Below are 113,382 nucleotides of genomic sequence, written 5' to 3' on the forward strand. Positions count from 1 at the left end.
CCAATGGCGGCCCGATCGAGGACGCCAGGACATTCTACAAGCAGGTCAAGCAAAGTGCTGTGGCGCAGGGACGCAGCGCTGCGGAGATCGGCATCTTCCCGGGCATCGGCCCGATCGTCGGGGCTACGGCCGAGGAGGCGGAGGCGAAGTACCGCGCGATCCGTGATCTCGTGACGATCGAGGAGGCGTTGCTCTATCTCGGTCGCTTCTTCGATCATCACGACTTCAGCGCCTATCCGCTGGACGCGCCGTTTCCGGATATCGGGGATGTCGGCAAGAACAGTTTTCGGGCGACGACCGATCGCATCAAGAAGACGGCGCGCGAAACCGGAGCGACCCTGCGCGAGATCGCGCTCGATGTCGCAACCCCGAGAACTGCCTTCATCGGCACGGCCGAACATATCGCCAAGGAAATCATCCGCTGGATCGACGAGGATGCTGCCGACGGCTTCATCCTCGGCTTCCCGGTGATTGCCGAAGGTCTCGCCGATTTCGCCGCGCATGTGCTGCCGATCCTGGAGCGTCGTGGCTATTTCAAGCCGAGGCTCGAGGGCGAAACACTGCGCGATCATCTGGGGCTCTCCTATCGCGAGAGCCGCTACGCCGCCCCGGCGGCGGATGTCGCGCGCGGAAGGGCCGTCGGGGCCTGACGGCGTCGGCGGAGACGGACCCATGAACCTCATCCTCACCGATACCCAGAGATCTGCCGCCGTCGAACGTGGCCTTGCCACCTTCATCGACGAGATCGTCGCGATAAGGCGCGACCTCCACCAGCACCCGGAACTCGCTTTCCAGGAAAAGCGCACCAGCAGCGTGGTCGGCGATCTACTCGCCTCCTGGGGGTATGAGGTCAGCCGCGGTATCGCCGGAACCGGTATCGTCGCCACGCTCCGGGGTGGACAAGGCGAGAAGGCGATCGGTCTGCGCGCGGACATGGACGCGCTGCCGATCGAGGAAGCGACCGGGCTAGCCTATGCCAGCCGCCACAAGGGGGTCATGCACGCCTGCGGCCATGATGGGCATACGGCGATCCTGCTCGCCGCTGCCCGGTTTCTCGCGACCGAGGGGCGTTTCGACGGCACGTTGAGGCTGATCTTCCAGCCGGCCGAGGAAATCGGCGCGGGCGCCCGCAAGATGCTGTCGGAGGGCCTGTTTGAACGCTTCCCCGTGGACGCGGTTTTCGGCCTGCACAACTGGCCGGGGGTGACGGCCGGCCGTTTCGGCTTCGTCTCCGGGCCGGCCATGGCCTCTGTCGATCAGGCAAACATTATCATCGTCGGCAAGGGGGGACATGGGGCCGAGCCGCATCTGACTGTCGATCCGGTGCTGGCGACGGCATCGCTGATCACTGCGCTGCAAAGCCTGGTGTCGCGCAATGTTGATCCGCAGGACATGGCCGTCGTCACGGTCGGCTCCATTCACGGTGGCCAGGCATCGAACGTCATACCCGAGAGCGTTTCGCTGAAGCTCACTCTACGCGCCTTCGACGGCGATGTCCGGCGCCTGCTCGGGGAACGTGTCCAGGCACTGGCGCGGGCACAGGCCGAGAGCTTCGGTGCAAAGGCTGAGGTCGACTACAAGCTGGGCTTTCCGGCGCTGGTCAACCACCCGGACGAAACGGCCTTCGCCCGCAACGTGGCGCTCCAGGCTCTTGGCCCCGAGGCGGTCGTCGCCGACTTCAGGCCGCGCACCGCCAGCGAAGACTTCGCATTCTTCCTGGAGGAGAAGGCCGGCAACTACGCCTTCGTCGGCAACGGCGACAGCGCGTCCCTCCACAGCGCTCAATACGACTTCAACGACGCGATCATCGCACCGGCGGCCCGCTACTGGGTTCGGCTGGTGGAAACCTTCCTCGCATGACGACCATGGGATGGCGAAAGACATGAGCGACACGTTTCTCTACACCACACCCCTCGATCCGCGTGCCAAGCCGCTGATCGACGAACTTATCTTTGAGTATGACAGCCGCTACGGCACCTACTTCAGCGAAGAAGGGGCGGCCGCCGAGATGAATCGCTATCCGCCGGAAGATTTTGCGCCACCGCACGGCAACTTCGTGTTGTTGATCCGCGACGGGCAAGCGATCGGTGGCGGCGCCTTCAAGAACTACGACGACCGCACCGCCGAGTTCAAGCGCATCTGGACGCGGTCGGATTTGCGCCGCCAGGGTCTGGCGCGAAAGGTGCTGCTCGAGCTCGAAGCGCAGGCGGCGCGGCAAGGCTATTCACGCATCTATCTGACGACCGGATTTCGCCAGCCCGAAGCCGTCGGCCTCTACCTTGCAAACGGCTACACCGCGCTCTTTGACGTCAAGGCCGATCCCGAGGTCTACAAGACGCTGCCGTTCGAGAAGGACATCACGCATCTCCTCGTGTCGCTCGAGCTCATCGGCGACACGCCGCCGTCAAAGCCCCAAGCCGTGAACCACATCTAGCACCAACGGCCGCCTCAACAGATTTCAGGAGAGGAATCCATCATGGCAGTTCTGACCGATCTCGCCGGCGTGCCCGGCACCAGGCGGAGCAGCGAGCCGAACCCCGGCTACGCCCACTACCGCATCGTGCCGGCGCGCCACCCGGGGCGTGCGCTCGGGACGCTCTTTGCGGCTCTCGTCATTGCCGGCGTGCTTTATTCGGTCTTGACCAATCCGCGCTGGGGATGGCCGGTCTTCGCGCAGTGGTTTTTTGCCGAACCGGTCCTGGCAGGCCTCGGCCGCACCCTGCTTCTGACGGCGCTTGCGACCGTTTCCGGCTCGCTGCTTGGAACGGCGCTGGCGCTCGCCCGCGTATCGCGGTCGCCGCTGCTGTCGGGTCTTTCCTTCGGCTACATCTGGCTTCTTCGTTCCATCCCGCTGATCGTGCTGCTGCTGGTGCTCAACAATCTCGGCTATCTCTACGAGACGATCAGCATCGGCGTGCCATTTATCGACGCCGTGTGGTTCAACTACCCGACGACGCAGCTTCTCACCCCCTTTGCCGCGGCTTTTCTGGGGCTGACCCTTAACCAGGCTGCCTTCTTCGCCGAGATCGTGCGCGGCGGCATACTGGCCGTCGACCAGGGACAGCATGAGGCGGCAGCAGCTCTCGGCCTGCCTCGCCACCGCCAGGCCTTTCGCATCGTGCTCCCGCAGGCCATGCGCTCGATCCTGCCCACGGGCTTCAACGAGATCATCGGTCTGGCGAAGAGTACGTCGATGGTCTACGTCCTGGCGTTGCCCGAGCTCTTCTATACGGTCCAGGTCATCTACCGCCGCAATCTCGAAGTCATCCCGCTGCTGATGGTCGCGACCGTCTGGTACCTGGTTATCATGACCGGGCTGTCGATTGCCCAGCACTACATCGAGCGCTATTTTTCAAAGGGGGCTGTCCGCAATCCGGTGCCCCTGCCGTTCCAGGCGCTGATCGCACGTTTCCGCCGACCGTTGCCGGATGTCGCGCCCCAGACCACTGCAGTGGTCAAGACCGGCTTTCGCGACGCGCAGGCCTTCCGCTCCGGCGGTGCCGTGCATGTGCATGGCATCTCCAAGAGTTTCGGATCTCTCAAGGTTCTGGATGACGTCGAGCTGAACCTTAGGGCAGGCAGCGTCACCGCCATTCTCGGTCCCTCCGGTTCGGGCAAGTCCACGCTGCTTCGAACGATCAATCATCTCGAACGCGTCGACGACGGCTTCATCTCGATCGACGATGAACTCGTCGGCTACAACCAGAAGGGCGATACCCTCTACGAGCTCAAGGAAAAGGACATCCTGAAGCGTCGCGCCGATATCGGCATGGTGTTCCAGAATTTCAATCTTTTCCCCCACTTGACCGTTCTCGAAAACCTGATTGAAGCGCCGCTCTACGTGCGCGGCCTTGGGCGAGACGAGGCGGTACGCATTGCCCAGGAACTGCTCGCTCGCATCGGCTTGAGCGATAAGATCAATGCCTATCCGCGACAGCTCTCGGGCGGGCAGCAACAGCGCGTCGCGATCGCCCGTGCCTTGGCCCTCAAACCGAAGGTGCTGCTCTTCGACGAGCCGACCTCCGCACTTGATCCGGAACTCGTCGGCGAAGTGCTGGATGTGATCAAGGAACTGTCGCGAACCGGCACGACGTTGGTGATTGTCACCCATGAAGTCGGCTTTGCCCGGGAGGTTGCCGACACCGTGGTCTTCATGGAGGCGGGCCGGGTGCTGGAAGCAGGTCCGCCGGCCGAGATCTTCACGCATGCGAAACATCAGCGCACCCGCGAGTTCCTAGCGCGCGTTCTCTAAAGGACCCTGGCTGCCTGTCCCATAGGCGAGGTGTGCCGAAATAATCAACCAAGGATTGAAAAGGAGCAGAAAATGAGAATGCTTGACACTGCAAAGTTGCTGCTTGCTGGCGTCGTCACCGCTGCGACGCTCGGTATCGCCACGGCCTATGCCGAGGAAAAGTTTGACCTCAGCCCCGATACCTCCAACCGCATTCGTACCGAAAAGAACGAGGCGGCGGTCAAGGCGATCGCTCCCGACTTCAAGTTCGTCAACCCTGGCAAGTTCACCGTTGCCGTCAACCCGTGGGATCCGCCGATTGCGACCTATGCCTCCGACTCCAAGACCGTGGTCGGTGCCGATCCGGATATCGCTTCGCTTCTCGCCGACTCGTTCGGGCTTGAGCTGGAGCTTGTTCCCGTCGCCTGGGCGGACTGGCCGCTCGGCGTCAGCTCCGGCAAGTACGATGCTGTCATCAGCAACGTCACGGTGACGGAGGAACGCAAGGAGAAGTTCGATTTCTCCACCTACCGCAAGGACGTGCTCGGTTTCTTCGTCAAGTCTGACAGCAAGATCAACGAGATCAAGGAACCGAAGGACGTTGCCGGGCTCAAGGTGATCACCGGTGCCGGCACCAACCAGGAGAAGATCATCCTGGAGTGGGATAGGCAGAACGTCGCCGCCGGGCTGAAGCCGATCGAGGTGCAGTATTACGACGACCGCGCCGCCGGCGACTTGGCGCTTCAATCCGGGCGTGCCGATGTCGAGTTCAATCCCAACGCGACGAGAGCCTATGCCGCTTCGATCAAGAACGACACCAAGGTGGTGGGCATCGCCAGCGGTGGCTGGCCGCTGACCGCCGAAATCGCCGTCACAACGCGAAAAGGGGCGGGCCTTGCCGATGCCGTCACCATCGCGCTCAACGATCTCATCAAGAGCGGCAAATACGGCGAAGTGCTGAAGCGCTGGAGCCTCGGGGCCGAGGCCGTCGACGCGGCTCAGACCAACCCGCCCGGCTTGCCGAAGAGCGGTTCCTGATCCGACCTCAGCGGACCGGTGGCGTTGCCGCCGGTCCGGCTTCCGCACTTCATCCGGAGACCTACAGCATGAACGGCACGTCCCGCCTTCGCACTCTTCTTGCTGCCGCTGCGGCAGCTCTTCTTCATGTCGGCTCGGCGCAGGCCGATGCCGGCTTTGATCTCAGCCCCGAACAGTCCGGTCAAGTCCATGCCGTTCGCAATGAAACCGCGGTCGCGGCCATCCCCGCGGACTTCAAGTTTGTCACGCCAGGCAAGTTCACGGTCGCCGTCAGTCCGGGCGGGCCGCCGCTTGCCACCTATGCGACCGACGCACGCACGGTGATCGGCGCCGATCCGGAATATGCCGGTGCGGTCGCCAAAAGCCTGGGCCTCGAGCTTGAGCTTGTCCCCGTCGCCTGGATCGACTGGCCGCTTGGATTGACCTCCGGCAAATACGACGCAGTTATCTCCAATGTCGGCGTCACCGAGCAGCGTAAGGAGAAGTTCGACTTTTCGACCTATCGCCAGGGCCTGCATGGCTTCTTCGTCAAATCCGATAGCGGCATCACTTCGATCAAGGAGCCGAAGGATGCAGCGGGTCTCAGGATCATCGTCGGTGCCGGCACGAACCAGGAGCGCATCCTGCTCAAATGGAGCGACGAGAACGTTGCGGCCGGTCTGAAGCCGTTGGAGTTGCAATACTACGACGACGAGGCGACGAGCCTGGTGGCGCTTGCCTCCGGTCGCGCCGACGTCATCGTTCAGCCGCACGCGCAGCTCGTCTTCATTGCCGCCCGGGACAACAACATCAAGCGTGTCGGTACGCTAAGCGCTGGTTGGCCGGAGCGTTCGGACGTGGCGATCACAACGCGCAAGGGCAGTGGGCTCGCCAGCGCTCTGACGATCGCCACCAACGGTCTGATTGCGGATGGCACCTACGGCAAGGTTCTGGAGCGTTGGCACCTCCAGGAGGAAGCTTTGCCGAAATCCGAGACCAATCCACCCGGCCTTCCGAAATTCTAGGGAGCCTTGAAGTGACGCGAAACAAGATATCGATCAGTCATATCGGCTTCCTGAGCCCGGGCAATTACCCGGCGGACGACCCGTTGGATGGGCTGGAGAAGACCTTGGCGCTGCTGCAGTATGGCGAGGCGCTCGGTTTTGCCAGTGCCTGGGTGCGCCAGCGACACCTGGAGCCCGGCATATCGTCGGCGGCCGCTTTTCTCGCTGCCGCGACGCAAAGGACGAGCCGCATTGAGCTTGGCACTGCGGTTATTCCGATCGGCTATGAGAGCCCGTACCGGCTGGCAGAGGATCTCTCGACCGTCGATGTGCTCTCTCGCGGTCGTCTGAACATCGGTCTCAGTGCCGGCCGCCCCTTGCATGTCGATCTGATCGGCCGCCTCGTCTTCGACGATGGCTGGGAGAATTTCGACTTCACACATGGGCGGGTTTTGCGCTTTGTCGATAATCTGCGCAGCCGACCGATCGGCGACGAAGACACCTTCATCAAGACGCCGTTCGGCCCGCAGCGCCCGCGGCTCCAGCCCCATGCCAAGGGACTGACGGACCGGATCTGGTATGGCGGCGGCTCGCTGAAGTCTGCCGGATGGGCAGGGCGCAACGATCTCAACCTTCTGATCGGCAATGTCACGACCGGGGAAGGGACCGACGATTTCTTCCTCGCGCAGCGGCGGCAGCTCGAAACCTATCGCGCGGCGGGCGGTACGGAGAGGAGGGTCGCGCTTGGCCGGGTCATTGTTCCGTTGGATGGTGCGGACAAAAAAACGCGCAAGCGCTATCTCGACTACGCGGCCGCGCGCACCGAACGAACGCTGACGCCGCAGGGCGAGCGGCGCACGCTCTATGCCCGCGACCTTGTGGGCACGTCCGACGAGATCCTCGAACGGTTGTTTGCAGACCCGGTCCTGCCGCATGTCCGCGAACTCAGGCTCGAACTTCCCTACGAATTCGAGGACGAGGATTACCGCCAGATCGTCCATGACTTTGTTGCCCGCATCGCTCCGGAGCTCGGATGGTCGCCGGCCGACCAGAAAGCAGCCTAGAAACGGGGGTCCGATGTGGGGCCTCGCAATACAGGAACATATGAGTGCCAAAGACGATCGACTACTTCTTCTCCATCGGCTCGCCCTGGTCCTATATCGGATTCGACACCTTTGTTGGCCTTGCGAGCCGCAATGGCGCAGAGATCAGGCCGTACTTGACCACTGTCGTCGAAGAGAACGGGGGCATTTTCTCCCGAAATCGACCGGATGTCCGCCGCGCCTATGGGACGCGCGACCTCAAACGGTGGGCCCCTGTGCGCGGCAAGCCGCTCCTCCTGGAAAACCGACCGGTCCTCGCTGACCCGACGCCGTCATCGCTGATCGTGATTGCGGCCTTTCTCGATGGGAAGGACTGGATCGGCCTCACAAGGGCGCTGCAGCATGCCTTCTGGGCCGAGGCCAAGGACATCGGCAGTCCGGATGTACGCGAAGAGATTGCGCAGGCCGCGGGCCTTGACGGCGCGGCCCTCGCACGGCGCGAGGCGGATGACGATGTCAAGGCAAAGTGGGCTGAGGATCGTAATCACGCTGTTGCAAGCGGCGTGTTCGGGTTCCCGACCTATCGCTATGATGATGAGCTTTATTGGGGACAGGACAACCTGTCCTTCCTCGAGCGCCATCTGGCCGGTGATCGGCCATAGTATCCAAATCGAGCCTCCTTCCTTCAAAGGCATGCGATCATGAATGACAAAGCAAACGCCGGCGTCAAGCCAGGTCCGCAAACCCAGTTGATCAAGGCCGGATATGACCCGGCCAGCCAGCGCGGCTTTATCAATCCACCTGTCGTCCACGGGTCAACGGTGCTTTTTCCGGACGCGCTGACGATGGAAACGCACGGGCAGAAATACACCTATGGCACACGCGGCACGCCAACCACGGACGCGCTGTGCGATGCGATCAACGAACTGGAGGGGGCCGCTGGCACGATCCTCGTGCCATCAGGTCTTGCCGCCGTCACGGTGCCACTGCTTGCCTATCTCTCTCCCGGCGATCATGCGCTGATTGTCGATTCCGTCTATGGCAATGTCCGCCAGTTCTGCGACGTCATGCTGGCACGCCTGAACATCGAAGTGGACTACTACGACCCCTCGTTAGGAGCGGACATCGAGCCCCTTTTCAAGCCGAACACGCGTCTCGTGCACACTGAGGCACCGGGCTCCAACACGTTCGAGATCCAGGACATTCCCGCCATCGCCGCCGTGGCCCACCGTCGCGGCGCGCTCGTCACGATGGATAACACCTGGGCGACACCGCTCTATTTCAGGCCGCTCGACTTCGGGGTCGATGTTTCCATCCAGGCCTCCACCAAATATCCAGCTGGCCACGCCGACATCCTGTTCGGAACGGTGTCGGCGAATGCCGAACACTGGCCGCGCTTGAAGGAAGTAAACGGGTTGCTTGGTCTTTGTGCCGCACCCGATGATGCCTACCAGGTCCTTCGAGGCCTGCGGACACTGGGAATCCGACTGCAGCGACACCAGACGAGCGCCTTTGAGATCGCCAACTGGCTTGAAGGTCGCAACGACGTCGCACGCGTACTGCATCCCGGCCTTCCGAGTTTTCCGGGGTACGAGATCTGGAAGCGTGATTTCAAGGGCGCGAGTGGTGTCTTTTCGTTTGTTCTTCGCGCAGAGCATGAAGACAGGTTTAAAGCGAAAGCCCAGGCGTTTTTGGATGCCTTATCGATCTTCGGCTTGGGATATTCCTGGGGCGGATTTGCTTCCCTCGCGCTTCACGTCAATCTTGACGAGCGCAAGGTGACGCCCGTGCCGACCGACGGGCCCGTCCTGCGCCTCCAAATCGGACTGGAAGATGTCGACGACCTCAAGGCGGATCTGGAGCAGGCACTCGCGGCTGCTCGAGCAGCCTAGCAGGAGTGTTTTCATCGAAATCGAAATCGCCTCCGTTTTTGGTGCGTTCAAAGTCGCACAATGTCTCGACCTCCACTTGAACCGCTTCCGCACGAGCCGGCGAGCTCTCTTTATGGGCTGAGATAGAAAAGGTCGAAGGCGCAGAAAATGATCTCGCCGGCATCGTGCTGGCTCGGCTTCTTGCCGACGGCGCGCTGCAGCAACCCGGAATACGAGCGGCCCTGTTGGTCGAGCACGACCGTCTCACCGTCGATGGTGAGAGACGCTTACCCGAGCGTGCCCGCCTCGGCGACGATCGATCCGGACTTCTTGGTCCAGTCATTGGCACGCCAAGCAAGCTCGCTCGCAGTTCAGGTCAGCGCAGAGGAACATTCCGCATCCGCGGCCGTTGTTGGCATTGCTGATGATCCACTGCCCAACGGATCAAGGCGGGCCTTCATCGAAATTTTTAAGAATGGAGACCCTTTTGTGTAGCACGGTTGGTATAGCACGCGCGCTCTAGGCCCCGTCGAGAATGACGGGGCCGTTTCGCTTGCCGAATGGCGACTCTAGCGATCTCGCCTGCTTCCCAAGTGCGCCAGGCAAGCCAGCCAGATAGTCCGAACGAGCTGGACATGCTGCAACGCACGTTCGATCGAGTGTGCACCTAGTCCAGCATTGCGCGCTACGGGAGGCGCGCCGAGCAGTTGTCGTGGCATATCGTCGATCAGTTCCCCGAAGGGCTGACTGATGAAGACGCGCTATTTGAGAGCGCGATTTGGTTTGGGCAAAACTCCGACGCCTCGCAATATCACTCAGATGCATAGCGTTCTTACCCGCGCATGAGACCACGCGGTCGCCGATGAGGAACTCGTGACACTCCTGCCCGTTGTCGTTCCGAAAGGAGTACCTAAATGGCCACCAAGGATACCAATGCAAAGCCTGAGCAGGCGAAGCCGAAAGACATCCATCAACCCGCTGATCACAGAAAGCACCGCGACGAGGAGTCGATCGCACCGCCAGCCGTCCAACCTCCTGGCGCCAAGGATACGAGTGAAAAACCGGAGGTGAACCCCGTCACTGGCGTGGCGACCTAGATCCTTCGGGAACGTTTATCTGTTTTGGGAACTGCCTGGCACTTTGGACGTTTCTGCTATGCCGACGACCACACCCCCTGTGGTATCGGCGGGGCTCCATATCGTCCCCCGCAGTGGAGGCCCTGCGCATAGCGCACTCGGTGGCCTCGTCGAGAATGACGGGGTCATTGTGGTGATGGTTCGGCGGCGGCAAGCCTGCCGTTGCATCGATCACTCCCGATTTCTGGGCGTTGACTCTTCCGATTAACCAGAACATTATAAGAACATTCACGGGGATGCGGCCGCCAACCTGAAAACTGAAGACTGAACAAACTCTGGTGCAAACCGGAGAAGGAGAAGACATGCCCGCCCCTCAGGGACAAATCGAGAATGAAGAAGAGGTGGCGGACGAAGCCGCGGCCGCCGTTGCGTGGCACGAGGGCGACAAAGACGCCACGATCCGCACTTTGCTGGACGATTGCCGGCACCTTCGCCAGCAGCTTGTTTTGGCCGAAGGCTCGATGAGCGTTGGTTTTACCCGCGGCTGGCGTCCTCGCCCCGACCGCGAAGCGAGCAACCGGACATGAGCGACGAGGGCACGCCAAAAAAGGCGACCGAAGGCCCTTGTGTACACCTCTGCGAACACCCGGCCTGCAAAAATGGGGCGGCTTCGGCTTCGCCATCGGTAAAGGACCGTCCAAGTGGTTTTGCTTTGAACGCTGGTCTGAGACGTGGCCACATCCAAGCAAACCGAGCGCCAGGCGCTCCTTTCGCCACGGCGGATAGGGCACACCGGACCTAACCGGTGGTTGACGCGGTGGGCGCGCTTGTCGGAATGGTTTCGCGCGCGGATGCGCTTCGATGGCATCGAACAATTGGCAGGAACCTATAATGGTAGCTATGCAAAAAGAAAGCCTCGAGCGGCTTGGCTGAGGCTCAAAGGGAGATGCATGAACGCCATCAGATCGGGTCGGTGGTAGCGTTCATGTCCACCAAACTAAAGCTTTTCCGTGGCCCCTCAATTCCTCTTTCGGATGACTGATCGGTGCCAAAATGCTTAGCTACTGAGAGACTTGACCTGGTCGCAACTATATCGGCAGGAAAGCCCGGGGCTCTGTGAGCCCGACTTCCGCTAAGAACAGCCGGATAAACCGTTCCACGAACGGATTATTTTCTCACTCGGACTTGAAGCCTTGAGCTTCCTTCCAGCGTACAAGTCTTGTGGTGACGCTACTATGCGTGGCGTGCTTGACGGAATGGAGGGAAGCCTCGCGGAGGCATACCGCCTTTCGACTCAGGATCGCAGCCACGATCGGATCGCCGCGATGGTCGCGACCTGTTTGCCGCTCTTTCACGATGCCGTTGTCCCGTATTCGGACCTAGCCAGATCGCTCGACCGCATCGCAGCCGCCGGCGTACCCATGGCCACGTCAGCAACGCTTCTGGCTATTCTGTCGCCGCTGTTGAAGAGCTCGGGTTATTTGAACTTTGGGCGCGGTGGTGCTGTCATGAGGAGCGTGTCCTCAAACCTGAGCCTCGACCACCGGCGTGCTTCCGGGCTTCCTCACCTGCATCGGCCGGAAGTTTCCAGGTGTGGAACTGCAGGTCAGAAGCGGCTCGACGTCAGAGATCATCCGCGGACTGGAGGAGGATCCAACCGCGTCTCGCGACGACATCATCGACATTGCCAGATCGCTGGCGCGACCTGGCAGTTGAGGTGCGGGGGCTCATTGGCGATAGAGCGAGGCGGCGTTAAGTCCAATGAAGGTGTTCCATCTCATCGCCCGAAACGATTTGTTGGCACACCGTGGGCGCCCGGCTGCAGCGCGAAGACCGCACCTTCATGTTGGTTGCGGGCAAGATGCTCGACGCCCATCGTGAAGCGCGCCGACGTAACAAATAGGGTTTCGAACCGCGAACCGCCAAAGGTGCAGCTGGTCGGCCATGAACACGGTAGGTCGACAACGCGATCTATCCTACCATCGGGTGCAAATCGGACCACACATCCGCCGCCGGCGACGCGGCAATTCCAGATGAAGCCTTCAGCATCCACACAGGAGCCGTCAGGCAGACCACGTTCAAAACCAGAAAGTATCGTTTGCCTGTCGTTCAACACTATGGCGTGGGCGTCGAGAGAATAGCTGTAGATCGCGTTGTCTTCGGTATCCGCCGTGATGAGCCGACTATCGTCGGTCCAGATCAGGGTATTGGTAATACCAAACCGATCCTCGGAAACCGGACATAATTTTCCTCGCGCGTAGCGGTAGAGCCTCCCGGTCTTTGCAGACATCGCGATCGGCGTGCCATCGGCAGCGATGTTGTCTTGCATCGTGCCTACCCAGAAGGCCCCATCCGGTGCAACGACACCTTCATTCAATCGGTTGCCCGGCACGTCGGGCTCGACTTCCGCCACGAGACGGAGCTCGCCTCCAAACTCCCATAAGGCGATGGATTTCCGCAATCCGACGATAGCGCCGCCGTCGTCGCGAAGGCCAATTGATGTGACGAGGTCCTGGAACCTCCACTTTTCATGGTTGCCGGTGCTCGGGCAGAGCCGGTGGATCGATTTTCCGACGATGTCGACCCAGCAAAGCTTGTGCGTTCGATCATCCCAGACCGCGCTCTCGCCCACGATGTTTTCCGCCGCGAATGCCACGTCAACTTCAATTTTCATAAGCCCTCCGAGCTGTCCTCAAATTGGTTCTTGACACACAGCTTATCCATAAACTATGACTCGGTTCAATTCAACCTGTCCGACAGGTTTTACCAAACTGGGAGACGAAAATGAGTTTAACTCCAGTTGACGAAGAACAGTTTGCAGGAGGCAATCTCGTCAGCACCGCGATCGGCGCTATCACCCAGCACATTCGGGAGAACGAACTTGGTCCGGGCGATCGACTGCCGAGCGAGGCCACCCTATCGAAGGAACTCAGCGTGTCCCGGTCGGTGGTGCGTGAAGCTTTCAGGTCGCTTGCGACCATGCGGCTGATTGATCTCAATGTCGGAAAGCGTGCCACGGTGGCCCAACTCGACCACGGTGCAATGTCCTTGATGATCGAGCATGGTGTGCATACGGCCCAGATCAACATCAACCAGGTCTATGATGTACGCCGAACCATAGAAATGCGGACATCGACGCTGGCTGCGCTTCGTCGAAGCGACGCGGAAGCCCACACCATCCTTGCCCATGCAAGAGCGATGGAGACAAATTTCGCGGATGCGGACAAGGTTATGGAGAGTGATCTCGCCTTTCACCTGGAGATTGCCCGCGCCTCCAAGAACCCGATCTTCTCGATCATTGTCGGCGCATTCCAGGGGGTCTCCCGCCAGACCTGGCCGATCGGGTGGCGCAGCCGCGCGTCCGACGCCGACCGGCACGCCATGAACCAGATACATATCGACTTGGCCGGAGCAATTCTGGCTGGCGACCCCCAAGCCGCCAGCCAGCTCATGGCCCGCCATTTCGACGAAAGCGCAAAAGCACTGCTCGCGGCTGGAATCGCATAGGGGAAAACCTGATGAAAATTACGAGACTTGAGACGGTCCGCATCGCGGAACGGCCGAACCTGCTTTGGCTGCTGGTCCATACCGACGAGGGGTTGACGGGGCTCGGAGAAACCTTCTTCGGCGCAGAAACCGTCGAGACCTACATCCACGAGTACGTCGCCCCTCGTGTCGTCGGGCGAAACCCGCTGCAGATCGATCTTCTCGCATCTGATCTGGTCGGTTATCTCGGGTTTCGCTCGTCCGGCGCCGAGGTGCGTGGAAATTCGGCATTCGACATTGCGCTCTGGGATATCTTCGGAAAGGCGACGGGCCAGCCGATCGCACAGTTGCTCGGCGGCTTCAGCCGCAATGAAATCCGCACCTACAACACCTGTGCGGGCACGGAGTACATCAAGAAGGCAACCGGTCAAACGACCGCAAACTACGATCTGTCGTCCGCCAGCGTCCGCAACTACGACGACCTCAACGGCTTCCTTCATCGCGCCGACGAACTGGCACTGTCCCTCTTGGAAGAGGGCATTACGGCGATGAAGATTTGGCCGTTTGATATCGCGGCGGAAAAGTCGCGTGGTCAGTATATTTCGATGCCCGACCTGAAATCGGCGCTGGTGCCATTCCAGAAGATCCGCGACGCCGTTGGCGATCGCATGGACATCATGGTCGAGTTCCACTCGATGTGGCAGCTCTTGCCGGCAATGCAGATTGCCAAGGCGCTCGCACCGTACCAGACGTTCTGGCACGAGGATCCCATCAAGATGGACAGCCTCTCCAGCCTCAAGCGCTATGCAGCCGTCTCGCCTGCGCCGATCTCCGCATCGGAAACATTGGGTTCGAGGTGGGCTTTCCGAGACCTCCTGGAGACCGACGCGGCTGGCGTGGTCATGCTGGATATCAGCTGGTGTGGCGGCTTGTCGGAGGCGCGCAAGATCGCGGCGATGGCGGAGGCGTGGCACCTTCCGGTGGCCCCCCACGACTGTACAGGTCCCGTCGTTCTTTGCGCATCGACGCATCTGTCACTGAACGCGCCCAACGCGCTGGTCCAGGAGAGCGTGCGGGCCTTCTACAAGACCTGGTATCGCGACCTCGTTACCGCGCTTCCGGAAGTTCGAAACGGGATGATCACGGTTCCGCCGGGGGCCGGTCTCGGCATGGAGCTTAATCCCGACCTCGAAAAGGCATTTACGGTGTCCCGTCGAACTTCGAGCGGGGACTAAGACCGGGTTCTTTCGCAATTCTGCAGCTTAAGGAGGAGCAAGCATGCGAACAGTATTGATTGGGAGTGCATTGGGGTTGGCGCTTTTTGGTTCGACCGCGCTTGGCGCGTCGGCGGAACCGTTGAAGATCGTCTTCACGCATCATTCGTCGGCTTCAAACACATTCTGGCAAGCGGTCAAAAAGGGTTACGATGACGCCTGCGAGAAGATCGGCGCAAGTTGCCAGATGGTGTTTACCCAGACAGAGGGCTCGGTTGAGCAGCAACTCTCGAATATGGAAGCTGCGCTGGCGAGCAAGCCTGACGCCCTTCTGACCTCCATCGTCGATGACAAGGCCTTTGATGACGTCATCGCTCGGGCCACCAAGGACGGCGTGGAGGTCATCGGCGTCAACGTCGACGACAGCGAGGGGGCGAAAGGAAACGCGCGGGTTGCTTTCGTCGGACAGGGTTTCCGGCGCGCCGGATACTCCCTTGGGAAGGCCATGTCCGAGAATTTTCCGAAGGAGGGACCGATCAAAGTGTTGGTCGGAATTTCCGCGCCCGGCCAGAACTGGTCGGAGGCACGCGGGCAGGGCGTCATGGATTTCCTTACGGAATTCAAGGCCGCGAACCCCGGTCGAGAAGTGTCCTGGGAACGGATCGACAGTGGCACGGACCTTGCCGTGACATCAGATCGTGTCGGCGCCTATCTCAATGCGCATCCCGACACCACCGCCTATTTCGATACCGGATTCTGGCATGCCGCGGTGGCAAGAGTTCTGAAGGATCGTGGGGTCGCGCCAGGTCAGGTGCTTCTGGGTGGCTTCGATCTGGTGCCCGAAGTCGTCCAACAAATGCAGACGGGCTATGTTCAGGTCCAGGTCGATCAGCAGCCATACATGCAAGGCTTCATGCCTGTAATGCAGGTCTATCTTGCCAAGAATTTTGGCCTCGCCCCGGCTGACGTCGATACGGGGCACGGGATCGTCCGCCCGGCTGATGCCGACAACATCATGGACCTTTCAGCACAGGGCCTGCGGTAGACGCGTTTCTGCGAAAATCGGAGGGTTTTCGCAGAAAGAGCCTGTTGATGGAAGCATGTGCTTTGCGCGTCGAACACGGCGCGCAAAGCAATGAATTTGGCCGGCAGGCCCGCGAAATGGGATGCCCTGCCGCACGGGAGCATGCGATGAAAAGAATGCTGAAAATCTACATGGAGAAGCCGGAACTCGCGGCGCTCCTTCTCCTCTTTCTGCTCGTAGTTCTCTTCCAGATCCGATCGGGAGGCGTCTTCTTGAGCTTTGAAAACCTGCGAGGCTTCTTTGGGATCCTCCCGGAGATGGCGCTGGTTGCCATCGGTGTCACTATTTTGATGATCTGCGGAGAATTCGATCTTTCTGTCGGCGCCGTTTTCGCGCTGATGCCGATGACGATGGCCGTCTTGATGGCCAGTGGGATCTCGTTCCCGATGGCACTGGTCGCGGGCCTTCTCGTTTGTGTGGCGATCGGACTGCTGAACGGCTATTTGACCATCCGTTTTGCGATCCCAAGCTTTATTACTACGCTTGGCATGATGTTTGTGGCCAGATCGCTTACGGTCGTCATCTCGGGGGGCTTTCCGCCGCTCTTGCCGGCCGATCTTCCCACGTGGCTCTTCACCAGTTTTGTTGGGCCGGGCCAATTGTTTCGTATGTCGTTCATCTGGTTCCTGGTCATTGCCGTTCTGGTGTCGCTGCTCCTTAGCCGGACAAATTTCGGCAACTGGATCAGAGCGACCGGCGGTTTCCTACCGGCTGCCGATGCCCTTGGGATCCCGACTGCGCGCGTCAAAATAGCTTGCTTCATTCTTTGCTCGGTGCTGAGCGGCTTTGCCGGGCTCATTCAGGTGCTTCGCCTCGGGTCGCCGCTGCCTTCGATCGGCGAGGGCATGGAACTCCAAGCGGTTGCCGCGGCTGTCATTGGTGGTACCGCGCTCAATGGCGGTGTTGGGGCCGTCTTCGGCGGCATCATTGGCGTCATTCTCATTCGCGTGATCGACAACGGTCTCATCCTCAGTCAGGTCGACGCCAATTGGTTCAAATTTGCGATCGGCTCGCTGACGATCTTCGCGGTCGTCGCCAACTCCTGGCTTCGAAAGCGGGCAAAATCGATCAAGGTGGAGGTCTGAGCCATGAACGGTCCTATCGTATCCGTCCGGAACCTGCACAAATGGTACTCAGGCGTTCATGCTCTGAGAGGCGTCTCAGTCGAATTCGCACGCAATGAGGCCGTTGGACTGATCGGCGACAACGGCGCCGGCAAGTCCACACTCATCAACATCCTTTCCGGCGTCCAGAAACAGGACGAGGGCAGCATCTTCGTCGAGGGAAAAGAGGCTGCCATATCGAGCCCGCGCGACTCCATGCGGCTCGGGATCGAGACCATCTATCAGTACAACTCCATGGTCCCGACCATGTCTATCGCGCGCAACCTGTTTATTGGTCGCGAGCCGGTGAAATATTCGCTCTTCGGTCTCGGGGTTCTGGATTTGCGCAAGATGCGCGAGGAAAGCGTCCAGGCCATCGCAGACGTCGATCTTCATCTGCGCTCGCCTGACGCCTTGGTCGGCGAACTCTCAGGCGGGCAACGACAGGGGGTCGCGATCGCCCGTGCCATGCATTTCAAGTCGAAGGTGATGATCCTCGACGAACCGACGAACCACTTGTCGGTCAAGGAAACGAACAAGGTCATCGGTTTCGTTCGTTCGTTGAAGGAACAGAATGTTACCGGCATCTTCATCAGTCATAACATGCATCACGTCTTCGAATCCTGTGACCGGGTGGTCGCCATGGCGCGTGGGCAGATTGTGCTCGACAAGCGTGTCAGCGAGACGTCGATCGACGAAGTCCAGTCCGTACTTTGAGGGGAACGCAGATGAAACCACTACAGGGAAAAGTGGCGCTTGTCACGGGCGGCCTTGGCACACTCGGTCGAGCGCAGGCCCGTAAACTCACAGCGGAAGGCGCCACTGTCATCGTACTCGACCGTCCTGGCCTCCAGGTAGATCTGACGGAAAATCTCGGCGAAAACGCGCGCTTTCTCGGATGCGATCTGAACGACCTCGCGAAAACCGAGGATCTCATCCGGTTGGAGGCCGAAGCCTCGGGCGGCATCGACATTCTGATCAACAATGCCGCCCTCATAATCAATAAGCCGTTCCAGGAGTTCAGCTTGGCGCAGTACGAGGACCAGATCCGCGTCAACTCGTCGGCTGCGTTTGCAGCCGTTCGAGCCTGTGCCGACCTGATGAAACGCAAAGGACGCGGCAAGATCCTCAACTTTGCTTCCATTACGCTCAATGGCCAGTGGGACGGCTATGTGCCCTATGTCGCATCGAAGGGCGCAATGATCGGGCTGACGAAATCGTTGGCCCGCGAACTTGGACCGTTCGGGATCAACGTCAACGCGATTTCGCCCGGAGCGGTTGTTTCTGAAGCAGAGAACCGGGTATTTGCCGATCGGCTACAGGAATACAACGACTGGGTCCTCGAGCGGCAATGCCTGAAATCACGTGTTAAGCCCGAGGACGTCGCGGAACTCGTTTACTTCCTCGTCTCATCCGCTTCGGACATGATCACTGGACAGAACTTTGCCATCGACGGCGGTTGGTAGATGGTTGTCGAGCGGATCGATGTCGAGAACAGCAAGGCTCGCTTGCAGCTAATCCCGGCGCTTGGCGGCGGGATCGGACGCCTTGATGTGAGGCATCCATCAGCCGAGTGGATTCCGGTGCTCAGGCCGTGGAATGGCCGAGTGGAAGATGGTCCCTTTGAACTGGGCTGTAATGTGCTTGTTCCATTCTCCAACCGCATCTCACGCGGCGGCTTCGAACATGACGGCGCTTTTCATCCCATTCCACCTAACCTTGCCGGCCAGCCATTCCCTATACACGGGGACGGCTTTCAGCGGTGCTGGCGATTGCTTGCTCGCAACGGCGAGACCGTCGAACTGGAATGCGATGGGGCGATCGGCCCATTTCGCTATCGGGCAAGGCAGGTCTTCACTCTTTGGCCCGAAAAACTCGACATAAAGCTCACGGTTCACAACATGTCGGGACAACCACTCCCCTTTGGCATCGGATTCCACCCGTGGTTTCCGCGAAATGTGGGGACTCGACTGCAATTTAGCGCCGCGGAGGTCTGGCTGGAGGACAGAGAACACTTGCCGACAGGTCGCCGAAAGCTTTGCGAAGTTCCAGACTGGAATTTCGGCGACGGGCGGGCGTTGCCCGACCAGTGGATCAACAACGCTTTCGGCGGGTGGGCTGGAGAGGCGGTCATCATGCAAGGAGACGGCGCGGCCTCCGTCAGGATTTCGGCCTCCGATAATCTCGGCTATGCGCTGCTTTATACGCCGAACGCAGATGCGGACTTCTTTTGTTTTGAACCGGTTTCCCACCCGGTGGACGCACATAACCTCGCGGGCCGGCCAGGCCTGAGGATACTTGAAGATGGCTTGGAGTTGACTGGTTCGATGACTTTGGAATGGGAAGAGGCATATGGAACCCGATAAGAATGGGACCTTCGTTGGTCGTGTGTGGCTGTCGGAAGAAAAGGGGCCCATCCTGGTGACAGTCCGGGCCGGTGTGGTGTTCGACATCACCACAAAAGAAGCGCCAACAATGCGCGATCTCTTAGAGATGGATGATCCTGTCGAGTTCGTGCGGGCACGACAGGGAAGGGCGATTTGCGCGCTGACCGAGGTCCTCTCAGTGGCACCGAGGGCCTCCGAGGCGCCCCGGCTACTCGCACCATGTGACCTTCAGGCCATCAAAGCCTGCGGCGTGACATTCGCACGCTCGATGCTTGAACGGGTAATCGAGGAGCGTGCCGCAGGAAACCCAGACCTCGCCTCCAAGATCCGTGAACGCGTGACGGTGCTTGTCGGCGACAGCCTGCGCGACCTCAAGGCCGGGTCCCCGGAGGCGGCCAAGGTCAAGGAGGCCTTGATCGAGGAGGGCGTCTGGTCGCAATACCTCGAAGTCGGAATCGGTCCCGACGCCGAAGTCTTCACCAAAGGGCAGGTCATGTCGGCGGTTGGGTATGGAGACGAGGTAGGGCTGCACCCGATATCGAGATGGAACAACCCGGAGCCGGAGATCGTGCTGACTGTGGACAGCAAAGGCCGGGTGAAAGGAGCGACGCTCGGCAACGATGTGAACTTGCGCGACGTTGAAGGCCGTTCGGCGCTTTTGCTTGGCAAAGCGAAGGACAACAATGCCTCCTGCGCTCTAGGGCCGTTCATTCGGCTGTTCGACGAGAGCTACACGATCGACGACGTGCGCCATGCCGACCTCGATCTGCGTATAGAAGGCGAGGATGGCTATGTACTGAAGGGCAGGAGCTCGATGAAGGAGATCAGTCGCGATCCACTCGATCTGGTATCGCAGACCATCGGCACCCATCACCAGTATCCCGATGGCTTCATGTTGTTCATGGGCACGCTGTTTGCGCCCGTCGAAGATCGTGACGTCCCGGGTCAGGGCTTTACGCACAAGCTCGGGGATGTCGTGACAATCTCAAACGCCCAGCTGGGATCTCTGTTGAACACGGTGCGATTGTCAACCGAGTGCAGTCCCTGGACTTTTGGCGCATCGCACCTGATGCGCAATCTCGCCGCCCGGCAGCTGATCTGAATGGAACCGACCATGACTTTGCACCAGAACCTGATAGCCGGCGAATGGGTCGGTGGTGACGGGGTCGCCAACATCAACCCGTCCGATACCAACGACGTGGTCGGCGAATACGCCCGTGCGTCAGCCGAGGATGCGCGCGCAGCGATCGCTGCCGCCAAGGCGGCGTTTCCGGCCTGGTCGCGCTCGGGTATTCTCGAGCGCCACGCGATCCTGAGGAAGACCGCCGACGAGATCCTTGCGCGCAAGGACGAACTCGGGAAGCTCTTGTCGCGTGAGGAAGGCAAGACGTTGGCCGAAGGCATCGGCGAGACGGTGCGCGCCGGCCAGATCTTCGACTTCTTCGCCGGCGAGTGCCTGCGGTTGGCGGGCGAAGTGCTGCCGTCGGCAAGACCCAATATCGGCGTCGAGATCACCCGCGAGCCGGTCGGTGTCGTCGGCATCATCACGCCCTGGAACTTCCCGATCGCCATTCCCGCCTGGAAGATCGCGCCGGCGCTTTGCTACGGCAACACCGTCGTCTTCAAGCCGGCCGAACTGGTGCCCGGCAGTTCCTGGGCGATCGTCGACATTCTTCACCGCGCCGGTCTGCCGAAGGGCGTGTTGAACCTCGTCATGGGCAAGGGCTCGGTCGTCGGCCAGGCGATGCTCGACAGCCCGGACATTCACGCCATCACCTTCACCGGCTCGACCGGCACGGGCAAACGCGTGGCGCTCGCCTCGGTCGAACACAATCGCAAATACCAGCTGGAGATGGGCGGCAAGAACCCGTTCGTCGTGCTTGACGACGCCGATCTTGCGGTCGCGGTCGAGGCGGCGGTCAATTCGGCCTTCTTCTCGACCGGCCAGCGTTGCACCGCATCTTCGCGGCTCATCGTCACCGAGGGCATTCATGATCGCTTCGTGGCGGCCATGGGCGAACGGATGAAGGGGCTTGTGATCGACGACGCCTTGAAGGCCGGCACCCAGATCGGTCCGGTGGTCGATGAGAGCCAGCTCAACCAGGACACCGACTATATCGCCATCGGCCGCCAGGAAGGCGCCAAGCTTGCCTTCGGCGGCGAGCTTCTGAAGCGCGACACGCCCGGCTTCTACCTGCAGCCGGCGCTGTTTACCGAAGCGACGAACGCGATGCGCATCAGCCGGGAAGAGATCTTCGGCCCGGTCGCATCCGTCATCCGGGTCAAGGACTACGATGAGGCGCTCACGGTCGCCAACGACACGCCCTTCGGTCTGTCCTCGGGCATCGCCACCACCAGCCTCAAGCACGCGACCCATTTCAAGCGCAATGCCGAGGCCGGCATGGTGATGGTCAACCTGCCGACGGCGGGCGTCGATTTCCACGTGCCCTTCGGCGGCCGCAAGGGTTCGTCCCACGGCTCGCGCGAGCAGGGGCGCTACGCCGCCGAGTTCTACACCACCGTCAAGACGGCCTACACGCTTAGCTGACTGGTCCTTGCTGCCATACCGACAGCGGTTTCCACGAAACGGCCCAGTCGCCCGTTGGGTTGGAATCGTTGCTGTCCATGACCTTCCTGAGTCGATTGTTGCGCTGAAGTTAAATAGCGCCGTCTATTAATAAACGAAACGACAGTTTTGTTAATTAACGTACTCGCTTAATCAAAGGAGGTCGCTCGATTCTGTGAAGCAGCGCCTTGCAGATCCAAGGCCGGTCATCTTTGCCATGATCCCGTCAGTCCTGGCGGCGTGCCGACAGATGTTATGGTTCGATAGCGCTTAGCAGAGGCGGATTTCGGTCCGCCAAGTTTTCTGGCACTCCATAAGCCGACGGAGGTTGACACGAAAATCATATCCGTTATTCTGGATATATGGATAGCAATACAGCAATCGCGGCGCTTGCCGCACTCGCCCAGTCTACCAGGCTCGAGACGTTTCGACTTCTCGTCCGTCACGAACCCGATGGCATTCCTGCGGGCGAACTCGCCCGGCTTCTCGATGTGCCGCAAAACACCATGTCGGCGCACCTTGCGACGCTCTCGCGTGCGGGCCTGGTTTCAAGCGAGCGGCAGGGCCGTTCGATCATCTATCGGGCGGACCTTCAGGGGCTGCGCAACCTGACCCTCTTCCTGCTTAAAGACTGCTGCGGCGGCTCGGCGGAACTCTGCGCGCCGCTCATCGCAGAACTCACACCCTGCTGTGCTCCCGAGGTGAAGCTGTCATGAGCAACATCAGGCTGGAGCCAGTCACGGGGAGCGATCCCGAATTGAAACTGGCGCTTTCGGCTTCCGGTCTTCCAACCGAAGACCTCGAAGACACTGGGCGCTCGTTTTTCAGGGCGGTTTCCTCAGGTCGCGGCACGGTTGGCTATGCTGGCATCGAGGTGTGCGGCGACGACGTGCTTCTCAGGTCGATAGTCATCTTGCCCGAGCATCGTGGCAAGGCGCTTGGAAAATCGCTGACCAGGGAAACCCTGAAGACCGTCAATGTGAGCTCGGCAGTCTTCCTGGCGACAACCTCCGCCGCACCGTTCTTTGAAAGCCTTGGTTTCGTTGTGGTCGAGCGGGCCGATGTGCCGCCCGCCGTTCTCGCAACCCGTCAACTGTCAGGCATCTGCCCGGCATCGGCAACGATCATGAAACTCGACAGAGCTCCGACCTAACCACGGAACACAACCATGACCGACAAGACTTACAACGTGCTCGTCTTGTGCACGGGCAATTCCGCACGTTCTATTCTCGCCGAATCCATCCTCAACAAGGAAGGCGGCGGGCGCTTCCGGGCGTTTTCCGCAGGCAGCCAGCCCAAGGGCGAAGTCAATCCACATGCCCTGAAGGAACTGGACGTCCTCGGCTATCCGGCGACCGGCTTCTCGTCGAAGAGCTGGGACGTTTTCGCCCAGCCAGGCGCGCCCGAAATGGACTTCATCTTTACCGTCTGTGACAGCGCACACGGCGAGGCCTGCCCGGTATGGATCGGGCATCCGATGACGGCGCATTGGGGTGTCGAAGACCCGGCTGCGGTTGTCGGCTCCGAAACCGAAATCCAGCGCGCCTTTGCACAGGCCGCTCGCTTCCTCAAGAACCGCATCATGGCCTTCATCAATCTGCCTCTGGCCTCCGTCGACCGCCTGGCGCTCGAGCAGCACGTCCGTCAGATCGGTTCGCTCGAAGGCGCTTCCGTCAAGTCCGAAAAGGTCGAGTGAAATGTCTACCTTCGAACGCTACCTCACCATCTGGGTCTTCCTTTGTATCGTCGTCGGCGTCGCCCTCGGTCATTTGATGCCCGGCGTTTTCCAGGTCATCGGCGCGGCGGAGGTCGCGAAGGTGAACCTGCCCGTCGCCATCCTGATCTGGCTGATGATCATCCCGATGCTCATCAAGATCGACTTCCGCTCGTTGGCGCAGGTCAGCACGTATTGGCGTGGCATCGGCGTGACCCTGTTCATCAACTGGGCCATCAAACCGTTCTCCATGGCGCTGCTCGGCTGGCTGTTCGTAGGCTGGCTGTTCCGTCCTTATCTTCCGGCCGACCAGATCGACTCCTATATCGCGGGCCTCATCATCCTCGCGGCCGCCCCCTGTACCGCGATGGTGTTCGTCTGGAGCAACCTGACGCGCGGCGCGCCGCTGTTCACGCTGTCTCAGGTGGCCCTCAACGATGCGATCATGGTCGTCGCCTTCGCCCCGATCGTCGGACTGCTTCTCGGACTGTCGGCTATCACCGTACCGTGGGACACGCTCGTTCTGTCGGTGGTCCTCTATATCGTCGTCCCTGTCATCATCGCCCAGGTCCTGAGAGCGCGGCTGACCGCCGATGGCACGGCGAACGCGCTGGACGCCATGCTGACGAAACTGCAGCCGCTTTCGCTCCTCGCCCTGCTCGCGACGCTCGTTCTCCTCTTTGGCTTCCAGGGCGATCAGATCATCGCACAGCCGACGATCATCGCACTGCTGGCCGTGCCCATTCTGATCCAGGTCTATTTCAACTCAGGTCTGGCCTATCTCCTGAACCGGATGTCGGGGGAGCGCCATTGCGTTGCCGGGCCTTCAGCGCTGATCGGAGCCAGCAACTTCTTCGAACTCGCGGTTGCCGCGGCCATCAGCCTGTTCGGCTTCCAGTCAGGTGCTGCGCTGGCAACCGTCGTCGGCGTGCTCATCGAAGTTCCCGTGATGCTCACGGTCGTCTGGGCCGTGAACCGCACCAAGGGCTGGTACGAGGCAGCTCCCGCTGTCTCCCGGAACACCATCACTGAAAGGACATGACAATGGACGCCACCATCTATCACAACCCCGCCTGCGGCACGTCCCGCAACACGCTGGAGATGATCCGCGCAGCCGGGATCGAACCTGATATCATCGAGTATCTCAAGTCACCGCCGTCGCGCGACGAGTTGGCAAGGATGATCTCCGATGCCGGATTGACCGTCCGACAGGCGATCCGTGAGAAGGGCACGCCTTACGCGGTACTGGGTCTCGACGACCCGAACCTGACGGACGACCAGCTTCTCGACGCGATGCTGAAGGACCCGATCCTCATCAATCGTCCGTTCGTCGTCACGCCACTCGGCACCAGGCTTGCGCGACCCTCCGAGGCGGTGCTCGACATCCTGCCGGATGCCTTCAAGGGTGCCTTCTTCAAGGAAGACGGCGAGCAGGTCCTCGATCAGGAGGGCAAGCGCGTTGTCTGAGACTTTTCCCGCCTTGCAGGAGCGGCATCTTCGCCAACCTGACATCGACGCGTTGCGTCCGGCGTTCTCGACGCACAAGCCGCGCATCCTGATCCTCTACGGCTCGCTCCGGGAGGTTTCCTACAGTCGGCTGCTCGCGCACGAAGCCAGACGCCTTCTCGAGCGGTTGGGGTGCGAGGTGCGGATGTTCGATCCGAGGGGGCTGCCGCTTCCCGACGAGGCGCCGGTCAGCCATCCGAAAGTGCAGGAGCTGCGCGACCTGTCGCAATGGTCGGAAGGCCAAGTCTGGGTTAGCCCCGAGCGCCACGGCGCGATGACGGGCATCATGAAGGCCCAGATCGACTGGATTCCCCTGTCGCTGGGATCGATCCGGCCGACGCAAGGCAAGACGCTGGCGATCATGGAAGTCTCCGGCGGCAGCCAGTCCTTCAACGCCCTGAACCAGATGCGCGTGCTCGGCCGCTGGATGCGGATGATCACGATCCCGAACCAGTCGTCGGTCGCCAAGGCCTACCAGGAGTTCGACGCCGACGGCCGCATGAAGCCGTCGTCCTACTACGACCGCGTCGTGGATGTCTGCGAGGAACTGGTGAAGTTCACGCTGCTGACACGGGACGCCTCGGCGCACCTTACAGACCGCTACAGCGAGCGGAAGGAGCACGCGGCCGTGTTGGAGAAGCGGGTGTCACTGAGATCGATTTAGTCAAAGGCCATCGGCAATGTTCCGATAGCGGCCATCTTGCAATCGCAATGGCCGCTGTTTGGCCAAAGCGAACCAACGCCTTGTCCGCTTATGGTGGCCCATTGCAGCCTTTCGAAAGACTGACCTAGCGCTCATGACGCAAAACTATGCACGAGGCGATATTTCCAATAGGCTATTCAGCAATGGATGACGGGGGTCATCTGAAAGCATTCGTTGCCGAGGCACAAAGTGTGACCATACAGCTTCGATCAACCCTCACCTGTCCCAATTGCGGCCAGCGGGCTACGGAAACGATGCCCACCGGCGCCTGACAGTTTTTCTATGATTGCAATGGATGCGGTATGATGCTCCGGCCAAAATCCGGGGACTGCTGTGTGTTCTGTTCCTTTGGCGACGTGCCTTGCCCGCCAATCCAGGAGGCCAAACATAACAACGGAGCCGCAAGTTGTTGCGTCGGTTCCTAACGTGGGATGAGAGGCAAGGCTGACATCCCATCGGGCTATGCCGGCGCATTCCGGGCGATAGACAAGCGCCCACGCTGCTCCCTCACGGACGCCGAGGAGTTCCACGATGAGCGAAGACGCCTTCAACATGTCGATCCGCAAGTTCCTGAAAGAAGTCGGTGTCACCTCGCAGCGTAAGATCGAAGAGGCCGTGCGCGAGGGGCAGTTCGGCGGCGAGAAGCTGAAGGTGCGCATGACGCTGACGGCGGAGGGCACTGGTCTCAACCACGTGGTGAACGGTGAGATCGACCTTCCATAGGTCTGGCGAAAGCATGGATCGAAACGCCCAGGCCGATACTCATCAATGAGACCAAGATCGGTCAGGCATCGCGCCCGCACTGAGCCGGAAGCTTCTATCTCCCCACCGAGCCAAGCCTAGAGCCCGCGCACCTCTGCCAGAAGATCGTTCTCGACGAGCATGACGTTCGTCGGACGGACTTCACGTGCGCGACATGAGCAGAACAACTGGCATCCGCACGCCGACGCTGCAATAATTGAGCTTCATCGAGGGAGGCAATGATGCGGAAGAGTGCGCCGGATTTCAGCCTTGAGGGCAAGGTGACTTTGGTGACGGGCGCGAGCCGTGGCATTGGACGTGCTTGCGCACTTGCCTGTGCTGCAGCAGGCTCAGATATTGTCTTGGGGGTCCGCGATGTCGCAGCGTCCGCGGGCCTGATCGCCGAAATCGAGGGCGCGGGACGAAAGGTTCTCCCTGTTGAACTGGACATTCCCAACAAGGCCCATATCGCACAAGCCGTCGACGCGGCGGTTTCTGCATTCGGTCGGATCGACGTCCTCGTCAACAATGTCGGCGTGGCCCCGGGCAATCTTGCGGAACTCGTTGAGGAGAAGGACCTTGACGAGATACTCGATGTCAACATCAAGGGCACCTTCCTGATGACACAGGCAGTGGGCCTTCACATGATCGCGCGAAATGGTGGCCGGATCATCAGCATTAGCTCACAGGCCGGTACGGTCGCACTGCGCGGAGAGGCAATCTATTGCATGAGCAAGGCGGCAATTAATCACCTCACGCGCTGCCTTGCAGCCGAATGGGCACGCTATAATGTCACCGTAAACACCGTATCCCCGACATTCATCCACACGGATGGTACAGCACCGTTTTTATCCGATGCCGAAAATCGCAGAGCGACGGTCGATCACATTCCACTCGGCCGGATCGGGGAAACCGATGATGTGGTGGGTGCCGTAGTCTTCCTTGCATCGCCGGCTGCGAGCCTGATCACCGGCGCGAACCTGCTGGTGGACGGCGGATGGTCCGTCGCCTGAGGCCACGGGGCCGAGCTCGAAAAGCGCGTCAAATTGATCTGGGGAAGAAATCCTGTCAGCCGTGCCGCCAGACCTTCACGGCTGACAGCAACAAGATCACGGCGAGTGCGGGAAGGAGGATCGAATTCGGGACAATGCCGAGGAGTAGACCGCCGACAAACGTCCCCACCACCGATCCCGCGGCCATGATGAGGACGAACACCCTGTTGCGACCCAGAACCGAAAAGCTCTGGTCGCGGCTGTAGCGGGTAAAGCCTACCAGCATTGTGGGAAGGCTCACCGCCAGTGAGAGGCTACCGGCGAGCTTGATGTCCGCGCCGAAGAGCAGAACCAACGTCGGAATGAGCAACTCGCCCCCGGCGACGCCCAGCAGCGACGCAACGATGCCGATCACGAAGCCGGCGGATATACCGGCGACAATCTGCCAGTTTCCGGTCAGAAGCGGTTGACCCGCCGAGGTGCCGTGGCCAAGCACCAGCACGACGGCGATTGCGGCAAGAAGAACGGATATCACCCTGTAGAGGGTCTCAGATTTCAACCGTGTGGCCCATCCTGCGCCGAACCAGGCACCGATCAGGCTTCCTGCAAGAAGGTTCAGTACGATCGGCCAATTCGATGCGATCTGACTGAAAGGGATCGTGCCGGCTCGAAACGGCAGGGCGGAAGACACGACGACAAGGCTCATTGCCTTGTTCAGGATCACCGCCTCGAGGGCCGCGAAATTGAATGCGCCGATGAGCAGCGGCAGACGGAATTCTGCCCCTCCAAGCCCTATCAACCCGCCGAGTGCGCCGATGATGGCGCCGCCGCCGAAAGCGGCCGGATGACTGCGTGACGTCGTCGATTTGATCGGAGTGTTCACGGAGGCTTAGCTTTCATGGCGATGATCCGCGGACTCTTATGTACGCTCTTCCATTATCAGGCAACGCGGTCGCGACGCACCGATGAGGCGACAGCGACGAACGCCAGGATCCCAAGCGTACCCAGCGCGGCGATCACGAAAAGCGAGAGGGTTGTCCCGAAGTGGTTCATAGCGGCTGCGAACGCAAACGGGGCGGCCGCGCCAGTCGCCAACCTTGCCGCAGCCATCTTGCCCGTGATCGCGCCATAGCCAGCGGACCCGAAGAGATAGAGGGGCAAGCTCCCCTGAGCGATGCTGTTGATCCCTGACCCAAGGCCAAGACAGATGGCGAAAGCCACCGCACCGGGCAGCCAATCACCTGACACCCCGAGTATTACCGCGCCAGTGACCATGAGAGCGGCAGAGACAATCGCAAGCGCGGGCGGCGACAGGCTCTTTCCGAAGACCATGTTGATCAGGCGGCTCATGACCTGGGCCGGACCAAACAAGGAACCGATCACGACCGCCGCACTGCCAAGTCCGATCGCGCCGAGCATCGGCACCATGTGGGCAAGGATCGCGGCGAGGGTGAAGCCCGAAAGAGAGAAGGCAAAGGAGACCATCAGCATGCCACGGCGACGCGCCTGGGGTTCGAGAGCGCCGACAACGACCTCGCGGGTTCTTGTCTCGTCCGTTTTGGAACTCAGCCTTCCGGCACGCATGATCCAGTAGTGCAGGGGCATGCAGACGATAAGGTTCAAGACGGCGAACACCAGATAGATTTCCCGCCAGGTCAGATATCCGGTCAGCGTCGCGGCGATCGGCCAGAAGATGGTGGAGGCAAAGCCGCCGATGAGTGTCAGATAGGTGATGCTGCGGGACGCCGTGCGAGGTTCGCTTTCAACCAGTGTTGCGAAGGCCGCCTGATACTGGACCATCCCGGAGGACACTTCGAGCAGGACAATCGCAAGGACAAAGAGCGACACAGACGGCGACCATGCACAAAGCACCAGCGTTAACGCCGCAAGGGCCGACCCCAGCGTCATCACCGTTGCCGCACCGATCTTGTCCATGTGCCTGCCGATGAACGGAGCAGACAGGCCGCCGATGAACAGCGAGACCGAGAAGACGGCGAAGACCCGCTCCAGGCTGATGCCAAGGTCTTTGGCCATTCCGGGTGCGAGGATGCTGAAGGAATAGTAGAGAGTGCCGTAGCCGATGATCTGCGTGACACCGAGAGCGGAGACGATGCCCGCCGGAACCTTGATCGTATGCAATGACGTGTTCCTTGACGGGCTATGCTTCGCTTGAACAGCAACTGGCGGATCGCTCGACGGACCCGCGGATGCCGGGATGCCCCGCGCAGCAGTCTTCCATCAGGAAAGTCACCAGATCGGCCAGCGTGTCGTAACTTGCGTTATAGACGATCGAGCGCGACTCCCGGCGTTGGGAGATGAGGCCTGATCGTTCGAGTTCCTTGAGGTGGAACGAGACGTTTGATGGAGAGACGCCCATGCGTTCGGCAATCGCGCCGGCGGCCAGACCTTCAGGGCCGGCGATGACCAGGGTCCTCACGATGGAAAGTCGGGTTTCCTGTGAAAGCGCGGCGAAGGAGGAGAGGGCTTGACGATCATCCATATTTCAATAATCCTTGAATCATTGAAATTGAGGATAGCCACAAATGAGCGCGATCGACAATAGCCAATCCGACAAAACCGATATCTCGCTTGGGGAGTTGCTCGGCAGAGCCGCAGAGACACCGGACCTGCCCTTGGTCTTCCTGTATGACGGAAAGCCCGTGAAGCCCGGCTATCACGTGACCGAGGTCAAGGCTGGCCAGTTCTCCGCGCTTGATTGCGGGGCAAATCCGGAAGCCTGGTCGGAGATTTTCGTGCAGCTGTGGGACATCGAGGAGGGCGAGCGGACCCATATGACGGCCGGGAAGTTCTCGGCCATCGTCCGCAAGGTTTCCGAACGCGTCCGTCTCGACGGCTCCGCAAAGCTGACCTTCGAAGTGAGCGATGGCGTCCGGCCGATGCAGTTGTTCTGCGCGAACTCTCCTGTCGCGGAAGACGGCACTCTCCAGGTCGCGTTGACGCCACGGCCTGCGAGCTGCAAGCCTCGGGACCGCTGGTTGGCCGAGAAAGCCGCTACGGAAGCCTCGTGCTGTAGTTCATCCGCTTCCAAATGCTGTAGTTGAGGTGGGAACCATCCCCAAACGAGATGCCGTCGCCAGGGAGGCGCTCTCAGGGGCGCCCGCCGGAAGCTGATGTTCTGCCGCCGCATTCGCCGGCTGTGAACAGCCCACCGCCCGAACATCGCCGCGGCATCACCGCGAGCGTGCCCCTTCGCTGAAAAACCGAGAGCTCAGGTCATGTGGCCGGTACTGTCGCGGTCGATATCCTCTCAACAATTCGGGCCTTTTCCACGCCATCGCATTCGACCTCCGATCTCTTGACGTCTTGACTCGAAAATAACTAACTAGTTACATAATTACGTGACGAATGTTCTTGCGAATTGGGAGGTTCGAGTGAAGATTTACGGGATGCAGCATGTGGGGTTCACTGTGCCGAACCTCGAAGAGGCTGTCCGCTTTTTCGAGGTGATCTTCGGAGCGGTGACGTGCCTTGAAACAGGCAAAGTGGAAGCTGACGACGCGTTCATGCTTCGGCGCCTCGGTGTTCCCTCGGGCAGACGGATAGTGAACATCAAGGTTCTAAGGGTCGGGAACGGCACGAACCTCGAGATATTCCAGTACTCCGGCGAGACCGGCGAGGAAGAGCCCCTGAAGCGCAACAGCCAGACCGGTGGCTTTCACTTAGCCTTCGAGGTTGACGACTGCGAACGCGCGGCAGAGCGGCTTCGTGCCGCCGGCGTCGATTTGCTTGAAGGGCCGACTCTTGTCGAAAGCGGCGCGATGGCCGGGCTTACCTGGCTCTATCTCAAAGCTCCCTGGGGGCAGTTTTTGGAGATCGTCAGCATGCCGGGACCGCTCGGATACGAAAGCGCTGGCGGTCCACGGCAGTGGTCGCCCGTCAATGGCAGCTAACTCCCGGCCGTAGTCGCTGCATCTCAAGCGGCCAATCAAAATCAAAGACATGAGAACCCCTGGCCAAAAGCCGGAAAGGAAAGCCGTGCCTCAAGAAATCCTGATAAGCACAAAGCAGACATTTGTGCTCGGCAACTACGAAGACGGTGCGCTACTGCCCGGTCAGATCCGTGGGCGAACGCTCTGTACTCTGATCAGTCAGGGCACGGAGCTTGGCTGGGCCAACGGTGACGTGTTTCCCATCCGGCCGGGCTATGCGGCTGTCTTTGAGGTGACCGAGATCGGAGAGGATGTCGATGGCGTCAGCGTCGGTGACCGGCGCTTTGCAATGGGGCAGCATCGTTCCACGCAGACCCACGATGCCCGACACACTCTGGCGTTGCCGGATGGATTGGCCCCGGATCGCGCCGTTCTCGCCCGCTTGATGGGGGTGTCGATGACGAGCCTGATGACGACGAAGGCGCGTCCAGGTGACCGCGTGGTCGTTTCGGGAGCGGGGCCGGTTGGCTTCCTGGCTGCGCACCTCTTTGCGATCGGCGGCTATCGCGTGACGGTGGTCGATCCGGATCCGGTCAGGCGCGCTCAGGCCGGTCGAAGCGGAATTGCGGATTGCCGAGCGTCTATAGGCGACGCATCGGACCTGACCGGAAAAGTCGCCCTCGTCGTCGATTGTTCAGGTCATGAGGGTGCCATCATCGATGCTTGCCGTCTTGTCCGCAAGCTTGGTGAAGTCGTCATGGTTGGTGTTCCCTGGAGGCGGGCGACCGAATTTTCTGCGCACGAACTCATGCAGGCGGTCTTCTTCAACCTGGTGACGCTGCGCTCAGGCTGGGAATGGGAGGTTCCGATGCTCGGTCGCGACTTCGTTTGGGAAGAACTGCTCGAAGGGTACAACAATGCACCGCATAGCGTCTTCGGTGGCTTCTCGCGCGCGCTCGAATGGCTGTCTGAAGGTCTGATAGAGCTCGAAGGCCTGATCCGCCACGTGACGCCAGACGATCCCGCGTCACTCTATTCGGACATTGCGCGGCGCGCGATTGAGCAGCCCTTCATCGTTATCGATTGGGGCTAGCCCAAGCGCCGGGCCGATATGCCCGGCTATCGTTCGTGTATGTGCCTGGCGCGACGCGTTAGGCACATACCAGCCGCATGATGGTGTCGACGTTGAACTGCAGGCGTTCGTCAATCGCTTCCTTGGCCATGAGATCACGTTCGAAAATGATCGATCCGGTGAAACGGTTGGTCAGGTAGTAATAGCCGATCGCTGCAATGGTGATGTTGAGCTGCACAGGGTCGACGCCCGACCGAAACACGCCCTGTGCCGCGCCGCGTTCGAGAATGTCGCCGACCATGTTGACGAACTTGCGGCTGGCGGCCTTGATGACCTCGGACTTCTTCAAATGCTTCGCGCGGTGAAGGTTCTCGCTGTTGACCAGCGTGATGAACTCCGGGTTCTTCAGGTAATATTCCCAGGTGAACTGGACGAGTTTGGCAAGCGCCGCCTTCGGTTCCAGGTCGTCGAGCTTGAGTTTTTGTTCAGCCGTTCGGATGTCTATATAGGCATCTTCGAGAACGGTCTGGAACAGCCGCTCCTTGCTCTCGAAATAGTGGTATATCATCCGCTTGTTGGCGTTGGCCTTCTCGGCGATCACGTCGACCCGCGCGCCTCCCAAGCCATTCTTCGCAAACTCTTTCTTGGCCGCGTCCAGAATGCGCGCCTTCGTTGCCTCGGCGTCTCTGATGCGTGGCTTTCGGGCAGATTTTTCCGTGTCTTCGTTCGTGATGCTCAAAGCCCTTCCTCCGTCGCCCTCGCGCCTGCTGCGCTGAAAGTCATACACGCCGGAAAGCTGATCCGTCAAAGCGGTTCGTCAGGTCGGTCGGCGCCTGTGCCCATTAAAAGCACTTGACTCGGGGTTTTGTAAAGAAGTAACTAGTTAGTGCGTTAAGTGGGACTGACGAGGCCGGAGGAGGCCAGGGCGACAAGCGTGCGCCGCCACCTGCGAACCTGCATTTTCAACCCGTGTGGGACGGGGAACGCTCACCGAGGATATGGGAGGATTGGCATGTCGACCTTTATTAAGGATTTTATCGAACGCGAAACGGTAAGCCGTCGCAACTTCTTGTTTGCCGCTGCAGCCGGCGTCGGCGCCATGGCGGTGCCGATGGCGTTCGGTCGCGGCACGGCGCAGGCAGCATTGACGGATCCGGCAATTGCCTGGAGCTATCGCGACCGGGCGTCTGCCTACTGGAATTCGGTCGTTTCCGGGGGCGAGGCTTTCGTGGAATCGCTCGGCAAGCCGAAGAGCGCACTCGTCAGCCTGATCAACGAGGGGTCTACGGAAAAGTCGCTCGCCGACATCAAGGCGTTTCTCGCCAAGAACAACGGCAATTGCGCGATCGCCTGCGATGCAAACGACAGCCCCAACGCCAGACCCGTTGTCGAGGCGGTTCAGGCAGCGGGCGCCTACATTTCAACGATCTGGAACAAGACCGACGACCTGCATCCTTGGGATTTCGGCGACAACTACGTTTCCCATATGACCTGGTCGGATGAGAAGCCTGCTGAACAGACCGCGCGGATCCTGTTTGAGGCGATGGGTGGTGAAGGTGGTGTGGTGCACCTCGGTGGAATCGCCGCCAACAACCCGGCAGTCGAGCGCCTGAACGGCCTCAAGAACGCACTCAAAGATTTCCCGAACATCGAGTTGCTCGATGCGCAGCCGGCCGACTGGGACACGCAGAAGGGTGCGGCCCTCATGGCGTCGTTCCTGACCCGCTACGGCGACAAGATCAAGGGCGTGCACTGCGCCAACGACAACATCGCCTATGGTGTCATCGAGGCCCTGCGCGCCGAGGGTATCGAGGACATGCCGATCGTTTCCTATGACGGCAATCCGGAGGCCGTGCAGATGGTGCTGGACGGCAAGCTCCTGGCGACCGTCTTCACCAACCCGCACTGGGGCGGCGGCATCAGCGCGGCACTCGCCTATCACGCGGCGATCGGCAGCTTCAAGCCGTCCGAAGAGCCGAAGGAACACCGCGAGTTCTACGGCCCGACGATCCTGGTCACGGCCAAGGATGCCGCCGAGTTCAAGGCGAAGTATCTCGACTCCGTCCCGACCTACAATTGGACGGATTTCTGGGGGCCGTCCAACGGCCAGATCCAGTACTGAAATTTCGACCAGCTGGGCGGCAGCCTGTGTGCCGCCGCCCCGTTCCCCTTGTGACTTTCTAAAAGAGGGGTGTCTGACGTGACACGTCGCCTATCGCGCGAAACCTTGATCAAATGGGCGCCGCTTCTGGTGCTGATTGCGCTGGTGATCTTCTTCACCGCGCTCAACCCGACTTTCTTTTCCTCGCGGAACTTCGCCCGCATCGCGATTGCGGCAGCTCCGGCACTCATGGTTGCCGTCGGCGTCACCTTCATCATCGTCATGGGATCGATCGACCTCTCGATGGAGGGAACGGTCTCCCTCACGGCCGTGGCCTTTGCGTTCATCTTTGCCCATTTCGGTGGCTCGCTCGCCCCTTCCGGTTGGGTCGCCATTCCGCTTGTTCTCCTTCTCGGCGGCGTGATCGGACTGCTAAACGGGCTTGTCCATGTGAAGCTGAAGATACCGTCCTTCATGGCGAGCCTTGCCATGGGCTTCGTCGGGACGGGGGCCGCGATCCTGCTCACCGGCGGTGACATCGTCAAAGTAAGCGACGCGACCTTTCGGGGCCTGCTGACGGTGCGTTTGTTGGGTTTCCCGCTAATGGTCTACGTCGCTGCCTTCTTCCTCGTCGTTGCCTGGTTCATTCAGACCCACACCACGCTTGGCCGCAACTTCTACGCGGTTGGCGGCGGTGAGGATCTCGCGCATGCCTCGGGCCTCAATGTTACCCGCGTTCGCGTGACCGGCTTTGCGCTTGCCGGCGTCTTTTACGCCATTGCCGCAATCCTCGTGGTGGCGCGCATCGGCCAGGCGGAATCGGTGACCGGTGCGAACTTCATGTTCGTCTCCATCACGTCGGTCGTTGTCGGTGGCGTGGCGCTCTGGGGCGGCATCGGCGGCGTCTGGAACGCACTTGTCGGCGTGCTGATCGTGAACGTCATCGACAATGGCATGGTCGTCATCGGTCTGCCCGACTTCATCCAGGACGGCATGCTCGGCCTGCTCGTCATTCTTGCCGTCGTGCTTTCGACCGACCGCAAGATGCTTTCCTTCGTCAAGTGAGGCACGCCATGTACGAGCTCAAGGCTGTCGACAAGAAATTCCCCGGCGTTCACGCGCTAAAGGCAATCGACTTCCACATCAAGCGCGGCGAGATCGTCGGACTTGTGGGGGAGAATGGCGCCGGCAAATCCACCTTGATGAAGGTGATCTATGGCGCCTACCAGCCCGATGGCGGCAAGGTCCTCATCAACGGAACGCCCGTTCGCTTTGCCAATCCGCGCCAGGCGATGGAGAAGGGCATCGGGATGGTGTTCCAGGAGCAGTCGCTGATCCCGAACCTGACCGTCATGGAGAACATCTTCCTCGGCTATGAACGACAGTTCACCCGCTTCGGTGTCGTCGACTGGAAGGTTATGGCGAAAGCCGCACGCCGTCAGCTCGCCAAGGTGAAACTCGATATCGATCCGGCGATGGTGACGTCGAAGCTTTCCTTTGCCCAACGTCAGCTCGTCGAGCTCGCCAAGGTGTTGACGCTCGAAGAGCGCGTGGAGGGGGATCTCGTCATCCTGCTCGACGAGCCGACCTCGGTTCTGTCAAAGGAAGAGGTGCAGCTGCTGTTCAAGCTTGTGCGGGAACTGGTGACGCGGGCCTCGTTCATCTTCGTCTCGCATCGCATGGACGAGGTGATGGAACTTTCCGATCGCATCTACGTGATGAAGGATGGTGAGGTCGTGGACGTCGTCGACCGTGGTGCTGCCCCGGCCGAGGCCATCCAGCACAAGATGGTCGGTCGCAATGTCGACAAGCAATATTACCGCGAGCATCTGCAAAAGCCGTTCGACGCCGCAAAGGCACTCGTCGAGATGGACCAGGTGGGCCTTCCTGGCCGCATCCAGGACATCTCGCTCAAGCTGCATGCCGGTGAAGTGCTTTGTCTTGTCGGTACGGAAGGTTCGGGGCGCGAGGCAATCCTCAGGACGATCTACGGCATGCTGACGCCGAGCACCGGCCGTCTCCGCATCAAGGGAGGCGATGCGACCGATCTTTCACCGCGGCACGCGGTTTCTCGTGGCGTCGGCTATGTGCCCCGCGAGCGCAAGATCGAGGGCATTGTTGCTGGCATGAACGTCTACGAAAACATGACGCTTTCGCAGATGAAACACCGCTCGAAAGGTGGTGTGCTGCGCGTCGGCGAGGAGCGGGCGCTTGCCCGTGAATGGATCAAGAAACTGTCGATCAAGGCCCATTCCGAGTTTGCGGATTGTGGCAATCTTTCAGGCGGAAACCAGCAGAAGGTGGTTCTGGCCAAGTGGCGTTCGGCCGGTTCCGACATCATGCTGCTCGACCATCCGACGCGCGGTCTCGACATCGGCGCCAAGGAAGATGTCTACGACATGATCCGCGCCATGAGTGCGGCGGGCGTCGGCATCGTGCTGGTTGCCGACACATTGGAAGAGGCAATCGGCCTTTCGCACACCATCATCGTCGTCAAGGACGGGCGCATCCAGAAACAGTTCGCCTGCGAACCGGGTTCCAAGCCCACGCCCTATGACCTTTTGCACTACATGATCTGAGGGACCAATGGATATTCAGCGCCTCAAACCGCACCTTCCCTGGATAACGCTCCTGGTGCTCGTCGCCGTCGTCGGCATCACCGATCCCGGTTTCCTGCGACCCACGAACCTTCTCGGCATTGCCGGCGACATCGTGCCACTCTTCATCATGGCGCTCGGTCTCACTTTCGCCATCTATATCGGTGGCATCGACCTGTCGGCCCAGTCGATGGCGAACATGGTGACGGTCATCGCCTCGGTTTACCTTGCCTCGCTCGGTGCCTGGGTTGCCGTACTTTGCGTCGTTGCCGGCTTTCTCCTTGGCACGCTATCCGGCTTCGTGACGACACGGCTTTTCGTGCCGTCCTTCATCTCCACGCTTGCGGTCGGCGGCGTTGCGTTCTCGGTTGCGCAGTGGCTTTCGGGTCAGCGCGCGCTCAACATGGACGCCGCTCAGCGCAACGAAACCTTCGGCTGGATGATTGGTCATACTTGGGGCGTCCCCAACGAACTCTTGATTGCCGCGGGGCTCGTGGCCCTCTGCCTCTTCATCGAGCGGCGCACGACGCTCGGCCGCGTTCTGAAGGCGGTCGGTGCCGGCGAATTGGCCGCCGCCGCGTCCGGTATCGATGTTGCGCGCTACAAGATCCTTGCATTCGCGATCTCCGGTGCACTTGCGTCCATTGCCGGCCTGCTCTTTGCGGTCAAGCTCTCCGGCGGCGCACCGACGATCGCCAATGGATTCCTGTTGCCGGCAATCGTTGCCGTGCTGGTCGGTGGCACGCCTTTGACGGGCGGTGTCGGCGGCGTGATGAACACCGTGGTCGGCACCTTGATCGTCGCGGTCATCCGATCGTCGATGCTGTATTTCGAGATCGACGCGACCCGGCAGCAGATCGTCTTCGGCGTCGTGTTGATCATTGCCATTGCCCTGACGATCGACCGCGCCAAGCTGCGCACCGTGAAGTAGGAGAGTTGCAATGACGACCATGCGCGCCGCCGTGCTCACTGCCCCGAAACGCTTCGAGGTTCGGGAGGTCGCCATGCCGATCGTCGGACCGGACGATGTGCTCGTCCGGGTCGCGCGCACGGGCATCTGCGGTACGGACATTCATATCTTCAACGGCCACTACGCGGCTGACCGGCTTCCGCTCGTCCCAGGACACGAGTTCTGCGGAACGATCGCCCAGCTTGGCGCCAACGTCCGCCATCTTGCGGCCGGAGCACGCGTGGTGGTCGATATCAACATCGGCTGCGGCAGCTGCTATTGGTGCCGTCGCAACGAGGTTCTGAACTGCGCCGAGGTTACGCAGGTCGGTATCGGTCGGGACGGCGCCTTTGCCGAATATGTAGCGGTTCCGGCGCGACTGGCGATCCCGGTTCAGGCTGATATCGCCGATGCGGTGCTTGCGCTCACGGAGCCGGTCGCCTGCGTCGTTCGTGCGGCGCGTAAGGCGCAGGCGACGTTCGGCCAATCGGTCCTCGTCTTCGGCGCCGGACCGATCGGAAACCTGCATGTGCAGATGATGCGCCTTGTCGGCGCGGCGCCGATCATTGTCGCCGACCTTTCGCCAGACCGTTGCCGCATGGCGATCGAGGCCGGGGCGGATGCGGCGGTGTCGGATCCAACCGAACTGAAAGCCGTGGTTCACAAAATGACCGGCGGACGCGGGGCGGATCTCGTGATCGAGAGCGTCGGCAACCGGAAGCTCTACGAACAGGCATTCGATCTTGCGCGACGCGGCGGCCATGTCGCCTTTTTCGGCATCACCCCGCCCGGCGAGACCGTAGCTCTCGACAGCCTGCGAACGGTGTTGGAAGAAGGGAGCCTCAAAGGTTCTGTTGCCGGGATGGGCGAGGATATGCACGACGCACTCACGCTTCTGTCGCATGGCCGGTTCCGCACGCAGGATTTCACCAAGGCAAGCTATCCGCTGGAGGCCATTCAGGAAGCCTTCGAGACGATCGGCGAGCGGCCGCAACACCTGAAGACCCAGATCGCCATCGCGGCGTAAACTATCGAAGTGGAGGTACCAGATGGACCAGACGAAGACGTTTCTTGCTCCCCCGTCCGCAGCGCGCAGCTTCGGGTTCTTCATCGACGGGCAGTGGAAAGAAGGGACCGACCACTTCGAACGCGCCTCGCCAGGCCATGGTACGCCGGTCACGCGCACCGTTCGCTGCACGATCGATGATCTGAACGCGGCGGTAGCTGCGGCGCGCAATGCCTTCGAGGACCGCCGCTGGTCCGGGCTTTCCGGGGCTGCGCGCGCCGGCGTTCTCTTGCGCGTCGCCGAAATCCTTCGTCGCCGCCGGGACGAGATCGCCTATTGGGAGACGCTCGAAAACGGCAAGCCGATCTCGCAGGCGCGCGGCGAGATCGATCATTGCATTGCCTGCTTCGAGGTCGGTGCCGGCGCCGCCCGCCTCCTGCACGGCGACAGCTTCAATTCGCTCGGTGACGACCTGTTCGGTATGGTGCTGCGCGAGCCGATCGGTGTCATCGGCCTGATCACGCCCTGGAACTTCCCGTTCCTGATCCTGTGCGAGCGCGTGCCTTTCATCCTGGCGTCCGGCTGCACCATGGTGGTGAAGCCGTCTGAAGTCACCTCCGTGACCACGCTGCTTCTGGCCGAGGTTCTGGCGGAAGCCGGCCTGCCTGCCGGCGTCTACAATGTCGTCACCGGTTCCGGCCGCTCGATCGGGCAGGCGCTTGCCGAACATCCTGACGTCGACATGCTTTCCTTCACGGGATCGACGGCCGTTGGGCGCTCCTGCGTCCACGCTGCCGCCGACAGCAACTTCAAGAAGCTGGGCCTCGAGCTCGGTGGCAAAAACCCCATCATTGTCTTTGCCGACTCCGACCTTGAGGATGCCGCTGACGGCGCCGCTTTCGGCATCAGCTTCAACACCGGACAATGCTGCGTTTCGTCGTCGCGCCTGATCGTCGAGCGTTCTGTCGCGGCGGAGTTCGAAAAACTCCTGGTCGAGAAGATGAAAAAGATCCGGGTCGGCGATCCCCTGGACGAAGGCACCCAGGTGGGCGCCATTACCACTGAGGCCCAGAACGCCACGATCCTGGACTATATCGCCAAGGGCAAGGCGGCAGGCGCCAAGCTTCTCACTGGGGGCGAGACGATCGATCTTGGCCACGGCCAGTACATCGCACCGACGCTTTTCTCCGATGTTTCCCGCGACATGGCGATTGCGCGCGACGAGATTTTCGGCCCGGTTCTGTGCTCCATGCATTTCGACACGGTCGAGGAAGCCATCCAGCTCGCCAATGATACGGTCTACGGCCTGGCGGCGAGCGTGTGGACGAAGAACATCGACAAGGCGCTGACCGTGACACGGAAAGTGCGTGCCGGCCGCTTTTGGGTCAACACGATCATGGCGGGTGGCCCTGAGATGCCGCTCGGTGGTTTCAAGCAGTCCGGTTGGGGCCGTGAGGCCGGCGTCTACGGGGTTGAGGAGTATACGCAGGTGAAGTCCGTTCACGTCGAGATCGGCAAGCGTTCGCATTGGATTGCATGATGTCGCAAGGCTATGATTATGTGATCGTCGGAGGCGGTTCCTCCGGTTGTGTATTGGCGGCGCGACTCTCTGAAAATCCGTCGGCGCGCGTCTGCCTCATCGAGGCCGGCGGGCGCGACAGTCATCCGCTGATCCACATGCCCGTCGGCTTTGCCAAGATGACCGCCGGTCCGTTGACCTGGGGACTGAAGACCGCGCCCCAGAAACACGCCAACAACCGTGAAATCCTCTACGCCCAGGCAAAGGTGCTCGGCGGTGGCTCCTCGATCAATGCGGAGGTGTTCACGCGTGGGCATCCTGGTGATTACGACCGCTGGGTCGAGGAGGGGGCTGACGGCTGGGGCTTCAAGGATATCCAGAAGTACTTCCTGCGCTCCGAGGGCAATACGATCCTCTCGGGCAAATGGCACGGAACGGACGGCCCACTCGGTGTGTCGAACATTCCCGAACCGCAGCGCATGACGCGCGCCTTCGTGCAAAGCTGCCAGGAACTCGGCATACCCTACAATCCTGATTTCAATGGTCCGCTCCAGGAAGGATCTGGCGTCTACCAGACAACAACCCGGAACAACCGCCGTTGCTCTGCAGCGGTCGGTTATCTCAGGCCGGCCCTGAAGCGCAAGAACCTCACGGTCATCACCGGGGCGCTCGTGCTGCGTGTCGTCTTCGAAGGGCGACGCGCCGTCGGCGTTGACTATCAGGTCGATGGCAAGCGGATGACCGCGCGCGCCGACAGCGAGGTGCTCTTGACCTCGGGTGCGATCGGCACGCCGAAGCTGATGATGCTTTCGGGCGTGGGTCCTGCCGCGGCACTTCGCAGCCACGGCATCGATGTGATCCAGGATCTGGCCGGCGTGGGCGAAAACCTGCAAGACCATTTCGGCGTCGATATCGTCGCGGAGTTGAAGGATCACGACAGCCTCGACAAGTACAACAAGCTGCATTGGTCGATCTGGGCGGGTCTTCAATACACACTGTTTAACTCCGGCCCAATCACCTCCAACGTGGTTGAGGGCGGGGCATTCTGGTACGGCGACAAGACGAGTCCCTATCCGGATCTGCAGTTCCATTTCCTTGCCGGCGCCGGCGCGGAAGCCGGCGTACCCAGTGTGCCAAAGGGTTCCTCCGGCATTACGCTCAATTCCTACACGTTGCGCCCGAAGTCGCGTGGGACTGTCACTCTTCGCTCAGCGGACCCGCGCGATCTTCCGATCATCGATCCGAACTTCCTTGCCGACCCCGAAGACGTGAAGATCTCGGTCGAAGGCGTCAAGATCAGTCAGGAGATCTTCGCTCAGCCTTCGCTGGAGAAGTACATCAAGATCAGGCACTTCCCGAGCCGGGATGTCCGCACGGAAGCGGACTACATCGCCTATACCCGCCAGTACGGTCGCACATCCTATCATCCGACGTGCACGTGCAAGATGGGGCGCGACGAGATGTCGGTGGTCGATCCGCACCTGCGCGTGCACGGGCTTGACGGCATCCGCATCTGCGACAGTTCCACCATGCCGAGCCTTGTCGGGTCCAACACCAACGCGGCAACGATCATGATCGGGGAAAAGGCCGCAGACATGATCCGCGGCAATGCCTGAGCAGGCTGGCCGATCGTAAAAAAAAAGGGCGGCTCGTGGGCCGCCCTTTTTCTATCAGTCCCATTCAGGAACCCAGGGAAGTTGTCCTGGTTTGATGATGCGGTAACCGGTGGCCGTCAGCGCGTCGATCCTTTGCATGTCGATCGACGAGAGAGTGAAATCCATGATCTCGAAGTTCGCGCGGATGTTTGCCGGCTTGGTGGACATGGTATTGAGCGGAACGCCTTTCTGGATAATCCAGCGCAGCGCCACTTGTGCCGCGGACTTGCCGTAGGTCTCGCCGATCTCGGAAAAAAGGCCGTGTTTGAAGATCTCTCCACGGGCGATCGACGCATAGGAGGTGATCGGGATTCCTGTTTCCGCGGCGGCCGCGAGCAGTTTCTCCTGGTTGAGTAGCGGGTGGAATTCCACCTGATTGGTCACGAGCGGAACGTCGACGATGGACCGCGCTTCCCGCATCATGGCCGCCGTGTAGTTCGACACGCCGACAGATCTCGTCAGCCCTCGTTCCAGCGCGGATCGAAGCATGCGCAGCGAGGGGGCGATCTCTCCGTCGGCCGGCGGCCAGTGCAAGAGAAGAACGTCGACGCAATCGGTCTTCAGGGCTCGAAGGCTCGTCTCGACCGAGGGGAGAAACGTCTCGTCCGTGTAGTTGTCCGGATGCACTTTCGTGGTGATGCAGAGTTCAGAACGGGGAACGCCGCATTCCGCCAGTGCTTCGCCGGTGTCAGCCTCGTTCCCATACATCTGCGCCGTATCGAAGGCACGATAGCCGACGTCGATAGCGGCCTCGATCGCTCGTCGCAGTTCGTCCCCCTTCAGCGGGTACGTGCCAAAGCCGCGCTGAAAGCTCTTCTGGAAGTAGATGTTCATGCCTCCCCCTTGGTCGATTGCCGAGCTGGCGTCGAATGCCGGTCATTCGAAAATCGCGCCGGCCGGCTTGTCTTGTCGCGAATTAACATATAACTAGTTAGTTACTTCAGGCAATGAAAAACGGAGGATCAGGCGATGAAGAAGGTGAAGAGCGCGCAGGAGGCGGTGCGGCTCATCAAGGATGGCTCGGTCGTCGCCGTGAACTCTTCGTCCGGCCTTTGCTGCCCCGATGCGGTGTTGAAAGCGCTCGGCGAGCGCTTTGACAGCGAAGGCCATCCGCGCGGCCTCACCTCCATTCACCCGATCGCCGCCGGCGACTTTTTCGGGACGCGCGGCGTCGATCACATCGCCAAGCCCGGAATGCTGGTGAAGATAATCGGCGGCTCCTATCCCTCCGGGCCAAGCAACGCCGAGCCGCCGCTCATCTGGCAAATGATCCTGAAGGAGGAACTCGCCGCCTTTAACGTGCCCTCCGGCATCGTCTTCGACATGCTGCGTGAAGGTGCTGCCAAGCGTCCGGGCGTGCTGACGAAGGTGGGGATGGAGACCTTCGTCGATCCCGAACAGGATGGCTGTGCCATGAATGACCGGGCGCGGGCTGAACCGATCGTCAAGCGCGTGTCGTTCGAGGGCGAGGACTGGCTGCATTTTCCGGCCATCCGCCCCGATGTGGCGATCATTCGCGCAACGACCGCCGATGAGAAGGGCAACCTGACCTTCGAACAGGAAGGGGCGACGCTCGGCGCGATGGAAATGGCACTGGCAGCCCGCAATTCCGGCGGTCTTGTGATCGCTCAGGTCAAGCGGGTGGCGGCAAGTGGCACCCTTCGTCCCCACGATGTGCGCGTGCCCGGCATCCTCGTCGACATCATCGTTGAGGCGCCGGATCAGCTGCAGACGACGGCAACGCCCTACGACCCGGCGATCTCCGGCGAGCTGTTCCGGCCGCTCGAGACGTTTCGCACGCCGGCGCTGGACGTCGGCAAGGTGATTGCTCGACGTGTGGCGCAGGAGCTCGAGGATGGCTGGGCAGTCAACATTGGCTTCGGCATATCAGCCAACGTGCCACGGATACTCATCGAGGAAGGGCATCACGGCAAGGTCACCTGGGTGATCGAACAGGGAGCCGTCGGCGGTGTTCCATTGCTCGACTTCAAGTTCGGCTGTGCATCCAACGCCGAGGCCTTCGTCGCCTCGCCGCATCAGTTCTGTTACTTCCAGGCGGGCGGATTTGACTGCTCGCTGCTGTCCTTCCTGGAAATCGACGCCGAGGGCTCGGTCAATGTCAGCCGTCTCGCAGCCACCCCGCACCGCACGGCCGGCGCCGGCGGCTTCGTCGACATCACGTCGCGCGCAAAGAAGATCGTGTTCTCCGGCAATTTCAATGCCGGCGCCAAGATGCGCGTCGACGATGGCCGGCTGGTGATCGACAAGGAGGGGCGCATCGCCAAGTTCGTGCCGAAGGTCGATCAGGTGAGCTTCTCCGGCAAGCGCGCCCGCGCTCATGGGCAGGACATCAGCTACGTCACGGAGCGCTGCGTCATCCGTCTCGATAGCGAGGGGCTCGTTGTCACCGAAGTTGCGCCGGGTCTCGACCTTCAACGGGACGTGCTTGATCAGGCGGCAACGCCCCTTCGGGTTTCAAAGACGCTGAAGCGGATGGATGGCGCCCTGTTCCGCCCCGAAGCCATAGGGCTTTCGCTGTGAGTGATGCGCGGATTGAACTGGTCGTCACTGATCGCATCGCGCGGCTGACGCTCCGTCGTCCGGAGAAGCTGAATGCGATCGATGCGGATATGGTGGACGCGCTTTTACAGGCCTGTCGCACCATCGAGCGTTCAGACGCGGTCGTGGCCATCCTCTCTGGCGAAGGCGAGAGATCATTTTGTGCAGGTGGTGACATCGACGCATGGAGCAGTCTCGATGCCGATAGGTTCTCCCGTCGCTGGCTGCGTGATGGCCACGACGCCTTCGATGCGCTGGCGCGCCTTTCCGTGCCGCTGATCGCCGTCTTGAACGGGCATGCGCTCGGCGGCGGATTGGAACTCGCCGCCTGTGCCGACCTGCGCATAGCCGAGGCGCATGTGAAGATTGGCCAGCCGGAGCCGGGGCTTGGCATCATCCCCGGATGGTCGGGCACGCAACGCGCCTCGCGCCGGTTCGGAGCCCAGCTGGTGCGACGCATGGCGCTTTTTGGCGAGGTCTACGGTGCCGGGGAGGCGCTGTCGCTCGGGCTTGTCGACAGGGTGGTTGTAAAAGGCGAGGGGCTTGCCGCTGCACAAGTCGCTGCCGAGCGGGTGCTGCAACGTTCGCCGCGGGCGACGGAACTCACCAAGATGCTGATCAATGCGGCCGAGGGTGAAGAGAGCGAACGCGTGGTTGAGGCGCTTGCTGGCGCGGTGGCAGCAGCGTCGAGCGACCTGATGGAGGGGCTTGCGGCCTACCGTCAGAAGCGTTCGCCAAAGTTCAACCGATAGGTCGGCGCCGTTCTCCCGGTGACCCGGCCCTTGATGGCGGTGTGTCATGAAATCTGACGATAAAGAATTCCTCGCAGACCTCTTTCGCGCTGCGATCGAGGCTGCGGACCCGGAAAATGCCCTGCGCGCCCATCTCCCGAGCGAGCCACGCGGACGGACCGTCGTCATTGGGGCGGGCAAGGGGGCGGCCCAGCTCGCCGCCGCTTTCGAAAGGCTCTGGCGCGGTCCGCTCGAAGGCGTTGTCGTCACGCGCTATGGTTATGCCGCCCCGTGCACGCGCATCCGCGTACTTGAGGCCTCCCATCCCGTGCCCGATGCAGCCGGATTGCAGGCAACGGATGCGCTTTTCGAGGCTGTGCGCGATCTTACCGAAGATGACCTTGTCGTTGCGTTGATCTGCGGTGGCGGTTCGGCCCTGCTGCCGTCTCCGCCGGGCCAGCTCACGCTGGAAGAGGAGGTGCTATTCAACCAGACCCTGCTTGCAAGTGGCGCGCCGATCTCTGTCATGAACGCCATCCGCAAACAGGTCTCGGGTATCAAGGGCGGTCGTCTTGCGGCCGCCTGCCATCCGGCAAAGGTCGTCACCTTGGTGGTGTCGGACGTGCCGGGTGACGATCCGGCGCAGGTTGCCAGCGGGCCGACCATCCCGGACATGACGGATCGCGCGCTGGCGCGGAACCTGGTTAAGACCTGGGGCATTGCCCTTCCGGCGCGGGTTGCCGCGTGGCTGGACGGCAACGAAGGTCTGGCGCCTCTCCCAGGCGATCCGGTCTTTACGAGGAACGAGGTCCGGGTGATCGCGTCTGCGAACCTCTCGCTGGAGGCCGCCGCCGCCCGCGCTGCGTCACTTGGCGTTCCCGCGGTCATCCTCTCCGATTCGATCGAAGGGGAGGCCCGCGATGTCGCGCGCGTTCACGCGGCCATTGCGCGTGAAGTCGCCGGTCGCGGCCGGCCGTTCTCGCGCCCTGTCGTCATTCTTTCGGGTGGAGAAACCACCGTCACGATCAAAGGCGGCGGCAAGGGTGGGCGCAACACGGAGTTTCTGCTTTCCCTCGCTGTTGCGGCCGACGGGATCGGCTTCTCCGCAATCGCCGCCGATACCGATGGCATCGATGGCTCGGAAGACAATGCCGGCGCCTTTGCCGACGGGCAGAGCATGGCGCGCTTGCGCAACCTGGGGTGCGATCCTTCGGCCCTGCTTGCCGACAATGACGCCTGGACGGCCTTCCATCATCTCGGCGACCTGTTCGTTCCCGGGCCGACCGGAACCAACGTCAACGACTTCAGGGCAATCCTGATCCGCTAACCCGCGCCGTTGCCGGCGCGGGTTCGGCGTTGCTCAGGCCGGAACGGGCGCGTCGTCGCGCAGGAGGCCCTTGTGCTTCAGGTCCGCCCAGAAATCTGTCGGGATCGGATGCGAGAACCAGGCCAGGTTCTGCTCCAGCTGTTCGATCGTGCGCGTACCCGCCATGAAGGATGGAACGGCGGGATGGGCGACAACAAACTGCAGTGCGGCTGCGGCCAGTGGCACGTTATAGGCAGCGCAGACGGCTTCGATCCTTGCAACTTTTTCAAGGATTTCGCGCGGTGCCGGCGCATAGTTGTACTTCGCACCTTCCCTGGCGCCGGTCGCGAGGATCCCCGAATTAAACCCGCCGCCCACGACAACGGCGGCGCCGCGCTCCTGGCAGAGCCGCAGAAAGCTATCAAGCGCATCCTGTTCGAGTAGCGTATAGCGCCCCGCCAGCAGGAAGCAGTCGAAGTCGCGACGCAGCAACGCTTGCTCGCAGACCTGCCATTCATTGACGCCCACACCGATGGCCTTCACGACCTTCTCGGCTCGCAATCTTTCCAGCGCCCGCCAGGCGCCGTCCATCGCCTGCTCGAACACTTCAGGTTGCTCGCTGCCGCGCGTGAAGGCGTCGATATCGTGGATGAAACACATGTCCATGCGCTCCAGTCCCAGTCGTTGCAAGCTGTCCTCGAAAGCCCGCATCGTTCCGTCGTAGCTGTAGTCAAAATGCATCGTGAAAGGTGCGGCATTCGTCCAGGGGGCAAAATCGATCGTGTCGCGCCGCGCCGGGCGCAAACGCCGGCCCACCTTGGAGGCGAGCACGAAGTCGTCACGTTCCTTCCAGCGCAGCGCATGACCCGTGCGCAGCTCGGCGAGGCCATGGCCATACATCGGGGCGGTGTCGAAGAAGCGGACGCCGGCCTCCCAGGCGCGCGCGAACATTGCTTCCGAGGTCGCCTCGTCGATCTCGCGAAAGATGTTGCCGAGGGGTGCCGTTCCGAAGCCGAAGGCGGTCACCTCCAGCTCCGTCCTTCCGAATTTTCTCTTTTGCCCAGGGTGCATGTTTTCCTCCATAAGTAACTGAATGGTGAATAGTATGCATGGCCCTAAACGGCTGTGCAAGCAGCATCCTTTTCGGCCTCCAAGTTTTTCGTCTTGACGACATCCGGCTTCAGAATATATGTAACTAGATAGTTACTAGAGATGAGGCGAGGCAGATGTATCTCACCGAAACGCAGGAGCAGGTGCGCGACATGGCGCGTGCCTTTGCCGACGAAATGATCCGCCCGATGGCAGAGGAGCTCGATCGCGAGGAGCGCTTCCCGGTGGGGCTTTACGATGAAATGGCAAAGCTCGGCCTTTTTGGCATCGGCGTGCCGGAAGAACTCGGCGGGCCGGGGTTCGATACGCTCACTTACGCGCTTGTCATGGAGGAGCTGAGCCGCGGCTACGCATCCGTTGCCGACCAGTGCGGCCTGATCGAACTCATCTCGACCTTGCTCGTCCGCCACGGGACCGAAAGCCAGCAGGCGATGTTGCCGGATATCCTCGGCATGCGCGCCAAGGTCGCCTATTGCATCACCGAGCCGGAAGCCGGCACTGACGTTTCGGGCATCCGCACCACGGCAGAGCGTGACGGCAACGGCTGGCGGCTCAATGGCGGTAAGATCTGGATCCACAACGCGCCGGTCGCTGACTACGGCTTCGTACTGGCCAGGACCGACAAGGAAGCGGGAAACCGCGGCATGTCGATCTTCATCGTCGACCTGCACGCGGCGGGTGTCGAAAAGGGGCCCAAGGAACACAAGATGGGGCAGCGGGCGAGCCAGGTCGGCGCGCTGAATTTCGACGACGTCAAGCTTTCGGCCGACGCTCTCTTGGGCACGGAAGGCCGCGGCTTCCACATGATGATGTCGGTGCTCGACAAGGGTAGGGTCGGCATCGCGGCGCTCGCCGTCGGTATCGCCCAGGCGGGGCTCGAAGCGGCGCTCGACTATGCCGGGACACGCAAGCAGTTCGGCAAGGCCATCGCTGATTTCCAGGGTGTGCAGTGGCTCCTTGCCGACATGGCGAAGGACATCGAGGCTGCCCGTCTGCTCGTCCATTCGGCCGCTTCCAAGATCGATAGCGGCGCCGACGCCACCAAGGCCTGTTCGATCGCCAAGTGCTTTGCCGGTGATGTGGCCGTGCAGCGGACGGCCGATGCAGTGCAGGTCTTTGGCGGCTCCGGCTACATTCGCGGGTTCGAAGTCGAACGCCTCTACCGCGATGCGAAAATCACGCAGATCTATGAGGGCACGAACCAGATCCAGCGCATGATCATCGCGCGCGAACTCCTGAAGAAGGGCGCACGGGCATGACCGGGTCTGAGCCTCGCCCCGTCGCACTGGTGACGGGTTCCTCGCGCGGGATCGGGCTTGCCGCCGCAGAAGCCCTGGCGCGGGAAGGATTTGCGGTCGCGCTCAACGGACTGCCGGATGATGCCGAGCTGCCGTCAGCAGTCGAGCGGATCGCCGCTTACGGTGTCCCGGTCATGGCTGCGGCCTTCGATGTCAGCGCGATTGCCGGCCACGATAGCGCGCTCGCAGCGATTGAAGCCGAACTGGGCCAGATCACGACGCTCGTCAACAATGCGGGTGTCGGCGTTCTCAGGCGCGGCGACATGCTGGAGGTGTCGGAGGAAAGCTGGGATCGCTGCTTCGCCGTCAACACCAAGGGCATGTTCTTTCTGAGCCAGGCCTTTGCCCGGCGTCTTGTCGCCCGTAGCAAGGGGGCGCTCTTCCATTCGATCATCAATGTCACCTCGTCGAATGCCGTCGCGGTGGCCGAACAGCGGTCGGAGTACTGCGCGTCGAAGGCGGCAGCCGCGATGGTCTCCAAGACGCTCGCCGTCCGGCTTGGACGGGAAGATGTCGCCGTCTACGACGTCCAGCCTGGTCTGATCGCCACGGAGATGACCGCACCCGTCATCGACGCCTATCGCGAGCGGGCGGAGGAGGGGCTCACGCTCTTCCCGCGCGTCGGAAGGCCCGAGGAAGTCGGTGCCCTGATCGCATCGCTTGCGGCGGGGCGTCTTCCCTACACCACCGGAATGACGATCCCGGCTGACGCCGGCATGCTCGTCCCGCGCTTTTGAGGTCCCCATGAAAATCGCGCTTCCCGATACTGATGGACGCCTGTCCGACTATGCCCTCAGCGGCACGCCGATCGCGGCTGCGACACTTGGCAGGAACCCGGCGCGTGTCGTCTATTCCGCGGCTCACGTGGTCGCCGACCCGTTCACAGCCAGCGATCCGTCCGGCCGCGCCGCCGTCGACTGGGAAAAAACCATGGAGTTCCGCCGCTATCTCGCGGGCCTCGGGCTCGGCATCGCCGAGGCGATGGATACGGCGCAGCGCGGCATGGGCCTCGACTGGCCGGGCGCTCTGGAACTGATCCGCCGCACGCGGGAAGAACTGCCGGACGCCGTCGTCGCCAATGGCTGCGGAACTGATCATCTCGACCCGGCGACCGTCACGAGTATCGAAGATGTTCGGAGAGCCTATCTGGAACAGGTCGAGGCGATCCAGAAGGTCGGCGGGCGACTTATCCTCATGGCGTCTCGCGCCCTGGTACGGGTCGCTGAGCGACCGGACGATTACGTCAAGGTCTACTCCGATGTGCTGGCCGCCTGTGACGCGCCTGTGATCTTGCACTGGCTGGGCGAGATGTTCGATCCGCAGCTCGCCGGCTATTGGGGCAGCAGGGATTTCGACCCGGCGATGCAGACCGCGCTTGCCGTCATCAACGCAGATGCAGCCAAGGTCGACGGCATAAAAATCTCCCTTCTCGACAAGGAGAAGGAAATCGTCATGCGCCGCCGGCTGCCTGCCGGCGTTAAGATGTACACGGGTGACGACTTCAACTATCCCGAACTGATCGAGGGCGACAGCGAAGGATTTTCGCATGCCTTGCTCGGTATATTCGACCCCCTGGCCCCGGCTGCGGCTTACGCGGTGGAGAGACTTGGCGAAGGGGATCGCGCAGGCTTTCGCGCAACGCTTGATCCGACCGTGCCGCTCGCGCGGCTGATCTTCCGGGCGCCGACGCAGTACTACAAGACCGGAGTCGTCTTCCTTGCCTGGCTGAACGGCTTTCAGGATCACTTCGTGATGTTGAATGGCGCGCAGGCCATGCGGCCGCTGCCTTACTTCGTCGAGCTGTTCAGGCTCGCTGACCAATGCGGGCTCTTGCGCGATCCGGCGCTTGCCGTGGATCGGATGAAGAAGCTGCTTGCGCTCTATGGAGCGTAGCCATGCGTGATTTCACCACCGACCATTCCGCCCTGGCGCTGAACACCGCCAGCCTCGGGCACAACCTCGATGGCCATGGGGCGGGCTGGTCGCCCGAGCGCGTTATCGACGCCTGTGCGGAACGTGGCTTCGGCTCGATCGTCTTCTGGCGCCGCGAGATCGGCTCGCGCGCGATTGAAATCGGCGAACGAGCGCGGGCATGCGGCCTCTCGATTGCCGGTCTCTGCCGCGCACCGTTTCTCGTCGGTGCGGAAGCTGTCGATCGGCAAAGGGTCATCGACGAGGCGAAGTCATCGATCGACATGGCAGCAGGGCTCGGTGCATCGGTGCTGACGATCGTCGTCGGCGGCGTGCATCCGGGAACCAAGGGCACGGGAGAGAGCCTGAAGATCGTCGCCGATCGCGTCGGCGAGATTGCACCCTATGCCGCCGGCCGCAACGTCAAGCTGGCGCTCGAGCCGCTCAATCCTGTTTATGCGGGGAACCGGTCCTGCCTGACGACGCTGCGCGATGCCGTCGATATCTGTGACGTGGTCGGCGCGGCCAATCTCGGCGTCGCCATAGACGTCTACCATGTGTGGTGGGACAGCGAGATCCAAGCCCAGTTGCAGCGCGCGGGCGCCGCGCGGATCTTCGGATATCACCTCTGCGACTGGCTTGCCGACACGCGCGACGTGCTTCTCGATCGCGGCATGATGGGCGATGGGGTCGCTGACCTGAAGACGCTGCGACGGAGCGTCGAAGACGCGGGTTATGCGGGTCCCTGCGAGGTCGAGATCTTTTCCGCAAACAACTGGTGGAAGCGGGACCCGGGCGAAGTCCTCAACGTAATGGTCGAACGCTTCCGCACAATCTGCTGACGATTTGGCTGCTGACGATTTGGGAGGCAAACATGAAGATCCTGGTCACCGTCAAACGGGTCGTTGACTACAACGTCAAGATCCGGGTGAAGGCAGACGGTTCGGGCGTCGAGCTTGCGAACGTGAAGATGTCGATGAACCCCTTCGACGAAATCTCGGTCGAAGAGGCGCTCAGGCTGAAGGAAGCCGGCAAGGCCGAGGAAGTCGTCGTCGTATCCGTCGGTCCGGCCAAGGCCGAAGAGACGCTGCGCACGGCGCTTGCCATGGGGGCGGACCGCGCCATCCTGGTTGAGACCGAAGACCAGGTCGAGCCGCTCGCTGTCGCCAAGATCGTCAAGGGTGTGGCCGAGGCTGAACAGCCGGGCCTGATTATCGTCGGCAAGCAGGCGATCGACGACGATTCGAACCAGACCGGCCAGATGCTGTCCGCGCTGCTCGGCTGGGCGCAAGGGACCTTTGCCTCCAAGGTCGAGATCGGCGACGGCAAGGCAACCGTGACGCGCGAAATCGACGGCGGTCTGCAGACGATCGACATCAAGCTGCCGGCCGTCGTCACCACCGACCTGCGCCTGAACGAGCCGCGCTACGCCTCGCTGCCGAACATCATGAAGGCAAAGAAGAAGCCGCTCGACAAGAAGTCGCCGGCCGACTTCGGCGTCGACACCGCTGCCCGCCTCAAGGTGCTGAAGACCGAGGAGCCGTCGGGCCGCAAGGCCGGCATCAAGGTCAAGTCGGTCGCCGAGCTCGTCGAAAAGCTTAAAGTCGAAGCCGGCGTGCTCTAAGTTCAGCAAAGGGAGATTTTATCATGGCCATTCTTCTTCTGGCTGACCACGACAGCAACCACCTTTCCGACCAGACCGCCAAGGCGCTGAGCGCCGCCTCGAAAATCGCCAGTGGGACTGGAGCCGATGTGCATGTGCTGGTCGCAGGTGCCGGCGCCAAGTCTGCAGCCGAGCAGGCCGCCAAGCTTGCGGGCGTTGCCAAGGTGCTCGTTGCCGAGGACGCGTCGCTTGCCAACAACCTTGCCGAGCCGCTCGCTGCCCTGATCGTCTCGCTCGCTGGCAGCTACGACACGATCGTGAGCGCCGCGACCTCGGTCGGCAAGAACGTCATGCCGCGCGTTGCAGCCCTGCTCGACGTTTCCCAGGTCTCGGAAATCATCGAAGTTGTCTCGTCGGATACCTTCAAGCGTCCGATCTATGCCGGCAACGCCATCCAGACGGTGCAGACGACCGAAGCCAAGCGCGTCATCACCGTGCGCACCGCCTCCTTCGCCTCTGCCGCTGAAGGCGGCTCGGCCGCGATCGAGAGCGTTTCTGCTGCCGCCAACCCCGGTGTTTCCTCCTTCGTCGCCGACGCCCTGTCGTCGTCCGACCGCCCGGAGCTGACGTCCGCCAAGATCATCATCTCGGGCGGTCGCGCGCTCGGTTCTTCCGAGAAGTTCAGGCAAGTGATCCTGCCGGTGGCCGACAAGCTCGGCGCTGCCGTCGGCGCTTCGCGCGCTGCGGTCGATGCCGGCTACGCTCCGAACGACTGGCAGGTTGGCCAGACCGGCAAGGTCGTTGCGCCCGATCTCTACATCGCCTGCGGCATCTCTGGTGCCATCCAGCACCTCGCCGGCATGAAGGACTCGAAGGTCATCGTCGCCATCAACAAGGACGAAGAGGCGCCGATCTTCCAGGTCGCCGACTACGGCCTGGTTGCCGATCTCTTCGACGCTCTGCCGGAACTCGAAAAAGCACTTTGAAGCGAACATGTCCAAGATGAGTGATCCGCCCGAACGCGAGAGCATGGAGTTCGACGTTGTGATCGTGGGTGCGGGACCGGCGGGTCTTGCAGCTGCGATCCGGCTGAAGCAGGTCAATCCGGAGCTTTCGGTTGTCGTGCTCGAAAAGGGCGCCGAAGTCGGTGCGCATATCCTGTCGGGCGCCGTCGTCGATCCCATCGGCATCGACCGGCTGCTGCCGGACTGGCGCGACGAGGCCGACCATCCGTTCAAGACCGAAGTGACGGACGACCACTTCCTGTTCTTAGGACCCGCCGGCTCGATCCGCCTGCCGAACTTCCTGATGCCGCCGCTGATGAACAATCACGGCAACTACATCGTATCGCTCGGCAACGTCTGTCGCTGGCTGGCGACAAAGGCGGAGGAACTCGGCGTCGAGATCTATCCGGGTTTTGCCGCCACCGAAGTGCTCTACAACGACGAGGGTGCGGTCATCGGGGTTGCCACCGGCGACATGGGCATCGAGAGGAACGGCGAACCGGGCCCGAACTTCGCCCGCGGCATGGCGCTGCTCGGCAAATACACGCTGATCGGCGAGGGCGTGCGCGGTTCGCTCGCCAAGCAGCTGATCGCCAAGTTCGATCTTTCCAGGGACAGCGACGTCCAGAAGTTCGGCATCGGCCTGAAAGAGCTCTGGCAGGTCAAGCCCGAGAACCATCGCCCGGGTCTGGTACAGCACTCCTTCGGCTGGCCGCTCGGCATGAAGACCGGTGGCGGCTCGTTCCTCTATCATCTCGAAGACAACATGGTCGCCGTCGGCTTCGTCGTGCACCTCAATTACAAGAACCCCTATCTCTTCCCCTTCGAGGAGTTCCAGCGCTTCAAGACGCATCCGGCGATCCGCGGCACGTTCGAGGGCGGCAAGCGTCTCTCCTACGGCGCGCGTGCGATCACCGAGGGCGGTTACCAGTCGGTACCGAAACTGTCCTTCCCCGGTGGTGCGCTGATCGGCTGTTCGGCCGGTCTCGTCAACGTGCCGCGCATCAAGGGCAGCCACAATGCGGTGCTTTCAGGCATTCTCGCGGCCGAGAAGCTGGCGGCAGCGATTGCTAGTGGCCGCGCCAATGACGAGCCGATCGAGATCGAACGCGGCTGGCGCGACAGCGCCATCGGCCAGGACCTGAAGCGGGTGAGAAACGTCAAGCCGCTGTGGTCGAAGTTCGGCACGGCGATCGGCGTTGGGCTCGGCGGTCTCGACATGTGGACCAACCAGCTGTTCGGCTTCTCCTTCTTCGGCACGCTGAAGCACGGAAAGACCGATGCGCAGTCGCTCGAACCCGCAGCGCAGCACAAGAAGATCGACTATCCAAAGCCGGACGGGGTTCTGACCTTCGACCGGCTGTCCTCGGTGTTCCTGTCGAACACCAACCATGAGGAAGACCAGCCGGTCCATCTCCAGGTGAAGGACATGGATCTGCAGAAGCGCTCCGAGCACGACGTCTATGCCGGTCCGTCGACGCGCTACTGTCCGGCCGGGGTCTACGAATGGGTGGAGAAGGACGGGAAGGACGTCTTCGTCATCAACGCGCAGAACTGCGTGCACTGCAAGACCTGCGACATCAAGGACCCGAACCAGAACATCAACTGGGTGCCGCCACAAGGCGGTGAAGGCCCGGTCTATCCGAACATGTGAGTTCGGGAGGCGGGCCTGCGTCGGCGGCCAGTTTCATCCGATGCTTCGGAACCAAGGCTGGAATTTGGTCTGTCGGCCCTGATATCTGCCCAAAAATCTAGGGCGACGACGCGATTTGCATCGCCGCCTCGGCAGATTTGTCGATCAAGAAAAGTCAGCGACGATTGTTGTTCGATGACAATTTTACGGGACGGTCTGCGTCAATAGGCGGAACCTGAGGGGTTGTTGAGGTTGTGACGCTCGGTTCCTTTCAGGGGCGGGAGGTCGGCTGGGTCTTCGCGTCTTTTCCAACGTCTTTTGCCATTGCGCGGGCAGAAAGCTCACGTGGCTCTTGGCAAGTCCGGAATAAATGAACTCACCGTTGCCGATCCGGATCGCTTTCTCGCGTTGGGGATTGTTTCCAAACAATCGATGAACGGCGGGCTCGAAACCCGAGCCGGAACCGTGCTCCTTGAGGAGGTCCAGCGACTTTTTGTGATCCTTGTAAAGCTGGCGTGCCAACGTTTCCATCTCGGAGCGCTTTTTGAACAAATAGGAAAGCTCCTGAAAAAATTGAAGATGATGACCGGGCGCCAAGGCGATGGAGTTCATTCGAAGGTTCCCCCTTGTTGCCGACGCGTCGGGCTCATAAAACCACCCAATGAATATACATCACAGGTTGAGTTGTTAAACTGCCTGAGCCTTGCGTGAGGGTTGTGCGACAGCTTTGACGTCACGAGCCGGCCGCCAACAATGACATCCTCGAAATGGGCCCCGTCGTATGGTAGGCGCTGTCCAGCTTGCACCTTGACCACGATGCTTTATGCGGTTTCGGAGACGGCAGCTTCGCCAACAACGGTCATTGCACCAGCGACCTTAGAAAACAGCACCAGCTATTGCCACCGACTGACGGTCACCTTAGCAAGTCGCTACAGGCAGGCGAACGTGTAGAAGAGATTTGAATGCTGTATGTGGTGAGGCATGGGCAGACTGAATTCAACGCCGTTGGACGCTGGCAAGGCCAATGCGACTCTTCGCTCACGAATATCGGTCGAGCGCAGGCTTCTCAAGTCGCGGGTATTCTTAGTAGGCAGGGCGTAAACGAAAGTGCCAAGATTGTTTCAAGTCCTTTAGGACGAGCGACCCAGACTGCCCAAATTATCGCTGAGAATTTGGGACTCGTCCATCCTGTGACACTCGATGATCGGCTTAGAGAAGTCGGTATGGGCTCATGGGATGGTCTGACCGACGCAGAGATCGAAGCCAACTGGCCAAACGCCCGAGACCGGCTGGGAACCAATGAATGGTTTTTCCATTCTTCCGACGGGGAGAGTTATGACGAGATGCTGGCCCGTGTTCGGGAAGCTTTGGGTGAATTGATCCTCGACCTTACCGTTCCGAAGATCGTGGTATGCCATGGTGTAACCAGCCGTCTACTCCGGGGCCTTCATTGCGGCCTCAGTAAACGTGAAATGCTAGACTTGGAAGTTCCCCAAAACGCCGCGTTCCGCTTGTCGCTGGCCGGTTCGATTGAGCGACTTAGCTGAGACGTAATTGTCACGCGACGTATCCTGCGCGGCTATCGCCGACAGAAGCCTTTGGGCACATATTACCCGGCCGCAGGAAATTAACTGATGCTGATCATCCCGATCGGTGCGATTGGGATTGCGTGGCCTCCAAGGGACGCGAACGGGCTGCGCCCCCAGACTGGCAGACCTACTCGTCCGAAGGTCCTTTCTCGCTAAGCGTTGAAGATCGTCAGTGCGCAGTCTGCCAACTCGCTGGTCTGCTCGATTATCCGATCGGCACCGGCGGATTCCAACTCCTGCCGACTTCCATATCCCCACAAGACTCCAACAGCGCGAACATTGTTCGCATGTGCGCCGGCGATATCAAAGCGACGGTCGCCGATCATCACGCAGCGATCGCTTGTCAAACCCTCGTGCTGCAGAAGATGACGAATCAACTCGGGTTTGTGATCGATCAATCCGTCGGGCTCGGATCCGTAGATCCCATCGAACTCATCGGAGAGACCATGGTTGGCCAAGATCTGCTTTGCAAAGACAGTTCGTTTCGAGGTAGCAAGAAACAGCCGACCGCCCCGCTGCCGAATGTATGACAGTTGAGCTCGGATCGCAGGGTATAGTTCGCTCAGTTTCAGCCCCCTTTCCCAGTAGTCTCGTCGATAGCCCTCCACCGCCTCAGTGACGCGCGTATCACCATACGGCAAGAGGAGGTAGCGCATCACGTCCTCGATCGGCGGGCCAATGACCGATCCGATATCCAGCGGCTCAATCGGTTCGTGTCCCAATGATCTTAGCGCCGCCTCGCAACTCGCTAAAATCCCGGGCTGGGAATCGATCAAGGTGCCATCCAAATCGAGAAGAATACCGGGGCGATTTTCAATCATTCCAAACCTTTGAAGAGTTTTGTTATCGTATTATCGAAACGCATTTCAAATGCGAGGCCATATTGGTTTTCCTGGGTTCTGGCTGTGCATTTTTGGTAAATTGACAGCACCACTCCCAGAAAGCCAAGCATAATATATCATGTATCATTTGTCATTCTTGCGCAAGCTTGGTTTCATGCGTGACTATGGAGTCGTTGCCGCACAGTTCGCTCCTGCTTGAACGGCTGATTCGCAATGAAGGCCGCGATCTGACAAACGCGATCCTGCTGGAGCGTATCTGAATCTTCAGCGGCCAGGAAACGCGACAACACTGTCCTCGCTGGTGATGTGTGAAGTTCTTGCGAAGAAATCGTCATCGTTGCTTCGTTGAATTGGCGCGCATCTTTCGGCAAGGTGTGAGTGCCCGTATGGTGCGATTCCCGCGCGAAGGACTTACCGCTGTTGATGAAGACGAGCCTCGATCACCTGCCGATAAACAAGCAGCATGAGCTTCGTCGAGCGGTTGAGATTATTTTTGATGAATTTGATGACGCGCTGAAGGGAGGAGAGGCCGATTTCAAGAAACGCGGCCGTATCCTGAAAATCATCCTGTTCGGTTCTTACGCTCGTGGAACTTTCGTTGACGAGCCTCACACCAAGAAGGGCTACCGTTCGGATTTTGACATCCTGGTCATCGTCAACAACAAGAAGCTCAGTGACTCGGCATTTTGGAACCGAGCGAACGATCGATTGATGCGGGATCAAGAGATTGAGACGCCGGTCAGCGTGATCGTGCATGCCTTGCGCGAGGTGAACACGGACCTGAGACGGGGTAGATACTTCTTCGTCGACATCGCGCGCGACGGGATCGCACTCTATGAGCTCGACAGCGAGCCGCTCGCAACGCCTGGGGAAATAAGCCCCGAAATAGCCTGGCGGATGGCGTCCGAATATCTTGCAGATAGACTCCCGCACGCCAAAACCTTCGCCGAAGGCGCCGCATTCTTCATTTCAAAAAGCAGGTACAAAGAAGCTGCGTTTCTACTGCATCAGTCGATCGAGCAGGCCTACGCGACTGCGCTGCTGGTGCTGACGAACTACAGTCCGGCTTCACACAATTTACGTTTCCTTCGCGGCCTTGCTGAGGAGCGTGCTCGCCGCGGCTTCTTCCAATGCTTCCTCGGCCCACTGATTGAGACTCTTTCCCGAAAGTTCGGCAGCCAGAGCAGCTCGGCGGTGCACTTCAGGAGCAACACGAAACATCATCTTGCCAAAATAGGGCTTTTGAGGCTCTTTGCCGATGCTCTTGCAGGCCTCAAGGTAATCATCGACAGCTTCGTGGAATGCCTTCTTCAGTTCACCAACACTGTCCCCGTGAAACCCGACTACGTCAGAAATGCCTGCAATCTTGCCGAAGAACAGTTCGTCCTCCGCGTCGAATTCTATGCGAGCGTGATAACCGTTGTAAGTCATGGTGTTCATAGTTCTACTCCAATTTGCGTCAGGAATTCGCGAGCATCGCGAACCTGATAACGCTTTGCCCCCTTGTCGGGATGAGGACGATGGAAGCTTGCGATTATGCCGTCCTTTTCGAACTTAACGCGCGAGCCGTTTCCTTCGATGACGTTCGCGCCGGGAGCCACAAGCAGGTTTTCTATAGCGGCCCACTCAATGGTTCCCGAGACCGGATCGCCGAATACCGCCGCGAGGGTCTTTTTCTGCTTGCTGTTCATGCTAGCAAATATAGTGGCGCTTGCTATTTCTGCAAGCATTTCTCGATTCCAACGCGATCTGATACGGAGCTCGTCGGAGCTCCGTATCAGCGTGTATCTGTCTAGGTGAGTTGGTAGACGAGTTTGGCTGCGGCAAGATCGGCAAGGCCGGAGCCCACGCTCTTGAAACAGGTGATCTGGTCCGCGTCCGTGCGTACGAACTCGTTGGTGCGACAAAGATCTGCGAGCGTCCCCAAAATAGCGTCTCGACCAATTACGCCGTCGGCAAGCGGCTTGATAAGCTCCCCTGCCTCCTCAAGCGCTACTGCGGTATCGACGTAGATCGACGAGCGGCGCATCACTTCATCATCCGCCTCTCGCATCTCCGGGGTAAAGGCCCCGATGAGATCGACGTGAGTGCCCGGTTTCAGCCACTCACCTCGAATGATGGGTGCAGTTGCAAGCGTTGCGGCACTGACGATGTCGGCGGATTCGATCGCGGTTCTAACGTCTGGCGTGGATTTCGCGGGAAGACCCTGGTCACGGAGGGAAGAGGCGAGGCGGTCGGCTTGTTCGTGATCGATGTCCCAGATGACGATGCGCCGAAGCCGGCGTACAGCTGAGTAGGCGTCCGCGATCAGGCTTCCCACACGACCAGCGCCTATAATGACAAGCGATGAGGCGTCCTCCCGAGAAAGGTATTTGGCCCCAAGTGCTGAGGTTGCCACAGTGCGCCGGCTCGTCAGCGTGTTTCCATCCATGAGGGCCAGTTGCTCTCCGGTGATGGCGTCGTAAAGCATGTATGTCGATACGACAGCAGGCAGCCTACGGTTCATGTTGCCCGGCATAATGGTCACCAGTTTCACGCCGAGAAAACGATCCTCGTCATCGGCGTTGGACCAGGCGGGCATCAAGAGCAACGTACCGTCAGGTTCGCCTTCGCTGCGTAATGTGTGATGGTGGCGCGCAGGTGTCTGGCATCCCTTCGCAAAGCCCCGTTGAAGAGCCGCAACCAATTCCGGGAAGGGAAGTTTTGCGGCGGTCTGTCTGGCGTCTAATAGCAGTGGTTCACCCATATTCGGCTCCTGCTCCGTGGCAGCTTAGAGGGTTGTGATACTTATGTGTGGGTCAACAGCGAATTGGCTCGCCGACTTGCAACTTGGCTCCCCGCATCAAGGTCGCGCTAATCCGCCGCCGTACAAAACGTCGTTAGAACGAACCAATTTGGGGCATAAGTGGCGTTGGCTAAATGGCGCCAGACGCCCTATGGATTAAATCGCCGCTCGACGCGCCTCATCGATATAGAGTTCGCGCAAGCGGGTGGCGATTGGCCCCGGCAGGCCTGTCCCGATCCTTGCGCCGTCGATTTCGACCACGGGCATGACGAAGGAGGATGCCCCAGTGATGAATGCCTCGTCAGCAGCCTTAGCCTCCTCGATTGTGAAGGCCCGCTCGGCGACTTCCATCCGTGCTTCCCTGGCGTAGCGCAACAGCGTGGCGCGCGTGATGCCGTGCAGAATGTCGTTCGATAAGGCTCGAGTGATGATCCTGCCAGACTTGATGATGTAGGCGTTGTTTGCGGTTCCCTCGGTGACGAAGCCGTCCTGTATGAACCAACTGTCATCCGCTCCCGCCTCTTTTGCCATCATCTTGGCCATCGAAGGATAGAGGAGTTGCACCGTCTTGATGTCGCGACGACCCCAGCGCATGTCTGGGACCGAGATAACCTTGATGCCGGTCCTCGCTTGCGGGGCATCCACGAGATTGGCAACCATCTGGGTGAAAAGCACGACCGTCGGCTCGACGTCAGGTGCAGGGAAGGCGAAATCGCGGCGGCCAGGGTTGCCGCGCGATATCTGAAGGTAGACCAGTCCCTCGACAATCTTGTTCCGCTCGACCAACTCGCGGTGGATGTCTAGCAGCACTTGCTGGGACAGCGGATGGCGAATGCCCAATTCGCCGAGCGAGCGTTCAAGACGCGCGGCATGGCCGCCGAAATCAAGCAGCTTGCCATCGACAACCGAGGTCACTTCGTAGACGGCATCGGCAAAGACAAACCCGCGGTCGAAAATCGAGATTCTCGCTTCGGTCTCCGGCAGAAATTCCCCATTCAGATATACAATTCGGCTCAACTGTTTAGCCCTCGCTCGGGTCCACGGTTATCATTCGGAAGACAAGAACATCCCGCGACGGCACATCTAGACGACGAAGCGTATCGCACGTTGGATCTCGAAGTAGTCTTGCGCATTGAAGCGCAACGTCCGTGGCGCGATATGCTCCATGCCGGGGTACCAGCTATTCCTATAGGCGTCCGTCGGATTGGTGTATTCAACGACGAGCTCGAACTCCCCGGCAAGAATCGGCAGCGAGTTGTTGTAGTTTCCCGACAGGGCCTTCTCCACGCCTTCGCGGATCGCGATTACTGCAGCCGCCGGGACCAACGATTTTGTCGCCGGACCAAAGCCTTCACTGGTGGCTAGTGTCGCGATGCCCGGTACCGCGACTTCAGCTTCGGCACACATTCCTGCATCACCGTCGTTCTTCTTCGCGATCCTGACGGCGACCTCCGCGTGATGGGCCTTTTGTGGGGGGCAAATGAGGACGCGGGGCAAGATTATGCCATTGTCTCACTAATCGAGGCTGTCATTCAAGCCCTCAACATAGCCATTTGAGGAGCGGCTTGTCATTGCCGGGGGTTCCTTGGGTGCTTCTGCTTGTATCGTCGGGAAATCCTTAGACGCTGGGCGCTCACGTCGAGGTCCAGTAGCGCCGCGGACAACGGGTGACAATTCGTGAAGCTCAAAACGAGATGCCTGAGTGAGGACGGCGGCTGATGGCGAACACCCGGTCCAGTTCCTCCGCAACTTCGAGGGAGACTACCCGAATGCGATCCGAAGCCGCCAGAAGTGACGCCTGCTGTGCGCCAAATATCAACGTGGTCAGTTCCGCAATGGTCACATGAGCCTCCGGCCGCTCACGGCTTCGCGCTGTTCCTTCAGGACCGAGGGACCAGAGACCACCATTGTCGGGGAATAGATCGTCTTCGACAGCAATTGTTACTTGCCGGGTCCCGCCAAAGCGGCGTGCGGAGAGCAGAGTCTCGAGGTCGAGAGGGCGTATCCAGCTTTCATCACGCTGGCTGGATATTTCCAGTGTTCTCGGGTTGTGCAGAAGTAGCGGTAAAGGATCATCGATCGGCCGGGACGGAAAAATGGCGCGGTGCAGGATATCCTGCGCGAAGAGATGACCAATCAGGGCCCGCCAGGCTTCGTCGTCATGCGCGACGAGATCATCGATGATCACGGTACGACGTGCCGAAGTGAACCAATTGTCTGAGGACTCGATATGAAAGCGCAAGTAGCCGCGCTCATTGCCTTCCGGGCCGAAGACAACGGCGTGGTGGGGCGTTGTGCCGTGATGCGAGCGGTATTCCTGTATGGCCCACCAGCCGTCCCAGCGGGACAACGTTGCGGCACGCGGCGTCAAATCGGCATCGGCCACCTGTCGAAACAATGGGAAGCTCTCGCGAGCATCGACGATGCGAAGACCTTCGCGTGGCGTGGCGATGGCCAGATCGGCGCGGGTCAGGTCGAGATCGTGTTGGACCGACCATGAGGCGACGCCATAACCGTATCGGCCATAGATACCCGTGTCAGATGCCCTTAGTCCTGCGACGACATAGCCTTCCGCACGGGCACGGCGAAGCTGCTCGACGAGGAGCAGGCGCGCGACGCCGCGACGTGTCGCGACCGGCGAGACGCCGACATGCGTGACGGCGAGGTGCCGCACACGCCGACCGCCAGGAAGGGCGACTGACGAATCGTATCCATTGACGACGCCTCGAAGGACATCGTCCTCAAAGCCGCCGAGCGGTTTGCCTTCTGCCAGAAACCGCGCTTCGGTTTCGGGGTTGTTGCGACCAAAATCGCCGATTCCAAGCAGCGCCTGTCGAAACACGGCAAAAGCCTTCCGGCGGTCTTCGTCACCGTGCAGCGATCGGATATCCAGGCGTGAGCTGTCAGGAGACGAGACCGTTGAGAGCGATTGCATATGCCCCTCCTTGATTTGCGAGAATTCGGGAGCGAGACGACCTCGCGCCTTCAGAAGGGCGGCCGCACCCTCGCCGAAATGCCAGGCCTCCTCAAGATGAGGCTGGCCGGAGAGGATGAAGTGGTCGAAACCGACGCGATGATAGGCTTCTATCAGGTCGGCAACCTGTGCATGGCTGCCGACAAGTGCGGTACCCGCGCCGCCGCGCACGAGGCCGTAACCGGACCAGAGGCCGGGGTAGATTTCCAGATCACGCGCCGAAGCCGGCAAACCTTCACGACCCGCATGAAGTGCAGACATCTGGCTCTGCGCGACAGATTCGGACTTGGCCAGGAGCTCGCGAGCTTTTCGCACGCGATCCGGCGAAAGCCAGAAAAGAAGTTTGTCGGCGACGGCCCAGGCTTCCTCCTCGGTGTCGCGTGAAATGACGTGCAACCGTACGCCGAAGCGCAGGGAGCGTCCTTTGGCAGCAGCACGAGCTTTTAGCAGTGCGATGTTTTCAGCCTCGAGTGTCGGCGGGCGACCCCATACCAGATACACGTCGGCCTGACTGGTAGCGACCTCCTGAGCTGCCGGGCTTGCGCCGCCAAAGAAGATCTGAGGCAGGCCGTACGGGGCGGGGTCTATACTGGCTTCGCGGATGTCATAATGTTTGCCTCCGAAAGAGAACGGCTGGTCGGCAGATGCTGATGTCACACCCCGCACCACCGAAAGAAATTCCTCTGTCCTCTCATAGCGGGCATCATGATCCAGATGGTCGCCGAAACGAGCCTGCTCGAAACGATCGCCACCCGTGACAACATTGAGAAGCAGCCGTCCACCGGTCATTCTCTGAAAGGTCGCCGCCTGATGTGCGACCAGCGTCGGCGATATGAGGCCGGGCCGGAAGGCGACGAGGAACTTCAGCCGTTTCGTTTCGTGGGCAAGAGCAGCGGTGGTAATCCAGGCATCTTCGCACCATGTGCCGGTCGGCGTCAGAACAGCATGGAAAGGCTGCTCCTCCGCGGCGCGTGCCACCTCGCCGAGATATGCAAGGGTCGGTGCACGGAAGCCGCCCGAAAATTCCACGACGTGACTATCGTTTCCCGAGCCTGTCAGGCCCCGGCTGTCGCCATTCGTCGGCAGATACCAATGGAGTTGGATATTGCCGCTCATGCCGCATCCTTCCCATTGGCGATGGCCAAATAGCATTGCCTATCTGCAAAGAGGCTTCCACGCCCGATAGTCGAGAGGGGAGGCGCTTTTCCCAGATAGTCAGTTGCGGGCGGACGCGGCGGCCCGAACAGTGCATCCATCAAATACAAAGCACGGTTGTTCGAAAGTTCATTCAATGCCATCAAGTTAATCCAAAGCCTATAAACTTTATAGACTATGATATGAAAATTGACGCTTGGCGTGGTCAATCCGTTCCAAAAGCGGATTCGCTGAGGAAAATCGTTCTCCATTCCATCTTGGAATCCCCTAGGTCGCACGAGCCACGCGGGTCGCCATTTAGGCAAAGAGGCCACGGGTTCTGGGTGGTACACACCCCCTAAATCGCATTGATTTTCTGTCGAAACCTAAATTCTGACAGGGTATTTTCTCCGGAGGTGGCCGAAATTGGAACGTCAACGCGTTCCAATAATCTATAAAACTTATAGAAATAGTGATAATTCAAACCGAGGCAAACCCTATGCTTGATACCGTCCTTTCGCGATCCGCCAAGCGGGCCGCCATTCCTCTCCTTGCCGCCTACACCGCTCTTAGCGCTCCGGCTTTGGCCGATGAGCCGAAGTTCGGCGGCATCCTTCGCATTGCCTCGCTGGAATCCGATCTCGACGCTTTCGATCCCCTAACCGGCTATAGCGTTGAATCCTGGGAAATCTTGCGCGCGACGACACGTCAGCTCGTCACCTATCCTGGTTCGCCGATCGGTCTCAAGGAAGATACGACTTTGGTGCCGGATCTGGCCAAGTCCTGGGATGTCAGCCCGGACGGGAAGACCTATACGTTTCACCTGAAAGAGGACATTTTCTTTTCGGGATCTACCGAGCGTAAGATCGTGGCCGGTGATTTTGTCTATGGCATAAAGCGCTTCTGTGACCCTAACAAGCAGGTCGCGGCCATCAACTATTTCAATCTCGTGTTGTCGGGTTTTGTTGAATACTGCAAGGAATTTGCCAAGGTACCGACCGGGGATCTGGCCGCAAGCAAGGCCTTCATCGATAGTCATGAAATCTCCGGTGTATCCGCGCCGGATGACAAAACCCTTGTGATCCGTTCCGATACCAAGAACTATGACTTCCTCAATATTCTCTCGATGAATTTCGTATCGCCGGTCGCACCCGAAATCGCGTCGAAATACTTTCCGGATTCACTGGAATCGCGCAAGAATTTGCCGTCGAGCGGCCCATATTATGTCGCCTCTTACGATCAGGGGCAAAAACTGGTTTTGAAGAAAGCCGCGAACTTCAAACCGGAATCGGACGAAGCCCGCAAGGCCTATGTGGATGAGATTCATGTCGATTTCACCGCCAACAGCGAAGACGCCATCGTCCAGAAGATCCAGGCCGGCGAAGCAGACCTTTCGCTCTATCTCGACACTCCACCGCGTGGCACCATCCGGCAATATGTATCGAGTAATAGCCCGTATATACACGCGACAAACAGCGGCTCGGCCAACTTCATTACCATAAACGCGCAGAAGAATGTCACCAGCGAGGGTATCGAGGCCTTGCGCAAGCCTGAAGTGCGCCAAGCCCTGTCCTATGCCGTCAATCGTGCCCATCTGGTTCAATCGCAAGGCGGATCGATCGCGGCAGTCCCTCTGTCGCAAATCATCACGTCTACGATTTCCGGCTACGAACAGTTCGACCCATATCCGACTGAGAGTAACAAGGGAAATCCAGAAAAAGCCAAAGAACTTCTGGCGAAGGCCGGCTACCCCAACGGCATCACCCTCGATGCGCTCTATCGCACGAACGCACAGGGTGAAACGATCGCAGTAGCTCTGAAGGAGGATCTGGCGGCTGCGGGCATCACGCTGAACCTGATCCCTGCGCCTGCAAGTGAATGGCGTGCTTATATTCAGGATCCGGAATCGCGTTGGGACGTTTTCCTGAATGGAAGCTTTTCACCCGACTGGCAGGGCCCAAGCACGAGAATGCTGCTCGGTGGCTGGCTGAACTCGGACGCATCGCCCTGCGGCCCCGGAAATGTTTACGCGATTTGCTACAGCAATCCCGAGTTGAACAAGCTCGCGGCCGAAGCTTATCCCTCCGATAACCCCAGCCCACTCTGGACGAAAGCAGACAAGATCGTCTCGACTGATCTGCCTTGGATCCCTCTTTTCGAAAAGCGCAAAATCGCCATCACCTCTGATCGCATCAGCCATTGGGTGTGGTCGTCGCTCGCAGTGCAGGCCGATATCACCAATATCGCTTTGAAAAACTGAAGTTCGTCGCGGGATGTCCGTCTTCTCAGTAGATGATCTGCGCGTTCGCTTTGGCAATGTCCAGGCGGTGAGGGGCGTCTCCTTTGACGTCGAAGCCGGCAAGACACTTGCCATTGTGGGGGAATCCGGATCAGGAAAGAGCGCCAGCCTCCTCGGTGCAACCGGGCTTTTGCCCGGTTCCGCCGCGGTGGAGGGAAGCGTTCTTCATCGCGGCCAGGAAATCCTCGGCTTATCCGACAGCAAATTGCGAAAGATACGCGGTGCGAAGATCGGCTTCGTCTTTCAAGATCCGCTTAGCAACCTCCATCCCCTGAAGACGATCGGTGAGCAGATCGGCGAGGCGATCTCGGTCCATCAGAAAGTAACTCGCAGGGAAAAACGCGAGCGCGTGCTGGCACTTCTCGATGATGTCGGCATAGCCGGCCCGCAGGCGCGGTTCTCGGATTACCCGCGTCACCTTTCCGGCGGAATGCGCCAGCGCGTGATGATTGCCATCGCCATCGCGCTTGATCCTGGCCTGATCATTGCAGACGAACCAACGACGGCTCTCGACGTAACCGTTCAGGCCGCAGTCCTCGATCTCCTCAAACGTCTGCAGGAGGAGCATGGAACGGCATTGATTTTCGTGAGCCACGACCTGGCGGTCGTGTCTGACATTGCCGACGATGTGGTCGTCATGCGTGACGGGATCATCGTAGAAAAAGCACCTGCAAACGACATCTATCTCCGGCCACGGAAGGACTACACCCGGGAACTGTTAGGAGCGGCCCGTCTCGGCGGCCCCAAGGTTTATGCAAGAGGTAAGGGGTGGGAGGCAGCTCGTCCACTCCTCAATGTGAATGCCGTCGCGCGTTCCTTCGCGTCCCGCTCTGTGCTCGATGACGTCTCCTTCACAATTGGGGAAGGTGAGATCCTCGGTCTCGTCGGAGAGTCCGGATCCGGGAAATCAACCATAGGGCGCCTGATCGCCGGTCTGGACCGGCCCGACGCGGGCCATATCAGCTTGAAGGGGAGAGATTATTCCCGACCAGGTGCCAGCGGCAACCTATTACAGGGCGATTTGCGAAAATCCATCCAGGTGGTGTTCCAGGATCCTTATGCCAGTCTCAATCCAAGGCGACGTGTCGAGGCAATCCTTTCTGATCCTTTCCTCATTCATGGTACGGTCGACAGGGCGGAGTTGCGCGAAACCGTGAAGCAGCTGGTCACCGATGTCGAACTGCCCCATGACATTCTGGATCGGCTGCCCTCGCAATTGTCCGGGGGCCAACGGCAGCGTGTTGCCATTGCGCGGGCGATCGCTCTGCGTCCTTCGCTGATCGTTGCCGACGAGCCTGTGTCGGCCCTCGACATCACCACCCAGGCAAGGATCATCAGGCTGCTCGCTCGCCTTCGTGACAAACTCGGCGTCTCCTTTCTGTTCATCTCTCATGATCTCGGCGTCGTCGGAGAGCTTTGCGACAGAGTGATCGTGCTGGAAAAAGGCCAGATCGTCGAGGCTGGCCGGACACCGCAGGTCTTCGAACGCCCGGTCCATGCCTATACCCGCCGGCTGCTTGCATCCATTCCAGGGCGCAAGCGTCTTCCTGCAGATGCGGAGCTAGAGGACGCCATCTATGGCTGACACCATTCCCTCCCCCGTCGCACTGGCGCTTGCCGCTCAATCGCCGTCGCCGACCATCCTTCTTCTGAAGCGTCTGTGGCGCGAGCGCGCAGCGCGCACTGGCGCTGTCATTGTTGGTTTCGTGCTGCTGGCGGCCTTGTCGGCGCCGTTGGTCAGCAATCTTCTGGGGCATGGTCCCATGCAGCAGTTTGAAGATACTGCACTGGATGAAATGGGGTTGCCCATCGGCCCGACGCTCGATTTCCCGCTCGGAGCCGATGGGAATGGTCGCGATGTTTTCGTCAGAACCCTCTATGGCGCGCAGGTCTCACTGATCGTCGGTATACCGGCGACAACGATCGCGATGATCATCGGTACGGCCATCGGCCTCGTTAGCGGTTTTTTTGCGGGCCGAACGGATCGTGTCATTTCGCAAGGTATCGACGTCGCTTTGTCCTTTCCCTTCGTTGTGACCGCACTCAGCCTTCTGGCGCTCAACCGCGGCGGAACCGGTCAGCCGATCGTTCCGCCTGTCGTCGTGGTCATCACCATCATTGCCCTGTTTTCCTGGGCCTATTTCGCACGCCTCACGCGGGGTCTGGTGCTGGAATTGCGTACAAGTCCGATGGTGGAGGCTTCGCGCACGATTGGGGCGTCGTGGGTGCGGATCATATGGTTTGATATCCTGCCGAATATCCTGCCAACGGTTTTCGTCTATTGGGCTGTGCAACTGCCCGCTAACATTGTTGCAGAGGCGACCCTTTCCTTTCTCGGTGTCGGCATCCAGGCACCGATGCCGAGCTGGGGCAATATGATCGCCGAAGCGCAGCGAACGTCCCTCTATCAGGATCAGCCGTGGTTTCTGGCTGGTCCCGGGCTCGCTCTGTTCCTGACTGTTGTGGGCTTCAATACGTTGAGCGCGGGCATGAGAAACGTGCTCGACCCAAATCGCACACGGACCTGAGACCATGGCAAAACAGTTTTTCAGCGTTGTCTTGCGATCGATCTCGACGCTGGTCATCGTTCTCATTCTGTCATTCTTCATCACTCGGATCGCCTATCGTAACCCGGCTGCGATGCTTGCTCCGCGCAACGCAACGCAGGAGTCGATCGACGCCGTTGCGCGTGCGCTGCGCCTAGATGAACCCTGGTATTTGCAGCTGTGGTATTATCTGTTCCGCGGTCCGGATATCCAGGGCGCACCGATGGGATTGATGCACTGGCCGCCGGCTCTTGGCTTTTCATTTCGCAAGCAGGCACCTGTTACAGACCTTATTCTGGCAAAGGCGCCAGTGACCCTCTCTCTGGCACTTGGCGCATTGGTGATCTGGATGACGATCGCCATCATTTCCGGGGTTGTAGCAGCACGCTGGCAAGGCAGGCTCATTGATCATGTGCTCGCCTTTCTCGCCTATGTCGGTCTTTCGGTTCCGACGTTCCTCAGCGGAATCCTGATCTCCTATTTCTTGTTCTTCCAACTGTCGAACTACGGCATATTCTGGTTCCCGAGCAGCGGCTATGTTCCGTTCAGCGACGACCCGCTGAAATGGGCGCGGCATCTGGCGCTTCCGTGGGCCACGCTCGCGATTGCCGAGATCGGGATTTTCCAGCGTATCGTCAGGGCCAGCATGCTTGATGTGCTGGGGCATGATTTCATCCGCACGGCACGCGCCAAGGGCGTTCCCGAACGTCGCATCTATTTCTCCCATGCTCTGAAATCGGCTCTAAATCCCATACTAACACTCGGCGGACTGGAACTCGCCGCGATTATGGGCGGTGCAATCGTGACCGAGACGATCTTCGGGCTGGATGGGGTCGGACGTATGGCGATCGCCGCCGCGCTAGAGGGTGATTTCCCCGTCGTCATCGGTACGACCATCTTTGCCGCCTCCGCCTTCATCATCACAACCCTTGCCGTCGATCTTTTCGCGCAGTGGCGCGATCCAGCCAACCGGAACTGACCAATTCACACAATCCGATCATCCCTTTAGGGGCAGCAAACTCCAGGCATCCCTCGCGACCGCGATCGAGCAAGCCCTGAAGACATCTGTCCCACAATCGTTGACGTTCTAGCATTCAGGAGAACAAAATGACCACACTGGACGCCCCGACTTCGCTGACCTACTTGCGGCCCGCCACAGCGAATGAGGAAGCCCTCGTGGAGCGCTTTCAGCCGATTTTCGACCGAATTGCCGAGGGCAATGTCGAGCGTGAGCGCAACCGAACATTTCCTTTCGAGCAGGTACAATGGCTGAAAGACGCCGACTTCTCTCTGGTTCGGGTACCCGAGGAGTTTGGGGGGTGGGGCGCCTCGCTTGAACAGACCTACTATCTGCTGGCATTGCTGGCGGAGGCTGACGCAAACGTTGCTCACGTATGGCGCAATCACCTGGCCTTCATCGAAGACCGCCTCAATGCGCGGCCGTCACCGGCCAACGACCGCTGGTTCCAGCGCTTCCGTGATCGTGAGTTCGTCGGGGGTGGGTGGACGGAGGCCAACAACGGCACATACGCCAATATCAAGACGACGGTGAGCAAAGAAGGCGACCTCTACAAGGTCACCGGCGCGAAGTTCTATGCCACCGGCAGTCTCTATGCCGATTGGCTCGACGTGATAGGCAAGGGCGAAGACGGCTCGCTGATCACCACCTTGGTAAGCCGTCGCCAGCCGGGTGTCGTGCTGACCGACGACTGGCCAGGCTTTGGCCAGAGCACCACCGCGAGCGGTAGTGCCACCTACCAGGACGCGGTCGCGCACGAGGGGGATGTCTTTCCTGCGAGCGAACGTGTTGTTTACCAGGGGCATTTCTACCAAACGGCATTGCTTGCGGTTCTCACCGGCATCACGCGCGCGATCTTGCGCGATGGCATTATCGCACTCAAGGCTCGCGGTCGTAATTATCCGCAGGGTCTGAACCCCGTGCCGGCGCTCGACCCGCAACTGCTGCAGGTGATTGGTGAGGTATCGGTACGGGTCTTCTCGACAGAGTCGGCACTGCGCCGCGCCGCCAGCACCCTCGATCTCATCGCTGCCGCTCATGCGGACGGCGACGTAGCACTGCGCGACAAGCGCGTCGTCGACGGGGAAGTGGCTGTAGCGCAGGCGCAACTCGCGATCGTCGACGGTGTCCTCTATGCAGCCACGCATGTCTTCGGCGCTCTGGGCGCGTCTGCGACCTCAGAGGAGACGGCGCTCGATCGCCATTGGCGCAACGCGCGCACGCTCGCGTCCCATAATCCGGTCGCCTACAAGGCTCGCATCCTCGGTGATTATCTCGTGAACGACAATTCGCCCGTGTCCAGCATTGCCCGGCTTGGCCGCGGCGGCCAAGGCAACTGAGGAGATCCGCGATGACGAGACCCTATCTTGCGCTTGGTCTTGCCGGACCGCACCTTGTGGAACTCACCACAAGCCGCGCCCTTCTCTCGCGCTGGGACGCATTGCCCGTCAAGTTCAGTGTACTGGGAATTGACCGGGTTGATGGAAGCCTGCCCGCGCCGGTCACCCTTGCGGGTAGCGCAGTGGGCGCGACGCTGGCCAGTGCCACGAAACATGGGCGCTTCCTCATTGCCGCGTCGCCGCAACGTGATCACCCCTACAACATTGCTCGCCGCGTCGCCTCGCTTGCCCACCTTTCGGGTGGGCGCAGCGGATTGCTGATCGGTGTGCGAGATGCCTATGCGCCGGAAGGTCCGGAGGAAGCTCCGGCCTGGGGGGGCGCCGGGCTCGGGGGTGGTGCGCCGCTCAATGCTCAGACGGCTTACGACACTGCCCATGCGGTGCGCGCTCTTGAGCAGAGTTGGCCTTACGACTCGATTATCGGCAACCGCGAGACCGGTATCCTCGTGGAGTCGAACCGTATCGTGCATGTGGATATCGACAACAGCTTCTCCATCGCGGGGCCGCTGAACGCGCCTGAGCCGGCGACTGGCGTGTCGGTGATCGCTTGGTACGCCGAGACGACGGCGGATGCGCCGCCGGCCGGTGACAGCGAACCCATCGAACTTGTTCTCGGCGCCACTGGCTCCGTCCCTGTCATCGCGCTGGGTGGCGAGCCGCCGGCAGGTGCACCGGCAGGTGTCGTGCTGCGCGCGGGTCTTGAGCACTCAGTGGGTGACCTGCTCGACGCCGCAGAACGGTGGCTTGCCAATGGCTTCGCTCCCACCCCACTCGGTGGGTCTCTGCGCGCCGCGCTCAATCTGCCTGCACCAGCGCCGCTGCCGTCCACGATGCGGGCCGCTTTCCCTTTGCCGCAACCGCATGTCTCTTTGTAGACAACAACGGAGACACTACCCGTGACAAACAAGCGAACTGGCCACGTCCTCCTCGGAATCAACGCGCTGGTGCTGGGCTACCTTCCAGCGGCATGGAAGACGCCGCTTTTGAAAAAAGATTCCTTCGTCGACCCGGATTATTGGGCGAACCTTGGCAAGACTGCGGAGCGCGGTACTCTTGACGCCATCTTCCTGGCTGATGGTCCGCTGCTGGGCGACCCAGCTTATGACGCCAATCCGATCCGCCTTGAACCGACGGTAAACTGGGGGCACGTCGCTGCCGCAACCTCAAGGGTGGGCTTGGTGGCCACGGCGTCATCGACCTTCAATGATCCGTTCGAACTTGCCGAGCGCTTCCTCTCGTTCGATCACCAAACGGGTGGTCGCGCGGCGTGGAATGTCGTCACCACCCGCGGCGTTTCCGCGGCGCGCAATTTTGGCATGCCCGACATTCCCTTGCGCGACGACCGGTACGAACGTGCAAACGAGTTTGTCGATGCCGTGCGAGCTTTGTGGGGCTCGGCCGTCACGGGTCGGGACGTCCATTTCAGCGGCGGGTTCTTCGATATTCATGGGCGCTTGCGCGTGCCACCGTCGAAGCAAGGCCACCCGATCATCTTTCAGGCTGGTGGCTCGCCGCAAGGTCGTGCATTGGCGGGTCGCGCAGCTGAAGGTGTCTTCGCCGCCGAACTTACCAAAAAACAAGCCACGGAGCATTACCGTTTGGTAAAAGGTTTCGCGCGCAGCAATGGCCGCTCACCTGATGAAATCAAAATCCTGCCGGGCCTGTTGTTGAGTCTCGGCAGTACCGAGGAAGAAGCGCGCCGGCGCAGCGACGAAATTCATGACGCAGGTCCGCCGTCATATTCAATTGGCTGGTTGTCGCAGGCGATCGGCTTTGATGCCTCGAAACTCGAACTCGACGAGCCGTTTCCGGAAGAGGTTCTCGCCCCCATTAGTGACACACAGGGCTTTCTCGGCAGTATCGGCTTCCGGGAGTCGATCATCACGCAGATCCGCAAAACCAACCCCACTGTGCGCGAATACCTCAAACAGACACGCTACACCGGATCGGGTCACGCCGGCTTTGTTGGCACACCTGAACAACTCGCTGATCACATTGAGGACTGGTTCCATTCAGGAGCGATCGACGGCTTTAATTTGCAGCCGGATCGTCTGATAGACGGGCTCGATGTGATCGTCGATGAGCTCGTTCCGGTCCTGCGCAGGCGCGGTCTCTACCGTCATGAGTACGAAACGGAGACCCTGCGAGAGCACTTTCAAGCAGCCTCATCAACGCCCGCATTGTAGAGTATCTCGCGCCGATGCGGATCTGAAGACCCGCATATTGGCCGCGTGCGCTTTCAGGCGGCCAATATGCGGGTGATCTGAAACCGGGAGAGCGAGCACTGTCGTTTGGTCTTGGTGATCCCGCTGCCCGCATGTTCATCCACCGATGAAAACTATACCGGCCGTTTTCAAGAAACGGCTTTTCATTTTATAGTACATAAAAAATATAGATTACCTATTTTAAAAAGCCCAAGACGCTACGCTCGTCGTAATTACACGCCGGGCTCGCCGTCCGGCAACAGACAGCGATGAGTAGAAACCATGACGCAGATCGAGAATGCCTGGGGTGCTGGCCCCGGCGACGGGTACGAGGCACTCGCAGCATCCTTTCGTCCGATTTTCGCGGAGATCGCGCGACGGGCGGCGGCACGTGATCTTGAACGGGACCTACCGCACGACGCGATCCGAAGCCTGAAGGAAGCCGGCTTCGGAGCCATTCGTCTGCCGAAGCAAAATGGTGGCAAGGGGGCGAGCCTACCCCAGTTCTTCAACCTTTTGATAGAACTGTCGGAGGCGGATTCCAATGTCACGCAGGCGCTGCGCGCGCATTTCGGCTACACCGAGGACATCCTCAATTCGAAGGACGCCGAGCGTCGAACGCTCTGGTTCGGACGAATTTCGCGGGGCGAAACCGCAGGTAGCGCCTGGAGCGAGATCGGTGCTGCTGCAGCGCTTGACAGGTTCTCTACCAAGGTGGCGGAACGGGACGGGCGGCTCTTCCTCAATGGCGCCAAATACTACACGACAGGCTCGCTTTTCGCTGACTGGATCGATGTCGGCGCATCTGACGAAAACGGCGAGGGTGTCGCGGTCGCCGTTCGGCGCGACGCTGAGGGCGTTCACGTTGTCGACGACTGGGACGGCTTCGGTCAGACCCTGACCGCAAGCGGCACAACCACGTTCCACGACGTGGTCGTCCAACCGCAAGACATCGTCGTCGACGACGATCGCTTTAAGTACAGCTCGGCCTTTTACCAGATCGTCCATCTGGCGACACTTGCCGGCATCGGCCGGGCAATTACGACCGATGTTGCCAAAGCCGTGGCGGAGCGGCGGCGCACTTACAGCCATGCCGCGGCCGCGCGCTCCAGCGATGATCCGCAAGTGTTGCAGATCGTCGGGCGTATCCGCGCGGCGGCCTATGCGGCGAGCGCAATCACATTGCAGGCGGCAAACAGCCTAGAGCGCGCTTATGAGGCGCACTTCATCGACAACCCGGAAGCCGAGGAAAAGGCGAACGCCGTCGCTGAACTCGAGGCCGCACAAGCCCAGACAGTGGTTTCTGACCTCATCCTTGAGGCGTCGACCCTGCTTTTCGACGCGCTCGGAGCTTCGGCAACGAAGAAACCGGCAGGCCTCGACCGGCATTGGCGCAATGCCCGCACGCTCGCCTCCCATAATCCACGGATCTACAAACATCGCATCATCGGCGATTTCGCCGTGAACGGCACGCCGCCGCCCTATCAGTGGCGTATCGGCGCGAGCGCGGGCTGACGATGATGATCAGGCTCGAAGGCATTTCCAAGAGCTTTGCCGGCAAAGATGGTCCGGTGGTGGCACTCGAGGGAATCGATTTATCGATCGCCAAGGGCGAGATCTTCGGTATCATCGGTTCGTCCGGGGCCGGCAAGTCGACGCTGGTGCGCCTCATCAACCTGCTTGAGCGCCCAACGGGCGGCGAGGTCTTCGTCGCCGGCGAAAGGGTGACGGAAGCCAGGGGCGAACGCCTGCGCGAACTACGCCGATCGATTGGCATGGTGTTCCAGCATTTCAACCTATTGAGCGCTCGCACGGTTGCGGGCAATGTCGCCTATCCGCTTGAGCTGACGGGACAATACGGCAAGATCGAAATCGCCGATCGGGTCGATGGATTGCTTGCGCGCGTGGGGCTGAGCGAGCATGCGCACAAATACCCGCGTCAGCTCTCCGGCGGTCAGAAGCAACGTGTCGGCGTCGCGCGCGCCCTTGCCTGCGAGCCGCAGGTGCTTCTATGCGACGAGGCGACGAGCGCGCTCGATCCACAGACCACAGGTGCGGTGCTAGACCTTCTGCGTCAGATCAATCGTGACCTCGGTGTCACGGTCGTGCTCATCACGCACGAAATGGATGTCATACGAAGAACCTGCGATCGGGTGGCCGTGCTTGATCATGGCCGTGCTGTCGAGCAAGGGCCCGTCACCGATGTTTTCTTGCATCCGCGCCATCCGGCAACGCTGAGGCTGGTGCGCGAGGCTGAGCCGGACGACGGATCGCTTGATGCCATTTCTTCATCAGATCTCGGTAGCTGCGTTGCCCGCCTGACCTTCACGGGGCCGAACGCGCACCGGCCGATCCTCGGTCGCATCGCCCGGGAGAACGTCGTCGACTACAGCATCCTCGCTGGTCGAGTCGGCCATATCCGCGAAGCGCCGTATGCACAATTCATCGTCTCGCTGAGCGGGCGCGATGTCGCGGGCGCGATCGCTGGCCTTCGGGCTGGCGGGGTCGATGTGGAGTTGCAAGATCGTTCACAATCCGGGCAGGCCGCCGTCTTTTCGCCATTGCATGAGGAAAGAGCGCTTCATGTCGTTTGAGAACATCTATTGGGGCGACATCGCAGTGGCGCTAGGGCAGACGTTGGCCATGGTCGGCGGCGCCCTGTTGTTGACGATTGTGGTCGGTCTGCCGCTCGGTATCCTGCTCTTCCTCACCGGGCGGCAGCAACTGTTCCAGGCGTCTGTCGCCTATGGCAGCCTCTCCTTCGTGCTCAACATTGTCCGTTCGGTGCCGTTTATCATCCTGCTCATCGTGCTGATGCCGATCACGGTCATCGTCACAGGCACGTCTCTTGGCATCCGCGGCGTGATCTTCCCGTTGGTCGTCGGCACCTCTCCCTTCTTCGCGCGGCTCGTCGAGACGGCGCTGCGCGAAGTGGACCGGGGCATCATCGAAGCAAGCCTCGCCATGGGTGCATCCACGAGCCAGACGATCCTTCGCGCCGTTCTGCCGGAGGCGTTGCCGAGCCTGCTTGCGGCCGTGACCGTCACGGCGATCGTGCTGGTCGACTACACCGCCATGTCTGGCGCGATCGGTGGCGGGGGGCTGGGCGATCTGGCGATCCGCTACGGCTATCACCGCTTCCAGACGGAAATAATGCTGGTCTGCGTCGCGATCCTCATCGTCTTCGTTCAGCTCATTCAGGCAAGCGGCAACCGGCTCGTCACCCATTTTTCCCGTAGATAACCTTTAGCAAGGAGGACAACATGCGCATCCTGAAGTCCCTGACCATCGCTGCCGGCTTCGCTCTTGCGGCCCTTGGCTCCGCCAAGGCGGACGAAACGCTCGTCGTCGGCGCCACGGCCATCCCGCACGCCGAAATTCTGGAGTTCGTGAAGCCTATCCTCGCTAAGGATGGGTTGAACCTCGATATCCGGGTGTTCACGGACTACATCCAACCAAACGCCCAACTGGTCTCCGGTGAGCTCGACGCAAACTACTATCAGTACCGACCGTTCCTGAACGACTACAACAAACAGCGCGGTACGGAACTGGTCCCGATCGTGCCGGTGCACATCGAACCTTTCGTCGCCTACTCGACGAAGGTTGACGCGGCCGACAAGCTTGCCGATGGCGCGACGGTCGCCATCCCCAACGATCCGGTCAACGGCGGCAGGGGTCTGCTTCTCCTGCAGAAGCTCGGGCTCATTAAGGTTTCCGGCAAACCGGAACTGACCTCTCCGGAAGACCCGCTTCCGACGATCAAGGATGTGGTAGAAAACCCGAGGCATCTGAAGATCGTCGAACTGGAATCCGCGCTCCTGCCGCGGGCGCTGGGCGAAGTTGATCTCGCAGCCCTCAATGGCAACTATGTCTTCGAGGCAAAGCTCGACATTTCGAAGTCCATCCTCATCGATCGGGGCCAGGATGGTTACAACGTCTGGAGTGAGTATCTGGTCACCCGTCCGGAAACCAAGGAAGACCCGCGCGTGGCAAAGCTCGCCAAGGCGTTGAATAGCGAAGAAACGCGCAAGTTCATCGAGGAGCGCTACAAGGGCCAGGTCGTAGCGGCCTTCTGATACATCCCTTTGCGTCGGGCTGCGCCCAATCGCGGCCCGCCCTTTCCATCCTCCCGAACGAACGGCAGAGTAATGACCTCAACAAATGCTATCGCGAAATCCGTGACATCCGAACTTGTGCCCGGCGAAGCCGGGTGGTTGCCACGCCCACCCGCCCAGGCGGCCCACATTATTCGCGACGACGCAGAGGCAATCACGGTTGCCGAACGGCTGAAGCCGCTGTTTTCGGCCGAGGCGGCAGAGCGGGATCGTGAGAGGCGTCTGCCTTTCGAAGAGGTCGACCTGTTCTCGCAAAGCGGGCTCTGGGGGATCACGATCCCAAGGGCCTATGGCGGAGCGGAAGTGTCGCAGGTGACGTTGGCAAAGGTGTTCGCCACTCTTGCCGCCGGCGATCCCTCGTTGACGCAGATCGCGCAAAACAGTTTCGAGATTATCGACGTCATTCGCCAGACGGCCAGTGAGGAACAGAAGCGCGAGCTTTTTGGCGCCGTGCTTGCGGGCCAACGCCTCGGCAATGCCTTCTCCGAATTCGGTGGCAAGAATGTCGAGGCCTTCGAGACGAAGCTGGTAGACGCCGGCAACGATTTCGTCGTGAGCGGCCGCAAGTTCTATTCGACAGGCGCTCTCTTCGCTCACCTCGTCCCGATCGTCGCGATCGATGAAGCGGGGCATGTGGTCGTCGCGATTGCCGATCGCGGCGCCAAGGGGCTTGAGGTCGTCAACGATTGGTCGGCCTTCGGCCAGCGCACAACGTCGAGCGGTACGGTGATCCTGAATGCCGTTTCGATACCTGCAAGCCGCGTCCTGCCCGCACACATCGTCTATGAGAATCAGAGTGCTGTCGGTCCGCAGAGCCAGCTCATCCATGCGGCGATCGACGCGGGCATCGCTCGGGGCGCGATCGAGGCGACGATCGATCTCGTGCGCAACCATGCCCGCCCTTGGATTGACAGCGGTGCGGACCGAGCGGCAGATGACCCCTACACCATCGCTGCGATCGGTGATTTAAAGATCCGTCTGCACGCAGCCGAAGCGCTTCTGGACCGAGCCGGCCGGCATCTCGACGAGACAATTGCCGATGTCAACGAAGAGACGATCGGCAAGGCGAAGATCGCCGTTGCCGAAGCAAAGGTGCTGACCACCGAAGTCGCGCTCGCTGCTGCCAACAAGCTCTTCGAGCTTGCCGGCACGCGCTCGACGCTCGGCATCCACAATCTGGATCGGTTCTGGCGCGATGCGCGCACGCACACGCTGCACGATCCGGTTCGGTGGAAATTCCATGCTGTCGGCCAATATTACCTAAACGGCGTGCAACCGCCGCTGCATTCCTGGATCTGACGGGCTTTGTGCCCAACCGTTGCGTGAGTGCATGATGCCGAAAGAAATTCTCCTCAACGCATTCAACATGAACTGCGTCGGGCACATCAACCATGGACTGTGGACCCATCCGCGTGACCAGTCGGACCGTTATCACCGGCTCGACTATTGGACGTCCATGGCGGCGACGCTTGAGCGTGGTCTGTTCGATGGTCTGTTTCTGGCGGATATCGTCGGGGTCTATGACGTTTACCAGCGATCCGTGGATCTGGCGCTGCGTGAATCCATCCAGCTTCCGGTCAACGATCCGCTGATGCTGGTCTCCGCCATGGCGGCCGTGACCAAGGGTTTGGGCTTTGGCGTCACAGTCAATGTGCATGCCGAAGAGCCCTATATTTTCGCTCGTCGCATGTCGACGCTCGATCACCTGACCGACGGGCGCATCGGTTGGAACATCGTGACCGGCTATCTCGACAGTGCTGCACGCGCGGTGGGGCGAGCGGTGCTCGGTGAGCACGACACGCGATATGACCGCGCGGATGAATGCCTCGACCTTCTCTATAGGCTCTGGGAAGCCAGCTGGGATGACAACGCCGTGCTGCGCGATCGTCAGGCCCGGGTCTACGCGGACCCGGGGCGGGTTCGAAAGGTCCTGCACATGGGCACCTATTATCACGCGGAGGGTTATCACCTCAGCGAGCCGTCGCGTCAGCGCACACCGGTCTTATACCAGGCCGGCACCTCCGGACGGGGCCGCAAATTTGCGTCTCGCCACGCCGAATGTGTCTTCATCTCCTCGCCGGATACGACAATTGCCCGCGCCGCGTCGCGAGCGATCCGGGAGGGGGCGGTGGAAGCGGGGAGGAGAGGTGATGATATCCGCATCTTCACCGGCATCACGGTCGTGGTCGACAAGACGCCGAAGGCCGCGAAAGACAAGTATGAGGACTACTTGCGCTATGCGAGCCCGGAAGCGGGGCTTGCTCATTTCTCTGCAGGCACCGGCATCGATTTCTCACAATATGAGCTCGACGAGCCGATTGTCTACGGTAAGGGCAACTTCGTCCAGACATCCGTCGATCTTGCGCGCGAGCGTGGCTGGACGAAGCGTAGCATCCTGTCTGACATGGCGCTCGGCGGACGCTACCCGCTGATCGTCGGTGATCCGCATCAGGTTGCCGATGCGCTGGAGGCCTGGATCGATGAGGGCGAAGTTGACGGCTTCAACCTTGCGCGCACCGTCGCGCCTGAGAGCTACGAGGACTTCATTGATTTGGTGATTCCGGTTCTGCAGGAGCGGGGTCGATACAAGACAGCCTATGGCGAAGGAAGCCTGCGCAACCGGCTGTTTGGCGAGGGCAACCGGTTACCGGCACGGCATCATGGCGCCGGTTTTCGCTTTGATGGGACATTCGGCAAAGGCGAATGACGGTGCCCGATGAAATGGACTGCCGATGCAGAACGAATAGGGCGCGGTAGTTTTCTATGCGGTGAATGACGGAGGCTTGATCTCGTCGAGAAAGCAGCTTTCAGTTTTTCCGGCGCGCTGGGTGCCGGCCGCTTCCGCCCCTCCTGGTCCTCTCGCGCGGGGTTGGTGGCCCGCTTTTGCGGCAGGCCTCTGATGGGTGGGAAGCTATGATTGGCCTCGGCTGCACCGTCGGCGTGCTGCTGTCGGACATTCATGCCGGAGCGCAGTTCGGCTGGATCGGTCTCGCCTTCTTGGCCAGGACGCGCATGTCAGGCTATGCTCGCTGCTGGCCAATGAACGGAACGAATTTTCTGAAAATAATCTGTAAAAATTATAGATATTCTGTATTGTTGTGGCGTCGCGAATTAGGCTCTGTTGTCAGTTAAACAGGAACCAAACTATGACCAGAGCGATCCGCTTCAACGCCTTTGACATGAATTGCGTGGGACATCAATCGCCTGGGCTCTGGGCTCATCCGCGCGATAAATCTTGGAAATATAAGGATCTGGACTATTGGCAGGATCTTGCGCGCACTCTGGAGAGAGGCATCTTCGACGGCATCTTCATAGCGGACGTAATCGGCTATTATGATGTCTACAAGGGATCGAACTATCATGCGATACATCAGGCGGCACAAATTCCCGTCAACGACCCGCTGCAGCTTGCGGCCCCGATAGCGCTGGCGACGGAGCATCTCGGAATCGGGATAACGGCTTCGACCTCGTTTGAGCATCCCTATACGTTTGCGCGCCGTATCGCTACCGCCGATCATCATTCGAAAGGTCGCATCGGTTGGAACATCGTTACCTCGTATCTCGAGAGCGGTGCCAAAAACATCGGCAAAGGCGGCCTGCGCCGACACGACAACCGATACGAAGTTGCCAATGAATACGTAGAAGTTCTCTACAAGCTGCTGGAAGGTTCGTGGGAGGAAGGTGCCGTGTTGCGCGATGGCGACAAGCGTATCTTTGCTGACCCTGGAAAGGTTCACGAGATCGGCCACAAGGGCAAATATTTCGATGTCCCCGGCTATGGACTGACCGAGCCTTCACCGCAACGGACGCCGGTCCTCTATCAAGCTGGTGCCTCTGGCCCGGGCAAGTCATTTGCTGCCCAGCATGCAGAATGTGTATTTGTCGCGGCACCAACCAAGTCGGTGCTCCAGGCTTACGTGGCGGAGATCCGCCAACGCGTTGCAGACGCCGGCCGCGACCCGAGCAAGGTTTACATCTATACCTTGCTGACGATCATCACCGACGAGACCGAAGAAAAGGCGCAGAAGAAGTTCGAGGAATACAAAAGCTATGTCTCGTACGACGGCTCGCTGGTCTTCATGTCCGGCTGGAGCGGCATCGATTTCGGCCAGTATGCGCCGACAGATCTCGTCAAGAAGGTGGAGACGAATGCCATCAAGTCAGTGGTCGAACATCTGGCGGGTGGCGACACGTCGTGGACGATCGACGAGCTTGCGCAGTTCGGCGGCATCGGCGGCCTGGGCCCGGTTCTTGTCGGGTCACCCGAACGCATCGCCGACATCCTCCAGGAGTGGGTTGAGGATACCGATGTCGACGGGTTCAATCTTGCTTATGCGGTAACGCCCGATAGCTTCGACGACGTCGTCAACTTCATCGTACCGGAATTGCAGAAGCGCGGAGCTTATCCAACAACCTATAAGCAGGGCACGTTGCGAGAAAAGCTCTTTGGCGACGGGCCGTACCTTCCGGCCAGCCATCCCGGAGCCGGATATCGCGATATCGAAGCCGTGAAAAGCCGTCAGACGAATCTTTCCGTGTCTGCTCTTGCGAGTGCGAAGGGCTAAAATCTCTGGCAAATCTGCGCTACGATTTCGTGCGCAAATTGGCGTTGTCAAGCCAATGGCATGTTGCCGTGAGGTCCCGAACGCGCATGAAAGTGAGCAGCAACCGCTGACGATCGCGCATGAGCGATATTTGCTGGCAGCCTAAAGACGACAATCCCCAGCGGCTGTGGAAGCCTGGTGATAGTCGAACCGCAGCCATTCGGCAGAGGAGACAGCGAGCTCGTTTAGGCGTCTATCCGCGGCTCAACAGATCCATGTGGAATGTCGCATCCAGCGAACTCATGAAGCCTTCAACACAATGCATGTGCTCGGACATCACCCGGCGCACGGCCTGAGCATCCTTGCGCCTCAGCGCATCAAGCAGACTGACGTGCGCACCGATATTGTGTTGGCCAAACTCGGTATGTTCTCTGAGGCTGTCGGTTCGACGAATGACGAGGTCACGGGCCAGAGCGTTCAAAAAGCGACACATCAACACCAGGATTGGATTGTCGCATGCCTCGCACAGGATGTCGTGGAACTCGATCTCGACAGTGCGGCCGGTTTCTCGGTCGTCTATTCGTGCAGCCTCTATGCAGGTGTCGATATTGGCTTGCAGCCTTGTGAATTGCTCTTCTTTCAACCGCCCTACCACGTTCTCCGCGACCATCACCTCGAGCGTCTTGCGCAGTTCGTAGACGTCCTTGAAATCGAGATCCTGGAAATGGAAATATTGGCGCATCTGCTGGATGACCGTTCCCATCGACGTCGCCTGGATTTCCGGGCCTCCGTTTGGTCCCGCCTGCATGACCAGAAGGCCCTCGACCTCGAGAGCCTTGAGCGCTTCGCGGATGGTACCCTTCGAGCAGCCATAGTGCTGCATCAGCACCTTTTCCGGCGGAAGGCGGTCCTTGGGCCCCAGGCTTTCGCGCGCGATCCAGCGGCGAAGATCCTCCGCGACTTGATCGGATAGCTTGATGCGCCGCATCTTTCGCGCGGTTGGAGCTCGGCTTCCGGCGCCATCCTGCGCGCGTGTGGTCTTTGCGGTACCGGTGCCTTGCTCCGGCGCCTCTGATTTTTGGCGTCTAGCCATCGGGTTGCTCCCACGTCGCGTCCGCGTCGATTGGATAAATGGGGCGCCGCAGCTTGCGGAACGGGAACAAACTGTAATTCGAGCCTGTCACGCCACCACCGGCACATTCGATCACCGCCTTCGCTAGCGGTTCGAAGACGGGACGGCAATACATACGCGATTTCAGGATCAGATAGTTGGCTGATTGGGGTTCTATGCCGAGCGACGTGAACACCGCCTGGTCCCAAGGCTCGTGGGTTTCCTCCGAGATCAGTACGCGCGCCGTTCCGGTGTCGATGACGGCCGAACGGCCCATATCGCACACCATGCCAGTATAGATCGGGCCTGAAATCGTGTACCGCCCATCGCCTAGCGCGCTGACACGCCCTTTCAGCCTGAGTGGGGGAGATGGGGGAGGGAAACCATCGGCGAATATCTTGTTGCCAACGTCGATTTCGATGTCGGCTCCCAAGCCGGCTGCAAAGGCTTGTGCGACAGCACCGCGATCGTTGATGGGCCCGGCAACGACGCCGGTCAGTCCAGCCTTCAGCGCCGCCTGCAACACGTCCATGTTCTCGCAGGTGCCGCCCGACATGCAATTGTCGCCGTGATCAAGCAGCAAGATCGGGCCCATGCCGGAACGATCGGCTGCGGCGCGGGCGAGGGTAATAGATTGTCCGAGCGGCTTCTGATCATAGACAAAGCCCTGGCGGCGCATCCATGCCTGGCGCGCAACGTCATCGGCGACGTTGACCGGGTTGAGATGGCTTTCCGTCACCGCGACAATGCTCGCACCCGCTTCATGAATGTCTGCCGCAGGAAAGCCACCGAAGAAACTGACCGCCAGGACTCCTGGCTGCTTTTCTGCTTGGACGGCGCAGTCGATCACTTCGGCCATGGCACCAGGTACCGTCGTGTTCATGGCCAGCGTGTGAGCTATGAGTGGTGGCTGGGCCAGCGCCATCCGTGGTCTTGGTTCGCCAAGGCGGATGCGCTCCATGATCGAGCACACCAGCTCGCCGGTCTCGAACATGTCGACATGCGGATAGGTCTTGAATCCGGCGATCGCATCGCAGTTCTCAATCATGCGCTTGGTGATGTTGCCGTGCAGGTCGAGCGCCACGCCGATCGGAACGCCCGGCGCTGCGTTCCTCACCCTCATCAGCAGTTCGCCTTCGCCGTCGTCATGGCTCTGCGTAACCATCGCACCGTGCAGATCGAGCAGGATCATGTCGCAGCCCTTCGACACGTCCGCAAGGATTGCAGCGCTCATCGCTTCGAAGGCGCTGTCGTCCACCGGTCCGCTCGGCCATGCATGGGCGATCAACGGGCAGGCAACCTCGGCGCCCACATATTCGGCGTAGGTGTGAAATGCGCCCAGCGCAGCCTTCATTCCACGCGCCTCTTTTAGGGCGTGCTCGCCCCAGATCGGCCGAAAGGCCGCAAGCGGCGTCGGTATGGGCGAGAACGTGTTCGTCTCGTGATTGAGACGAGCAATGACTATGCGCAACGAATGCTCTCCTGTTTTTCCAATGTTTTCGCTCCGCTGCCGGCTGTTGGGCGCGCCTATGCCAGATCGAGGGCAGGGGATGCGGTGCGGGCGCGCTCGGTCTGAAGCCGGTCGTAGTGGAGCACGGCGTCAAGCAGAACCTGCGTCCCGTAGGCGCATTCTTGAGGTGTCGAATATTCGGCAGCGTTGTGACTTAGACCGCCGGCGCTAGGCACGAAGATCATCGTGGTTGGAGCAACCGCCGCGGCGTGAACGGCGTCGTGACCCGCCCCTGAAACGATTTCCCGGAAAGATAGTCCCGACTTTTGCACAGCCGACCGTACAGCCTCGATACACGCGGGATCGAAACGCACGGCATCCACCGCGGAAATACGCCGAACGTCCATGGCGAGGCCCTGAGCCGCCTCAACTATTGCGGCGTGCAGTGCGGTCTCCATCAGTTCGAGCGCCGTATCGTCCGGGTGACGAAGGTCGACGGTCAGGCGAACCTCGCCTGGAATGACATTGTTCGAGTTCGGCGAAACCTCGACGAAACCGACCGTCGCCACCGCATCTGGGGCGGAGGAAATACCAATCCTGTTGACCGCCTCGATCAATCGCGCCGCGCCGAGAAGTGCATCATGCCGCATGCTCATCGGCGTTGAGCCTGTGTGCGCTGCGCGGCCTGTCAGTTTCACTTCGAACCAGCGCATGCCCTGAACGCCCGTAACAACGCCTATATCGGCGCCTTCGGCCTCCAGGATCGGTCCCTGTTCGATATGGAGCTCGAACATGGCGCCAAACTTCACGGAGCCTGCCGGAGCCTCTCCGCGCCACCCTATGGCGTTGAGCGCATCGACGAAGCTGATGCCCAAAGCGTCCCTTCGTTCGTCGGCTTCCGCCCGGGCGTAGACGCCCGCATAGACACCGGACCCCAACATGGCCGGAGAGAAGCGCGACCCTTCCTCGTTCGTCCAGTTGACCACCATCAATGGTGCTTCGGTGACGTAGTTTGCCGCTCTAAGCGTGCGCAGGACCTCTAGACCCGCGAGAACGCCCAGCACCCCGTCAAACTTCCCGCCCGTCGGTTGGGTATCGAGATGGCTCCCGATCGCGATCGGAGCGAGGTCCGAGTTTCGTCCAGGAAACAGAGCAAACATGTTGCCCACTTCGTCCACAGTGATCCCTGCGCCGAGCTCGACCATCCTGTCGGCTAACCATTGGCGTATGGCCGCGTCTTCGGCAGACAATGTCAGCCGTGCAATGCCGCCGTCAGGCGTGCCGCCGATCCTGGCTGTTTCCATCAGGGTGTCCCACAGCCGGTCCCCGTTGATATGAAGGTTGGACATAACCTAATCTGCCTTTACGCCGAGATATTTGTCCCGGGCTTTGCTGTCTGCGATGAAGTCCCGGGCCGTGGCCTGATAGACGATACGGCCGAGCTCTATGATGTGATGGCGGTTGGCGAGTGCGGTACAGACCGCGAGGTTTTGCTCAACCAGGAGGATTGCGATCCCTGCCGCTGCGATCTTGCGGACCTGGTCGACAATCTCCTCGACGATGACCGGCGCAAGGCCCTCGACCGGTTCGTCAAGCATGAGCAGCTTCGGTCCTGTCAGGAGCGCGCGGGCGATTGACAGCATCTGTTGCTCTCCTCCCGACAGCTGCCCTCCACCATTGCGCTTGCGTTCTTCCAGCCGGGGGAAGACGGTGTAGATGTCTTTAAGCGACCAAGGGGATCCCTTACGCTCGGCAATACGGAGATTCTCCTCGACCGAAAGCAGCGAGAAGATGCCTCGATTTTCCGGAACCAGGGAAACACCTGATTGCGCTATCCGGAATGCCGACTGGCCTGCAAGGTCGCGCCCAGACAATTGCACACGACCCCGTGCCGGGCTGACCAGACCGGCGATGCTTTTGAGCGTGGTCGATTTGCCGGCGCCGTTGCGGCCAAGCAGCGTGACCACTTCGCCTTCTCCGACCGAGAGAGAGACACCCTGCAAGATGTGGCTTTTGCCGTAATAGCTGTGGAGATCCTCCACCTCGAGAAGTGCGCTCATGCGATATCTCCGGTGATCATGTTGCCGAGATAGGCACGTTGCACTTCCGGATCGTCGCGCACGACAGCCGGCGAGCCCTCGACCAGCTTGCGGCCGAGCCGCATGACTGTAATCGTATCCGAAATGTTCATGACGATGCCCATGTTGTGCTCGATGAACAGCACCGTATGGTCACGGCCAAGGTCGCGGATCAACGCCTTCATTTCCTCGATATCTTCGACCCCCATCCCGGACGTCGGCTCGTCCATCAGGATCAACGACGGGCGTGAAGCCATGGCCATACCGACTTCCAATCTACGTTGCTGCCCGTGCGACAGCTCGCCAGCTGGCCGGCGGGCGACGCGGGTGAGGGCGAGCCGCTCCATTACCTCGCTAGCGGTCGCAAGTGCGGCATGGTTGCTTTCAGCGCTTCGCCACGGCGCGAGCGCTTGCCAAGGCGTCTTGCCCTGTGCGGCAAGTCGGAGGTTCTCCGCGACATCGAGCGTCGGGAAAAGGCTTGTCACCTGGAAGGAGCGAGCGATGCCGTGACGTACGCGTTCATCGTCGCGTGTGCGGGTGATATCCACGCCATTGAGCACGATCGAGCCGGAAGAGGGCATAACCCGTCCGGTCAATGCGTGGAACATTGTTGTCTTGCCGGCGCCGTTCGGGCCAATGATGGAATGGACCGAGTTGCGACGAATATCGAGGTCGACATCGGCGAGTGCGACGAACTTGCCGTAGGAAACGCCAAGGCCGCGAGTGGACAAAGCCATGGCTGAGTGAGAACCGGGATTTATCATAATATAGAACGCTCCTCGGTCTGGGGTTCGCGTGCGTTTGCCGTCCTGCCGGAATAAGCGCTCCAAATCCTTTCCACCAAACCCCACAGACCCTTTTGCAGGAACAGCGCAACGACGATGAGCGCTGCGCCGAGCAGCAGCAGCCAGCGTGGCCAGATCTGCGACAGCCAGTCTGCCAGGAGCATGTAGGCTGATGCGCCGAGCACCGACGCAAACAACGAGGTCGAACCGCCGATGATCGTCATGATCAGGATCGTTTCCGAGGTGTGGTATTCAATATTTGATAACGGTGCGACCCCTACCAGCATGGCGTGCAGGGCGCCGGCATAGGCTGTGACGGCGCCTGATATGGCGAAGGCGGTGGTCTTGAATGCCTTGACGGGAAACCCGATGGCAGCGGCGCGCTCCGGATTGTCGCGCACCGCAATGAGCGTGCGACCAAACGTGGACTGCGTCACGCGAAGCATCATGGCGAAGAGGGCCAGGAAGGAGAACGCAACGTAGGTGTAGTAGGACCATGGGCTGTTTAGGGCATTGCCAACCGCTGGACGCGGCACATCCAGCAGGCCGTTGTCCCCGCCCGTAATCCCGGAGAACGTGTAGGCAAGGAAGTAGAAAAACTGCGCAAAGGCGAGCGTCAGCATGACGAAGTAGACGCCTTGCCGCCGGATCGACAGCCACCCTACGATGGCGGCAATCAATGCTCCAAGAACACTTGCCAACGTCAGCATCAGCCAGGTCGGAAATCCGTATCGGGTAAGGAGAATGCCGGCGGCGTAGCTGCCGACACCGAAGAAGATGCCCTGCCCGAAAGACAAGAGGCCAGTGTATCCGAGCAACAGGTTGCAAGCCGTCGCAACGAGCGCAAAAATCAGGATCTCGGACGCATGGATACCCGATTTCAGAAAGATCGGGAGCATCAAGACAGTTGCGAGCGCGAGTGCAAACTGCACGAGAGGCTTGTTGATCGCGAGCATCGATCAAGCCCTCCCGAACAGGCCGCGAGGCATTATGACGATAACCGCTGCCATGCAGACATAGATCATCAGCCGGGCTCCTTCGGGCCAGATGGTGGCCATCAATGACTGCACAACTCCGACCAACACCCCGGCGACCAGGGCCCCGACATAGGAACCCATACCGCCGATGACCACGACGACGAAGGCAATTGCCAGCGCTTCGACGCCCATGAACGGCTCGACACCGCGAATAGGGGTGGCCAGTGCTCCGGCCAAGCCAGCAAGTCCGGCCCCTGCGGCGAAAACCGTCGTATTGATGCGCAGGGTGTCATAACCGAGCAATGCCATGTTGTCGGCGGATTCAGAGCCGGCGCGCACAATGGCGCCAAGACGTGTCCGCTCAAGCGCCCAGTAGAGTGCAAGAGCCAGGATAGCCGTGAAGCCAATCGTGAAGAGGCGATACTTGGGGTAGATGAAATCGCCCCAGATTACGACGCCGTTGAGGCCGTCCGGTGCCGCGACATTGCCGCCGAGCGGTCCCCATAGGATGATGACGAGTTCCTGGATGAATAGCGCCAACCCCACCGTGACCAATATGTGGAACGTGTGGGGTAGTTTGTAGATCTTACGCAGCAGAACAGCTTCGACAGCTCCTGCAACGACTGCCACGATTGCTGCCGCCAGCGCCATCGCCAGCCAGAAGTTCATTCCCCGCTCGACGAGATCGTAGGTCACGTAGGCGCCAAGCAGGTAGAAGGCGCCATGAGCGAAGTTCACGAATTGCAGAAGACCGAAAATAATGGTCAGACCGACGGCAAGCAGGAAGTAAAGCATGCCGAGCCCGACGCCGTTCAGCAGCTGGAATAAATAGGTCACCGGATATCTCCCGTGAGATTGGGGAAACTGCATGGCGCGCCCTGCCGACGAAGCCGACAGGGCGCTGCTGGCCCACAGGCCTTATCCAAGCTTGCAGCCGGCGGCCTCCGGTGTCAGGAACGACTGACCCGTCGAAACGATTTCGGCATAGTCGTCCTTGTCGGCCATTTCGGCCTTCGCGCGCGCCTTTAACAGGTAGTAGTTCTTCAAGACTTGGTGGTCGCCAGCGCGGATCGTTTCTTCACCCGTGAGGCCGGCATAGGTCAGGCCTTCCAACGCCTTGCGGACCGCAGGCCCGTCATCCGATCCAGCCTTCACTGCGGCATCGATCATAAGCTTCGTGCAAATATAGGAGCCTGCGAGCGAATAGTTCGGATTGATGCCGTATTTTGCCTGGGTGAGTTTGGTCAGCTGCGGGTTTAACCCAGCGCCGACCGTATGCCAGTACTGTGCCCCGAAATAGATGCCCTCACAAAGATCGGCGCCAAGCGCCTCGAATTGCTCCAGGCCCGATGCCCAGGCCACGACAATGGTCATGCGTTCCTTCATGCCGAAGGATACGGCTTGGCGCAGGGTATCGGCGCACTGAGCGCCAAAGTTCAGGATCAGCAGCACGTCCGGCTTGGCCGCCAGCGCGTTTGTGAGATAGCCGGAGAACTCCTTTTCGGTCAGCGAATGATAGCTGTTGCCAACCAGTTCCAACTGTTTCTCTGCCAATACATCTTGCGTCGCCTTGAGGAGGCCCTCTCCGAACACATATTGCGGAGTGATCGTGTACCAACGCTTGGCGTTCGGCAGCGCATCGATGATCGGGCGGACGGTTCGATTGACAGCGCCGAAAGTCGGCACGGACCAGCGGAACGTGGCGGCGTTGCAGTCGCTTCCGGTGATTTCGTCGGCACCTGCGGTGGTGATGAAACTCGACGAGCCCTTTGCCGCCTCTTTGCCCATTGCAAGCGATTCAGATGAGAGAATGCCGCCGGCGAAGAGCTTGATCCCTTCTTGCGCCATCGCATCCTGCACCTTTCGCACAGCCGTAGCGGGTTTGCCTTCTGTGTCGAGGTCGAAAGTTCTCACCTCACGCCCGTAGGCTGCGGCGGCTTCCTCGGCGGCCAGGATCGCACCCATCGACGCAAATTTGCCATTGGCCGCATTGCCGCCGGAAATTGGCACCGGGATCCCGACCTTGATCGGATCGCCGGCGGCGCCGGCGCGAGTAATCAGTGCAGGGCCGGCAAGCAGGGCGCCAGCGACACCCGTGAGCAATGTTCGTCTGTCTAGCATGGTAGTTCCCCTTTTGGTGTAGTTATACGAACTATACGTATAATTATGATTATATGTCTAGATGCTTTTGAGTGCTTTGGCCCTCGCCTTCAACTCGATGCGAAACTGGAACGCCGACTGGTTCCGTGAGCCGTTGATGGGCAAGGGTTGTCGATGCGGGAGGGTCGCATCCGCCTCCAGCGAGCCGATCGAACAACGAGTGCCGAATTGTTCACATCGGTGCGGTCAAGGGCCTATCAGCGACTGTGACGGGACGGACCATGTCCAACAGGACCCTGCTGGCGCTCTGGACCGGAAGGAAGCGGGGTAAAGGCGCTGGGCAAAGGGCTCTCCCAAACCCTTTCGGACGTGGTCGTCCCGGGTCAGGCACCTCCTCAAGGCAAGTGGAGCCTGGCGCGTGCGGAGAGCCAATTGGGACGGCCATCCCCCCAATTAGTATGAGTGATTTCGGCGGAAAAATCGCTATCTCACGCTGCGTGCAAGCATTTGGAGAACGACTGAGGCGTCCCTTGCCGCGGCTGGCTGAGGCGTTTCGATACTTTTATTGAGATCTAGGGCCTCGCCACGCGGGACCGCTGCATCGATTCATCGTCGTGATGGATCTGACGCTTCTGAAGAAGCGTCGAACGATCTAGCGCTGCGTGCCGTTGCGATTGAGCAGGGCAGCGCGGATCATGTCTGACTTTGAAACGGTAGGGCGAAGAGAAGCGGGCGCCGCCCCTGACGCGGTTTTGCGCGCTCCGTTGCCACTCCTGAGGCCCTCGTATTTCTGCTGTGCGGCCAACCTGTCGCCATCCGACACCGCGCCGACCGGTGCTCCGTTGATGTCGTGCCGAAGGGAATCTGGTCGCGCCATTGCAATCTGGTAGCGTCGAGAGTGGACATATGAACCCGTTGCCTTGCGTAGAGTCGATGCGCTCACCTCCGGCCTTAGAAGGCAGCGGATCTCACTCCATAGCCCGAGCGCGAACGGTCGGATCGGGTCACCAACCTTTGCAGGCAGGATGTCAACCGGCCGCGTGAGAAGCGCATTGATTGCCTCGGCCCGAGAAATATCCCTCTCGCGCGCCAGCACGGCACCAGCGTTTCTTGGTGGAGAGTTTTTGCGGGAGGGTTTGTCACCCATGACGATTGGTACCTGTCGCAATCTCGCAATGTAACCTTGATGACAAGTTGCTCTATATGACAAGCAGCAAATGACGTAGGTCGCGTCGAGGCCGTGGTCAATAGTCCGAGTGCAGAGCTCCCTGCGGGCTTTGACCGAACGGCAAGGTTCTTGAAGCGCCAAGGCGAGAGCCGTTTGGTGTCGCCGATCTCCAGAGCGATCGGTTTGCGCTGGAATTCGTTAATCCGCAGAGGTCGTGGTTCTCGCATCTGTCGACGCGATGCCCGATGGTCATCTTCCCATCCCATTGTCGAGGAATTGGGGGGCTGGTCGAGCAGTTCTTGGAAGTGAACGGCGCCTATGGCGTGAGCGAGTTTACACCAGCTCTTTTGATGGACCTTTTGCATCCAACGAATTGTCAGGCGACTGGCGCGCGCTCTGCAACCCCTTCGACACCTGGAATATGAAGGCCGAGAGGCTGCAGTATTTCTATTGCGGGGCCAGCGGTGAGGCATGTTCGCTCGCCTCACCGCGGTTTTCATCACGCTAAAGGAGAATGACCCGGTTGCCCGGGTTCGGGCCCGCTTTCAGGCGCGAAAGCGACGCCGGCAGCTCCTCAAAGCTCGCCGTTTCAATAAGCTGGGGGTCGAAGGCCCCCTCGCAGATTTTCCGGGCCATGTCGACCCCCGCGGCCACGAGCCGGCCCCATTGATGATCGCAGGCATGCCCGTGCATGGCGTTGAGGCCGACTTCGTGCAGCGAGATCGTCGTGGAAAAGGCGGGCAGTGGTGCGGTTTCCTGCCGGTCCTGGATACAGACCAGGTGACCGTTGGCTGCCAGAAGCGGTGCAAGGCTGGCGGCATGCGCGCCGCTGACCATGTCGAAGACGGCGTGCAGGGGTTGGTATTGCGTGCGCCGCTTCCACGCGTCTTTCCAGCCTTCGGTGCGGTAGTCGGTGACGGTTGCCGCGCCGAGCTTCAGGAGGCGGTCTGCCTGAGACGCCGAGGCGACGGCATGAACGATCCAGCCCTTTTCGCGTGCAAGCTGGAGCAGGGCGCCGCCGACGGCTCCCGAGGCCCCGGTGACGAGTACGTGTGCGCCGGGCCAAAGGGGGACCTTGCCAATCGACTGTTGCGCAGTCAGGCCTGGGCAGGGGATCGACGCGGCTGCAGCAAAGGGAAGGCTTTGCGGCAGGGGAATGGCGGCGCGCGCCGGGATGACCGTATATTCGGCAAAGGAACCGGGGCGAAGCAGGTCGTTGTGATAGGCAACGCGCGCACCGACACCGATGTGGCTGACGCCTTTACCGACCTCTGCCACCTCGCCGGCCCCGTCGACGCCCGGAATGTGTGGCCAGGACCAGGCATCGTGACCCCAGAGAATGAACTTCCAATCGACGGGGTTGAGGCCGATGGCACGGTTACGGATGAGCAGTTCGCCGCACCCTGGCCGTGGCTTCGGCATGTCGCGAAGCTGTAGCACGTCCGGATCGCCGGTTTTTTCGTGAACCCAGGCTTTCATTTCCACACTCCTCAGCAGATCGAGTAGCCACCGTCGATCGGAATCATTGCACCGGTCACATAGCCCGCGTCGGACGACAACAGGAAACGTACGACTGACGCGACTTCCGCGGGCTTGGCCCAGCGGCCCATCGGAATGCGGGCGCCGATGCGCTCGGCGCGCGCCGGGTCGGTTCGCGCGTTTTCGGAGATTCGCGTCTCCACCCAACCTGGGGCGATCGAATTGACGCGAATGCCGCGTCCGGCCCAAGCGACCGCCTGGGAGCGGGTCATTGCGGCGACGGCGCCCTTGCTGGCTGTGTAAGCCGGGGCTCCGGGTGAGCCGAAGATCGCCCACATCGATGCAACATTGACGACTGAACCACCTGCCGCCTGCAGTCTGTCAAGCAAGGCGGCGGAGAAGGCGAAGCCGGCGGTGACGTTGACGCGCATTACCTGTTCGAAGGCCTCGGTCTCCCACTCCTGTTGGTGGCGCAGCATGCCAGCGCAATTGACGAGGCCAGCGACGGGTCGTGCGTCCGGCAGTGCAGCGACGCTTGCTTTCGTGTCGGTCAGGTCCACCTTATGAAAGGCGACATCCGGGCTGAGATCTTCATCGCGATCGAGCCCCAGCGCAATAACCTGATAGCCGCTCTCCGCGAGAAGTTCCGCCACGGCACGGCCAATGCCGGTGCCGCCGCCGGTCACCACAGCAAGGGGTTTTACTTGGTCTTCATTGGGCATTCTTTACTCCTGCCTATTTCGTTCGATCTGGCATCACGCAGCCTCGCCCTCGACCGTGTGCATTGCCTCCACAAGGTCGTCGACGGTGAGCGGATGTGGGAAGTTCAGTATGTGCGGCACGGCAATGGATGCCTCGGCGACGGCGAGAAAATGTTCCTGGTTGACGGGGTTTCCTGCAAGCGCGCGCAGGCTGAGCGGCAGCCCGGTGTGTCTATAAAGGGCAGCAATAGCCGGCGGCAAAGCCTCGCCCAACAGCTGGTGGTGGACCAAAAGACCATAGGCCACCTGAAATCCGTGGGGCTTTGCTTTGACGCCCGGGACGAGTGGCAGTCCACGGGTGAGTGCGTGTGGGATCGAGAGACCGCCACTTTCAAAGCCAAGGCCGGCCATGAGGATCATCGCTTCGACGGCGGCGTCGAATGCCTCGTTCGGCTCACCGGAACCCGCCGCGTTGTAGGCCGCCACGCCATGAGTAACCAGTGTGTCGTGACAAAGTGTAGCGATCGCAGGGGCAAGGCGGGTCGGCCGGGCCCGGAACATGGTGACGCCGCGTCCGCTGGCACAAGCGAGCGCCTCGGCCTTCTTCGACAGGGCGTCGCCCAATCCGGCAGCGAACATGGACTGCGGCGCTCCTGCCAAAAGCGCCGTGTCAACGACGACAAAATTCGGGTTGCGTGCGAGGTGCCTGACTTCAAGAAGGATGTCGTTTTCGTCGTAGAGCACGTAGTTCTTGCTTGTCGGGGCGTCGTTGGAGGCGACGGTTGGTACCGTGATCAGCTTGAGGCCCCGCAGGTCAGCAAGTGCTTTACCGGCGTCGATTGCGCGTCCGCCCCCTGTGGCGACGACGATTTCGGGCGTGCGGTCGCCCAAAGCGGCGGAAAGCCGCTGGGCAGTCTTAATGCCGAGCTGCCCCTCGAATGGCAGGATCACCAGCGAAACGCCGGCCTTGTCGAGGGATTGCCGAAGGGTGTCTTCGACGAGGGGAAGGATATGCACATCTGCCACCAGGACGGCGCTCGTGCCGATCTGTGCGGCAAAGCCGCCAATCCGGTCGAGAATCCCTCGACCTTGGATATAGCGGGAGGGCGCGCCGAAAACTCTGAGCTGCGCATCGAAAACAGTGAGGGGATCAGGCATTTTTACTCCCATAAGACGTTCATATATGATATATGATTAGTCCGAAGGCGCAAGCGTCTTGTTGCCGTTTAGAGGAAGAACTTATGATTTCCGGGAAAACCCGTTTCGTCCCCTTGTTCGCCCACCCCGCGCGCCACGTGCGCACGCCTGCGCTCTTTAATGCCGAATGCCAGCTTCAGGGGCTGGATATGGTCATGGCACCGCTTGATGTGCGCCCGGACATGCTGGATCAGACAGTGGCCAGCTTTCGGGCGATGGAAAATGTCGCCGGCATGGTCATCACAATTCCACACAAGGCATCTGCTGCAAGGCTCTGCGACCGAAAGGTCGGAGCTGCCACGCTTGTCGGTGCCTGCAACATCATACGCCGGGAGGCGGACGGCAGTCTGACGGGTGGCATGTTCGATGGCGAAGGTTTCGTCGCCGGGCTGCGGCATCAGGGGCATGAGCCGGCGGATTTCCGCACCTTGCTCGTCGGGGCGGGCGGCGCGGCGAGCGGCGTTGGGCATGCTCTTCTTCAGGCTGGCGTGAAGGATCTTACGATCGCAAATCGCTCGCGCGACAAGGCCGAACACCTTGCAATGCAGCTTGTGAGCGCCTTCCCGGCCGCGCGTATTGCAGCGGGCTCGCCGGATCCGGCCGGCTATGACCTTATTGTCAACGGCACTGCGCTGGGTATGCACGAGGGCGACGCCTTGCCGGTCGATGTTGAAAGGCTCGATCCGGGCTCTCTTGTCGCGGAAGTGGTCATGCAACCCGACATGACGCCATTGTTGATCGCGGCCGAAGCTCGAGGATGCCGGGTTCATAAGGGGATTCACATGATCGACCAACAGGTGCGCCTGCTCGTCGACTTCCTCAAGTGACAAAAAAAGGTCCGCATCGGTTTGCGATGCGGACCAAGTGCTGCCTGGGAGGTTAGACACGTCTCTTGGCATGCGCGCCGATGCCTTGCATCAGCACGGCCAGAATGATGATGACGCCCTTGATGATCTGCTGCGGATAGGCCGGAACGCTCATCAGGTTCATGATGTTGCCGATCAACCCGAGGATGAGGACCCCGATCATCGTGTCCGTCACACTACCCTTGCCACCTGAAAGCAGGGCTCCGCCAATGACACAGGCGGCGATGGCGTCGAGTTCGAGGCCAACGCCGGTAACCGGCGTTCCGACGGCGGTGCGCGCGGTCACAAAGATGCCGGCGAGGGCTGAAAGCGCGCCGCTGAGAGTGAAGGCGAGGAACTTGTATCGCCACACGGGAAGGCCAGCGAGGCGCACGGCACTCTCGTTGCTGCCAGTCGCGACGGTGAGACGTCCCCAATTGGTCCGGCGCAACAGGAAGATGAAGAGGGCGATGATCAGAAGGACGGCCAGAACCGGCCAGGGCAGATCGACCCCGGGGATGCCCTTGCTGCCGAAGGTCGCAAGTATCTGCGCCGTCGGCAGGTCGCGGGGAAAGCGAACCGGCTGGCCGTTCGACAGCATGTAAGCGAGCCCTCTTGCCATGGTCATCATGGCGAGCGTCGCGACGAAGGAAGCCATGCCGAAGCCGGCGACGAGAACGCCGTTGATGGCGCCCAGCAAAGCGCCGAACAGCACCGCGCCAAAGACGCAGAGAACAAGAGCTCCACCCCCGTAGAAGGGCAGCGCTGGCATTACCATCGCCACACCCATGCCGCCGATCGCCGCGATGGAACCGACCGAGAGATCTATTCCACCGACAAGAATCACCAGTAACATCCCGATCGCCACAAGGGCGAGCGGTGCCAACTGGCGCAGCAGGTTGTAGATGTTCTGGAGCGTCAGAAAATGTTCGGAAAGCACCGCGGAGACGACGATGAGCGCCGCCAGCATGATGTAGATGTTGTAGGTCACCAGGTTTGAAACGAGGCTTGAGGCCTTCGAATTAGTGGACATTCTCGCGCCCCATAGCAAGTTCGATGATGCCTTCTTCCGTGATGCCGTCACCGGACAGTTCGCCTGTGATCCGCCCTGCGCGCATGACGAGCACGCGGTCGCACATGCCAATAAGTTCCAGCATTTCGGAAGAGACCATGATGATGGCGGCGCCGTTGGCCGCAAGTTCGTTAATGACGCGATAGATCTCGACCTTTGCGCCAACATCGACACCGCGTGTCGGTTCATCGAGCAGTAGCACCTCGCAGCCGGAGACGAGCCACTTCATCAGCGCGACCTTCTGCTGATTGCCACCGGAAAGCGTACCGGCATCCGCGTCGATGCTTGCAGCCTTCAGGTTGAGCCGCGAGCGCAAGCCTTCGGTCGCGTCGCGTTCGCGGCGGTCGCGCAAGAGGCCGAAGGGCCCAAGATGGGGATTGACGGGCGTTAGCATCGCATTGGTCAGAATAGTCATGTCGAGAAGGCATCCCTGATGCTTACGGTCTTCCGGCACCAGGCCGATGCCGGCGCGCACGGCTTGCCCGGGTCTTTTGATGTCAAGGGTTTTTCCGTCGAGGCGCACTTGGCCGCCCGCGATAGGATCAGCTCCAAAAATGGCTCGAAGCACCTCCGTGCGGCCGGCTCCGACCAGACCGCCGATACCGAGCACCTCGCCTCGCCTGACGGTGAACGTAACGCCGGAAACGAGCGGACCTGTTGCCAGGTTCTCAACCTCCATGGCGACGGGACCGAGAGTGACTTCACGCCGCGGAAAAAAGTCCGTCAGCTCACGGCCAATCATCAGGTTGACGAGGCTCTTTTGATCAAGGGCAGTCGTCTCCCAAGTTCCGACGGTTGCGCCGTCTTTCAGCACAGTTACGCGATCACAGAGGCTAAAGATCTCGTCCAAGCGGTGAGAGATGTAGATGATACAGACGCCCTGATCACGCAGCTGCCGCACGAGTTTGAAAAGCTTTTCTGTCTCATGGTTAGTAAGCACCGCTGTCGGTTCATCCAGTATCAGGATCGAGCACTCTCGGGAGAGAGCCTTGCAGATCTCGATGACCTGCTGCTGGGCGACCGTGAGGTTGCTGACGATTTCATCGGGATCGATGTCGTCAAAGCCCATGCCGGAAAGAAGCGCAGTGGCGCGTGCCCTCATAGCCTTCCTGTTGATAATGAAGTTGTGGCCCAAAGCTTCGATGAGAATGTTCTCGGCCACTGTGAGATGCTGAGCGAGGGAGAATTCCTGGTAGATGATCGATATGCCTCGGCGCATTGCATCATGGGGGCTGGCAATGCTGACCGGTTCACCGTCGATGCGTATCTCGCCTCTATCGTGCTGGTAAGCGCCCGCGAGAACCTTCATGAATGTCGATTTGCCGGCGCCATTTTCGCCCATGAGGGCGTGTACTTCGCCGGACCGGGCCGAAAACTGCGCATCGTCAAGAGCGGCGATGCCGCCGAACTCCTTGGAAACCCCCCGCATTTCTAGGCGGTCCATCATAACCTCCTGTCTGATGGGGCGGGCCGAACAGGCCCGCCGTCTTCTGGTCTGTTCAGCCGTTGAGATCGTCGATCGACTTGAATTGCGGAACCGTGTAGCGGAAGAAGGGATTGGACGTATCCGGATCGATGAACTCATCGACGTTCTTCTTCGTCACGATTTGCGACGGGTAGTAGGAGCCCAGTGGCAGATTGCTGGCGTCGAAGCCCTTGTCGAAGATCTGGTGGATCAACGTCATGACGCCTTCGCCGGTATGCGAGCCAGAGCAAAGGCCCGTCACCAGCATGTCACCTGACTTCACCAGCTCAAGGGCGGTGCGAAAGCCGTCCGCCGCGCTGGCTACCGCGATCTTGCCCTTTAGCCCCTGGTTGTCGATTGCGCGCAACGCGCCCATACCCATGAAATCATTCTCGGCGAGGATGATGTCGAGCTTCGACGAATGGGCGGTGAGAATGTCTTCGGCAGCGTCGAGACCGCCTTCCTCTGTCCAAAGTCCGACGCCCATCGAGACCACGCTCAATTTCGCCTCCGGGTAGTCGAAGGAACCGCCAGTCTTCAGTTGCAGGAATTTGTTGAACCCGGCCAGCATCGCGTCTTCTTTTGAAAGACCAAGACCGAGCTGCTGCGAGCGCTCGTAGATGATACCCGTGATCATGCCGTTGACGCGGCTTTCCGAAGTGGAGTTGCCGACCGTGCCGAGGATCGCAGCAGCGGTTATCTGCTTGTCGGCACCATAGTGTTGCGCGACATACCGACCAGCCTCAAAGCCATTACCATAAGGGTTGAAGAGAACGGTGGTGAGGATCGGGCTTTCATCCGGCACCGTACCCAGTGCAATCACAGGAATGCCGGCGTCGACGGCACGCTGCGCGTCAGCCGCTGCGGCGGCCAGGTCAGTCGGATCCATAACGATCACGTCGACCTTCTTTGCAATAAAGGCGTCGATCTGGGCGGACGTTTTTGCTGGATCTCCGTCGGCGACCTGCACATCGAGCTCGTAGCCGTATTCATTAGCTTTGGCCTTGGCTGTATCGACGACGCTCACAAACCAGGGGTTTCCAAGAGTTATCTCCGTCCAGCCGATCACAAGTTTCTTGCTCGTGTCGCGTGGACCAGCCGGCAACCCCTTGGGCATTTCTGAACGGTCGGCCAGTTTCGGTTCGATGACACCGGACAGTGCCGAATTCGGTAAAAGCTTATAGATTTCGTGCTTGTCAGCGGCCGTCACAGTCGTCGTGACGAAGGCCAATGCGGCGGTGCACAGCATCAGCGATGCGGATTTCAGGAACCTCATAATCTCTCTCCCTCTGTTGAAGTTCGATGTGTGGGACCGCTCCTGCGAGCGGAGGTCGTGCGCCCTCCCGGCGCACGACGGCGCCTGTCAGCGGATGATCTCGCGGACAACCGTTTCGATGCCGGCCTCGTCGAGCCGGTAATGGGCGTACAGATGCGTCGGCGGGGCGATCAGCGCGTATTCGTCGCGGATACCGTGGCGCACAAGCCGCGCAGGGCTTCCTTCCTCGGCGAGCACCTCGGCGACGGCGGCGCCGAGACCGCCGAGAATGTTGTGCTCTTCGATCGTCAGGATGACCTTCGAACGGGCGGCGGCCGCAAGAATGGCATCCCGATCAATCGGCTTGACCGTCGCCATGTCGATGACGCCGATACTGCGGCCTTCAGCCTTAAGCTTTTTGGCGACCTGCACCGATGGATGAACCGGAAGACCGCAGGCGATGATCGTCAGTTCCTCGCCCGTTGCGTGCTCGATTGCCTTGCCGAAGGCGAAGTCGGCCTTCGGATCATAGAGGTCTGGCTCACGCCCACGCCCCGTGCGGAAGTAGATCGGGCGGTCATGGTCGGCCGAGGCGCGGATCGCCGCTTCGAACTGCGGGCCATCGGCCGGGGAAACGATCGTGAGATCGGCGATCGAACGCATCGTGCCGATGTCTTCTGTTGCATGGTGCGACGTGCCGTAGAATCCCATCGAGATGCCGGTATGATGCCCGATCAGCCGAACGGGCAGGGCGCAATAGGCGACGTCCATGCGGATTTGCTCGCAGGTGAGCAGGCCGAGGAAGGAGGCGAAGGTCGCAACGTAGGGCATGGTGCCTGTCGACGCGATGCCTGCGGCGGCGGATACCATGTTCTGCTCGGAGATGCCGAAGCTGAAGTAGCGGTCCGGAAAGCGGGCGGCGAAGCGGTTGAGACCATTGGAGTATTGAAGGTCCGCGGAGCCGGCCACGATGTCGCGGCCCGCCTCGACGAGCGAGATCAGCCCGTTGGACAGGTGGTCCAGGCCGGGGTTCTTCATGTTCAGTTCGCGGTAGTGCCACGAATTCGGCGAGTTTGGCCGCAGGTTGGCAGAGCTCATCTCAGATCACCTTTGAAAGAATTTCTTGACGGGCGGCTTCCGCATCGGACGGATCGAGGTAACCGAGGTGCCAGCCGGGCTCGGTCTCCATGTAGGAGACACCCTTGCCCTTAAGCGTGCGCGCGATGATGCAGCACGGCTTTTCGCGCGTGTTGTCCGCCTTCACGCGGCGCAGCAGCGCGGTCAGCTCCGCGATGTCATGGCCATCGACGACATGCACCTCCCAGCCAAAGGCCCGCCATTTTTCATCCAGCGGCTCGATGCCCATGACGTCGTCGACAGCACCATCGAGCTGGTAGCCGTTTCGGTCGACAATCGCGACAAGGCGGGACAGCTTGTTGTGGGCCGCGCCGATGGCCGCTTCCCAAACCTGGCCCTCCTGCATCTCGCCGTCACCGAGCATGACGAAGGTGGTGAAGTCGCGGCCCTGGCGGCGTCCGTTGAGCGCCATGCCGAGACCGTTAGACAGTGCGTGTCCAATAGAGCCGGAGGAAAAGTCGACGCCCGGCACCTTGCGCATGTCGGGGTGGTCGCCAAGCGGATTGCCGAGGCGCGTATAGCCGTTCAGCACCTCCGTCGGAATATAGCCAAGCTCGGCAAGGATGGGGAACAAGCCCACCGCCGCGTGGCCCTTACCCATCAGGAAGCGGTCGCGATCCGGCCATTTCGGATCTGGCGACAGCTGCATCACGTCATAGTAGAGCGCCGCAAAGATCTCGGCGGCCGAAAACACCGAGGTGTAGTGGCCCACCTTGGCGATCTCGATAAGCCGGATGGTCTCCAGGCGCACGAACTGTGCCCGGTCCCTGAGGCGCGCGATCTCGGTTTCGGTAGGGCGAAAATCATTTCTGATTGGTGGCGTCACGCGCTCCTCCTTTGATTTGCCGAACGAGCGGCAACAACTGCTTGCGATGAGGCGAGATAACATGATATATGATATATGTCACGGACAAAAATGGAGGAGAATGTGAATCTTGCACTGACACAGTCGGAAGTGACCGCCATCCGGAGTCGGATCGAAATCAACGGTCGGGCCTTCATCGACGGTCGCTTTACCGACGCCGCCTCGGGAGAGACGTTCGAGGACATCTCGCCCCGCGACGGCAAGGTGATCGCGCGCGTTGCGGCCTGCGACAGGGAAGATGTCGACCGCGCGGTGCTGGCGGGGCGCCGTGCCTTCGATGCTGGCGTCTGGCGCGACCGGTCGCCGAAGGAGCGCAAGAAAGTGCTTCAGCGCTTTGCGTCTCTGTTCGAAAAACACATGGACGAGCTTGCCGTGCTGGAAACGCTCGACATGGGAAAGCCGGTTTCCGAAAGCCGCAACATCGACGTCAACGTCGTCCTCGACACCTTGCAGTGGTACGCCGAGTGCCCGGACAAACTCTATGATGAAATAGCGCCGACGGGTCCCGGCCAACTCGCCATGATCACCCGCGAGCCGATCGGCGTAGTTGGTGCGGTCGTGCCATGGAACTTCCCGATGCTAATGGCGACGTGGAAATTCGCCCCGGCTCTCGCCATGGGCAATTCGGTCGTGCTCAAGCCCGCCGAGCAGTCCCCCTTAACGGCAATCCGCCTTGCCGAGCTTGCCGCCGAGGCGGGCATACCTGATGGCGTCTTCAACGTTGTTCCCGGCTTCGGCCCAACCGCCGGCAAGGCGCTCGGCATGCATATGGACGTCGACTGCCTCGCCTTCACCGGATCGGGCGAAGTCGGCAAACTGTTCCTGCAATATGCCGGCCAGTCCAACATGAAACGTGTCTTCCTGGAATGCGGCGGCAAGTCGCCCAACATCATCCTCGATGACGTGCCGGAACTGCGTGTCGCAGCCGAGCGTGCGGCGACGGCGATCTGCTTCAACCAGGGCGAAGTCTGCGTCGCGCCATCGCGGCTGATCCTTTCCAAGCGCATCCAGGAGCAGTTCCTCGACATCGTCGTCAGTACCGCCCGGTCCATCCGTCCCGGCGATCCGCTTGATCCGTCGACCAAGCTCGGCGCGCTTGTCGAAAGCAGCCACCGCGACCGCGTCGAAGGCTATATCGCGAAGGGCAAGGCAGAAGGGGCCCGGTTGGTGCTCGGCGGTGATCGGCCGACTGACACTCCGGATGGCTACTACGTCAATCCGACGATCTTCGCAGATGTGCGCAATGACATGACGATCGCGCGCGAAGAAATCTTCGGCCCCGTACTGTCGACGATTACGGTTGAGGATGACGAGGAGGCTGTCCGTGTCGCCAACGACAGCCCCTACGGGCTGGCGGCCGCGGTGTGGACGCGCGACCTCTCCCGCGCCCACCGTATCGCCCGCCAGCTTCGCGCCGGCACGGTCTGGGTGAACTGCTATGACCACGGCGACGCGACGGTGCCGTTTGGTGGGTTCAAGCAGTCAGGCAATGGCCGCGACAAGTCGCTGCACGCGATCGACAAATACACCGAGTTGAAGACGACCTGGATTGAGCTTTGAAAAATCAGGAGGCGGCTTCGGCCGCCTCCTTGGCTTCCAGCCATTCGACCATCACGACGCCAACGCCGATGTCGGCCTGGATTGCCCTTCGGGATCCTTCCGGATCACGGGCGGCGAGAGCGCGCAGCACGTCATAATGGCCGTGGTTACCGCTTGCCAGAACGCGGGTCGGGGTGTTGAGGTGGTATAGGTGGATGAGTGGTCCCATCTGCGCCCACATGCCCTCGATCGTGGCGTAGAGCATGGGCATTTGCGCGGCTTCGGCAAGCCTGAAATGGAACTCGCGGTTGAAGCGGGAGGCCTCCAGCGGATCGTTGGCTGCAGCCTTGGTGAAATCCGCCTGCAGAGCTTCGAGTTGCGCCAGCTCTTTTATCGATATCTTGACGGCGGCTTGCGCCGCCGCCTCGCCCTCCAGGTGGTGGCGGATGATCTGAATCTCGCGCAGCTCCGACGGCGTGAGGCTCCTCACCTGGATCGAAGTGGCGGCCCTCATTTCAAGCGCACGCTCTGTCACGAGCCGGAAGATCGCTTCGCGGACGGGCGTTATCGAGACGCCGAGCTGCTCCGCAAGGCTCGCGATCGTCAATCGTTCACCGGGTTCATAACGTCCATCCATCAGCGATGAACGGATCGTGCCGTAAACCTGCTCGGAGAGATTTCCCTTGTTGATTTTCGGCAGTTGGTTCATCTGAGGGCCTGTGGCGATTCTTTGGTTATTCGACGTCAACGCACAATGTGCATCACGCGTTGGATGGCGCAAGGGGCATGACGCCCCGCACCATATCCGACGCCTTCTCGCCGATCATTATCGCCGTTGCGTTCGTGTTGCCCGAAATGAGTGTCGGCATGACGGAGTTGTCCACAACGCGCAGATTGCGCAGTCCGTGGACACGCAATTGCGGGTCGACAACCGCCATCTCGTCGCGGCCCATGCGGCAGGTGCCGACGGGGTGGTAGACCGTCTTTCCCTTTGAGCGGATGTAGGCGCCAAGTGCTGCTTCGTCCGCGATCGTCTGTCCGGGATAGGCCTCGGTCTTTTCGACATAGCCGGCAAAGGAAGGCTGCGCCAAGATTTCGCGGGCGAGCTTCAGGCCTTTCACGGAAAGGCGCATGTCCTCCGGAGCCGTCAGGTAACGTGGGTCGACGATCGGATGGTCTGCGGGATTGGTAGATTTCAGGCGGATCTCGCCGCGGCTTTCGGGCCTCAGCACGCAAGGGTTTACCGTGGCGCCGGCGCGCTTGACCGATTCCTGGTCGCTGTCCATGAAGACGATCGGCACGAAATGCATCTGGACGTTCGGTTCCGCCTCCATGTCGTCCACGTTGACGAAGGCGCAGGCCTCGGTGACGTTCGACATGACCGGGCCGGACTTGAAGAGGAGATACTGCAGGCCGTTGCGGATGGAGCGAAAGAAGCTGTCCTCGCCGTAGTAACCGTATGGCCCTGTGCAAAAGCGGATGGCGGGGAACTCGAGATGATCCTGGAGGTTCTGGCCGACACCCTCCAGTCGGTGCCGGACGGAGACGCCATGCCGGCGAAGTTCCGCCTCGGGGCCGACGCCCGACAACATCAGAAGCTTGGGTGTCTGTACTGCGCCGCCCGACAGTATGACCTCTTTGTCGGCTTGGACGGTTTCCATCTTGCCGTTGCGCACATATTCAACGCCCGTCGCACGGTCACCTTCAAAGAGGATGCGCGTGACCAGGCAGCCGGTGCGGATTTCGAGGTTGCCGGTTTTCATCGCAGGGCGGAGATAGCCGACCGCGGCACTGCAGCGCCGGCCGTTGCGCGTCGTGGTCTGGTTGAAGCCGACGCCACGCTGACGCGCGCCGTTGAAATCCGGCGTGAAGGGAATGCCCGCCTCTTGCGCGCTGCGCACGAAGGCGCGCGTCAGATCGGTCACCTGCCTAAGGTCCGAGACGCCGAGCGGCCCACCGGTTCCATGGTAGGCGTCGGAGAGCCTGTCATTGTCTTCCGCGCGTCGGAAATAGGGCAATACGTCGCCATAGCTCCAACCATCGGCTCCAAGGCGTGCCCAGTCGTCATAGTCGCGTCGCTGTCCGCGGACGTAGATGGCGGCGTTTACCGATCCGCCGCCGCCAAGGACGGCGCCCTGCGGCATGACAGGCGCTCGGCCGTTCAAGGCCGCCTGCTGCTCGGTCTTGTAGTGGTAGAGAAGGTCGCTGTCGAGCAGCTTCACGAAACCGGCCGGGATATGAATGAGCGGGTTGGTGTCGCGCGGCCCGGCCTCGATCACTAGGACCGTCCCGGCATCGGCGAGCGCTAACCGCCCCGCCAGCGCGCTGCCCGCTGAGCCGCCGCCCACCACGATGTAATCAACCATTTATTCCTCCCAGATAATAATATATCATATATCTTATTTGGGATGCGAACTTGCGTCAATCGGAAGAAGAGACGCAAGGATTGGAAAAATTAGAGCAAGACCCGTTCACGCAAGGGCGAGAACCTGTTCCTCCAGTTGCTGCATTGAGGAAAGAGGCCGCACGCCTTCGGGTGCTGCGCTGTGGCTGTGAGGAACAAAAACGGTCTCGATTCCCGCTGCGTGAGCGGCGGCTGCGCCGCTGGCGCTGTCCTCCACGATCAGGCACTCGTGCGGCTCGACACCGAGGAGGTAGGCGGCGCGCAGGTAGCCTTCCGGATGGGGTTTCCCGTACAGCACGTCGTTGCGCGCCACCGTTATCAAACCTGGGCGGACAAGGCCGGCAGCGCGCAAGTTCACATCCACGATGGCGCGATCACTGTTCGAGACAACCGCTTGGCGAACACCTGCCGCATCCAGCCGCCGCCAACTGCGAATAGCGTCCTCATAGCCGCGCAGCGCGCCGGCTGCGCGAAAATAATGGTGGTGCTTGCGCTCCTCCCATTCCCCTGGATCGGCGCGCAGCCCGAACGTCTCAACAAGGTAGCGATAGATCTCGTCGGCAGAGCGGCCGACGACGCGCTCCTTTAGATCGCGTGGCGGCGCCAGGCCCGCCTCCTTCATCGCAAAAGCAAGCGCTTCAACTGCGATGTCCTCGCTGTCCACAAGCGTGCCGTCCATGTCCCACAAGACTGCCTTTTTCATTTTTCTTCTGCTGCTTCCGTTCTGGTCCGGAGCCCGCTTCTCCGGAAGAAAGGGTTGCCCAGGGATGCGGGGATCACCACGGTTGGAGGGCTCCGCAGCGCTCGCTGCCGGTAAAAAATAAAAATCATTTTTTTATGTATTGCGCAACAGTGAATTTCATTCTATCAAATTGGCACGGAAGCAAATTCGATTGGAAAGGCACAAAACGTGGTGGCTCGGACTGACGTACAATCGCGGATTTCCGCTGCCCGCCTCCTGCCGGTCGTCGTGCTGGAGCGCGCGCAGGATGCCGTCCCGCTTGCAAGGGCCTTGCTGGAAGGCGGACTGCCGGTGGCGGAGGTCACCTTCCGCACGGACGAGGCTGCGGAAGCAATTTCACGCATCCGCAAGGACGTGCCAGGCATGCTCGTCGGTGCGGGTACCGTCCTGACGAAGGCACAATTGGCGGACGCCAGTGCGGCTGGCGCGCAGTTCATCGTGACGCCGGGCTTCAATCCGGCGATCGTCGAGGCGGCGCAGGCTGCGGGATTGTCGATCGTGCCGGGCGTCAACAATCCGACGGGGGTCGAACAGGCGATGGCCGCCGGCCTTGAGGTCGTGAAGTTTTTCCCGGCCGAACCCAGCGGCGGCGTGCCTTTCATCAAGGCTCTGACCGGTCCCTATCCGGGAATGCGTTTCGTGCCGACGGGCGGCATAGGCCCGGACAATCTCGCATCCTACCTGGCGCTGCCTGCGGTCATGGCCTGTGGCGGCTCCTGGATGGTGGATGCAAAGCTCATTCGAGACGGGAAATTCGAAGAGATTTCCCGGCTGACAGCCGAGGCCGTCGCTCTCACCCGAAAAGGCTGAGCGGTTCCCCAAAGACAACGGAAACAGGCTCCGCAAGGAGCGGAAACATGGAGGTTTCAAATGGCCAGCAACACCCTGTCCGAGGGCTTGTCCCTCAGGGGCAAATCCTGCATCGTCACGGGCGCAGCCTCGGGCATCGGAGAAGCCGTCGCCCGCATCTATGCGCAAAATGGTGCGAAAGTCGCGATGATCGATTTCGATCGCGAGCGCCTGGAGCGGGTGGCCGGCGAAATCAAGGCGGCCGGGGGCACGGTGCTGCCGATCTTTGCTGATGTCTGCGAGGAGGAAACGGTCCGCTCGTTCTTCAAGCAGGTCAACGACACCTTCGGCTCTGTCGACGTGGTGGTCAATTCCGCCGGCCGTGACAGTCTCGCCCCACCAGTCACGCGTGTCACTCTTGAGGAATGGAACAAGACGATCGGGCCGAACCTGACGGCGGTTTTCCTCTGCTGCCGGGAAGCTTTCCTCTACATGGAAAAGCAGGCCGAGGGCGGTCGCATCATCAATATGGGCTCGTCGTCGACCCGCGTCGCTTCTGGTCCGGGCCACAGCCCCTACCGCGCCTCAAAGCACGGCATGCTGGGTTTCTCCAAGAACATCCTTCTGGAAGGTAAGGACAAAAAGATTGGCGTGACGGTGCTCAATCCGAGTCACGTCAAGACTCCGATGACCGAGATCATCGACAAGGGTCTCTACGACGGCGATCTGGAAGCCTACGTCGACGGTTGGCTCGACGAGAAGGAAATCAAGGAAGGCATCCATGCCTCCTGCATCGACGTCGACAACGTCGCCTGGCTGGCGCTCTATGTCGCCACGCGCACGCCCGACGTCACCATTCCCACCATCTCGCTCTACCCGACCCACAAGGCGCATCGCTACGGCATGGAGGTCTGACGCGATGAGGGCCGCCGTCTATCAGGGCAAGGGCCGGATCGCGCTTGAGGAAAGGCTGCGCCCGCAGCCCCGCGACGACGAGGTGTTGGTCCGCGTTTTCGCAGCCTCGATCTGCGGCACTGACCTCAAGGTTCTCCGCGGCGGCCACTTTCGTGTCGGGGTGAATGACACGCGCGTGCTTGGCCATGAGCTTGCGGGCGAGATCATCGAGGTCGGCCGGCACGTGTCGCACTGGCGGCCGGGCCAGAGGGTTTGCGCCGTGCCCAACATCGGTTGCGGCCACTGTGACATGTGTCGCAAAGGCCTCAACAATATGTGCCCGGACTACAAGGCCTTCGGAATCGATATCGACGGCGGCTTTCAGCAGTACATGATCGTCACTGCGGGGGCCATCTCTGGCGGCAACCTCTTCGAGATCCCCGAGACGATGAGCTACGAGGAGGCGTCGCTGGTCGAACCGCTTTCCTGCTGCTTCAACGCCTGGAAGGATCTTTCCGTGACGCCGGAGGACCGGGTGCTGGTCCTTGGCACGGGGCCGATCGCTGGCATGTTCCTGCAACTTGCGGAGGCCTATGGTGCGCGTCAGGTGGTCGTCGTTGGCCGCCGCGCTGAACGGCTTGAGGAGATCGCGCCGCTTGGAGCCACTCATACGGTGGATTCCAGCAGGGTCGACGTGGTCGATGAGGTGATGCGCCTGACCGGCGGTCGTGGCGTCGATGTCGCCCTGACCTGTGCACCCGCGCCTGAGCTTCAGGCTCAAGCGTTGTCCTGTCTGGCGCGGCTCGGCCGGATAAACTTCTTTTCCGGCCTCAACAAGGGGACGCGCGTCGAGCTCGATACGAACAAGGTCCATTATTGGGGATTGAAGCTCCTTGGCTCGACCGGCTCCAGTGTCGAGGACTACGCCCGTGCGCTGCGCCTCGTCGAAACCGGAAAGATCAAGGTGACTGACGTCGTTACCCATCGTTTCGGCATGGCGGACGCGGTTGCCGCATTCGAGCACGCGTTATCAGGCAAGGGCATGAAGACGATCATCCATCCGCAGGAGGAGAAACTGCAATGAAGGCGGCCGTACTGCATGCGCCCGGCGACCTCAGGGTCGAGCAGGTGCCCATTCCTGAAATCGGCCCAGACGATGTCCTGGTTGAGGTCAAGGCCGCCGGCATCTGTGGCTCGGATATCGGGCGCGTCATGGTGACAGGCACGTACCATTTCCCCACCATTCCCGGTCACGAATTTGCCGGAAGGGTCGAGAAGGTAGGCAGCGCCGTCAGCCATCTCGAGGTTGGCGACCGGGTTGCCGTTGCGCCCCTCATGCCCTGCCGCAAATGCCAGTGGTGCGAGGCCGGAAAGTTCCATCTGTGCGACGATTATGATTTCATGGGTTCGCGCAGCGACGGGGCCTTCGCGCAATATCTCTGCGCGCCTGCAACGAACGTTCTGAAGGTGCCAGACAACGTACCCTATGAGGTGGCAGCCACCATTGAGCCAGCGGCGATCATCCTGCACGGGATCCACAAGCTGGACATCAAGCTCGGCGACGCGGTCGCTGTGATCGGCTGCGGCGCGCTCGGCTATTTCGCGCTACAATTTGCCAAGCTCTCGGGCGCGCGGCCGCTGATCGCCATCGACGTCGACGACGACAAGCTGGCGCTTGCCCGTGAGGTCGGCGCGGATCTCTGCCTCAACCCAGGGCGGGACGATGTCGTCGCCCGCGTGCAGGAGGCGACCGGTGGCCGCGGCGTCCAGGTGGCGCTGGAATGCGCTGGCTCCGAGCCCGGCCGCAACCTCTCCATCATGGTGACCGCCAAACAGGGCGCGATCATGCTCTACGGCACGGCCTATGGAGATGTCACTTTTGCGGAGAAGGCTTTTGCGCGGATCGTGCGCGAAGAGCTTCAGGTCATCGGATCCTGGAACTCCTATTCGCTTCCATTCCCCGGAAAGGAGTGGTTTGACATCATCGGTCTGCTCGCGGACGGCCGCCTGACGGTCGAGCCGTTGATCACGCACCGGGCGACGCTTGAGGAGGCGCCGTCCATTTTCAAGGCACTGAAAGAACGAAGTTTCGGCAGGTATCACAAGATTCTGTTCAAGCCGAACGACTGACGCATGTCTGGGAGGAGGACATTATGGTGGAGCGCTATGTCATGGCGCTGGACGAGGGAACGTCCAGTGCTCGGGCGATCCTGTTCGATAGGGCGGGCAACATCGTCTCGCTCGCACAGCGAGAATTCCGGCAGATCTATCCGCGGCCCGGTTGGGTGGAGCATGATGCCAGCGAGATCTGGTCGACCCAGCTTTCTGTGGCGCGGGAGGTCATGCACAACGCCGGCATCGAGGCGCACCAGGTTGTAGCCATTGGTATCACCAACCAACGCGAAACCTGCCTTATCTGGGATCGCAAAACGGGCGTCCCCCTGCACAATGCCCTCGTCTGGCAGGACCGCCGCACCGCCGGCGTTTGCGACCAACTGAAGGCGAGGGGGCTGGAACGTTATGTAAAGGAGGCAACCGGGCTTGTTATCGATGCCTATTTCTCCGGTACCAAGCTCGCCTGGATCCTCGAAAACACGCCCGGTGCCAGCGAACGCGCAAGGCGTGGCGAACTTGCAGCCGGAACGATCGACACATGGCTGATCTGGAACCTGACGGGCGGCCGCGCCCATGTGACGGACGCCTCGAACGCTTCCCGTACACTCCTCTTCAACATCCATACCGGGGATTGGGACGAGCGGCTGCTCACTGAACTCAACGTGCCGCGTTCCATTCTGCCCGAGGTGCGCGACAGTTCCGAAGTCTACGGCCTAACTGATCCCGATCTATTCGGTGCCGAAATCCCGGTCGCCTCCTCGATCGGCGACCAGCAAGGCGCGCTCTTCGGCCAATCGTGTTTTGCCGAAGGCATGGTGAAAGCGACCTATGGCACTGGCGGCACGTTGTTGATGAACACTGGGGCGCAGATACGCACCTCCGACAACGGCCTGTTGACCACGATCGCCTGGCGTCTCGGTGGAAAGCTTGAATATGCGCTTGAGGGCACCCTGTTTTCCGTCGGTTCGGTGGTGCAGTGGCTGCGCGACGAGCTGAAGATCATTCACAGCGCGTCTGAAACCGAAGCCGCGGCACTCGAAGTTCCCGACACCAACGGCGTCTATATCGTACCTGCCTTCAACGGCCTTTCCGCGCCCTTCTGGGATCAGTATGCCCGCGGCACGATTGTCGGCATCACCCGCGGGGCGAACCGCAATCACTTGATCCGCGCTTCGCTGGAATCCATGGCCTACCAGATCCGCGATGTGATCGATCGAATGGAGGCCGATTCCGGCATTGCCCTTGCCGAACTCAAGGTCGACGGCGGGGCTGCGATGAACAATTTCGTGTTGCAGTTCCAGGCGGACCAGCTCGGAGTGCGGGTGTTGCGGCCGAAGGTTATCGACACCACCGCCCGCGGCGCAGCATTCCTGGCCGGTCTCGCTGTCGGTTACTGGAAGGATCTGGCAGACCTTCACACCGCGTTTGCGCTCGACCGCGAATTCCAACCTTCGACGGACCGCGCGTCCGCCGACCACCTTTATCACGGCTGGTGCCGCACCATCGAACGGTCGCGGGACTGGGCCGAGCACGAATGAGGACGTCTTGATGGCATATGCTCCCGCAGCCCGGCGCACGATGTATTTCATCGGGGTCACGACCGGAAAATCTTCGATCATGAAGGTCTTTCCGGCTTGGTCGGAGCATCTCGGCCTGAACGCTGAGATGAAGGGTATCGATTTCTCGCCGAACTCTGATCCGGCCGCCTATCGCAGCGCGGTGGAGTTCATAAAAGCAGATCGCCTGTCGCTGGGTGCGCTGGTAACGACCCACAAGGTCAACCTGTTGAAGGCATCGCGCGAACTTTTCGACGACCTCGACCCCTATGCGCGCACTCTGCACGAGATCAGCTCTATCTCGAAGCGCGACGGGCGTCTCGTCGGCCATGCGAAAGATCCAATCACGGCGGGTGCAAGCTTCGAGGCGATCGTTCCCGAGGGGTATTGGGCACGCACTGGCGGGGCACTTTGCGTGCTGGGTTCTGGCGGTTCCTCGCTGGCGCTTTCGCTTTATCTGCACAACAAGAAACAGGCTGGAGGAGACGTGCCGGCGCACCTTATCGTGACGGCGCGGCGCGAACCC

General features: G+C 60.5%; 109 protein-coding genes and 2 pseudogenes (2 of these 111 only partly in view). 74 read left to right on the forward strand and 37 right to left on the reverse strand.

Annotated features, from left to right (window positions below):
• The 9 genes from IB279_RS18530 to IB279_RS18570 form a co-directional block, all read left to right on the forward strand.
• Positions 1-650 carry the final stretch of an LLM class flavin-dependent oxidoreductase gene (locus tag IB279_RS18530; RefSeq protein ID WP_113188554.1) on the forward strand. 700 nt of this gene lie to the left of the window's left edge, so the window shows 650 of its 1,350 coding nt (coding positions 701-1,350); its start codon lies off the left edge, out of view; the stop codon is at positions 648-650.
• A gap of 22 nt (positions 651-672) precedes the next feature.
• A complete protein-coding gene (locus IB279_RS18535; RefSeq protein ID WP_113188564.1) occupies positions 673-1,860 on the forward strand; it encodes a M20 aminoacylase family protein in 1,188 nt (395 codons plus the stop codon).
• A gap of 10 nt (positions 1,861-1,870) precedes the next feature.
• Entirely contained in the window at positions 1,871-2,434 is a 564-nt protein-coding gene (locus IB279_RS18540) for a GNAT family N-acetyltransferase (protein ID WP_083523748.1), read from the forward strand.
• A 42-nt stretch (positions 2,435-2,476) separates the two neighbouring features.
• The gene (locus IB279_RS37840) at positions 2,477-4,252 is read left to right on the forward strand and encodes an amino acid ABC transporter permease/ATP-binding protein (protein ID WP_192339495.1); all 1,776 of its coding nucleotides are present in this window, start codon (positions 2,477-2,479) and stop codon (positions 4,250-4,252) included.
• Positions 4,253-4,324: 72 nt separating this feature from the next.
• The gene (locus IB279_RS18550) at positions 4,325-5,269 is read left to right on the forward strand and encodes an ABC transporter substrate-binding protein (protein ID WP_060608619.1); all 945 of its coding nucleotides are present in this window, start codon (positions 4,325-4,327) and stop codon (positions 5,267-5,269) included.
• A 68-nt stretch (positions 5,270-5,337) separates the two neighbouring features.
• Entirely contained in the window at positions 5,338-6,273 is a 936-nt protein-coding gene (locus tag IB279_RS18555) for an ABC transporter substrate-binding protein (RefSeq protein ID WP_113188556.1), read from the forward strand.
• Positions 6,274-6,284: 11 nt separating this feature from the next.
• A complete protein-coding gene (locus IB279_RS18560) occupies positions 6,285-7,316 on the forward strand; it encodes an LLM class flavin-dependent oxidoreductase (protein WP_113188557.1) in 1,032 nt (343 codons plus the stop codon).
• Positions 7,317-7,360: 44 nt separating this feature from the next.
• Positions 7,361-7,957: a 2-hydroxychromene-2-carboxylate isomerase gene (locus IB279_RS18565; protein ID WP_113188558.1), complete on the forward strand. Its 597-nt coding sequence runs from the start codon at positions 7,361-7,363 to the stop codon at positions 7,955-7,957.
• Positions 7,958-7,996: 39 nt separating this feature from the next.
• Positions 7,997-9,187: a cystathionine beta-lyase gene (locus IB279_RS18570; RefSeq protein WP_113188559.1), complete on the forward strand. Its 1,191-nt coding sequence runs from the start codon at positions 7,997-7,999 to the stop codon at positions 9,185-9,187.
• Between the two features lie 110 nt (positions 9,188-9,297).
• Here the strand turns inward: IB279_RS18570 and IB279_RS37700 are convergent, their stop codons facing one another.
• Entirely contained in the window at positions 9,298-9,423 is a 126-nt protein-coding gene (locus IB279_RS37700; protein WP_256439272.1) for a hypothetical protein, read from the reverse strand.
• Positions 9,424-10,080: 657 nt separating this feature from the next.
• On the opposite strand from IB279_RS37700, the gene IB279_RS18575 reads away from it, so the two are divergent.
• The 3 genes and pseudogenes from IB279_RS18575 to IB279_RS37245 form a co-directional block, all read left to right on the forward strand.
• Complete coding sequence (locus tag IB279_RS18575) at positions 10,081-10,263, forward strand: hypothetical protein (protein ID WP_090297626.1); 183 nt, start codon at positions 10,081-10,083, stop codon at positions 10,261-10,263.
• 341 nt (positions 10,264-10,604) lie between these two features.
• On the forward strand, positions 10,605-10,829 hold the full coding sequence (locus tag IB279_RS18580) for a hypothetical protein (RefSeq protein ID WP_060608598.1): 225 nt from the start codon (positions 10,605-10,607) through the stop codon (positions 10,827-10,829).
• Between the two features lie 1,057 nt (positions 10,830-11,886).
• Positions 11,887-11,958 (forward strand): annotated as a pseudogene (locus IB279_RS37245) (transcriptional regulator); the annotation flags it as partial.
• A 61-nt stretch (positions 11,959-12,019) separates the two neighbouring features.
• Here the strand turns inward: IB279_RS37245 and IB279_RS18585 are convergent.
• On the reverse strand, positions 12,020-12,916 hold the full coding sequence (locus IB279_RS18585; RefSeq protein WP_113188560.1) for an SMP-30/gluconolactonase/LRE family protein: 897 nt from the start codon (positions 12,914-12,916) through the stop codon (positions 12,020-12,022).
• A 110-nt stretch (positions 12,917-13,026) separates the two neighbouring features.
• Between IB279_RS18585 and IB279_RS18590 the strand changes: the two genes are divergently transcribed.
• The 18 genes from IB279_RS18590 to IB279_RS18670 all read left to right on the forward strand — a co-directional run bounded on the left by IB279_RS18590 (position 13,027) and on the right by IB279_RS18670 (position 27,759).
• Positions 13,027-13,749, forward strand: coding sequence for a FadR/GntR family transcriptional regulator (locus IB279_RS18590; RefSeq protein WP_058330197.1), 723 nt, complete (start codon positions 13,027-13,029; stop codon positions 13,747-13,749).
• Positions 13,750-13,760: 11 nt separating this feature from the next.
• Positions 13,761-14,963 (forward strand): mandelate racemase/muconate lactonizing enzyme family protein, encoded by a 1,203-nt coding sequence (locus IB279_RS18595; RefSeq protein ID WP_113188561.1) that lies wholly within the window; start codon positions 13,761-13,763, stop codon positions 14,961-14,963.
• Between the two features lie 43 nt (positions 14,964-15,006).
• A complete protein-coding gene (locus IB279_RS18600) occupies positions 15,007-15,987 on the forward strand; it encodes a sugar ABC transporter substrate-binding protein (protein WP_192339497.1) in 981 nt (326 codons plus the stop codon).
• 146 nt (positions 15,988-16,133) lie between these two features.
• Complete coding sequence (locus IB279_RS18605; RefSeq protein WP_058330200.1) at positions 16,134-17,111, forward strand: ABC transporter permease; 978 nt, start codon at positions 16,134-16,136, stop codon at positions 17,109-17,111.
• 3 nt (positions 17,112-17,114) lie between these two features.
• Positions 17,115-17,846 (forward strand): ATP-binding cassette domain-containing protein, encoded by a 732-nt coding sequence (locus tag IB279_RS18610; RefSeq protein WP_060520100.1) that lies wholly within the window; start codon positions 17,115-17,117, stop codon positions 17,844-17,846.
• Between the two features lie 11 nt (positions 17,847-17,857).
• On the forward strand, positions 17,858-18,595 hold the full coding sequence (locus IB279_RS18615; protein ID WP_090297641.1) for an SDR family oxidoreductase: 738 nt from the start codon (positions 17,858-17,860) through the stop codon (positions 18,593-18,595).
• A complete protein-coding gene (locus tag IB279_RS18620; RefSeq protein ID WP_113188562.1) occupies positions 18,596-19,495 on the forward strand; it encodes an aldose 1-epimerase in 900 nt (299 codons plus the stop codon). It abuts the gene before it with no gap.
• Positions 19,482-20,618 carry a fumarylacetoacetate hydrolase family protein gene (locus IB279_RS18625; RefSeq protein WP_113188563.1) on the forward strand — a complete coding sequence of 379 codons (1,137 nt, stop codon included), beginning with the start codon at positions 19,482-19,484 and terminating at the stop codon, positions 20,616-20,618. The genes IB279_RS18620 and IB279_RS18625 overlap by 14 nt, the downstream gene beginning before the upstream one ends.
• Positions 20,619-20,630: 12 nt before the next feature.
• Complete coding sequence (locus tag IB279_RS18630; RefSeq protein WP_192339499.1) at positions 20,631-22,064, forward strand: aldehyde dehydrogenase family protein; 1,434 nt, start codon at positions 20,631-20,633, stop codon at positions 22,062-22,064.
• A 380-nt stretch (positions 22,065-22,444) separates the two neighbouring features.
• A complete protein-coding gene (locus IB279_RS18635) occupies positions 22,445-22,798 on the forward strand; it encodes a helix-turn-helix transcriptional regulator (RefSeq protein ID WP_113081133.1) in 354 nt (117 codons plus the stop codon).
• The gene (gene arsN2 / locus IB279_RS18640) at positions 22,795-23,235 is read left to right on the forward strand and encodes an arsenic resistance N-acetyltransferase ArsN2 (protein WP_113188635.1); all 441 of its coding nucleotides are present in this window, start codon (positions 22,795-22,797) and stop codon (positions 23,233-23,235) included. The genes IB279_RS18635 and arsN2 overlap by 4 nt, the downstream gene beginning before the upstream one ends.
• Before the next feature lie 15 nt (positions 23,236-23,250).
• On the forward strand, positions 23,251-23,778 hold the full coding sequence (locus IB279_RS18645) for an arsenate reductase ArsC (RefSeq protein WP_192339501.1): 528 nt from the start codon (positions 23,251-23,253) through the stop codon (positions 23,776-23,778).
• 1 nt (position 23,779) lies between these two features.
• Positions 23,780-24,838 carry an ACR3 family arsenite efflux transporter gene (arsB, locus tag IB279_RS18650; RefSeq protein WP_113188637.1) on the forward strand — a complete coding sequence of 353 codons (1,059 nt, stop codon included), beginning with the start codon at positions 23,780-23,782 and terminating at the stop codon, positions 24,836-24,838.
• A gap of 2 nt (positions 24,839-24,840) precedes the next feature.
• A complete protein-coding gene (gene arsC, locus IB279_RS18655; protein ID WP_192339503.1) occupies positions 24,841-25,263 on the forward strand; it encodes an arsenate reductase (glutaredoxin) in 423 nt (140 codons plus the stop codon).
• On the forward strand, positions 25,238-25,966 hold the full coding sequence (gene arsH / locus IB279_RS18660) for an arsenical resistance protein ArsH (RefSeq protein ID WP_309142301.1): 729 nt from the start codon (positions 25,238-25,240) through the stop codon (positions 25,964-25,966). Before arsC ends, arsH begins: the two co-directional genes overlap by 26 nt.
• A 182-nt stretch (positions 25,967-26,148) precedes the next feature.
• Positions 26,149-26,430, forward strand: coding sequence for a GDCCVxC domain-containing (seleno)protein (locus tag IB279_RS37250; RefSeq protein WP_246802014.1), 282 nt, complete (start codon positions 26,149-26,151; stop codon positions 26,428-26,430).
• Between the two features lie 106 nt (positions 26,431-26,536).
• The gene (locus IB279_RS18665; protein ID WP_090297658.1) at positions 26,537-26,728 is read left to right on the forward strand and encodes a DUF6494 family protein; all 192 of its coding nucleotides are present in this window, start codon (positions 26,537-26,539) and stop codon (positions 26,726-26,728) included.
• 260 nt (positions 26,729-26,988) lie between these two features.
• Entirely contained in the window at positions 26,989-27,759 is a 771-nt protein-coding gene (locus IB279_RS18670) for an SDR family NAD(P)-dependent oxidoreductase (protein ID WP_113081144.1), read from the forward strand.
• 55 nt (positions 27,760-27,814) lie between these two features.
• On the opposite strand, the gene IB279_RS18675 is transcribed toward IB279_RS18670, so the two are convergent.
• The 3 genes from IB279_RS18675 to IB279_RS18685 are packed head-to-tail and all read right to left on the reverse strand — an operon-like array spanning position 27,815 to position 30,238.
• Positions 27,815-28,621 carry a sulfite exporter TauE/SafE family protein gene (locus IB279_RS18675; RefSeq protein ID WP_309142295.1) on the reverse strand — a complete coding sequence of 269 codons (807 nt, stop codon included), beginning with the start codon at positions 28,619-28,621 and terminating at the stop codon, positions 27,815-27,817.
• Positions 28,622-28,677: 56 nt separating this feature from the next.
• Positions 28,678-29,877, reverse strand: coding sequence for an arsenite efflux MFS transporter ArsK (gene arsK / locus IB279_RS18680; protein WP_113188640.1), 1,200 nt, complete (start codon positions 29,875-29,877; stop codon positions 28,678-28,680).
• 19 nt (positions 29,878-29,896) lie between these two features.
• Complete coding sequence (locus IB279_RS18685) at positions 29,897-30,238, reverse strand: helix-turn-helix transcriptional regulator (RefSeq protein WP_060520391.1); 342 nt, start codon at positions 30,236-30,238, stop codon at positions 29,897-29,899.
• A gap of 43 nt (positions 30,239-30,281) precedes the next feature.
• Here IB279_RS18685 and IB279_RS18690 point away from each other — a divergent pair, with 43 nt between their 5' ends.
• The 3 genes from IB279_RS18690 (at position 30,282) to IB279_RS18700 (ending at position 32,721) form a co-directional block, all read left to right on the forward strand.
• Entirely contained in the window at positions 30,282-30,800 is a 519-nt protein-coding gene (locus IB279_RS18690) for a DUF6428 family protein (RefSeq protein ID WP_113188641.1), read from the forward strand.
• Between the two features lie 297 nt (positions 30,801-31,097).
• Complete coding sequence (locus tag IB279_RS18695) at positions 31,098-31,649, forward strand: VOC family protein (protein ID WP_309142296.1); 552 nt, start codon at positions 31,098-31,100, stop codon at positions 31,647-31,649.
• A gap of 85 nt (positions 31,650-31,734) precedes the next feature.
• Complete coding sequence (locus IB279_RS18700; RefSeq protein WP_113188650.1) at positions 31,735-32,721, forward strand: zinc-binding alcohol dehydrogenase; 987 nt, start codon at positions 31,735-31,737, stop codon at positions 32,719-32,721.
• A gap of 58 nt (positions 32,722-32,779) precedes the next feature.
• Here the strand turns inward: IB279_RS18700 and IB279_RS18705 are convergent, their stop codons facing one another.
• Complete coding sequence (locus tag IB279_RS18705) at positions 32,780-33,439, reverse strand: TetR/AcrR family transcriptional regulator (protein ID WP_089045975.1); 660 nt, start codon at positions 33,437-33,439, stop codon at positions 32,780-32,782.
• A 273-nt stretch (positions 33,440-33,712) separates the two neighbouring features.
• On the opposite strand from IB279_RS18705, the gene IB279_RS18710 reads away from it, so the two are divergent.
• The 7 genes from IB279_RS18710 (at position 33,713) to IB279_RS18740 (ending at position 42,488) form a co-directional block, all read left to right on the forward strand.
• Positions 33,713-34,822 (forward strand): sugar ABC transporter substrate-binding protein, encoded by a 1,110-nt coding sequence (locus tag IB279_RS18710; protein ID WP_162741257.1) that lies wholly within the window; start codon positions 33,713-33,715, stop codon positions 34,820-34,822.
• A 78-nt stretch (positions 34,823-34,900) separates the two neighbouring features.
• A complete protein-coding gene (locus IB279_RS18715) occupies positions 34,901-35,866 on the forward strand; it encodes an ABC transporter permease (RefSeq protein WP_034801603.1) in 966 nt (321 codons plus the stop codon).
• Between the two features lie 8 nt (positions 35,867-35,874).
• Positions 35,875-37,380: a sugar ABC transporter ATP-binding protein gene (locus IB279_RS18720; RefSeq protein ID WP_034801561.1), complete on the forward strand. Its 1,506-nt coding sequence runs from the start codon at positions 35,875-35,877 to the stop codon at positions 37,378-37,380.
• Between the two features lie 7 nt (positions 37,381-37,387).
• Positions 37,388-38,329 carry an ABC transporter permease gene (locus IB279_RS18725; RefSeq protein WP_034801563.1) on the forward strand — a complete coding sequence of 314 codons (942 nt, stop codon included), beginning with the start codon at positions 37,388-37,390 and terminating at the stop codon, positions 38,327-38,329.
• A 10-nt stretch (positions 38,330-38,339) separates the two neighbouring features.
• Entirely contained in the window at positions 38,340-39,374 is a 1,035-nt protein-coding gene (locus IB279_RS18730; protein ID WP_162741259.1) for a zinc-binding dehydrogenase, read from the forward strand.
• 22 nt (positions 39,375-39,396) lie between these two features.
• Positions 39,397-40,893 carry an aldehyde dehydrogenase family protein gene (locus IB279_RS18735; protein WP_090297672.1) on the forward strand — a complete coding sequence of 499 codons (1,497 nt, stop codon included), beginning with the start codon at positions 39,397-39,399 and terminating at the stop codon, positions 40,891-40,893.
• Entirely contained in the window at positions 40,893-42,488 is a 1,596-nt protein-coding gene (locus IB279_RS18740; RefSeq protein WP_060583701.1) for a GMC family oxidoreductase, read from the forward strand. The genes IB279_RS18735 and IB279_RS18740 overlap by 1 nt, the downstream gene beginning before the upstream one ends.
• A gap of 54 nt (positions 42,489-42,542) precedes the next feature.
• On the opposite strand, the gene IB279_RS18745 is transcribed toward IB279_RS18740, so the two are convergent.
• Entirely contained in the window at positions 42,543-43,361 is an 819-nt protein-coding gene (locus tag IB279_RS18745; protein ID WP_113188643.1) for an aldo/keto reductase, read from the reverse strand.
• 135 nt (positions 43,362-43,496) lie between these two features.
• Here IB279_RS18745 and IB279_RS18750 point away from each other — a divergent pair, with 135 nt between their 5' ends.
• The 3 genes from IB279_RS18750 to IB279_RS18760 are packed head-to-tail and all read left to right on the forward strand — an operon-like array spanning position 43,497 to position 47,144.
• A complete protein-coding gene (locus IB279_RS18750; protein WP_113188644.1) occupies positions 43,497-45,068 on the forward strand; it encodes an acyl CoA:acetate/3-ketoacid CoA transferase in 1,572 nt (523 codons plus the stop codon).
• Positions 45,065-45,838: an enoyl-CoA hydratase/isomerase family protein gene (locus tag IB279_RS18755; RefSeq protein ID WP_060528843.1), complete on the forward strand. Its 774-nt coding sequence runs from the start codon at positions 45,065-45,067 to the stop codon at positions 45,836-45,838. The genes IB279_RS18750 and IB279_RS18755 overlap by 4 nt, the downstream gene beginning before the upstream one ends.
• Positions 45,839-45,884: 46 nt before the next feature.
• Positions 45,885-47,144, forward strand: coding sequence for a glycerate kinase (locus tag IB279_RS18760; protein WP_113188645.1), 1,260 nt, complete (start codon positions 45,885-45,887; stop codon positions 47,142-47,144).
• Positions 47,145-47,177: 33 nt separating this feature from the next.
• Here the strand turns inward: IB279_RS18760 and IB279_RS18765 are convergent, their stop codons facing one another.
• Positions 47,178-48,194, reverse strand: coding sequence for an aldo/keto reductase (locus IB279_RS18765; RefSeq protein ID WP_192339505.1), 1,017 nt, complete (start codon positions 48,192-48,194; stop codon positions 47,178-47,180).
• A 155-nt stretch (positions 48,195-48,349) separates the two neighbouring features.
• Between IB279_RS18765 and IB279_RS18770 the strand changes: the two genes are divergently transcribed.
• The 7 genes from IB279_RS18770 to IB279_RS18800 are packed head-to-tail and all read left to right on the forward strand — an operon-like array spanning position 48,350 to position 55,703.
• Positions 48,350-49,492 (forward strand): acyl-CoA dehydrogenase family protein, encoded by a 1,143-nt coding sequence (locus IB279_RS18770; protein ID WP_060528846.1) that lies wholly within the window; start codon positions 48,350-48,352, stop codon positions 49,490-49,492.
• Positions 49,489-50,268, forward strand: a complete 780-nt coding sequence (locus IB279_RS18775) for a 3-ketoacyl-ACP reductase (protein WP_060528847.1) — start codon at positions 49,489-49,491, stop codon at positions 50,266-50,268. The genes IB279_RS18770 and IB279_RS18775 overlap by 4 nt, the downstream gene beginning before the upstream one ends.
• 7 nt (positions 50,269-50,275) lie before the next feature.
• A complete protein-coding gene (locus IB279_RS18780; protein ID WP_113188646.1) occupies positions 50,276-51,424 on the forward strand; it encodes a dihydrodipicolinate synthase family protein in 1,149 nt (382 codons plus the stop codon).
• Positions 51,425-51,426: 2 nt separating this feature from the next.
• The gene (locus IB279_RS18785) at positions 51,427-52,284 is read left to right on the forward strand and encodes a sugar phosphate isomerase/epimerase (protein ID WP_192339507.1); all 858 of its coding nucleotides are present in this window, start codon (positions 51,427-51,429) and stop codon (positions 52,282-52,284) included.
• A gap of 32 nt (positions 52,285-52,316) precedes the next feature.
• Positions 52,317-53,066, forward strand: coding sequence for an electron transfer flavoprotein subunit beta/FixA family protein (locus IB279_RS18790; RefSeq protein WP_192339509.1), 750 nt, complete (start codon positions 52,317-52,319; stop codon positions 53,064-53,066).
• A 23-nt stretch (positions 53,067-53,089) separates the two neighbouring features.
• The gene (locus IB279_RS18795) at positions 53,090-54,031 is read left to right on the forward strand and encodes an electron transfer flavoprotein subunit alpha/FixB family protein (RefSeq protein ID WP_192339511.1); all 942 of its coding nucleotides are present in this window, start codon (positions 53,090-53,092) and stop codon (positions 54,029-54,031) included.
• A 7-nt stretch (positions 54,032-54,038) separates the two neighbouring features.
• Positions 54,039-55,703 carry an electron transfer flavoprotein-ubiquinone oxidoreductase gene (locus tag IB279_RS18800; RefSeq protein WP_192339513.1) on the forward strand — a complete coding sequence of 555 codons (1,665 nt, stop codon included), beginning with the start codon at positions 54,039-54,041 and terminating at the stop codon, positions 55,701-55,703.
• Positions 55,704-55,886: 183 nt separating this feature from the next.
• On the opposite strand, the gene IB279_RS18805 is transcribed toward IB279_RS18800, so the two are convergent.
• The gene (locus tag IB279_RS18805; protein ID WP_113187255.1) at positions 55,887-56,294 is read right to left on the reverse strand and encodes a hypothetical protein; all 408 of its coding nucleotides are present in this window, start codon (positions 56,292-56,294) and stop codon (positions 55,887-55,889) included.
• A gap of 350 nt (positions 56,295-56,644) precedes the next feature.
• Here IB279_RS18805 and IB279_RS18810 point away from each other — a divergent pair, with 350 nt between their 5' ends.
• A complete protein-coding gene (locus IB279_RS18810) occupies positions 56,645-57,229 on the forward strand; it encodes a histidine phosphatase family protein (protein ID WP_113505503.1) in 585 nt (194 codons plus the stop codon).
• Positions 57,230-57,423: 194 nt separating this feature from the next.
• Here IB279_RS18810 and IB279_RS18815 read toward each other — a convergent pair whose 3' ends face one another.
• Positions 57,424-58,092 (reverse strand): HAD hydrolase-like protein, encoded by a 669-nt coding sequence (locus IB279_RS18815; protein ID WP_113187257.1) that lies wholly within the window; start codon positions 58,090-58,092, stop codon positions 57,424-57,426.
• 444 nt (positions 58,093-58,536) lie between these two features.
• Between IB279_RS18815 and IB279_RS18820 the strand changes: the two are divergent.
• Positions 58,537-59,232: pseudogene (locus IB279_RS18820) on the forward strand (nucleotidyltransferase and HEPN domain-containing protein); the annotation flags it as partial.
• On the opposite strand, the gene IB279_RS18825 reads toward IB279_RS18820, so the two are convergent.
• The 7 genes from IB279_RS18825 to IB279_RS18860 form a co-directional block, all read right to left on the reverse strand.
• Positions 59,191-59,553 (reverse strand): type II toxin-antitoxin system HicB family antitoxin, encoded by a 363-nt coding sequence (locus IB279_RS18825; RefSeq protein WP_113187258.1) that lies wholly within the window; start codon positions 59,551-59,553, stop codon positions 59,191-59,193. The pseudogene IB279_RS18820 and the gene IB279_RS18825 sit on opposite strands and share 42 nt — an antisense overlap.
• Positions 59,550-59,804, reverse strand: a complete 255-nt coding sequence (locus IB279_RS18830; protein ID WP_113187280.1) for a type II toxin-antitoxin system HicA family toxin — start codon at positions 59,802-59,804, stop codon at positions 59,550-59,552. The genes IB279_RS18825 and IB279_RS18830 overlap by 4 nt, the downstream gene beginning before the upstream one ends.
• A gap of 101 nt (positions 59,805-59,905) precedes the next feature.
• On the reverse strand, positions 59,906-60,859 hold the full coding sequence (locus tag IB279_RS18835) for an ornithine cyclodeaminase family protein (RefSeq protein ID WP_113187259.1): 954 nt from the start codon (positions 60,857-60,859) through the stop codon (positions 59,906-59,908).
• A 195-nt stretch (positions 60,860-61,054) separates the two neighbouring features.
• Positions 61,055-61,915 (reverse strand): D-amino-acid transaminase, encoded by an 861-nt coding sequence (locus tag IB279_RS18840; RefSeq protein ID WP_113187260.1) that lies wholly within the window; start codon positions 61,913-61,915, stop codon positions 61,055-61,057.
• Positions 61,916-61,981: 66 nt separating this feature from the next.
• The gene (locus IB279_RS18845; protein WP_192339515.1) at positions 61,982-62,305 is read right to left on the reverse strand and encodes a M55 family metallopeptidase; all 324 of its coding nucleotides are present in this window, start codon (positions 62,303-62,305) and stop codon (positions 61,982-61,984) included.
• Between the two features lie 277 nt (positions 62,306-62,582).
• Complete coding sequence (locus IB279_RS37255) at positions 62,583-64,988, reverse strand: LLM class flavin-dependent oxidoreductase (RefSeq protein ID WP_246802017.1); 2,406 nt, start codon at positions 64,986-64,988, stop codon at positions 62,583-62,585.
• Positions 64,985-65,278 (reverse strand): hypothetical protein, encoded by a 294-nt coding sequence (locus tag IB279_RS18860; protein ID WP_162765955.1) that lies wholly within the window; start codon positions 65,276-65,278, stop codon positions 64,985-64,987. The genes IB279_RS37255 and IB279_RS18860 overlap by 4 nt, the downstream gene beginning before the upstream one ends.
• Positions 65,279-65,505: 227 nt before the next feature.
• On the opposite strand from IB279_RS18860, the gene IB279_RS18865 reads away from it, so the two are divergent.
• The 14 genes from IB279_RS18865 (at position 65,506) to IB279_RS18930 (ending at position 83,153) form a co-directional block, all read left to right on the forward strand.
• Entirely contained in the window at positions 65,506-67,266 is a 1,761-nt protein-coding gene (locus tag IB279_RS18865) for an ABC transporter substrate-binding protein (protein WP_113189753.1), read from the forward strand.
• Between the two features lie 13 nt (positions 67,267-67,279).
• Positions 67,280-68,890, forward strand: coding sequence for an ABC transporter ATP-binding protein (locus IB279_RS18870; RefSeq protein WP_192339517.1), 1,611 nt, complete (start codon positions 67,280-67,282; stop codon positions 68,888-68,890).
• Positions 68,883-69,833 (forward strand): ABC transporter permease, encoded by a 951-nt coding sequence (locus tag IB279_RS18875; RefSeq protein WP_113189751.1) that lies wholly within the window; start codon positions 68,883-68,885, stop codon positions 69,831-69,833. Before IB279_RS18870 ends, IB279_RS18875 begins: the two co-directional genes overlap by 8 nt.
• A 4-nt stretch (positions 69,834-69,837) precedes the next feature.
• Positions 69,838-70,830 (forward strand): ABC transporter permease, encoded by a 993-nt coding sequence (locus tag IB279_RS18880; protein WP_113189750.1) that lies wholly within the window; start codon positions 69,838-69,840, stop codon positions 70,828-70,830.
• Positions 70,831-70,958: 128 nt separating this feature from the next.
• Entirely contained in the window at positions 70,959-72,209 is a 1,251-nt protein-coding gene (locus IB279_RS18885; protein WP_113189749.1) for an acyl-CoA dehydrogenase family protein, read from the forward strand.
• Positions 72,210-72,220: 11 nt separating this feature from the next.
• On the forward strand, positions 72,221-73,144 hold the full coding sequence (locus IB279_RS18890; RefSeq protein ID WP_113189748.1) for an LLM class flavin-dependent oxidoreductase: 924 nt from the start codon (positions 72,221-72,223) through the stop codon (positions 73,142-73,144).
• Between the two features lie 21 nt (positions 73,145-73,165).
• Entirely contained in the window at positions 73,166-74,455 is a 1,290-nt protein-coding gene (locus tag IB279_RS18895; RefSeq protein WP_113189747.1) for an NtaA/DmoA family FMN-dependent monooxygenase, read from the forward strand.
• 300 nt (positions 74,456-74,755) lie between these two features.
• Entirely contained in the window at positions 74,756-75,988 is a 1,233-nt protein-coding gene (locus IB279_RS18900; protein WP_113189746.1) for an acyl-CoA dehydrogenase family protein, read from the forward strand.
• 5 nt (positions 75,989-75,993) lie between these two features.
• Complete coding sequence (locus tag IB279_RS18905) at positions 75,994-77,067, forward strand: methionine ABC transporter ATP-binding protein (RefSeq protein WP_113189755.1); 1,074 nt, start codon at positions 75,994-75,996, stop codon at positions 77,065-77,067.
• Positions 77,057-77,716, forward strand: a complete 660-nt coding sequence (locus IB279_RS18910; protein WP_113189745.1) for a methionine ABC transporter permease — start codon at positions 77,057-77,059, stop codon at positions 77,714-77,716. Before IB279_RS18905 ends, IB279_RS18910 begins: the two co-directional genes overlap by 11 nt.
• A gap of 20 nt (positions 77,717-77,736) precedes the next feature.
• Complete coding sequence (locus tag IB279_RS18915) at positions 77,737-78,549, forward strand: MetQ/NlpA family ABC transporter substrate-binding protein (RefSeq protein WP_210338661.1); 813 nt, start codon at positions 77,737-77,739, stop codon at positions 78,547-78,549.
• Between the two features lie 72 nt (positions 78,550-78,621).
• Positions 78,622-79,887 (forward strand): SfnB family sulfur acquisition oxidoreductase, encoded by a 1,266-nt coding sequence (locus tag IB279_RS18920; protein ID WP_192339519.1) that lies wholly within the window; start codon positions 78,622-78,624, stop codon positions 79,885-79,887.
• A gap of 34 nt (positions 79,888-79,921) precedes the next feature.
• On the forward strand, positions 79,922-81,295 hold the full coding sequence (locus IB279_RS18925) for an LLM class flavin-dependent oxidoreductase (RefSeq protein ID WP_113189298.1): 1,374 nt from the start codon (positions 79,922-79,924) through the stop codon (positions 81,293-81,295).
• Positions 81,296-81,734: 439 nt separating this feature from the next.
• Positions 81,735-83,153 carry an LLM class flavin-dependent oxidoreductase gene (locus IB279_RS18930; RefSeq protein ID WP_113189255.1) on the forward strand — a complete coding sequence of 473 codons (1,419 nt, stop codon included), beginning with the start codon at positions 81,735-81,737 and terminating at the stop codon, positions 83,151-83,153.
• A 232-nt stretch (positions 83,154-83,385) separates the two neighbouring features.
• Here the strand turns inward: IB279_RS18930 and IB279_RS18935 are convergent, their stop codons facing one another.
• The 12 genes from IB279_RS18935 to IB279_RS18990 form a co-directional block, all read right to left on the reverse strand.
• Positions 83,386-84,225, reverse strand: a complete 840-nt coding sequence (locus IB279_RS18935; RefSeq protein ID WP_113189256.1) for a FadR/GntR family transcriptional regulator — start codon at positions 84,223-84,225, stop codon at positions 83,386-83,388.
• The gene (locus IB279_RS18940) at positions 84,218-85,714 is read right to left on the reverse strand and encodes a M81 family metallopeptidase (protein ID WP_113189257.1); all 1,497 of its coding nucleotides are present in this window, start codon (positions 85,712-85,714) and stop codon (positions 84,218-84,220) included. The genes IB279_RS18935 and IB279_RS18940 overlap by 8 nt, the downstream gene beginning before the upstream one ends.
• A 56-nt stretch (positions 85,715-85,770) precedes the next feature.
• Positions 85,771-87,042 carry a Zn-dependent hydrolase gene (locus tag IB279_RS18945; protein WP_113189258.1) on the reverse strand — a complete coding sequence of 424 codons (1,272 nt, stop codon included), beginning with the start codon at positions 87,040-87,042 and terminating at the stop codon, positions 85,771-85,773.
• A 3-nt stretch (positions 87,043-87,045) separates the two neighbouring features.
• The gene (locus IB279_RS18950) at positions 87,046-87,753 is read right to left on the reverse strand and encodes an ABC transporter ATP-binding protein (protein ID WP_113189259.1); all 708 of its coding nucleotides are present in this window, start codon (positions 87,751-87,753) and stop codon (positions 87,046-87,048) included.
• Entirely contained in the window at positions 87,750-88,508 is a 759-nt protein-coding gene (locus IB279_RS18955; RefSeq protein WP_192339524.1) for an ABC transporter ATP-binding protein, read from the reverse strand. The genes IB279_RS18950 and IB279_RS18955 overlap by 4 nt, the downstream gene beginning before the upstream one ends.
• 23 nt (positions 88,509-88,531) lie before the next feature.
• Entirely contained in the window at positions 88,532-89,512 is a 981-nt protein-coding gene (locus IB279_RS18960; RefSeq protein ID WP_113189261.1) for a branched-chain amino acid ABC transporter permease, read from the reverse strand.
• Between the two features lie 3 nt (positions 89,513-89,515).
• Positions 89,516-90,370, reverse strand: coding sequence for a branched-chain amino acid ABC transporter permease (locus tag IB279_RS18965; protein WP_309142298.1), 855 nt, complete (start codon positions 90,368-90,370; stop codon positions 89,516-89,518).
• Positions 90,371-90,451: 81 nt separating this feature from the next.
• A complete protein-coding gene (locus tag IB279_RS18970) occupies positions 90,452-91,654 on the reverse strand; it encodes an ABC transporter substrate-binding protein (RefSeq protein ID WP_113189263.1) in 1,203 nt (400 codons plus the stop codon).
• A 631-nt stretch (positions 91,655-92,285) separates the two neighbouring features.
• Entirely contained in the window at positions 92,286-92,780 is a 495-nt protein-coding gene (locus IB279_RS18975) for a ProQ/FINO family protein (protein ID WP_113189264.1), read from the reverse strand.
• A gap of 525 nt (positions 92,781-93,305) precedes the next feature.
• Complete coding sequence (locus tag IB279_RS18980) at positions 93,306-94,280, reverse strand: zinc-binding dehydrogenase (protein ID WP_113189265.1); 975 nt, start codon at positions 94,278-94,280, stop codon at positions 93,306-93,308.
• 11 nt (positions 94,281-94,291) lie between these two features.
• A complete protein-coding gene (locus tag IB279_RS18985) occupies positions 94,292-95,002 on the reverse strand; it encodes an SDR family NAD(P)-dependent oxidoreductase (protein ID WP_113189266.1) in 711 nt (236 codons plus the stop codon).
• A 33-nt stretch (positions 95,003-95,035) separates the two neighbouring features.
• Positions 95,036-96,139, reverse strand: a complete 1,104-nt coding sequence (locus IB279_RS18990; RefSeq protein ID WP_162741384.1) for a glycerol dehydrogenase — start codon at positions 96,137-96,139, stop codon at positions 95,036-95,038.
• 83 nt (positions 96,140-96,222) lie between these two features.
• Between IB279_RS18990 and IB279_RS18995 the strand changes: the two genes are divergently transcribed.
• On the forward strand, positions 96,223-97,005 hold the full coding sequence (locus IB279_RS18995) for a shikimate dehydrogenase (RefSeq protein ID WP_113189268.1): 783 nt from the start codon (positions 96,223-96,225) through the stop codon (positions 97,003-97,005).
• Positions 97,006-97,057: 52 nt separating this feature from the next.
• On the opposite strand, the gene IB279_RS19000 is transcribed toward IB279_RS18995, so the two are convergent.
• The 5 genes from IB279_RS19000 to IB279_RS19020 form a co-directional block, all read right to left on the reverse strand.
• Positions 97,058-98,056: an ABC transporter permease gene (locus IB279_RS19000; RefSeq protein WP_113189269.1), complete on the reverse strand. Its 999-nt coding sequence runs from the start codon at positions 98,054-98,056 to the stop codon at positions 97,058-97,060.
• On the reverse strand, positions 98,046-99,539 hold the full coding sequence (locus IB279_RS19005) for a sugar ABC transporter ATP-binding protein (protein WP_113189299.1): 1,494 nt from the start codon (positions 99,537-99,539) through the stop codon (positions 98,046-98,048). The genes IB279_RS19000 and IB279_RS19005 overlap by 11 nt, the downstream gene beginning before the upstream one ends.
• 55 nt (positions 99,540-99,594) lie before the next feature.
• A complete protein-coding gene (locus IB279_RS19010; protein WP_246802019.1) occupies positions 99,595-100,791 on the reverse strand; it encodes a sugar ABC transporter substrate-binding protein in 1,197 nt (398 codons plus the stop codon).
• Between the two features lie 132 nt (positions 100,792-100,923).
• Positions 100,924-101,913, reverse strand: a complete 990-nt coding sequence (locus IB279_RS19015; RefSeq protein WP_113189271.1) for a transketolase family protein — start codon at positions 101,911-101,913, stop codon at positions 100,924-100,926.
• A 1-nt stretch (position 101,914) separates the two neighbouring features.
• On the reverse strand, positions 101,915-102,778 hold the full coding sequence (locus tag IB279_RS19020) for a transketolase (RefSeq protein WP_192339526.1): 864 nt from the start codon (positions 102,776-102,778) through the stop codon (positions 101,915-101,917).
• Between the two features lie 102 nt (positions 102,779-102,880).
• Between IB279_RS19020 and IB279_RS19025 the strand changes: the two genes are divergently transcribed.
• Positions 102,881-104,377, forward strand: a complete 1,497-nt coding sequence (locus IB279_RS19025; protein ID WP_309142299.1) for an aldehyde dehydrogenase — start codon at positions 102,881-102,883, stop codon at positions 104,375-104,377.
• 4 nt (positions 104,378-104,381) lie between these two features.
• On the opposite strand, the gene IB279_RS19030 is transcribed toward IB279_RS19025, so the two are convergent.
• The 3 genes from IB279_RS19030 to IB279_RS19040 all read right to left on the reverse strand — a co-directional run bounded on the left by IB279_RS19030 (position 104,382) and on the right by IB279_RS19040 (position 107,463).
• Positions 104,382-105,065, reverse strand: coding sequence for a GntR family transcriptional regulator (locus IB279_RS19030; RefSeq protein ID WP_113189273.1), 684 nt, complete (start codon positions 105,063-105,065; stop codon positions 104,382-104,384).
• Between the two features lie 52 nt (positions 105,066-105,117).
• Positions 105,118-106,722 (reverse strand): GMC family oxidoreductase, encoded by a 1,605-nt coding sequence (locus tag IB279_RS19035; protein WP_192339528.1) that lies wholly within the window; start codon positions 106,720-106,722, stop codon positions 105,118-105,120.
• A gap of 105 nt (positions 106,723-106,827) precedes the next feature.
• Positions 106,828-107,463, reverse strand: coding sequence for an HAD family phosphatase (locus IB279_RS19040; RefSeq protein WP_113189275.1), 636 nt, complete (start codon positions 107,461-107,463; stop codon positions 106,828-106,830).
• 207 nt (positions 107,464-107,670) lie between these two features.
• Here IB279_RS19040 and IB279_RS19045 point away from each other — a divergent pair, with 207 nt between their 5' ends.
• The 6 genes in view from IB279_RS19045 to IB279_RS19070 are tightly spaced (at most 60 nt apart) and all read left to right on the forward strand, a layout consistent with a single transcriptional unit that may run on beyond the window.
• Positions 107,671-108,312: a bifunctional 4-hydroxy-2-oxoglutarate aldolase/2-dehydro-3-deoxy-phosphogluconate aldolase gene (locus IB279_RS19045; protein ID WP_309142300.1), complete on the forward strand. Its 642-nt coding sequence runs from the start codon at positions 107,671-107,673 to the stop codon at positions 108,310-108,312.
• Positions 108,313-108,372: 60 nt separating this feature from the next.
• Complete coding sequence (locus IB279_RS19050; protein ID WP_113189277.1) at positions 108,373-109,206, forward strand: SDR family NAD(P)-dependent oxidoreductase; 834 nt, start codon at positions 108,373-108,375, stop codon at positions 109,204-109,206.
• A 4-nt stretch (positions 109,207-109,210) separates the two neighbouring features.
• Positions 109,211-110,269 carry a zinc-dependent dehydrogenase gene (locus tag IB279_RS19055; RefSeq protein ID WP_113189278.1) on the forward strand — a complete coding sequence of 353 codons (1,059 nt, stop codon included), beginning with the start codon at positions 109,211-109,213 and terminating at the stop codon, positions 110,267-110,269.
• Positions 110,266-111,315: a galactitol-1-phosphate 5-dehydrogenase gene (locus tag IB279_RS19060; RefSeq protein WP_113189279.1), complete on the forward strand. Its 1,050-nt coding sequence runs from the start codon at positions 110,266-110,268 to the stop codon at positions 111,313-111,315. Before IB279_RS19055 ends, IB279_RS19060 begins: the two co-directional genes overlap by 4 nt.
• Before the next feature lie 23 nt (positions 111,316-111,338).
• The gene (gene glpK / locus IB279_RS19065) at positions 111,339-112,838 is read left to right on the forward strand and encodes a glycerol kinase GlpK (RefSeq protein WP_192339530.1); all 1,500 of its coding nucleotides are present in this window, start codon (positions 111,339-111,341) and stop codon (positions 112,836-112,838) included.
• A 7-nt stretch (positions 112,839-112,845) separates the two neighbouring features.
• A protein-coding gene (locus tag IB279_RS19070; protein WP_192339532.1) for a shikimate dehydrogenase crosses the window boundary here: on the forward strand, positions 112,846-113,382 show its 5' portion. 414 nt of this gene lie beyond the right edge of the window; only the first 537 of its 951 coding nucleotides appear in the window; it begins with the start codon at positions 112,846-112,848; its stop codon lies beyond the right edge, outside the window.

Origin of the sequence: Ensifer sp. ENS06 (genome assembly GCF_014852205.1) — a bacterium.
In the GTDB taxonomy this organism is placed as follows: domain Bacteria; phylum Pseudomonadota; class Alphaproteobacteria; order Rhizobiales; family Rhizobiaceae; genus Ensifer; species Ensifer adhaerens.

Excerpts from the sequence above, each read along its gene's own strand:
- IB279_RS19005 (WP_113189299.1), bottom strand. The coding sequence starts at position 99,539 with ATGGACCGCCTAGAAATGCGGGGGGTTTCCAAGGAGTTCGGCGGCATC.
- IB279_RS18605 (WP_058330200.1), top strand. The coding sequence starts at position 16,134 with ATGAAAAGAATGCTGAAAATCTACATGGAGAAGCCGGAACTCGCGGCG.
- IB279_RS18585 (WP_113188560.1), bottom strand. The coding sequence starts at position 12,916 with ATGAAAATTGAAGTTGACGTGGCATTCGCGGCGGAAAACATCGTGGGC.
- IB279_RS18795 (WP_192339511.1), top strand. The coding sequence starts at position 53,090 with ATGGCCATTCTTCTTCTGGCTGACCACGACAGCAACCACCTTTCCGAC.
- IB279_RS18555 (WP_113188556.1), top strand. The coding sequence starts at position 5,338 with ATGAACGGCACGTCCCGCCTTCGCACTCTTCTTGCTGCCGCTGCGGCA.
- IB279_RS18635 (WP_113081133.1), top strand. The coding sequence starts at position 22,445 with ATGGATAGCAATACAGCAATCGCGGCGCTTGCCGCACTCGCCCAGTCT.
- IB279_RS19015 (WP_113189271.1), bottom strand. The coding sequence starts at position 101,913 with ATGAGCTCTGCCAACCTGCGGCCAAACTCGCCGAATTCGTGGCACTAC.
- IB279_RS19030 (WP_113189273.1), bottom strand. The coding sequence starts at position 105,065 with ATGAACCAACTGCCGAAAATCAACAAGGGAAATCTCTCCGAGCAGGTT.
- IB279_RS18535 (WP_113188564.1), top strand. The coding sequence starts at position 673 with ATGAACCTCATCCTCACCGATACCCAGAGATCTGCCGCCGTCGAACGT.
- IB279_RS18720 (WP_034801561.1), top strand. The coding sequence starts at position 35,875 with ATGTACGAGCTCAAGGCTGTCGACAAGAAATTCCCCGGCGTTCACGCG.
- IB279_RS18865 (WP_113189753.1), top strand. The coding sequence starts at position 65,506 with ATGCTTGATACCGTCCTTTCGCGATCCGCCAAGCGGGCCGCCATTCCT.
- arsN2 (WP_113188635.1), top strand. The coding sequence starts at position 22,795 with ATGAGCAACATCAGGCTGGAGCCAGTCACGGGGAGCGATCCCGAATTG.
- IB279_RS18625 (WP_113188563.1), top strand. The coding sequence starts at position 19,482 with ATGGAACCCGATAAGAATGGGACCTTCGTTGGTCGTGTGTGGCTGTCG.
- IB279_RS18780 (WP_113188646.1), top strand. The coding sequence starts at position 50,276 with ATGAAAATCGCGCTTCCCGATACTGATGGACGCCTGTCCGACTATGCC.
- IB279_RS18770 (WP_060528846.1), top strand. The coding sequence starts at position 48,350 with ATGTATCTCACCGAAACGCAGGAGCAGGTGCGCGACATGGCGCGTGCC.
- IB279_RS18690 (WP_113188641.1), top strand. The coding sequence starts at position 30,282 with ATGAGCGCGATCGACAATAGCCAATCCGACAAAACCGATATCTCGCTT.
- IB279_RS18540 (WP_083523748.1), top strand. The coding sequence starts at position 1,871 with ATGGCGAAAGACATGAGCGACACGTTTCTCTACACCACACCCCTCGAT.
- IB279_RS18595 (WP_113188561.1), top strand. The coding sequence starts at position 13,761 with ATGAAAATTACGAGACTTGAGACGGTCCGCATCGCGGAACGGCCGAAC.
- IB279_RS18730 (WP_162741259.1), top strand. The coding sequence starts at position 38,340 with ATGACGACCATGCGCGCCGCCGTGCTCACTGCCCCGAAACGCTTCGAG.
- IB279_RS18630 (WP_192339499.1), top strand. The coding sequence starts at position 20,631 with ATGACTTTGCACCAGAACCTGATAGCCGGCGAATGGGTCGGTGGTGAC.
- IB279_RS37255 (WP_246802017.1), bottom strand. The coding sequence starts at position 64,988 with ATGAGCGGCAATATCCAACTCCATTGGTATCTGCCGACGAATGGCGAC.
- IB279_RS18930 (WP_113189255.1), top strand. The coding sequence starts at position 81,735 with ATGACCAGAGCGATCCGCTTCAACGCCTTTGACATGAATTGCGTGGGA.
- IB279_RS18920 (WP_192339519.1), top strand. The coding sequence starts at position 78,622 with ATGACCTCAACAAATGCTATCGCGAAATCCGTGACATCCGAACTTGTG.
- IB279_RS18885 (WP_113189749.1), top strand. The coding sequence starts at position 70,959 with ATGACCACACTGGACGCCCCGACTTCGCTGACCTACTTGCGGCCCGCC.
- IB279_RS18800 (WP_192339513.1), top strand. The coding sequence starts at position 54,039 with ATGTCCAAGATGAGTGATCCGCCCGAACGCGAGAGCATGGAGTTCGAC.
- IB279_RS18775 (WP_060528847.1), top strand. The coding sequence starts at position 49,489 with ATGACCGGGTCTGAGCCTCGCCCCGTCGCACTGGTGACGGGTTCCTCG.
- IB279_RS18610 (WP_060520100.1), top strand. The coding sequence starts at position 17,115 with ATGAACGGTCCTATCGTATCCGTCCGGAACCTGCACAAATGGTACTCA.
- IB279_RS19060 (WP_113189279.1), top strand. The coding sequence starts at position 110,266 with ATGAAGGCGGCCGTACTGCATGCGCCCGGCGACCTCAGGGTCGAGCAG.
- IB279_RS18580 (WP_060608598.1), top strand. The coding sequence starts at position 10,605 with ATGCCCGCCCCTCAGGGACAAATCGAGAATGAAGAAGAGGTGGCGGAC.
- IB279_RS18910 (WP_113189745.1), top strand. The coding sequence starts at position 77,057 with ATGTCGTTTGAGAACATCTATTGGGGCGACATCGCAGTGGCGCTAGGG.
- IB279_RS18830 (WP_113187280.1), bottom strand. The coding sequence starts at position 59,804 with ATGAACAGCAAGCAGAAAAAGACCCTCGCGGCGGTATTCGGCGATCCG.
- IB279_RS18975 (WP_113189264.1), bottom strand. The coding sequence starts at position 92,780 with ATGGGTGACAAACCCTCCCGCAAAAACTCTCCACCAAGAAACGCTGGT.
- IB279_RS18615 (WP_090297641.1), top strand. The coding sequence starts at position 17,858 with ATGAAACCACTACAGGGAAAAGTGGCGCTTGTCACGGGCGGCCTTGGC.
- IB279_RS18645 (WP_192339501.1), top strand. The coding sequence starts at position 23,251 with ATGACCGACAAGACTTACAACGTGCTCGTCTTGTGCACGGGCAATTCC.
- IB279_RS18665 (WP_090297658.1), top strand. The coding sequence starts at position 26,537 with ATGAGCGAAGACGCCTTCAACATGTCGATCCGCAAGTTCCTGAAAGAA.
- IB279_RS18950 (WP_113189259.1), bottom strand. The coding sequence starts at position 87,753 with ATGAGCGCACTTCTCGAGGTGGAGGATCTCCACAGCTATTACGGCAAA.
- IB279_RS19035 (WP_192339528.1), bottom strand. The coding sequence starts at position 106,722 with ATGGTTGATTACATCGTGGTGGGCGGCGGCTCAGCGGGCAGCGCGCTG.
- IB279_RS18570 (WP_113188559.1), top strand. The coding sequence starts at position 7,997 with ATGAATGACAAAGCAAACGCCGGCGTCAAGCCAGGTCCGCAAACCCAG.
- IB279_RS18935 (WP_113189256.1), bottom strand. The coding sequence starts at position 84,225 with ATGGCTAGACGCCAAAAATCAGAGGCGCCGGAGCAAGGCACCGGTACC.
- IB279_RS18995 (WP_113189268.1), top strand. The coding sequence starts at position 96,223 with ATGATTTCCGGGAAAACCCGTTTCGTCCCCTTGTTCGCCCACCCCGCG.
- IB279_RS18880 (WP_113189750.1), top strand. The coding sequence starts at position 69,838 with ATGGCAAAACAGTTTTTCAGCGTTGTCTTGCGATCGATCTCGACGCTG.
- IB279_RS18760 (WP_113188645.1), top strand. The coding sequence starts at position 45,885 with ATGAAATCTGACGATAAAGAATTCCTCGCAGACCTCTTTCGCGCTGCG.
- IB279_RS18925 (WP_113189298.1), top strand. The coding sequence starts at position 79,922 with ATGCCGAAAGAAATTCTCCTCAACGCATTCAACATGAACTGCGTCGGG.
- IB279_RS18740 (WP_060583701.1), top strand. The coding sequence starts at position 40,893 with ATGTCGCAAGGCTATGATTATGTGATCGTCGGAGGCGGTTCCTCCGGT.
- IB279_RS18785 (WP_192339507.1), top strand. The coding sequence starts at position 51,427 with ATGCGTGATTTCACCACCGACCATTCCGCCCTGGCGCTGAACACCGCC.
- IB279_RS18725 (WP_034801563.1), top strand. The coding sequence starts at position 37,388 with ATGGATATTCAGCGCCTCAAACCGCACCTTCCCTGGATAACGCTCCTG.
- IB279_RS18550 (WP_060608619.1), top strand. The coding sequence starts at position 4,325 with ATGAGAATGCTTGACACTGCAAAGTTGCTGCTTGCTGGCGTCGTCACC.
- IB279_RS18575 (WP_090297626.1), top strand. The coding sequence starts at position 10,081 with ATGGCCACCAAGGATACCAATGCAAAGCCTGAGCAGGCGAAGCCGAAA.
- arsC (WP_192339503.1), top strand. The coding sequence starts at position 24,841 with ATGGACGCCACCATCTATCACAACCCCGCCTGCGGCACGTCCCGCAAC.
- IB279_RS18970 (WP_113189263.1), bottom strand. The coding sequence starts at position 91,654 with ATGCTAGACAGACGAACATTGCTCACGGGTGTCGCTGGCGCCCTGCTT.
- IB279_RS18670 (WP_113081144.1), top strand. The coding sequence starts at position 26,989 with ATGCGGAAGAGTGCGCCGGATTTCAGCCTTGAGGGCAAGGTGACTTTG.
- IB279_RS19055 (WP_113189278.1), top strand. The coding sequence starts at position 109,211 with ATGAGGGCCGCCGTCTATCAGGGCAAGGGCCGGATCGCGCTTGAGGAA.
- IB279_RS18805 (WP_113187255.1), bottom strand. The coding sequence starts at position 56,294 with ATGAACTCCATCGCCTTGGCGCCCGGTCATCATCTTCAATTTTTTCAG.
- IB279_RS18875 (WP_113189751.1), top strand. The coding sequence starts at position 68,883 with ATGGCTGACACCATTCCCTCCCCCGTCGCACTGGCGCTTGCCGCTCAA.
- IB279_RS18905 (WP_113189755.1), top strand. The coding sequence starts at position 75,994 with ATGATCAGGCTCGAAGGCATTTCCAAGAGCTTTGCCGGCAAAGATGGT.
- IB279_RS18600 (WP_192339497.1), top strand. The coding sequence starts at position 15,007 with ATGCGAACAGTATTGATTGGGAGTGCATTGGGGTTGGCGCTTTTTGGT.
- IB279_RS37840 (WP_192339495.1), top strand. The coding sequence starts at position 2,477 with ATGGCAGTTCTGACCGATCTCGCCGGCGTGCCCGGCACCAGGCGGAGC.
- IB279_RS18710 (WP_162741257.1), top strand. The coding sequence starts at position 33,713 with ATGTCGACCTTTATTAAGGATTTTATCGAACGCGAAACGGTAAGCCGT.
- IB279_RS18955 (WP_192339524.1), bottom strand. The coding sequence starts at position 88,508 with ATGGCTTTGTCCACTCGCGGCCTTGGCGTTTCCTACGGCAAGTTCGTC.
- IB279_RS19050 (WP_113189277.1), top strand. The coding sequence starts at position 108,373 with ATGGCCAGCAACACCCTGTCCGAGGGCTTGTCCCTCAGGGGCAAATCC.
- IB279_RS18835 (WP_113187259.1), bottom strand. The coding sequence starts at position 60,859 with ATGGGTGAACCACTGCTATTAGACGCCAGACAGACCGCCGCAAAACTT.
- IB279_RS19000 (WP_113189269.1), bottom strand. The coding sequence starts at position 98,056 with ATGTCCACTAATTCGAAGGCCTCAAGCCTCGTTTCAAACCTGGTGACC.
- IB279_RS18745 (WP_113188643.1), bottom strand. The coding sequence starts at position 43,361 with ATGAACATCTACTTCCAGAAGAGCTTTCAGCGCGGCTTTGGCACGTAC.
- IB279_RS19040 (WP_113189275.1), bottom strand. The coding sequence starts at position 107,463 with ATGAAAAAGGCAGTCTTGTGGGACATGGACGGCACGCTTGTGGACAGC.
- IB279_RS18985 (WP_113189266.1), bottom strand. The coding sequence starts at position 95,002 with ATGCCCAATGAAGACCAAGTAAAACCCCTTGCTGTGGTGACCGGCGGC.
- IB279_RS18810 (WP_113505503.1), top strand. The coding sequence starts at position 56,645 with ATGCTGTATGTGGTGAGGCATGGGCAGACTGAATTCAACGCCGTTGGA.
- IB279_RS18980 (WP_113189265.1), bottom strand. The coding sequence starts at position 94,280 with ATGAAAGCCTGGGTTCACGAAAAAACCGGCGATCCGGACGTGCTACAG.
- IB279_RS18590 (WP_058330197.1), top strand. The coding sequence starts at position 13,027 with ATGAGTTTAACTCCAGTTGACGAAGAACAGTTTGCAGGAGGCAATCTC.
- IB279_RS18790 (WP_192339509.1), top strand. The coding sequence starts at position 52,317 with ATGAAGATCCTGGTCACCGTCAAACGGGTCGTTGACTACAACGTCAAG.
- IB279_RS18900 (WP_113189746.1), top strand. The coding sequence starts at position 74,756 with ATGACGCAGATCGAGAATGCCTGGGGTGCTGGCCCCGGCGACGGGTAC.
- IB279_RS18750 (WP_113188644.1), top strand. The coding sequence starts at position 43,497 with ATGAAGAAGGTGAAGAGCGCGCAGGAGGCGGTGCGGCTCATCAAGGAT.
- IB279_RS18870 (WP_192339517.1), top strand. The coding sequence starts at position 67,280 with ATGTCCGTCTTCTCAGTAGATGATCTGCGCGTTCGCTTTGGCAATGTC.
- arsB (WP_113188637.1), top strand. The coding sequence starts at position 23,780 with ATGTCTACCTTCGAACGCTACCTCACCATCTGGGTCTTCCTTTGTATC.
- IB279_RS18765 (WP_192339505.1), bottom strand. The coding sequence starts at position 48,194 with ATGCACCCTGGGCAAAAGAGAAAATTCGGAAGGACGGAGCTGGAGGTG.
- IB279_RS18825 (WP_113187258.1), bottom strand. The coding sequence starts at position 59,553 with ATGAACACCATGACTTACAACGGTTATCACGCTCGCATAGAATTCGAC.
- IB279_RS18620 (WP_113188562.1), top strand. The coding sequence starts at position 18,596 with ATGGTTGTCGAGCGGATCGATGTCGAGAACAGCAAGGCTCGCTTGCAG.
- IB279_RS18860 (WP_162765955.1), bottom strand. The coding sequence starts at position 65,278 with ATGGAGAACGATTTTCCTCAGCGAATCCGCTTTTGGAACGGATTGACC.
- IB279_RS18945 (WP_113189258.1), bottom strand. The coding sequence starts at position 87,042 with ATGTCCAACCTTCATATCAACGGGGACCGGCTGTGGGACACCCTGATG.
- IB279_RS18735 (WP_090297672.1), top strand. The coding sequence starts at position 39,397 with ATGGACCAGACGAAGACGTTTCTTGCTCCCCCGTCCGCAGCGCGCAGC.
- IB279_RS18990 (WP_162741384.1), bottom strand. The coding sequence starts at position 96,139 with ATGCCTGATCCCCTCACTGTTTTCGATGCGCAGCTCAGAGTTTTCGGC.
- IB279_RS18890 (WP_113189748.1), top strand. The coding sequence starts at position 72,221 with ATGACGAGACCCTATCTTGCGCTTGGTCTTGCCGGACCGCACCTTGTG.
- IB279_RS18685 (WP_060520391.1), bottom strand. The coding sequence starts at position 30,238 with ATGGATGATCGTCAAGCCCTCTCCTCCTTCGCCGCGCTTTCACAGGAA.
- IB279_RS18915 (WP_210338661.1), top strand. The coding sequence starts at position 77,737 with ATGCGCATCCTGAAGTCCCTGACCATCGCTGCCGGCTTCGCTCTTGCG.
- glpK (WP_192339530.1), top strand. The coding sequence starts at position 111,339 with ATGGTGGAGCGCTATGTCATGGCGCTGGACGAGGGAACGTCCAGTGCT.
- IB279_RS18845 (WP_192339515.1), bottom strand. The coding sequence starts at position 62,305 with ATGTGTGCCGAAGCTGAAGTCGCGGTACCGGGCATCGCGACACTAGCC.
- IB279_RS18815 (WP_113187257.1), bottom strand. The coding sequence starts at position 58,092 with ATGATTGAAAATCGCCCCGGTATTCTTCTCGATTTGGATGGCACCTTG.
- IB279_RS18960 (WP_113189261.1), bottom strand. The coding sequence starts at position 89,512 with ATGCTCGCGATCAACAAGCCTCTCGTGCAGTTTGCACTCGCGCTCGCA.